This is a genomic window from Acinetobacter sp. T63, assembly GCF_053852345.1.
Genome location: NZ_CM132659.1, coordinates 2,820,038 through 2,934,413, shown reverse-complemented (window position 1 = coordinate 2,934,413; position 114,376 = coordinate 2,820,038). Strand labels below are relative to the sequence as shown.

Annotated in this window: 116 protein-coding genes, 1 pseudogene and 1 riboswitch (2 of these 118 cut by a window edge); of the genes and pseudogenes, 58 read left to right on the top strand and 59 right to left on the bottom strand. The window is 48.2% G+C overall.

Annotated features, from left to right (window positions below; genetic code table 11):
* The 12 genes from ssuC to ubiG form a co-directional block, all read right to left on the bottom strand.
* A protein-coding gene (gene ssuC, locus ACVLR6_RS14145; RefSeq protein ID WP_005181008.1) for an aliphatic sulfonate ABC transporter permease SsuC crosses the window boundary here: on the bottom strand, positions 1–310 show its 5' end (the start). 506 nt of this gene lie to the left of the window's left edge; 310 of the gene's 816 nt are visible here — the first part of the coding sequence; it begins with the start codon at positions 308–310; the stop codon falls past the left edge of the window.
* On the bottom strand, positions 310–1,485 hold the full coding sequence (ssuD, locus tag ACVLR6_RS14140; RefSeq protein WP_168383880.1) for an FMNH2-dependent alkanesulfonate monooxygenase: 1,176 nt from the start codon (positions 1,483–1,485) through the stop codon (positions 310–312). Before ssuD ends, ssuC begins: the two co-directional genes overlap by 1 nt.
* Before the next feature lie 36 nt (positions 1,486–1,521).
* Complete coding sequence (locus ACVLR6_RS14135; RefSeq protein WP_160240812.1) at positions 1,522–2,517, bottom strand: aliphatic sulfonate ABC transporter substrate-binding protein; 996 nt, start codon at positions 2,515–2,517, stop codon at positions 1,522–1,524.
* A 10-nt stretch (positions 2,518–2,527) separates the two neighbouring features.
* Entirely contained in the window at positions 2,528–3,511 is a 984-nt protein-coding gene (locus ACVLR6_RS14130; RefSeq protein ID WP_455995508.1) for a sulfonate ABC transporter substrate-binding protein, read from the bottom strand.
* Between the two features lie 334 nt (positions 3,512–3,845).
* On the bottom strand, positions 3,846–5,201 hold the full coding sequence (gene argA, locus ACVLR6_RS14125; protein ID WP_455995507.1) for an amino-acid N-acetyltransferase: 1,356 nt from the start codon (positions 5,199–5,201) through the stop codon (positions 3,846–3,848).
* Positions 5,202–5,335: 134 nt separating this feature from the next.
* On the bottom strand, positions 5,336–5,689 hold the full coding sequence (locus ACVLR6_RS14120) for an RcnB family protein (protein WP_005180985.1): 354 nt from the start codon (positions 5,687–5,689) through the stop codon (positions 5,336–5,338).
* Between the two features lie 244 nt (positions 5,690–5,933).
* On the bottom strand, positions 5,934–6,329 hold the full coding sequence (locus ACVLR6_RS14115; protein ID WP_005180983.1) for an RcnB family protein: 396 nt from the start codon (positions 6,327–6,329) through the stop codon (positions 5,934–5,936).
* A gap of 229 nt (positions 6,330–6,558) precedes the next feature.
* Positions 6,559–6,714, bottom strand: coding sequence for a hypothetical protein (locus tag ACVLR6_RS14110; RefSeq protein ID WP_005180980.1), 156 nt, complete (start codon positions 6,712–6,714; stop codon positions 6,559–6,561).
* A gap of 177 nt (positions 6,715–6,891) precedes the next feature.
* Positions 6,892–7,311: a hypothetical protein gene (locus ACVLR6_RS14105; protein ID WP_005180979.1), complete on the bottom strand. Its 420-nt coding sequence runs from the start codon at positions 7,309–7,311 to the stop codon at positions 6,892–6,894.
* A gap of 171 nt (positions 7,312–7,482) precedes the next feature.
* The gene (locus ACVLR6_RS14100; protein WP_005180975.1) at positions 7,483–8,229 is read right to left on the bottom strand and encodes a YciK family oxidoreductase; all 747 of its coding nucleotides are present in this window, start codon (positions 8,227–8,229) and stop codon (positions 7,483–7,485) included.
* 25 nt (positions 8,230–8,254) lie between these two features.
* Entirely contained in the window at positions 8,255–8,950 is a 696-nt protein-coding gene (locus tag ACVLR6_RS14095) for an HAD family hydrolase (RefSeq protein ID WP_411684407.1), read from the bottom strand.
* Positions 8,947–9,663 carry a bifunctional 2-polyprenyl-6-hydroxyphenol methylase/3-demethylubiquinol 3-O-methyltransferase UbiG gene (gene ubiG / locus ACVLR6_RS14090; RefSeq protein WP_005180969.1) on the bottom strand — a complete coding sequence of 239 codons (717 nt, stop codon included), beginning with the start codon at positions 9,661–9,663 and terminating at the stop codon, positions 8,947–8,949. Before ubiG ends, ACVLR6_RS14095 begins: the two co-directional genes overlap by 4 nt.
* A 181-nt stretch (positions 9,664–9,844) precedes the next feature.
* Here ubiG and ACVLR6_RS14085 point away from each other — a divergent pair, with 181 nt between their 5' ends.
* Positions 9,845–10,462, top strand: coding sequence for a thiol:disulfide interchange protein DsbA/DsbL (locus tag ACVLR6_RS14085; protein ID WP_016658685.1), 618 nt, complete (start codon positions 9,845–9,847; stop codon positions 10,460–10,462).
* Positions 10,463–10,492: 30 nt separating this feature from the next.
* Here ACVLR6_RS14085 and ACVLR6_RS14080 read toward each other — a convergent pair whose 3' ends face one another.
* A complete protein-coding gene (locus tag ACVLR6_RS14080; protein WP_455995504.1) occupies positions 10,493–11,176 on the bottom strand; it encodes a TetR family transcriptional regulator in 684 nt (227 codons plus the stop codon).
* Positions 11,177–11,384: 208 nt separating this feature from the next.
* Here ACVLR6_RS14080 and rph point away from each other — a divergent pair, with 208 nt between their 5' ends.
* Positions 11,385–12,101 carry a ribonuclease PH gene (gene rph, locus ACVLR6_RS14075; protein WP_005180961.1) on the top strand — a complete coding sequence of 239 codons (717 nt, stop codon included), beginning with the start codon at positions 11,385–11,387 and terminating at the stop codon, positions 12,099–12,101.
* Between the two features lie 192 nt (positions 12,102–12,293).
* On the top strand, positions 12,294–12,425 hold the full coding sequence (locus ACVLR6_RS14070; RefSeq protein WP_455995502.1) for a hypothetical protein: 132 nt from the start codon (positions 12,294–12,296) through the stop codon (positions 12,423–12,425).
* An 89-nt stretch (positions 12,426–12,514) separates the two neighbouring features.
* Here the strand turns inward: ACVLR6_RS14070 and nadC are convergent, their stop codons facing one another.
* Positions 12,515–13,360, bottom strand: coding sequence for a carboxylating nicotinate-nucleotide diphosphorylase (gene nadC, locus ACVLR6_RS14065; protein ID WP_016658688.1), 846 nt, complete (start codon positions 13,358–13,360; stop codon positions 12,515–12,517).
* Positions 13,361–13,524: 164 nt separating this feature from the next.
* On the opposite strand from nadC, the gene ampD reads away from it, so the two are divergent.
* Both ampD and murJ read left to right on the top strand, forming a co-directional pair.
* On the top strand, positions 13,525–14,139 hold the full coding sequence (gene ampD, locus ACVLR6_RS14060) for a 1,6-anhydro-N-acetylmuramyl-L-alanine amidase AmpD (RefSeq protein WP_016658689.1): 615 nt from the start codon (positions 13,525–13,527) through the stop codon (positions 14,137–14,139).
* A gap of 43 nt (positions 14,140–14,182) precedes the next feature.
* Positions 14,183–15,724 (top strand): murein biosynthesis integral membrane protein MurJ, encoded by a 1,542-nt coding sequence (gene murJ / locus ACVLR6_RS14055; protein WP_455995501.1) that lies wholly within the window; start codon positions 14,183–14,185, stop codon positions 15,722–15,724.
* 126 nt (positions 15,725–15,850) lie between these two features.
* On the opposite strand, the gene ACVLR6_RS14050 is transcribed toward murJ, so the two are convergent.
* The 10 genes from ACVLR6_RS14050 to ACVLR6_RS14005 form a co-directional block, all read right to left on the bottom strand.
* Positions 15,851–16,543 carry an FKBP-type peptidyl-prolyl cis-trans isomerase gene (locus ACVLR6_RS14050; protein ID WP_104472308.1) on the bottom strand — a complete coding sequence of 231 codons (693 nt, stop codon included), beginning with the start codon at positions 16,541–16,543 and terminating at the stop codon, positions 15,851–15,853.
* A 47-nt stretch (positions 16,544–16,590) separates the two neighbouring features.
* Positions 16,591–17,295: an FKBP-type peptidyl-prolyl cis-trans isomerase gene (locus ACVLR6_RS14045; RefSeq protein WP_005180950.1), complete on the bottom strand. Its 705-nt coding sequence runs from the start codon at positions 17,293–17,295 to the stop codon at positions 16,591–16,593.
* 236 nt (positions 17,296–17,531) lie between these two features.
* On the bottom strand, positions 17,532–18,554 hold the full coding sequence (gene ahr, locus ACVLR6_RS14040) for an NADPH-dependent aldehyde reductase Ahr (protein ID WP_168408747.1): 1,023 nt from the start codon (positions 18,552–18,554) through the stop codon (positions 17,532–17,534).
* The gene (locus ACVLR6_RS14035) at positions 18,551–19,138 is read right to left on the bottom strand and encodes a DNA-3-methyladenine glycosylase I (protein WP_016658692.1); all 588 of its coding nucleotides are present in this window, start codon (positions 19,136–19,138) and stop codon (positions 18,551–18,553) included. Before ACVLR6_RS14035 ends, ahr begins: the two co-directional genes overlap by 4 nt.
* Before the next feature lie 21 nt (positions 19,139–19,159).
* Complete coding sequence (locus ACVLR6_RS14030) at positions 19,160–19,405, bottom strand: hypothetical protein (protein WP_005180946.1); 246 nt, start codon at positions 19,403–19,405, stop codon at positions 19,160–19,162.
* 19 nt (positions 19,406–19,424) lie between these two features.
* Complete coding sequence (locus ACVLR6_RS14025; RefSeq protein WP_104513161.1) at positions 19,425–19,964, bottom strand: M23 family metallopeptidase; 540 nt, start codon at positions 19,962–19,964, stop codon at positions 19,425–19,427.
* Positions 19,965–20,021: 57 nt separating this feature from the next.
* Positions 20,022–21,056, bottom strand: coding sequence for an A/G-specific adenine glycosylase (gene mutY / locus ACVLR6_RS14020; protein ID WP_455995498.1), 1,035 nt, complete (start codon positions 21,054–21,056; stop codon positions 20,022–20,024).
* A gap of 111 nt (positions 21,057–21,167) precedes the next feature.
* Positions 21,168–21,533 carry an HIT family protein gene (locus ACVLR6_RS14015; protein WP_005180943.1) on the bottom strand — a complete coding sequence of 122 codons (366 nt, stop codon included), beginning with the start codon at positions 21,531–21,533 and terminating at the stop codon, positions 21,168–21,170.
* 60 nt (positions 21,534–21,593) lie between these two features.
* Entirely contained in the window at positions 21,594–22,331 is a 738-nt protein-coding gene (locus ACVLR6_RS14010) for a dienelactone hydrolase family protein (RefSeq protein ID WP_016658694.1), read from the bottom strand.
* Positions 22,332–22,548: 217 nt separating this feature from the next.
* On the bottom strand, positions 22,549–22,707 hold the full coding sequence (locus ACVLR6_RS14005; protein WP_005006601.1) for a DUF1328 domain-containing protein: 159 nt from the start codon (positions 22,705–22,707) through the stop codon (positions 22,549–22,551).
* 191 nt (positions 22,708–22,898) lie between these two features.
* On the opposite strand from ACVLR6_RS14005, the gene ACVLR6_RS14000 reads away from it, so the two are divergent.
* Both ACVLR6_RS14000 and ACVLR6_RS13995 read left to right on the top strand, forming a co-directional pair.
* Positions 22,899–23,351 (top strand): YcgN family cysteine cluster protein, encoded by a 453-nt coding sequence (locus tag ACVLR6_RS14000; RefSeq protein WP_016658695.1) that lies wholly within the window; start codon positions 22,899–22,901, stop codon positions 23,349–23,351.
* Positions 23,352–23,526: 175 nt separating this feature from the next.
* Entirely contained in the window at positions 23,527–24,795 is a 1,269-nt protein-coding gene (locus ACVLR6_RS13995; RefSeq protein ID WP_016658696.1) for a replication-associated recombination protein A, read from the top strand.
* 274 nt (positions 24,796–25,069) lie between these two features.
* Here ACVLR6_RS13995 and purC read toward each other — a convergent pair whose 3' ends face one another.
* From purC to dapA, 3 genes are read right to left on the bottom strand one after another with little or no spacing between them, the layout of a single operon-like run.
* A complete protein-coding gene (gene purC, locus ACVLR6_RS13990) occupies positions 25,070–25,789 on the bottom strand; it encodes a phosphoribosylaminoimidazolesuccinocarboxamide synthase (protein WP_005180935.1) in 720 nt (239 codons plus the stop codon).
* Positions 25,790–25,826: 37 nt separating this feature from the next.
* Positions 25,827–26,429, bottom strand: a complete 603-nt coding sequence (locus ACVLR6_RS13985) for a lipoprotein-34 precursor (NlpB) (RefSeq protein WP_160240827.1) — start codon at positions 26,427–26,429, stop codon at positions 25,827–25,829.
* Positions 26,430–26,444: 15 nt separating this feature from the next.
* Positions 26,445–27,341, bottom strand: a complete 897-nt coding sequence (gene dapA, locus ACVLR6_RS13980; RefSeq protein ID WP_005180931.1) for a 4-hydroxy-tetrahydrodipicolinate synthase — start codon at positions 27,339–27,341, stop codon at positions 26,445–26,447.
* Positions 27,342–28,066: 725 nt separating this feature from the next.
* Between dapA and mhpT the strand changes: the two genes are divergently transcribed.
* From mhpT to ppk1, 4 genes are all read left to right on the top strand, one after another.
* A complete protein-coding gene (gene mhpT, locus ACVLR6_RS13975) occupies positions 28,067–29,275 on the top strand; it encodes a 3-(3-hydroxy-phenyl)propionate transporter MhpT (protein WP_168414821.1) in 1,209 nt (402 codons plus the stop codon).
* Between the two features lie 145 nt (positions 29,276–29,420).
* Positions 29,421–30,077, top strand: a complete 657-nt coding sequence (pncA, locus tag ACVLR6_RS13970; RefSeq protein WP_455995495.1) for a bifunctional nicotinamidase/pyrazinamidase — start codon at positions 29,421–29,423, stop codon at positions 30,075–30,077.
* A gap of 37 nt (positions 30,078–30,114) precedes the next feature.
* The gene (locus ACVLR6_RS13965) at positions 30,115–31,044 is read left to right on the top strand and encodes a bile acid:sodium symporter family protein (RefSeq protein ID WP_034598041.1); all 930 of its coding nucleotides are present in this window, start codon (positions 30,115–30,117) and stop codon (positions 31,042–31,044) included.
* Positions 31,045–31,273: 229 nt separating this feature from the next.
* On the top strand, positions 31,274–33,337 hold the full coding sequence (ppk1, locus tag ACVLR6_RS13960; protein WP_168397399.1) for a polyphosphate kinase 1: 2,064 nt from the start codon (positions 31,274–31,276) through the stop codon (positions 33,335–33,337).
* 63 nt (positions 33,338–33,400) lie between these two features.
* On the opposite strand, the gene ACVLR6_RS13955 is transcribed toward ppk1, so the two are convergent.
* Complete coding sequence (locus tag ACVLR6_RS13955; protein ID WP_005180919.1) at positions 33,401–34,654, bottom strand: hypothetical protein; 1,254 nt, start codon at positions 34,652–34,654, stop codon at positions 33,401–33,403.
* 77 nt (positions 34,655–34,731) lie between these two features.
* Here ACVLR6_RS13955 and serB point away from each other — a divergent pair, with 77 nt between their 5' ends.
* The 3 genes from serB (at position 34,732) to ACVLR6_RS13940 (ending at position 37,329) form a co-directional block, all read left to right on the top strand.
* Complete coding sequence (gene serB / locus ACVLR6_RS13950) at positions 34,732–35,952, top strand: phosphoserine phosphatase SerB (RefSeq protein WP_455995494.1); 1,221 nt, start codon at positions 34,732–34,734, stop codon at positions 35,950–35,952.
* 401 nt (positions 35,953–36,353) lie between these two features.
* On the top strand, positions 36,354–36,689 hold the full coding sequence (gene aciT / locus ACVLR6_RS13945) for a ciprofloxacin tolerance protein AciT (protein ID WP_005180916.1): 336 nt from the start codon (positions 36,354–36,356) through the stop codon (positions 36,687–36,689).
* 154 nt (positions 36,690–36,843) lie between these two features.
* Complete coding sequence (locus tag ACVLR6_RS13940; protein WP_016658700.1) at positions 36,844–37,329, top strand: hypothetical protein; 486 nt, start codon at positions 36,844–36,846, stop codon at positions 37,327–37,329.
* A gap of 69 nt (positions 37,330–37,398) precedes the next feature.
* Here ACVLR6_RS13940 and dtd read toward each other — a convergent pair whose 3' ends face one another.
* A complete protein-coding gene (dtd, locus tag ACVLR6_RS13935) occupies positions 37,399–37,839 on the bottom strand; it encodes a D-aminoacyl-tRNA deacylase (RefSeq protein WP_035363358.1) in 441 nt (146 codons plus the stop codon).
* Between the two features lie 227 nt (positions 37,840–38,066).
* On the opposite strand from dtd, the gene ACVLR6_RS13930 reads away from it, so the two are divergent.
* The 5 genes from ACVLR6_RS13930 to asd all read left to right on the top strand — a co-directional run bounded on the left by ACVLR6_RS13930 (position 38,067) and on the right by asd (position 43,413).
* Positions 38,067–39,587, top strand: a complete 1,521-nt coding sequence (locus ACVLR6_RS13930) for a catalase (protein ID WP_160240830.1) — start codon at positions 38,067–38,069, stop codon at positions 39,585–39,587.
* Between the two features lie 173 nt (positions 39,588–39,760).
* Positions 39,761–40,255, top strand: coding sequence for an ankyrin repeat domain-containing protein (locus tag ACVLR6_RS13925; protein ID WP_180063685.1), 495 nt, complete (start codon positions 39,761–39,763; stop codon positions 40,253–40,255).
* A gap of 98 nt (positions 40,256–40,353) precedes the next feature.
* A complete protein-coding gene (gene pncB / locus ACVLR6_RS13920; protein ID WP_087662325.1) occupies positions 40,354–41,553 on the top strand; it encodes a nicotinate phosphoribosyltransferase in 1,200 nt (399 codons plus the stop codon).
* A gap of 169 nt (positions 41,554–41,722) precedes the next feature.
* Positions 41,723–42,565 (top strand): sulfurtransferase, encoded by an 843-nt coding sequence (locus ACVLR6_RS13915; protein WP_075175038.1) that lies wholly within the window; start codon positions 41,723–41,725, stop codon positions 42,563–42,565.
* On the top strand, positions 42,562–43,413 hold the full coding sequence (asd, locus tag ACVLR6_RS13910) for an archaetidylserine decarboxylase (protein ID WP_005180897.1): 852 nt from the start codon (positions 42,562–42,564) through the stop codon (positions 43,411–43,413). Before ACVLR6_RS13915 ends, asd begins: the two co-directional genes overlap by 4 nt.
* 61 nt (positions 43,414–43,474) lie before the next feature.
* On the opposite strand, the gene phoR is transcribed toward asd, so the two are convergent.
* From phoR to ACVLR6_RS13895, 3 genes are all read right to left on the bottom strand, one after another.
* Positions 43,475–44,830, bottom strand: coding sequence for a phosphate regulon sensor histidine kinase PhoR (gene phoR / locus ACVLR6_RS13905; protein ID WP_016658705.1), 1,356 nt, complete (start codon positions 44,828–44,830; stop codon positions 43,475–43,477).
* A gap of 9 nt (positions 44,831–44,839) precedes the next feature.
* Positions 44,840–45,550 carry a phosphate regulon transcriptional regulator PhoB gene (gene phoB / locus ACVLR6_RS13900; protein ID WP_005180894.1) on the bottom strand — a complete coding sequence of 237 codons (711 nt, stop codon included), beginning with the start codon at positions 45,548–45,550 and terminating at the stop codon, positions 44,840–44,842.
* 223 nt (positions 45,551–45,773) lie between these two features.
* Entirely contained in the window at positions 45,774–46,475 is a 702-nt protein-coding gene (locus tag ACVLR6_RS13895) for a TetR/AcrR family transcriptional regulator (RefSeq protein WP_005180893.1), read from the bottom strand.
* A gap of 215 nt (positions 46,476–46,690) precedes the next feature.
* Here ACVLR6_RS13895 and ACVLR6_RS13890 point away from each other — a divergent pair, with 215 nt between their 5' ends.
* Entirely contained in the window at positions 46,691–47,530 is an 840-nt protein-coding gene (locus ACVLR6_RS13890) for an SDR family NAD(P)-dependent oxidoreductase (RefSeq protein ID WP_455995491.1), read from the top strand.
* A gap of 329 nt (positions 47,531–47,859) precedes the next feature.
* Here ACVLR6_RS13890 and ACVLR6_RS13885 read toward each other — a convergent pair whose 3' ends face one another.
* From ACVLR6_RS13885 to ACVLR6_RS13865, 5 genes are all read right to left on the bottom strand, one after another.
* The gene (locus ACVLR6_RS13885; RefSeq protein WP_005180888.1) at positions 47,860–49,227 is read right to left on the bottom strand and encodes an MATE family efflux transporter; all 1,368 of its coding nucleotides are present in this window, start codon (positions 49,225–49,227) and stop codon (positions 47,860–47,862) included.
* 113 nt (positions 49,228–49,340) lie between these two features.
* Entirely contained in the window at positions 49,341–50,495 is a 1,155-nt protein-coding gene (locus ACVLR6_RS13880) for a methionine aminotransferase (protein ID WP_104513167.1), read from the bottom strand.
* A gap of 108 nt (positions 50,496–50,603) precedes the next feature.
* Positions 50,604–51,908 carry a DUF445 domain-containing protein gene (locus tag ACVLR6_RS13875; protein ID WP_016658710.1) on the bottom strand — a complete coding sequence of 435 codons (1,305 nt, stop codon included), beginning with the start codon at positions 51,906–51,908 and terminating at the stop codon, positions 50,604–50,606.
* 10 nt (positions 51,909–51,918) lie between these two features.
* A complete protein-coding gene (locus ACVLR6_RS13870) occupies positions 51,919–52,473 on the bottom strand; it encodes a CC0125/CC1285 family lipoprotein (RefSeq protein WP_455995488.1) in 555 nt (184 codons plus the stop codon).
* Between the two features lie 49 nt (positions 52,474–52,522).
* On the bottom strand, positions 52,523–53,062 hold the full coding sequence (locus ACVLR6_RS13865; RefSeq protein ID WP_104513168.1) for a DUF924 family protein: 540 nt from the start codon (positions 53,060–53,062) through the stop codon (positions 52,523–52,525).
* A gap of 210 nt (positions 53,063–53,272) precedes the next feature.
* Between ACVLR6_RS13865 and gshA the strand changes: the two genes are divergently transcribed.
* Positions 53,273–54,850 carry a glutamate--cysteine ligase gene (gshA, locus tag ACVLR6_RS13860; protein WP_104498358.1) on the top strand — a complete coding sequence of 526 codons (1,578 nt, stop codon included), beginning with the start codon at positions 53,273–53,275 and terminating at the stop codon, positions 54,848–54,850.
* Positions 54,851–54,870: 20 nt separating this feature from the next.
* Complete coding sequence (locus ACVLR6_RS13855) at positions 54,871–55,401, top strand: disulfide bond formation protein B (protein WP_016658712.1); 531 nt, start codon at positions 54,871–54,873, stop codon at positions 55,399–55,401.
* 69 nt (positions 55,402–55,470) lie between these two features.
* Here the strand turns inward: ACVLR6_RS13855 and ACVLR6_RS13850 are convergent, their stop codons facing one another.
* Positions 55,471–56,802 (bottom strand): PGAP1-like alpha/beta domain-containing protein, encoded by a 1,332-nt coding sequence (locus ACVLR6_RS13850; protein ID WP_104491777.1) that lies wholly within the window; start codon positions 56,800–56,802, stop codon positions 55,471–55,473.
* 244 nt (positions 56,803–57,046) lie between these two features.
* Here ACVLR6_RS13850 and ACVLR6_RS13845 point away from each other — a divergent pair, with 244 nt between their 5' ends.
* The 7 genes from ACVLR6_RS13845 (at position 57,047) to urtE (ending at position 65,524) form a co-directional block, all read left to right on the top strand.
* A complete protein-coding gene (locus tag ACVLR6_RS13845; RefSeq protein ID WP_005180877.1) occupies positions 57,047–57,631 on the top strand; it encodes a YqiA/YcfP family alpha/beta fold hydrolase in 585 nt (194 codons plus the stop codon).
* Positions 57,632–57,645: 14 nt separating this feature from the next.
* The gene (parE, locus tag ACVLR6_RS13840; RefSeq protein ID WP_005180875.1) at positions 57,646–59,526 is read left to right on the top strand and encodes a DNA topoisomerase IV subunit B; all 1,881 of its coding nucleotides are present in this window, start codon (positions 57,646–57,648) and stop codon (positions 59,524–59,526) included.
* Positions 59,527–59,916: 390 nt separating this feature from the next.
* Entirely contained in the window at positions 59,917–61,200 is a 1,284-nt protein-coding gene (gene urtA, locus ACVLR6_RS13835; RefSeq protein ID WP_160240841.1) for an urea ABC transporter substrate-binding protein, read from the top strand.
* A 93-nt stretch (positions 61,201–61,293) separates the two neighbouring features.
* Positions 61,294–62,922, top strand: a complete 1,629-nt coding sequence (gene urtB / locus ACVLR6_RS13830; RefSeq protein WP_127800273.1) for an urea ABC transporter permease subunit UrtB — start codon at positions 61,294–61,296, stop codon at positions 62,920–62,922.
* A 4-nt stretch (positions 62,923–62,926) separates the two neighbouring features.
* Entirely contained in the window at positions 62,927–64,000 is a 1,074-nt protein-coding gene (gene urtC, locus ACVLR6_RS13825; protein ID WP_016658716.1) for an urea ABC transporter permease subunit UrtC, read from the top strand.
* The gene (gene urtD, locus ACVLR6_RS13820; protein WP_104488240.1) at positions 63,997–64,815 is read left to right on the top strand and encodes an urea ABC transporter ATP-binding protein UrtD; all 819 of its coding nucleotides are present in this window, start codon (positions 63,997–63,999) and stop codon (positions 64,813–64,815) included. Before urtC ends, urtD begins: the two co-directional genes overlap by 4 nt.
* A 10-nt stretch (positions 64,816–64,825) precedes the next feature.
* Positions 64,826–65,524: an urea ABC transporter ATP-binding subunit UrtE gene (gene urtE, locus ACVLR6_RS13815; RefSeq protein ID WP_160242699.1), complete on the top strand. Its 699-nt coding sequence runs from the start codon at positions 64,826–64,828 to the stop codon at positions 65,522–65,524.
* Positions 65,525–65,675: 151 nt separating this feature from the next.
* Here urtE and ACVLR6_RS13810 read toward each other — a convergent pair whose 3' ends face one another.
* The 5 genes from ACVLR6_RS13810 to alc all read right to left on the bottom strand — a co-directional run bounded on the left by ACVLR6_RS13810 (position 65,676) and on the right by alc (position 70,524).
* On the bottom strand, positions 65,676–66,383 hold the full coding sequence (locus ACVLR6_RS13810) for a phospholipase D family protein (protein ID WP_005180864.1): 708 nt from the start codon (positions 66,381–66,383) through the stop codon (positions 65,676–65,678).
* 113 nt (positions 66,384–66,496) lie between these two features.
* Positions 66,497–67,912, bottom strand: coding sequence for an SLC13 family permease (locus ACVLR6_RS13805; RefSeq protein WP_455995485.1), 1,416 nt, complete (start codon positions 67,910–67,912; stop codon positions 66,497–66,499).
* A gap of 109 nt (positions 67,913–68,021) precedes the next feature.
* Positions 68,022–68,807 (bottom strand): sulfite exporter TauE/SafE family protein, encoded by a 786-nt coding sequence (locus ACVLR6_RS13800; RefSeq protein WP_104491766.1) that lies wholly within the window; start codon positions 68,805–68,807, stop codon positions 68,022–68,024.
* A gap of 95 nt (positions 68,808–68,902) precedes the next feature.
* The gene (locus ACVLR6_RS13795; RefSeq protein ID WP_455995483.1) at positions 68,903–69,412 is read right to left on the bottom strand and encodes an ureidoglycolate lyase; all 510 of its coding nucleotides are present in this window, start codon (positions 69,410–69,412) and stop codon (positions 68,903–68,905) included.
* Positions 69,413–69,516: 104 nt separating this feature from the next.
* Entirely contained in the window at positions 69,517–70,524 is a 1,008-nt protein-coding gene (alc, locus tag ACVLR6_RS13790) for an allantoicase (protein ID WP_180036840.1), read from the bottom strand.
* Between the two features lie 212 nt (positions 70,525–70,736).
* Here alc and hpxO point away from each other — a divergent pair, with 212 nt between their 5' ends.
* Positions 70,737–71,894 (top strand): FAD-dependent urate hydroxylase HpxO, encoded by a 1,158-nt coding sequence (gene hpxO, locus ACVLR6_RS13785; protein ID WP_455996197.1) that lies wholly within the window; start codon positions 70,737–70,739, stop codon positions 71,892–71,894.
* Positions 71,895–71,929: 35 nt separating this feature from the next.
* Here the strand turns inward: hpxO and ACVLR6_RS13780 are convergent, their stop codons facing one another.
* The 5 genes from ACVLR6_RS13780 to puuE all read right to left on the bottom strand — a co-directional run bounded on the left by ACVLR6_RS13780 (position 71,930) and on the right by puuE (position 75,318).
* Complete coding sequence (locus ACVLR6_RS13780) at positions 71,930–72,469, bottom strand: GNAT family N-acetyltransferase (RefSeq protein ID WP_286424416.1); 540 nt, start codon at positions 72,467–72,469, stop codon at positions 71,930–71,932.
* A gap of 98 nt (positions 72,470–72,567) precedes the next feature.
* Entirely contained in the window at positions 72,568–73,293 is a 726-nt protein-coding gene (locus tag ACVLR6_RS13775; protein ID WP_455995481.1) for an outer membrane protein OmpK, read from the bottom strand.
* 101 nt (positions 73,294–73,394) lie between these two features.
* Entirely contained in the window at positions 73,395–73,721 is a 327-nt protein-coding gene (gene uraH, locus ACVLR6_RS13770; RefSeq protein ID WP_075168214.1) for a hydroxyisourate hydrolase, read from the bottom strand.
* Positions 73,718–74,221: a 2-oxo-4-hydroxy-4-carboxy-5-ureidoimidazoline decarboxylase gene (gene uraD, locus ACVLR6_RS13765; protein ID WP_455995479.1), complete on the bottom strand. Its 504-nt coding sequence runs from the start codon at positions 74,219–74,221 to the stop codon at positions 73,718–73,720. Before uraD ends, uraH begins: the two co-directional genes overlap by 4 nt.
* Before the next feature lie 122 nt (positions 74,222–74,343).
* Complete coding sequence (gene puuE, locus ACVLR6_RS13760; RefSeq protein WP_455995477.1) at positions 74,344–75,318, bottom strand: allantoinase PuuE; 975 nt, start codon at positions 75,316–75,318, stop codon at positions 74,344–74,346.
* Between the two features lie 247 nt (positions 75,319–75,565).
* On the opposite strand from puuE, the gene ACVLR6_RS13755 reads away from it, so the two are divergent.
* From ACVLR6_RS13755 to ACVLR6_RS13740, 4 genes are all read left to right on the top strand, one after another.
* A complete protein-coding gene (locus ACVLR6_RS13755) occupies positions 75,566–75,928 on the top strand; it encodes an HPF/RaiA family ribosome-associated protein (RefSeq protein ID WP_005180845.1) in 363 nt (120 codons plus the stop codon).
* A 149-nt stretch (positions 75,929–76,077) separates the two neighbouring features.
* Positions 76,078–76,620: a hypothetical protein gene (locus tag ACVLR6_RS13750; protein WP_005180844.1), complete on the top strand. Its 543-nt coding sequence runs from the start codon at positions 76,078–76,080 to the stop codon at positions 76,618–76,620.
* 16 nt (positions 76,621–76,636) lie between these two features.
* Positions 76,637–77,407 carry a transporter gene (locus tag ACVLR6_RS13745; RefSeq protein ID WP_455995475.1) on the top strand — a complete coding sequence of 257 codons (771 nt, stop codon included), beginning with the start codon at positions 76,637–76,639 and terminating at the stop codon, positions 77,405–77,407.
* A gap of 334 nt (positions 77,408–77,741) precedes the next feature.
* Positions 77,742–78,428 carry a glutathione S-transferase N-terminal domain-containing protein gene (locus tag ACVLR6_RS13740; RefSeq protein WP_455995473.1) on the top strand — a complete coding sequence of 229 codons (687 nt, stop codon included), beginning with the start codon at positions 77,742–77,744 and terminating at the stop codon, positions 78,426–78,428.
* A 3-nt stretch (positions 78,429–78,431) separates the two neighbouring features.
* On the opposite strand, the pseudogene ACVLR6_RS13735 reads toward ACVLR6_RS13740, so the two are convergent.
* Together ACVLR6_RS13735 and tnpA are read right to left on the bottom strand one after the other, a co-directional pair.
* Positions 78,432–79,055: pseudogene (locus tag ACVLR6_RS13735) on the bottom strand (GGDEF domain-containing protein); the annotation flags it as partial.
* Positions 79,056–79,147: 92 nt separating this feature from the next.
* Positions 79,148–79,561 carry an IS200/IS605 family transposase gene (tnpA, locus tag ACVLR6_RS13730; protein ID WP_455995471.1) on the bottom strand — a complete coding sequence of 138 codons (414 nt, stop codon included), beginning with the start codon at positions 79,559–79,561 and terminating at the stop codon, positions 79,148–79,150.
* Positions 79,562–79,581: 20 nt separating this feature from the next.
* Here tnpA and ACVLR6_RS13725 point away from each other — a divergent pair, with 20 nt between their 5' ends.
* Positions 79,582–80,640: an RNA-guided endonuclease InsQ/TnpB family protein gene (locus ACVLR6_RS13725; protein WP_034586922.1), complete on the top strand. Its 1,059-nt coding sequence runs from the start codon at positions 79,582–79,584 to the stop codon at positions 80,638–80,640.
* On the opposite strand, the gene ACVLR6_RS13720 is transcribed toward ACVLR6_RS13725, so the two are convergent.
* Positions 80,578–81,219 carry a hypothetical protein gene (locus ACVLR6_RS13720; RefSeq protein WP_455995469.1) on the bottom strand — a complete coding sequence of 214 codons (642 nt, stop codon included), beginning with the start codon at positions 81,217–81,219 and terminating at the stop codon, positions 80,578–80,580. The two genes, ACVLR6_RS13725 and ACVLR6_RS13720, sit on opposite strands and share 63 nt — an antisense overlap.
* Positions 81,220–81,451: 232 nt before the next feature.
* Here ACVLR6_RS13720 and ACVLR6_RS13715 point away from each other — a divergent pair, with 232 nt between their 5' ends.
* Positions 81,452–82,015, top strand: coding sequence for an FMN-dependent NADH-azoreductase (locus ACVLR6_RS13715; protein WP_005180838.1), 564 nt, complete (start codon positions 81,452–81,454; stop codon positions 82,013–82,015).
* Between the two features lie 63 nt (positions 82,016–82,078).
* On the opposite strand, the gene ACVLR6_RS13710 is transcribed toward ACVLR6_RS13715, so the two are convergent.
* Positions 82,079–82,990: an alpha/beta hydrolase gene (locus ACVLR6_RS13710; RefSeq protein WP_168369911.1), complete on the bottom strand. Its 912-nt coding sequence runs from the start codon at positions 82,988–82,990 to the stop codon at positions 82,079–82,081.
* A gap of 155 nt (positions 82,991–83,145) precedes the next feature.
* Here ACVLR6_RS13710 and ACVLR6_RS13705 point away from each other — a divergent pair, with 155 nt between their 5' ends.
* Positions 83,146–83,583: a DUF2147 domain-containing protein gene (locus tag ACVLR6_RS13705; protein ID WP_005180835.1), complete on the top strand. Its 438-nt coding sequence runs from the start codon at positions 83,146–83,148 to the stop codon at positions 83,581–83,583.
* A 96-nt stretch (positions 83,584–83,679) separates the two neighbouring features.
* Here ACVLR6_RS13705 and ACVLR6_RS13700 read toward each other — a convergent pair whose 3' ends face one another.
* Positions 83,680–84,030 carry a Spx/MgsR family RNA polymerase-binding regulatory protein gene (locus ACVLR6_RS13700; RefSeq protein ID WP_016658732.1) on the bottom strand — a complete coding sequence of 117 codons (351 nt, stop codon included), beginning with the start codon at positions 84,028–84,030 and terminating at the stop codon, positions 83,680–83,682.
* Positions 84,031–84,525: 495 nt separating this feature from the next.
* Complete coding sequence (locus tag ACVLR6_RS13695) at positions 84,526–85,347, bottom strand: exodeoxyribonuclease III (protein ID WP_455995466.1); 822 nt, start codon at positions 85,345–85,347, stop codon at positions 84,526–84,528.
* A 40-nt stretch (positions 85,348–85,387) separates the two neighbouring features.
* On the opposite strand from ACVLR6_RS13695, the gene pyrE reads away from it, so the two are divergent.
* Together pyrE and ACVLR6_RS13685 are read left to right on the top strand one after the other, a co-directional pair.
* Positions 85,388–86,038 carry an orotate phosphoribosyltransferase gene (gene pyrE / locus ACVLR6_RS13690; protein WP_455995464.1) on the top strand — a complete coding sequence of 217 codons (651 nt, stop codon included), beginning with the start codon at positions 85,388–85,390 and terminating at the stop codon, positions 86,036–86,038.
* Between the two features lie 93 nt (positions 86,039–86,131).
* A complete protein-coding gene (locus ACVLR6_RS13685) occupies positions 86,132–86,764 on the top strand; it encodes a hypothetical protein (RefSeq protein ID WP_455995462.1) in 633 nt (210 codons plus the stop codon).
* 137 nt (positions 86,765–86,901) lie between these two features.
* Here ACVLR6_RS13685 and ACVLR6_RS13680 read toward each other — a convergent pair whose 3' ends face one another.
* Positions 86,902–88,107 (bottom strand): IS256 family transposase, encoded by a 1,206-nt coding sequence (locus tag ACVLR6_RS13680; RefSeq protein WP_004911237.1) that lies wholly within the window; start codon positions 88,105–88,107, stop codon positions 86,902–86,904.
* Between the two features lie 108 nt (positions 88,108–88,215).
* Entirely contained in the window at positions 88,216–88,404 is a 189-nt protein-coding gene (locus tag ACVLR6_RS13675) for a DUF3565 domain-containing protein (RefSeq protein ID WP_016658735.1), read from the bottom strand.
* A gap of 117 nt (positions 88,405–88,521) precedes the next feature.
* On the opposite strand from ACVLR6_RS13675, the gene gshB reads away from it, so the two are divergent.
* The 8 genes from gshB (at position 88,522) to lpxC (ending at position 97,889) form a co-directional block, all read left to right on the top strand.
* Positions 88,522–89,460 carry a glutathione synthase gene (gshB, locus tag ACVLR6_RS13670; protein ID WP_104513186.1) on the top strand — a complete coding sequence of 313 codons (939 nt, stop codon included), beginning with the start codon at positions 88,522–88,524 and terminating at the stop codon, positions 89,458–89,460.
* A gap of 323 nt (positions 89,461–89,783) precedes the next feature.
* Positions 89,784–90,881: an undecaprenyldiphospho-muramoylpentapeptide beta-N-acetylglucosaminyltransferase gene (gene murG, locus ACVLR6_RS13665; RefSeq protein WP_455995460.1), complete on the top strand. Its 1,098-nt coding sequence runs from the start codon at positions 89,784–89,786 to the stop codon at positions 90,879–90,881.
* A 12-nt stretch (positions 90,882–90,893) separates the two neighbouring features.
* Positions 90,894–92,342 (top strand): UDP-N-acetylmuramate--L-alanine ligase, encoded by a 1,449-nt coding sequence (gene murC / locus ACVLR6_RS13660; protein ID WP_016658738.1) that lies wholly within the window; start codon positions 90,894–90,896, stop codon positions 92,340–92,342.
* Between the two features lie 56 nt (positions 92,343–92,398).
* Positions 92,399–93,328, top strand: coding sequence for a D-alanine--D-alanine ligase (locus tag ACVLR6_RS13655; protein WP_016658739.1), 930 nt, complete (start codon positions 92,399–92,401; stop codon positions 93,326–93,328).
* A gap of 3 nt (positions 93,329–93,331) precedes the next feature.
* Positions 93,332–94,186, top strand: coding sequence for a cell division protein FtsQ/DivIB (locus ACVLR6_RS13650; protein WP_455995458.1), 855 nt, complete (start codon positions 93,332–93,334; stop codon positions 94,184–94,186).
* A gap of 65 nt (positions 94,187–94,251) precedes the next feature.
* The gene (ftsA, locus tag ACVLR6_RS13645) at positions 94,252–95,514 is read left to right on the top strand and encodes a cell division protein FtsA (protein WP_005180811.1); all 1,263 of its coding nucleotides are present in this window, start codon (positions 94,252–94,254) and stop codon (positions 95,512–95,514) included.
* Positions 95,515–95,674: 160 nt separating this feature from the next.
* Positions 95,675–96,862, top strand: a complete 1,188-nt coding sequence (ftsZ, locus tag ACVLR6_RS13640) for a cell division protein FtsZ (protein ID WP_005180810.1) — start codon at positions 95,675–95,677, stop codon at positions 96,860–96,862.
* Between the two features lie 124 nt (positions 96,863–96,986).
* On the top strand, positions 96,987–97,889 hold the full coding sequence (gene lpxC, locus ACVLR6_RS13635) for a UDP-3-O-acyl-N-acetylglucosamine deacetylase (protein WP_005180809.1): 903 nt from the start codon (positions 96,987–96,989) through the stop codon (positions 97,887–97,889).
* Between the two features lie 97 nt (positions 97,890–97,986).
* Here lpxC and ACVLR6_RS13630 read toward each other — a convergent pair whose 3' ends face one another.
* Positions 97,987–98,427, bottom strand: a complete 441-nt coding sequence (locus ACVLR6_RS13630) for a DUF721 domain-containing protein (protein WP_016658741.1) — start codon at positions 98,425–98,427, stop codon at positions 97,987–97,989.
* Between the two features lie 108 nt (positions 98,428–98,535).
* Between ACVLR6_RS13630 and ACVLR6_RS13625 the strand changes: the two genes are divergently transcribed.
* From ACVLR6_RS13625 to recJ, 10 genes are all read left to right on the top strand, one after another.
* Positions 98,536–99,219 (top strand): M23 family metallopeptidase, encoded by a 684-nt coding sequence (locus ACVLR6_RS13625; RefSeq protein ID WP_005180807.1) that lies wholly within the window; start codon positions 98,536–98,538, stop codon positions 99,217–99,219.
* Positions 99,220–99,487: 268 nt separating this feature from the next.
* On the top strand, positions 99,488–102,190 hold the full coding sequence (gene aceE, locus ACVLR6_RS13620; RefSeq protein WP_104513189.1) for a pyruvate dehydrogenase (acetyl-transferring), homodimeric type: 2,703 nt from the start codon (positions 99,488–99,490) through the stop codon (positions 102,188–102,190).
* Positions 102,191–102,192: 2 nt separating this feature from the next.
* Positions 102,193–104,214, top strand: coding sequence for a 2-oxo acid dehydrogenase subunit E2 (locus tag ACVLR6_RS13615; protein WP_075167286.1), 2,022 nt, complete (start codon positions 102,193–102,195; stop codon positions 104,212–104,214).
* 112 nt (positions 104,215–104,326) lie between these two features.
* Positions 104,327–104,468: riboswitch (yybP-ykoY riboswitch) on the top strand.
* Positions 104,469–104,538: 70 nt separating this feature from the next.
* Positions 104,539–105,114, top strand: coding sequence for a TMEM165/GDT1 family protein (locus tag ACVLR6_RS13610; RefSeq protein ID WP_016658743.1), 576 nt, complete (start codon positions 104,539–104,541; stop codon positions 105,112–105,114).
* A gap of 183 nt (positions 105,115–105,297) precedes the next feature.
* The gene (locus ACVLR6_RS13605) at positions 105,298–106,095 is read left to right on the top strand and encodes an oxygen-binding di-iron domain-containing protein (RefSeq protein WP_455995455.1); all 798 of its coding nucleotides are present in this window, start codon (positions 105,298–105,300) and stop codon (positions 106,093–106,095) included.
* 108 nt (positions 106,096–106,203) lie between these two features.
* Entirely contained in the window at positions 106,204–106,569 is a 366-nt protein-coding gene (locus tag ACVLR6_RS13600) for a YkgJ family cysteine cluster protein (RefSeq protein WP_075167288.1), read from the top strand.
* A gap of 179 nt (positions 106,570–106,748) precedes the next feature.
* A complete protein-coding gene (guaB, locus tag ACVLR6_RS13595; RefSeq protein WP_005180795.1) occupies positions 106,749–108,215 on the top strand; it encodes an IMP dehydrogenase in 1,467 nt (488 codons plus the stop codon).
* A gap of 126 nt (positions 108,216–108,341) precedes the next feature.
* On the top strand, positions 108,342–109,679 hold the full coding sequence (gene glmM / locus ACVLR6_RS13590; protein WP_005180793.1) for a phosphoglucosamine mutase: 1,338 nt from the start codon (positions 108,342–108,344) through the stop codon (positions 109,677–109,679).
* Positions 109,680–109,690: 11 nt separating this feature from the next.
* Positions 109,691–110,347 carry a pyridoxamine 5'-phosphate oxidase gene (gene pdxH, locus ACVLR6_RS13585; protein ID WP_005180791.1) on the top strand — a complete coding sequence of 219 codons (657 nt, stop codon included), beginning with the start codon at positions 109,691–109,693 and terminating at the stop codon, positions 110,345–110,347.
* Positions 110,348–112,051, top strand: a complete 1,704-nt coding sequence (gene recJ, locus ACVLR6_RS13580) for a single-stranded-DNA-specific exonuclease RecJ (RefSeq protein WP_168381589.1) — start codon at positions 110,348–110,350, stop codon at positions 112,049–112,051.
* A 43-nt stretch (positions 112,052–112,094) separates the two neighbouring features.
* Here recJ and ACVLR6_RS13575 read toward each other — a convergent pair whose 3' ends face one another.
* Positions 112,095–112,844: a putative porin gene (locus tag ACVLR6_RS13575; RefSeq protein ID WP_180134204.1), complete on the bottom strand. Its 750-nt coding sequence runs from the start codon at positions 112,842–112,844 to the stop codon at positions 112,095–112,097.
* 172 nt (positions 112,845–113,016) lie between these two features.
* Complete coding sequence (locus ACVLR6_RS13570; RefSeq protein ID WP_104513195.1) at positions 113,017–113,793, bottom strand: putative porin; 777 nt, start codon at positions 113,791–113,793, stop codon at positions 113,017–113,019.
* 514 nt (positions 113,794–114,307) lie between these two features.
* Here ACVLR6_RS13570 and prfB point away from each other — a divergent pair.
* The gene (prfB, locus tag ACVLR6_RS13565; protein WP_104470758.1) for a peptide chain release factor 2 occupies positions 114,308–114,376 on the top strand (it continues 1,027 nt past the right edge of the window). Within the gene, positions 114,308–114,376 belong to an annotated coding region that runs on past the window's edge; the region does not span the whole gene.

The following is a 114,376-nucleotide window of genomic DNA, read 5'->3' as shown; positions in this document are numbered from 1 at the left end:
TGGAGGAGCCATTTAACAGGCCAAGCAGCAGGCCCAAACCACCGCCAATCAACAAGCCGAGGAGGGCACGTCCGGCACTGACCTGAACGTGCTGCCACAGCTCGCCACTGACCAGTAAGCCCCAGAAGGCACTAACCACTGCCGTTGGTGCCGGTAAAATCCGGCTTTCCAGCAGGCCGGTACTTGAGGCCAGTTGCCAGAAAGCAATCAGTAATAATGGCACCAGCCAGGGCAGCATCCGCTGCCCAAATGATGTTCCACGTGAAACTTTGGCCTCTGCCAGCTGCTCTAGGGAAATGGTTTTACTCATCAGGCCGGCTCCTTCAGCTGTTTGCTCGCCTGGCTGTCTGCGGCGACATAGTTATTCGCAACAATTTCCCCAAAAGGACCGGTCAAATTCGGTTGTGCCAGTTTCTTGCGGGTTTCCAGCGGCAACAGCGGGAACACCAGTTCGGCAAAACGGATGGATTCTTCCAGATGCGGATAGCCGGAGAAAATAAAGGTGCTAATACCCAGGTCGGCATATTCCTGAATACGGGCCGCCACTGTTTCAGGGTCACCGACCAGTGCCGTACCGGCTCCACCACGTACCAGGCCTACGCCTGCCCAAAGATTTGGGGAGACTTCCAGTTTGCTGCGATCGCCATTGTGCAGTTCAGCCATACGGCGCTGACCGACGGAATCCATCGCTTTAAACTTGGCCTGTGCTGCGGCAATGGTGGCATCATCGACATACTGGATCAGCGCGTTGGCTGCTTGCCAGGCTTCTTCATTGGTTTCACGTACAATCACATGCAGACGGATGCCATAGTTCAGGCTACGGCCTTTGGCCGCGGCTTTGGCACGTACCGTTTCAATTTTTTCTTTCACCGCTGCCGGTGGTTCACCCCAGGTTAAATAGGTGTCGACCTGATCGGTGGCCAGCTCAATGGCTGCATCGGAAGAGCCACCAAACCAGAGCGGCGGATATGGTTGCTGGACTGGTGGATAGAGCAGCTTGGCTTCATCGACCTGTAAGCGTTCGCCGTGGAAGCTGAACGATTCACCTGTATGCGAGCGGGTTAAAATTTCACGCCAGATGGTGGTGTATTCCGCAGCCGTCTGATAACGCGTGGCATGATCTTCATAGACACCATCGCCTTTCAGTTCCTGTTCATCACCACCCGTGACCAGATTCAGCAATACCCGGCCGCCAGATAAACGGTCAAACGTCGCCGCCATACGCGCTGCTAAAGCCGGTGTGGTCACGCCTGGACGCAAGGCTACCAGAAATTTCAGGTTCTGGGTCGCATCAATTAAACTGGCTGCAGTAATCCACGGATCTTCGCAAGAACGGCCGGTTGGAATCAGCACACCTTCATAACCTAAATTGTCCACTGCCACCGCAATCTGTTTCATATAGGCATGATCGACCTGACGGCCACCTTTGCTGGTACCTAAATAACGGCTGTCACCATGGGTGGGAATAAACCAGAAAATTTTCATATTATCGTCCTTTATTTCAATGGGATTACTCGGTCATCAATCTGCAGTTGGAGCCGTCCAGACAATGGGCTGGACCTCAATCGGTTTTGGAATCAGCTTGAGCTGATAGAACTGGTCAGCAATTTTCTGCTGAGCCTGAATGACCGTCGGATTTAAGCTTTGAATCGGTGATGGTTTCAGGCGGCGGTCAAAGGCGTTTTTGGCGACCGCCGGGTCCAGGCCGGTATTTTTCTGATAAATTTCTAGGGCCTGAGACTGGTGTTTAACAATCCACTGATCCGCGGCATTCAGGGCCGTCAGAAAGCCGGTGGTGGCCTGTGGATGTGCGGCAATAAATTTGGGATTGGCCACATAAAACGAATAGGTCTGGTCAAACTCACCGGTCTTGATCAGCGGGCGGGCCTGTCCATGCAGTTCAGCCGCAGACAGGAACGGGTCCCAGATGGCCCAGGCATCAATCGACTGCTTGTCAAAGGCAGCACGTGCATCGGCCGGTGGCAGCCAGATTGGCTGAATATCCGACCAGTTCAAGTTGGCCTTGGCCAGCACTTTGGCCAGAAATTCGTGGGCATTGGAGCCTTTTTGCAGGGCAATACGTTTGCCTTTTAAATCTTGCAGGGTCTGTATGGCACTTTGCTGCGGCACCACTAAGGCCAGTGAATGGTCGGCATAGACTTCATAGCCAACATAGTTCAGCTCCTTGCCAGCCGCCTGGGCAAAAATGGGCGGGGTATTCCCCACTGAACCATAATCGACTGCGCCAACGGCTAGGGCTTCCAGCATTTGTGGTCCGGCCGGAAATTCTTTCCATTCAATTTTGGCTCGTGGGAACTGCTGTTCCAGCAGTTTTTCATCACGTGCCACCAGTAAATTTAAGGAAGATTTCTGGTAGCCAATAGAAATGGTTTTCACCGCCTGTTCAGTTGAGTTGTTGTCTGTTACCGCCTTGTGGGCTTCCGGTTTCTGGCAGCCGCTGAGACCCAGTCCCAGCGTGGAAATGCCCAGCAGCGCCCAGGTTGTTAATTTACGCATCTTTTATTCCTCATTCTTGTTGTGTCGACTGCGTATTCAGCAGGGCCGCCTGAATCTGAATTTGCTGTGGAATCAGCTTTTGCTGATAAAAGGCATCAGCTACATATTGCTGTTCTTTGGCCACGTCACTAGAGATGGCCTGTACGCCAAAGCCCATACGGGAAATTGAAGTTTTTAAGACCTCGACATCCAGGCCGGTCGGTTTTTGCAGCAGTTGAGCCGCTTCATCCTGATGCTGGGCCACCCATTGCGTGGTGCTGTTCAAGCTTTGCACCACGGTGTCTAGAACCTGCGGATGCTGTTCGGCAAACTGACGATCCGCCAGATAGAACTGATGGTTGCTGACCAGATTTTCGCCGGTGGCAATGACCCGTGCGCCAATCTGATGTTCGGCTGCGGCAAAGAACGGATCCCAGATCACCCAGGCATCCACCGAACCACGTTCAAAGGCTGCGCGGGCATCGGATGGGGGTAAATACACCACTTGAATATCGTGCAGGCTAAGCTGGTTGGCTGCTAACAGCTTCAGCAGCAGATAATGCACATTGGAGCCTTTGTTCAGAGCAATGCGTTTGCCTTTTAAATCCTGCACCGACTGAATGGCCGAATCTTTAGGCACAATTAAGGCCTCAGCTAGCGGCGCTTTAGGCTGGTTGGCCACATAGACCAGTTTGGAATTGGCCGCTTGGGCAAAAATGGGCGGTGCTTCGCCGGCTTCCCCAAAGGCCACACTGCCGACATTTAAACCTTCCAATAATTGCGGGCCGGCTGGAAATTCTACCCATTTCACCTGTACACCCTGGGCTTTTAAGGCCTGTTCCAGTTCACCGCGTTCTTTGACAATTGGTAAAATGCCGTATTTCTGGAAACCAATATTCAGGGTAATGTTGTCCGCGTCTTTGGGGCTGCTACAGGCAGTCATGAACATGGCACCCGCCACCACGGCAGATAAAATAGCGCTTTGAGTTGAAAAAATACGGCGTACGCTGCTCATGAAAATACCTGCTCTCGGAAATTAAAAAAATTCAAAAGTGGAGAATGAGAGCTACCTTAAAGATTTTTCTTTTTCGAAAAAAATAACAAATCAGGAATTTCTAATCAGGAAAAAAGATAAATAAAGATGTGCAAATCTTATGCATAAATCTGATTTATAAAATAGATAATCTATTAAAAGCTTAAGTGTTAAATTGTTGTATTTAAAATATTTTTATTAAATTGAAGGCGCAGGAATAAGCTTATGCCCATTCCTGCTAATGTAAGATGCAGCAGAATTGGGCCGGCTGCAGATAAGCATATGTCAAATTGAGCTAAAGCCGGCCTTGAACAGATCAGGTGAGTGACTTTTTACAGACCAGTGAATTACGCTGGTAGTTGTATAAGGCTTGGCGGGCATTGGGTAAGTCATCGACACTGGCCGGCTCAAAGCCCTGTTCCAGAAACCAGTGCGCAGTACGGGTGGTCAGAATAAATAGCTGCTGAATGCTAAGACTACGGGCTTTATCTTCCAGATAATGCAGAATCTGGCTGCCGCGATTGGATTTACGATAGGCCGGATGTACCGCCACGCAGGCAATTTCCGCCGAGCGCAGTTCATTGTCGCTGACCGGTAGCGGATACAGCGCCGCACAGGCCAGAATGGTGCCATCACGTTCAATCACCGCAAACTGTTCAATTTCATTTTCCAGCCGTTCCCGCGAACGGTAAACCAGCACACCTTCTTCTTCCAGCGGGCGCAGCAGGCTGATGAGACCGCCGACATCCTGAATATTGGCGGTGCGCACTTCTTCATAATGGGCATCGGTAATCATGGTACCGGCACCATCGCGGGTAAACAGCTCTTCCAGTAGTGCGCCATCAGAGGCATAGGAAATCAGATGCACCCGGTTCACGCCCTGAGTGGCAGCATCCTGTGCGCCGCGTAAATGCAGGGCCATTTCCGGCTGGCTGGCCTGATACAGACCAATATAATGACTGAGCTGGGATGGGCGGATTTCACGTTGCAGCTGACCCTGTTCATTCAGTAAACCCTGCTGTTTGCCCAAGAAAATCAGCTTGTCGGCTTGCAGGCGAATTGCGGTTTTGGTGGCAACTTCTTCAGCCAGTAAATTAAACACTTCGCCTGTTGTGGAATAGCCGGTCGGGCCGAGCACGACAATATTATGATTGTCCAGATGACGCTGAATGGCATCGGTATCGACACTGCGCACTTCGCCGGTCAGCTGGAAATCAACCCCATCACGAATACCATAGGGCTTGGCGGTAATAAAATTACCCGAGACCACATCAATGCGGGCGCCGTACATCGGCGAGTTGGCCAGTCCCATCGACAGCAGGGCTTCAATCTGCAGGCGAATTGAACCGACCGCATTCATGACACAGCTTAACGATTCGCGGGTGGTAATGCGGCGCTGCTGATGAAACGGGGTGTCGATCTGGCTGGCCTGTAAATTCTGGTTAATCTGCGGGCGGGCACCATGCACCAGCACCAGCCGGATACCCAGTGAATGCAGCAGGGCAATATCGTGAATAATATGCTGGAAATTGTCATGCAGGACCGCTTCACCATCAAACATCAGCACAAAGGTTTTATTGCGATGGGCATTGATATAAGGCGCAGAATGTCGAAACCAGTGCACATATTGCAAAGTTGTGCTGTGTGATGTTTCGGTAGAATTCAGGTGCATGCCGGTCTCAATCAAGCAAAAGTCTTATAGCGGATTCTAATCAAAAAATACCGGGGCGTAAGCTGAAAAAATAAAAAAACACCTGAACGGGGTGGTTCAGGTGTAAAGAGGGAAGGGAAAATGAGACGAAACCCTTAGCCCATAATGCGAATAATCCGGTTGGTACGTTCGTTGATCATCACGTAATCGCCATTAATTTTGTACCACTGCTGATAACGGCCAGTGTTTGGTAAACGACGCGCTTCGCGGTCACTGACTTTATAACGGGACTGGTCATAGGCACGCGGTAAGGTCTGGCCCACACGCCAGTCACGGCTCGGATTTACGCGCACAACCGGACGTTTATGATCACGGTCCCAACGGCTGTCCTGATGTTTGTAGTGGGTTGCCGCACGACGGTCATGATCACGATGATCAGGCGCAGCCATGGCTGTAGTAGCCATAAACGCACTTAAAGACAGGGCAATGGTGGTTAATACTTTTTTCATGACGCTCACCTTTGAGTCAAACTGTATATCTCTGGAATACGTCCAAATTAACCAGAAAGTTGAGATAAAGGATGAGAGCAATTGAGATGAATTGTGAAAATCATGAAGAAAAAGCGGAGAGCCTGAAAGCCGGCTAGCATCTGCCCTACAGCGAAAATAGCAGCTTGAAGAATTGCTGATATAAAAAAGCCCAAACCGATGTTTGGGCAACCGAGGAGTGGGACTGAAACGGTTGGAGTGCAGCTTAGAAAGACAGGATTTTAAGAATACTGTGGGTATCGGCATTGACCAGAATATAGTCATTATTGACCTTGTACCACTGCTGCTTGCGGTCCGGTTTAGGCAGGTTATGCTCTTTATATTCGACTTTGTAGCCATTGCCACGATAATGCTGCGGCATCACATAACCGGTTTGCCATTTATGCTGCTGTAAACGCTGATAGCCCCGTTCTTCACGCTGGCGGCGTTTTTCATAAACCTCTTTCGATTCACGATATTCACGATGTTTTTTGCCCTGACCGTGCTGACGTGACTGTTCATAGCCGCGTCCCGGATTGTCAAACTGAGGTGCAGCCGCAGTGATCCCGCTGGCCAGCAACGCACTGAAAGAGATCGCCATAACTGTCACTATCTTTTTCATGTGAAAAAACCTCGTTTATCGTCTTTTATTTCACTGTGTCTTACTGTACGAAAAAAATGCAGAGAAACTGTGAAGAAAGATCGTTAATTCTTTATCGAAAGCAGAGATATTTTGGATATTATGCTGGAAAAGTAACAGATGATGAAAGACTTATCTGTTGTCACGTGAACTGGTTATACAACATTGGGCGCAAAAAGCCTAGCCCGTATTGCCGGGATTCTGCCCGCAGTCAGTTCCATTGCTGGCTTAAGTCCTGCAAGGAGTCGATGGCATGGGCCAGACATTCGGCCTGCTGGCCATCTTCAAGTACAGCCAATAAGCTGGCGGGCAGTTGTAAGTGTTCAATGGAACGGATAATGTCATTTTTACGTTGCTGGTCGGCCATGTGCTGCTCCTTTCATTGATTCATTGCGGTTGAGTAGCAGTATAGGCCGGATGTTTCAATTTGAAAAACCGAATAATTTTATAAAAATGATTTAAAAATACGATTTATGGTCTGGTAGTGTATAAAATTTAGCAGCGCATAAAAAAGGACCCGCAGGTCCTGGATTCAAGCATGTGCTTAGTAGGCATATTTCAGGTCGGTATAGTCGGTCAGTGACTTCTGGATATGCGCCTGAATAAATTCGCGTACATCTTCGGCGCTCATTGGCTGGCCCTGTTTGGTAATCACATGCTCGACCGGGGCTTGGCCATCGACCAGAATCCGGTAGACAAAGTTTTTATAGACGGCATAGTCCTCGGCCTGTTTATAAATACCGGTGATATAGCTGTAGTGATGTTCAAAGTTCAGATCGGTATGCGAAAAGATAAACTGGTCAAACAGTTTCAGGTTTTGCCCGGTCTCGAGTGCCTGTAGTTCATCGAGAATACTGGCTTCAAATTTCATGCCGTATTTTTCAGAAATGGCTTGACCATTAATCAATAAAGACACCATGCCATCTTCATGGGTCGTTACTGTGATATTGCTAAAGTCAGACATGGGCATCTCGGGATAATCAGAAACAGGGCTTTAGTATCGGCAAATTTTGCTGAAATTCAAGCCGACTTAAGCCCAAACCGGTATATTTACGCAAAGTGGGAGCAATTACAGCTTTATGGATGGGCATAAAAAAGGAAGCACAGGGCTTCCTTCATGGATACAGCAAGGGCATTAATCCTGCGCATCAATACTCTGGCCGTTCATGTGCAGACTGTCATCGCCCATTAAATATAAATAGGCTGGCATGATTGATTCCGGTGTCGGCAAGGTTTTCGGGTCTTCATCCGGATAGGCCTTGGCGCGCATGGCGGTGCGGGTCGCGCCCGGATTAATGCAGTTATAACGGATATTCGGATGTACATTTTCCTGGGCAAACAGTTTGCTGACCGCTTCAATGGCAATTTTAGACACCGAATAGGCGCCCCAACGCTCACGTACTTCACGACCGACGCCCGAACTGGCAAATACCACCGAAGCATGTGCCGATTTTTCCAGTAAAGGCAGCAGTTCCTGGGTCATAACAAAGGGTGCACGCAGGTTGACGGCCATCACATCATCCCAGACATCAGCCGGATAATGCACCAGTTCGGTCCGTTCACCCAGAATGCCGGCATTGTGCAAAATGCCATCCAGACGGCCAAACTGCTTGTCGAGCGTATCGACCAGCAATTCATAATCACGCGATGACGCACTGGACAGCTGGAGCGGAAGAATGGCTGGCTGCGGCGCGCCTAAACCTTCAATTTCATCATAGATGACTTCCAGTTTATTCAGGGTGCGACCATGCAGGACAACGGTTGCGCCGTGCAGTGCAAAGCTGATCGCGGCTGCACGTCCAATACCGTCGCCCGCACCTGTAATCAGGATCACGCGATCTTTGAGCAGATCAGGGCGAGGTTGATATTCTGAATATTTCATGATCGACCTCCGTTTTTTGCTGTAATTATGAAGTGATTGAATGTTGTTGTTGCTGTGACAGCCTCTGGTGCAAGACCTGATGTAATTCTGTGACATTATTCACTATACAGTCTGCCTGCCAGGCTGTTAAGTCATCTTTGTGTTGTAAGGGTAAATAGCCATAAGCCGCCAGAATGGTGTACATGCTGGCATTGCGTCCGGCATCAATATCACGTGGATGATCGCCGACATAAATACACTGCTGCGGTTCCAGTCCCAGCTGTGCTGCGGCCAGATACATCGGTTCCGGATCGGGTTTGGTCTTGCTGACATCTTCCGGGCAGACCAGTACCGCACAGCGTTCGGTCAGGTTCAGGGCTTTTAACAGCGCTTCACTGAGCCAGCGTGGCTTGTTGGTGACAATACCCCAGGGAATTTGCTGCTGTTCCAGCTGCTCTAGCAGTGGATACATGCCTTCAAACAGGTCGGTTTCTACCGCAATATCGGCGCCGTAAAGGTCTAAAAAGCGCTGGCGATGGCCTAAAAAGACTGGGTCTTCCACTTCCAGCTCCGGATATACCAGCTTGACCATGGCGCGTGCGCCTTCAGAGACCTGGGTGCGAATCTGCTCGGCGGCGACAATGTCACAGCCTTTATCGCGGCACATGTCCTGAATAATACGGATAAAGTCGGCCGCGGTATCAATTAAGGTGCCGTCGAGGTCAAATAAAACCGCTTTCATTGGCCACCTTCATTCAGGGTATGCACCATATAGTTGACATCAACATTGGGCGCCAGCCAGTAGCGTTTGGTCAGTGGGTTATAGTGCAAACCGGTCATATCTTTCAGTTTCAGGCCGGCATTGCGAATATCGTGTGCCAGTTCGGACGGCTTGATAAATTTATGATAATCATGCGTGCCTTTGGCCAGCATGCGCAGCACATATTCCGCGCCAATAATCGCAAATAAATAGGCTTTCGGATTACGGTTAATGGTCGAGAAGAACACATGGCCACCCGGTTTGACCAGCTTCTGGCAGGCCTGAATAATTGAGGCTGGATCGGGTACATGCTCCAGCATTTCCATACAGGTCACCACATCGTACTGGCCAGCCTGTTCTTCTGCCAGTTGCTCGACCGGAATCTGGCGATATTCAATATTTTCGACGCCTTCCTGCTGGGCATGTAAACGTGCCACATTTAGCGGCGCCTCGCCCATATCAATTCCGAGTACATCGGCACCACGGCGTGCCATGCTTTCCGAGAGAATGCCGCCGCCACAACCGACATCCAGCACTTTTTTGCCAGCCAGTCCGCCTGAATGTTCATCAATCCAGTTTAAACGGAGCGGGTTAATTTGATGCAAAGGGCGGAACTCAGAATGCTGATCCCACCATATAGCTGCGAATGCTTCAAATTTGGCAATTTCTTGCGGATCAACATTCAGTTGCGACATTGGTGTCACCTCAATCAAGTTATTATGATTTCAAAAAGTCTATGCTGTTTAGTGTAGCGTTTATTCTGGAAAAAGCGATAAAAGCCGTAAAAAAGTTCACAGAAGCAAAACGAAAACGGCATAATTGATTTATAGTGTTCGCATAAGCTAATCATAACGATTTATGAGGACAATAAGTTCAATGAAAAAGTTTCTTTTGGGTAGCCTTGCAACCGCAATGTTTGCAATTTCAGGTGGCGCATGGGCGGCCAATTTTGTTGAAGGCCAAGACTATCGCGTACTGGCCAATCCGGGCAAAGTCGATGTGCCGGGTAAAATTGAAGTCCGTGAATTCTTCTGGTATGGCTGTGGCCACTGCTTTACCTTGGAGCCGCATATGCAAGCCTGGCTGCGTAAGCTGCCAAAAGATGTGAACTTCGTGCGTACTCCGGCTGCCATGAACCAGGTCTGGGAAATGAATGCGCGCGGCTATTATGTGTCGGAAGCACTGGGCGTCCGTAAACGTACCCACTTGCCGTTATTCCATGCCATTCATGACAAAGGCCAGCAGATTTTTGACCAGAAATCCCAGGCCAAATTCTTTGTCAAATACGGTATTCCTGAAGCCAAGTTCAACAGCATGTTTAACTCTTTTGCGATTACCTCTAAAGTGGCACAGGCCAATAAACTGGCGCGCCAATACCAGTTGACCGGTGTGCCGGCAGTGGTGGTCAATGGTAAATATGTGGTGTCGGGCGATAACGGCAAAGTGATTCAGGTGGTGAACTACCTGGTCGATAAAGAACGTAAAGCCAAATAAAAGCCCAACATGATGTTAAAAACCCGCTGTTTAAAGCGGGTTTTTTAGTGCTGCGGTTTCATGCATTGTGATGTTTGGTCGCTCCCAATGGCTGATACCACGAAACAGCAATTGCACCTGGATAATGGTCTGCTCGGTAAACTGGTGCTGCTGCTGACTTAAAGCCTCGCCTTCAAACTGGCGACTGAGGCCGATCCAGCTCATGGCCCAGTTAAAGGACAGGTTAATTAAAATATTGGCCAGTACTTTAAAGTCTTCCGGATGTTCAAAATGCTGCACGCTTTCCACCCGTTTCAGGTCATTGGCAAAATCATCAATTAAAAACTCGATTTCCCGGGCAATGGCCAGACGCACCGTGGCCGAGCCGCCCCAACGCTCGGCAATTAAAAAAATCCATTGCTGCGGATGCTGATCCACTGCTTGAAAAAACAGTTCAACGCTGGTCCGGGTTTTGGCATTGGGCAGATATAAATAGGCCTGACCCAGCTGATGCAGAATGCTTTTTAAATGCAGCGCCACCTGATCGACCAGTTCTGCGCCGAGTTCATCCATATCCTGAAAATGCCGGTAGAACGCCGTTGGCACCAGCCCGACATGGCGGGAAATCTCCCTTAAGCTGATGCTGCTAAAAGAGCGCTCGGCAGTACTTAAGGTCAGGGCCGCATCTAAAATGGCCTGACGACTTTGCTGCTTACGTTCTTCCCGAATCGACATGTCACATCCCTGATACTGTTTAAAAATTCATCTGTATAGCTATTATAGAGCAGAATCGGTCCGGGCAGCAGCCATGCTGCCGCATTGACTGTGCAGGGCCCGCTTTTCTGTGGCGAGATTGTGTAAAAGCCGACCCGGGGACAAAACCTGTGCGCTTGCATCTGCTATACTGGCCGACAATTTATTTGAGTCAAAATAAGGACAACTTATGCGTATCGACCAACGTACCCTAGATCAATTACGTGATGTCAAAATTACCCGTAATTACACACGTTATGCGGAAGGTTCTGTCTTGGTTGAATTTGGTCATACCAAAGTGCTGTGTACTGCCAGTATTGATAACTCGGTACCGCGCTTTTTAAAAGGCAAAGGCCAAGGCTGGGTAACTGCAGAATATGGCATGTTGCCACGTTCTACCCATACGCGTAGTGACCGTGAAGCGGCACGGGGTAAACAGAGCGGCCGTACTCAGGAAATCCAGCGCTTAATTGGCCGCAGCCTGCGTGCCATGGTCGATCTGAAAAAACTTGGTGAAAATACCATTACCATTGACTGTGATGTAATTCAGGCCGATGGCGGTACCCGTACTGCCGCGATTACCGGTGCAGCGGTGGCGCTGGTCGATGCCATGAATGTACTGCTGGAAAGCAAAAAAATTAAACAGGACCCGTTAAAAGGTCTGGTCGCTGCTATTTCTGTGGGTATGTATCAGGACGAAGTATTGCTGGACCTGTGCTATGAAGAAGATTCAAACTGCCAGACTGACCTGAATGTAGTGATGACCCAGGCCGGTGAATTTATTGAAATTCAGGGCACTGCTGAAGATAAACCATTTACCCGTCTGCAATGTAATGCCATGCTGGAAATGGCCGAGCAGGGCATTCAGGAACTGATCAAAAAGCAGCAACAGGCCTTGGGCTGGTAAACACTGCAAGATCAGAACAATATATTTATAAAACGCATCTCCGGATGCGTTTTTTTGTGATTGAAGCAAACGTAACCAGCGGCTGTGCGCAGATTCATCTTCATAACAAAAACCAACATGCTGAAACCGAGCTTCATGGCTTACTAAAACTCGCAGTGATTTTTTTAAAACAGCAAAAAAGAGGGATGTACCATGAAATACTTGATGATCTTTCTGGCGATGGGCGCCTTTGGTTTAAGCGCGTGTGATACGGCCAATGACCGTGATGGTGATGGCACCATGCTGAATCAGGACCGTGATGGCGACGGCCGTGCAGATGATTAAAGTCTTGCGGCCATCGACTCACCCTAAACGAATAAAAAAGGTGCCTTATGAGGCACCTTTTTTCGTTATCGACAAATATCGAATTGTGATTAAGCATTAAAACGCATGGATAAATCGACCGCTTTGACATCTTTGGTCAGGGCGCCCATGGAAATATAGTCGACACCAGTGCTGGCCACTTCGCGCAGGTTGGCAATGGTGATATTGCCCGATGCTTCCAGTTTGCAGCGACCGGCGACATGCTTGACTGCATCAATCATCTGTTGCTGGCTAAAGTTATCCAGCATCACGATATCGGCCTGAGCGTCCAGTGCCTGATTCAGCTCATCCCAGGTTTCAACTTCAACTTCCACCGGTTTGCCTGGTGCAATTTGATGGGCTTTGGCAATGGCCTGGGCAATACCGCCAGCGGCCATAATATGGTTTTCTTTAATTAGGAAGGCATCAAACAGCCCCAGACGATGGTTTTGGCCGCCGCCTACAGTGACCGCATATTTTTGTGCAATACGCAGACCCGGCAAGGTTTTACGCGTATCCAGCAGTTTGGTGTGCAGGCCATCGAGCTGTTTCACATATTCGGCAGTTTTGGTGGCCACGGCCGATAAGGTCTGGACAAAGTTAAGGGCAGGGCGCTCTACGGTCAATAAACTGCGCGCAGAACCGGCCAGCTTTAAAAAGGCTTCATTGGCCGCCACGCGATCACCATCCTGTTTCAGCCATTCAATCTGAACGCTTGGATCGTACTGCTGGATTAAGGCATTCACCCAAGGCTGACCAGCCAGCACCATGTCTTCACGGCTGATAATGGTGGCGGTGGCCTGTTCATCTTCCGGGGTAAGTAAAGCGGTAATATCTGCCTCGCCAATATCTTCCTGCAGGGCCTGCTGAATATTGATCTGGATAGATTGCTCCAATAAAGATTGTGGTATGCTCATTGCCTGTCCTTATCTCTTTACCCATGAAAATTGCGCGATATATTAGCACTGTTCGGCTGGCCCGATGCGCTTTTTCACGGCTTTTTTGTCTGATTTGAGATTTTCAGCTGAAAGTTTTAGGATGGGCTAAATTTTTATACTGAAAAAAATATCAGGATCATTCTATGCAGCAGGCGGCTTCTTTTCAGGTCATCCAGGGACAGTTAAAAGGTGCGCGGCAGGTGCCTTCACCGAATTTTAACCAGCGTCCGCAGCAGACCGAAATTCAGCTGGTGGTGATTCACAATATCAGTTTGCCGCCATCACAGTTTGGCGGCGGTTATATCGAACAGTTTTTTCAAAACCGGCTGGACTGGTCGGCGCATCCTTACTTTCAGACCATTGAAGGGATGCAGGTCTCGGCGCATCTGCTGATTTTGCGTAGCGGCGAAGTGCTGCAATGTGTCAATTTCAATGACCGCGCCTGGCATGCCGGACGTTCCAGTTATCTGGCCAAGCCGGAATGTAATGATTATTCCATTGGTATTGAACTGGAAGGCAGTGATGATCTGCCCTTTGAAGCGATCCAGTATCAGGTACTGGCGGAAGTGGTGTCGGCCTTGCAGCAGGCCTATCCGAAAATCCAGCGTCATCTGGCTGGACATTCCGATATTGCCCCGGGGCGCAAGACCGATCCGGGACCTTATTTTGACTGGAGCCGGTTCCGGTCTTTACTGCGTGACTGCAACAGCAGGATAGAAGCAGCATCTTCATCAATTCATAACGAAACTTGTGCTTAGGTTTCTTTACAATAGCGGCTAAATTTTTATTTGGGTGGTTCCGATGGCGCTTTGGCGATCGACCTTTATTGTCAGTGCGATGACCATGCTGTCCCGGGTGTTGGGACTGGTGCGGGATATTGTGTTATTAAATGTGTTTGGTGCGGGAAAGGATTTCGATACCTTTGTGGTGGCCTTTCGTATCCCGAACTTTTTCAGGCGACTGTTTGCTGAAGGGGCATTTTCCCAGGCCTTTATTCCGGTTCTGACCGAATATAAAACCAGCCGCACCCATGCCGAAGTGCAGATTCTGATTAGCCGGGTGTTTGGCTGTCTGGCCTCGGTGATGAGCCTGCTGACACTGGCTGCTATGGTGGCGGCGCCGGCGGTGATGTACGTTTATGCGCCGGGTTTCCATAGTGATCCGGAAAAATTTGCGCTGGCCACGGACATGTTCCGCCTGACCATTCCCTATTTGCTGTTTATGTCGCTGACCGCTTTTGCCAGCAGCATCTTAAACAGTTATGGCTCCTTTACCACGCCGGCCTTTGCACCGGTGTTGCTGAATCTGGCCATGATTGCCGGAGCCCTGTGGCTAACGCCGTATATGGCCGAGCCGATTATGGCCTTGGGCTGGGCGGTGATTATTGCCGGAGCCTTGCAGCTGGCGATCCAGATTCCGGAATTGTGGCGTAAAAAGCTGCTGATTCCGCCAAAAATCGACTTCAAGCATGAAGGCGTTGAGCGCATCATGAAGCTGATGCTGCCGGCCCTGTTTGGGGTGTCGGTGACCCAGATTAACCTGTTGCTGAACACCATCTGGGCGTCATTTATGCAGGATGGTTCGGTATCGTGGCTGTACAGTGCCGAACGGATGACCGAGTTGCCGCTGGGCCTGATTGGGGTGGCAATTGGTACGGTGATTTTACCATCCTTGTCGGCGCGTCATGCCGAGCAGAATCAGGAAAAATTCCGTGGCATGATGGACTGGGCGGCGAAAATTATTGTGCTGGCTGGTGTGCCTGCCAGTATTGCACTGTTTATGCTGTCGACCCCGATTATTCAGGCCCTGTTCCAGCGCGGCCAGTTCACCTGGGAAGATACCCAGATGACGGCCTTGGCCCTGCAATGTATGAGTGCCGGGGTCATTGCCTTTATGCTGATTAAAGTCTTTGCTCCAGGCTTTTATGCCCAGCAGGATACCCGCACCCCGGTTCGGGTCGGTTTAATGGCGGTGGCAGCCAATGCCATTTTAAACGTGGTGTTTATTGGGCTGTTTAAACTGATTGACTGGGAAGCCGAGCACATGGCGCTGGCACTGGCATCTTCAGGTTCCGCGCTGGTCAATGCCGGTATGCTGTATTTCTATTTGCATAAACGCGATATTTTCCGTTTTGGTGGGCACTGGAAAAAACTGCTGTTCCAGTTTGGCACGGCCAATACGGTGATGGTGGCTGCCTTATGGTACGCCTTGAGCTGGTATAACGGTGATGTATCGCAATGGATGCGTGTGCTGGAAGTACTACTGCTGTGTGTGGTGGGTGTGGCAGCTTATGCTCTTGGTCTGCTGGCCACTGGTTTTAGACCGCGTCATTTAAAACCTTAATTACTGAGAGCTGAGCGCGAAAGATGTTCAGCTCCTATAAAAGAACCCTTTGAGCCGTTGAGTCTCAAAGGGTTTTTTTATGGGCTTTTATTGAAAGATGAGGCTGCATGAGCAGCACAAGCATCTTTATTTATTGATCACTTCCAGCAGTTCGACATCAAAAATCAGGGTGCTGTTCGGTTCAATCGCATCGCCAGAACCAATCTGGCCATAGCCCAGATTCGCTGGAATAAAGAAGCGGTATTTGGCTCCTTCACGCATCAGTTGCAGCCCTTCGGTCCAGCCCTGAATGACTTGTGTGACCTGAAATTCAGCCGGTTGCTGCCGTGCCATCGAGCTATCAAACACGGTGCCATCAATCAGGCGGCCTTCATAATGCACGCGTACTTTGGAGCTGGCCTTCGGTTTTTTTCCGGAACCGGATTGCAAGACCAGATATTGCAGCCCCGATGAAGTGACTTTCACCCCATCCTTACGCGAGTTTTCTGCCAGAAAGGCCTTGCCAATCATGTCATTGGCTTCAGCGCGCTGTTTCAGCTCAATCAGCTGTTTGGCTTCGGCCTGCTTTTTGAACTGGGTCAGAATACGGGCCATGTCTTCATCGCTCAGGCTGGCTTGCTGGCCCAGTGAGGCGGCTTTTAAACCCGCCACAAAGGCATCCAGATCCATACCTTTTAAGGTGTCGACATTGCTGCGCCCCATTAAATAACCAAAGCTGTAGCCCACCTGCTGTTCAGTGGAGCTTTTGGTGGTCACCGGTTGAGCCAGTGTGGCCGCGCTACACAGGGCGAGGCCGAGCAGGGTGATCGTTTTTTTCATATTATGCGTCCCTAAACAACGAAGGAGAGCCAGGCTCTCCTTGTTTTTTATTTTACTTCAATCAGCTCAACATCAAAGATCAAGGTGCTGTTTGGTGGAATCATGCCCGGCACGCCCTGTTCGCCATAACCCAGTTGTGACGGGATATACAGCGTGGCTTTCGAGCCTTCTTTCATCAGTTGCAGACCTTCGGTCCAGCCTGGAATCACCTGGTTTAACGGGAACTCGATTGGTTCACCACGCTCAACCGAGCTGTCAAATACTTTGCCATCGACCAGTTTACCGGTGTAGTGTACTTTTACCACAGAGCTGGCCGTTGGCTGTTTGCCATTGCCTTGCTGGGTAATTTTATATTGCAGACCTGACGCGGTGGTTTGTACCCCTGCCTGTTTGGCATTTTCAGTCAGGAAGGCATCGCTGGCCGTTTGTGCCTGCTGGGCCTGATCAGCCTGTTTTTGTTGCAGTTCCTGCTGGAACTGTTCATAGGCCTTTTGTAATTCTTCTTCAGTATAGGCTGGCTGCTGACGCGCATGACCTTCACGGACACCAGTCACAAAGCTGTTAATGTCCAGCTCTGGTGGAGTTTGATGGGCAACTTCATAGCCTAATGCATAGCTGATTTTTTCAACCGCAGACGCATTTGCAGATGCTTTTGAGGATACAGTGGCAGGGTGTTGAGTTGCATAATAAACAGGAACAAGTGCAGCACCGCCTAAAATTACAGCAACAGCAATGGGTAAGGCTTTACTCATAGGTTTTCTCAAATCATTTTATCGTGTCAAAGCTGCTTTCATGTTAGCAGACTTTTTGAATCAAACCGCTGACATCAATCATTCGGTTTGGCTAATTAATATATGCGCATCGTTAAGCATATGCCATAACAGACTGAATATCTAACACATTTTTTATACAATCGGGGCCAGCCGCAGAGGCGGCCCAATTTATTCGTGAGTAATTGTATCTATTATAGATTTGGCTTCAAAGCAGATTAAAAATCTGCTTTCAGCACCACCCGGTAACGCGCCCGGCCAGCATGTAAATGTTCAATTGCCTCGTTAATCTGCGACATCGGGAATACTTCAACCTGCGGCGCCAGCTGTTTGCGGGCGGCAAATTGCAGTAGCTGGCGCAAGGTCGATGGTGAACCGGTCGATGAACCCGTCACCGCTTTGCCACCACCAATTAACGCACCGGCCGAGACCTGTAACGGCTCTAAGGTCAGGCCCAGCATATGCAGCGTACCATTTGGTGCCAGGGCAGACAGATATACCGGCCAGTCCAGGCTAACATTCACCGTACTTAAAATCAGGTCAAACTTGCCGCGCTGGGCTTTCAGGGCAGCGCTGTCACGGCTATTCACCACATGATCGGCGCCCATGGCTTTTAACTCTGCGGTTTTCTCCAGGTTGGAACTGAAGGCCGTAATTTCACAGCCCCAGGCTTTGAGCAGTTTAATGGCAATATGCCCAAGGCCGCCAATTCCAATCACCCCGACATGATGCACCGCCTGAATCTGGTGCTTAATGATCGGATCAAATACGGTAATACCGCCACAGAGCAGCGGGCCGGCACTTTCCGCATCCAGATCATCCGGTAAGGGAATGACCCATTGCCAGCCGGCGCGAACCTTATCGGCAAAACCGCCGGCATGGCCGACAATGGTGGCGACACTGCCGCCGGTACATTGCACCTGCCGGCCGGACAGGCACGGATCACAGTGCTGGCAGCTTTCTGCCGTCCAGCCAATGCCAACGCGCTGGCCCACAGATAATCCTTTGGCTTCACTTCCTAACTGGACAATGGTACCAATAATTTCATGCCCGGCCACCACCGGATAGACCGAAGAACGCCAGTCATTGTTAATCACCGATAAATCGGAATGGCACAGGCCACAATATTCCACCTGAACTTCGACCTGATGCGGCAACAGTTCGCCAGCATCAAACTGATATGGCACCAGCGCTTCGCCGGGTTGCATGGCGGCATAGGCACGAATGGTAGTGTTGCTCATGATGAGTGCTCCTCGGCTAAAGGGGGAAGAGATTTAAAGGCGCAGTGATCTTCATGGTCGTTGACCATGCCGACGGCCTGCATAAAGGCATAACAGATGGTGGGGCCAACAAATTGAAAGCCCTGCTTTTTTAAAGCTTTAGACAGTGCCACACTGGCTGCAGTATAGGTCGGGGCGCTGCGATAATCGGGCACGGTATGCTGCTCGGGCTGATGATCGACAAATTGCCACAGCCAGTCGACCAGATTGATACCTTGCTGCTGCAGCTGGAGCCAGGCCTGAGCATTGGTGCGGATGGCTGCGAGTTTGGCCGGATGCCGGATTAATCCGCGATCCTGTAATTTGTCCTGCAAGGCCTGATCAGACAACGCGGCAATATCGGCAATGGAATATTGAAAAAAATGCTGACGGTAACATTCGCGTTTTTTGAGCACGGTAATCCAGGCCAGACCGGCCTGCTGGCCTTCCAGACATAGCATTTCAAACAGCTGCGCTTCATCGTGAAGCGGGCGGCCCCATTCCTGGTCGTGGTAGGCGATATAGAGCGGATCTTCGGAGCACCAGCCGCAGCGTGTTCGATCCATAGATGATGCTCCTGTACGGGTTTAAAGCTGGAAATGAACCCATTGATCCTGACGGTTATCCCAGTAAGACAATTCCGCCTGAGGCAGATCGGCAAAGGCAATCCAGACATCCTTGCCGGATTTATCGGCATAGCCGGTGCTGATCAGAAGTGCATCTTCAGTAATTTCCATGATCCAGCCCTGATGACTCTGGCCGTTCAACATAATTTTCTGTTGATTCCCGGATTCGGCAAATTCGACCAGTCGATTGATCAATGCTTCTGACATGTACACTTCCTAAAGCAAACTAACGTAAATAGGGATAGGGATTGACTGCACCGCGACCTTTGCCATTTAAATACAGGCCATAATGCAGATGCGGCGCGGTATGGCGGGCGTTGCCGCTATTGCCGACATAGCCAATGAGATCGCCTTTCTTGACATAATCTCCGACCTTCAGGCCACGTTTATGCCGGTCCAGATGGGCATAATAATGCCAGCTGCCGCCCGGTCCCAGAATCCATACCACTTTACCACCCAAATTGTTATTGCGTAAGTCGGCAATGAGGCCTTCGGTGGCGCTGTACACCTTGCTGCCGCGTGGCGCTAGAATATCAATGCCTTCATGTAGGCGACCGCGACTGCGTGACGCACCCCAGGTATCTTGCAAGTGTTGACGTTTGACGCCCTGTACCGGCACTGGCAAGCGGGTTTTCAGCGGCATGTGCTGCAGTTTTTTAACCATGGCCGGCGGTAGGGGTGCAGCAGATTTTTTCGGTGCCGAGGTACAGGCCGCTAGCAGAATCAGACTGAAGAAAACACAGCAGAGTGAAATCGAGCGAAGCACAGCATCTCCCTGATGATTATTATGTCGATGGTATTCGAATTCCAGTCTTTGACTATGTCATAAATCGGCGGCCGAGATCAATTTTTTCATGGCGGTCGGCAGTCCACGTGCAGTAGCCTGTGCCGGCGTCATCCATTCGGCGTCCAGCTCAATCGCCAGATGTTCCTGCTGGTCCGGCTTGACCGGAATTACACTGGCATCCAGCAGCCAGGTAAAGTGGGTAAAGCTGTGTGAAATCTGCAGCTGCTGTTGTCGTTGTTTCAGACCCAGACGCTGACAGAGCGCCTGAAACTGCGCTGGATCATCAATAATCGGCAGGCACCATAATCCGCCCCAGAGGCCGCTATTCGGCCGCTGCTGCCACAGCCACTGGCCATCACTGTGTAAGAGCAACACCTGGGCCTGTCTTACGGGTACGGCTTTTTTCGGTTTTTTAAATGGTAATTCGGCTTCTAGGCCCTGCTGGTGGGCCTTGCAGCGCTGCTGCATCGGGCAGTACAGACATAAGGGTTTTTTCGGGGTACAGATGGTGGCACCGAGGTCCATAATCGCCTGGGTGTAGTCATGATTACGCTCGGTCGGACACAGCTGTTCTGCCAGCTGCCACAAGGCCCGTTCATGTACCGGTTTGGACAGATCATCTTCAATGGCAAAAAAGCGCGCCAGCACCCGTTTGACGTTGCCATCCATAATTACGCCGTATTGTCTGAGACCCAAAGACATCAGTGCGCCTGCGGTCGAGCGGCCAATGCCGGGCAGGGCCATCCACTGTTCCAGATTTTCCGGAAAATGTCCTTGCTGGGCCACTATGCCGGCCGCTTTATGCAGATTGCGTGCCCGGGCATAGTAACCGAGTCCGGCCCAGTATGGCGCCACTTCATCCCAGGAGGCACGGCCTAAGCTTTCCACATCGGGAAAACGCTGAATAAAGCGCTCGAAATATTGCAGCACGGTTTTGACCTGGGTCTGCTGCAGCATGATTTCCGATACCCAGACTTTATACGGGTTATCGGCCACCTGCCAGGGCAGGTCATGGCGACCGTGTACATCAAACCAGGAAAGCAGGGCATGGGAAAAAGAAAAGGCAGACATGAGAACCGGAACTGTTAAGCAGTCGCCTAGTATACCCAAATCTTGCCGATGCAGCAGGCAATAAAAAAGGTGATGCCGCGGCATCACCTTCTGTTTTGGTAGCGGCAAGGCTTAGATGCTGCCGCTCATCCCCCAGCGTTGGTCCAGCTTGAGGATTTGACCTTCATAGCGCGGAATAATGTGGATATGCAAATGCTGCGATGGGCTGCCAAACACATCGCCATCGTTAAAGCCGACATGAAAGCCCGCCGGTTGATGGCGCAGCTGTAATTCATTCCGCGCCAGTTCCAGCAGCGACATCAGGCTTTTACGTTCTTTGTCGGTAACATCAAAAAAAGAACTTACATGACGTAGAGGGATAATGACACAGTGGCCTTTAGACAATGCGTTCGGTTCGGGTAGAATCACGCCATAATCATTTTTGGCAATGACATCATATTCATCAAAGTTGCAATATGGGCAGTCTTGTTCGGTCATTCTTCTATCCTCTATTCAAATTCATTAATCTTTTTCAATATATATGGCCTCATGCCAGAATCAGGCCAAACGGCGTTGTAATAATTGGTACATGGCATCCAGGCTTTGCTGTTCTGCTACCGGGCTATAGCCGAGGTCGACGCCATTGGCTTTGGCACGTTCATCGGCCAGCGGGTTACTAAAGCCGTGCTTGGCATCTTCAAACACAATCACGTCATGTTCTACCTGGGCAGCGTGCATTTCTTCACGGAAGCTGGCCACATCATCCAGCGTTACCATGCTGTCCAGTTCACCATGCAGCACCAGAATTTCTGCCTGTACCTTGCCTTCCTGCGCTGGTTCTCTGGCCGCCAGAATGGCATGGAAAGTCGCAACGGCTTGCAGGTTGGCGCCTGAACGGGCCAAATCCAGCACCACTTTGCCGCCATAACAGAAGCCAATGGCTGCCAGTTTAGCCTGATTTACTTCCGGTTGGGCAGCTAAAGTGTCCAAAGCCGCAGACGCACGAGTCACAATTGTATTCGGGTCTTCAAAGGTCTGGCTCATCCATTCATTGGCCTGGGCAGCCGTGGTGGTATTTTTCTTGTCGCCATACATATCAATGGCCAAGGCGGCATAACCGTGTTCTGCCAGTTCGCGGGTACGCTGTTCAATATATTCATTTCGGCCCCACCATTCCGGTGCCACAATCACACCCGCGACTGGTGCATCGGTTTCGGGTGCAGCAAAATAACCGACCAACTGGCTACCATCTGCCGCCGTATACTGAATTTCGCGAGTTTTGATTGCTAAAGTCATGTGTCCAATCCTTGTGTTTTTTGAAATAATTCGATTAAAACATAAAAATGAGACAGCGGTTTGAAAAACATTTCAATGGGCCTAAACAAATGTGAGAAAATATTTTTAAGTTATTTTTCAAAGAATAATCTGTCTGTATCTGCTGTCGGTCTAAACACAGGCATAAAAAAAGAAGGATTTGCATCCTTCTTTTTTGTGAGGGTCAGGGTATAAGAAACTATACCTTGCCGCGGGACAGGAAGCCGACAATTGCCAGAATAACAGCAATAACCAGCAGAATGACCGCGAAATCTTTAGATAAACCAGCGACACCACCGAAACCAAGTAGACTGGCAATAAGTGCGATTACAGCGAAGATAATGGCCCAACGAAACATAATTTTTCTCCATGTGTTTTTATACTTCTTGATCAAGTATAGGGGCAAGTCGCTGATTTGATTGTTTTGCTTTTGTTTATTAAGTGTTCAACTATTTATTTAAGTCTATGATTCTATTGTATCTATGACATAGCACATGCTTTTGTAGAAGACTGTTATAATAGACCGGTTATTTTGTAGTGTTGTGCATCATGTCTGATCAGCTTCGTCCCCAATTCTGGAAAAACTATCCGTTAACAGCCTTAACCCAGGCAGAATGGGAAGCGCTGTGTGATGGCTGCGGTTTATGCTGCCTGGTCAAGCTGGAAGATGAAGACAGTCATGAAGTGGCTTATACCAAAGTGGCCTGCAAGCTGCTGGATTGTACGACCGCCCGCTGTTCGGACTATCCGAACCGGCAGCAACAGGTACCGGACTGTATCCAGTTAACGCCGGAAAAGCTGGACAGTATTCACTGGCTACCGCCAAGCTGTGCCTATCGCCGTTTAAAAGAAGGTAAAAACCTGCCGTCCTGGCATTATTTAAATACCGGTTCACGCCAGAGTGTGATTCGCGCCAAAAAATCGGCCGCTGGCCGCTGTATTTCTGAAACGGAAGTCAATGAAGAAGAAATTGAAGACTATATTGTGCGCTGGGTACGTTAAATTTTTAGGCCGTCTGTATCTTTAAGAGCAAAATTGGCGATTTAAACCTGATAAAAACAACTGCCTACATTTAGACTCAGTTTGCCGCAGCAAGCGCTAAAAAATCGGCTATTGAAATACTTCATTTTGCCATAACATAGTACACTCAGCCGCAGCTTTGTACAGAAAACCTTCTATGTCAGACAGCCATATTCCACTTCCTGAACGTTTGCGCCCGCGCGATCTGTCGCAGATTATCGGTCAAGATCATCTTCTGGGGGAGCAGGCCCCGTTACGCCAAATGATTGATCAGGGCCATTTGCCCTCGATTATTTTCTGGGGGCCACCTGGCGTTGGAAAAACCACCATTGCCTTGTTGCTGGCGCAGGCGGTTGATCGTCCTTTTGTCAGTCTGTCTGCGCTCAATACCGGGGTTAAGGAATTACGTGAAGTGATTGCCGATGGCGGCGATTTACTAACGCCGGTGGTGTTTATTGACGAGATTCACCGCTTTAATAAATCCCAGCAGGATGCCTTATTAAATGCGGTTGAGAAGGGCAAAATTACCCTGATTGGTGCCACCACGGAAAACCCGTCTTTTGAGGTGAACAGTGCCTTGCTGTCGCGCTGCCAGGTCTATACCTTAAATGCACTGAGTGCCGAGGCCATCCAGCAGCTGCTGACCCAGGCCGTCCAGAATGATAGCTTCTTAAAAGAACGTTATATCCAGATTGAAGAGTTTGAAGCACTGGTGCAGTTTGCGGCGGGTGATGCACGTAAGGCGCTGAATTTACTCGAGCTGATTGCCGGCACCTTTGAGCCGGACACAGAAAACAGTATTAACAATGCCCTGGTCGTGAAAGTGGCGCAGCAGAATATTGCCCGTTACGACAAATCTGGCGAGCAGCATTATGATCTGGTCTCGGCCTTTATTAAGTCGATTCGCGGCAGTGACCCGGATGCGACTCTGTACTGGATGGCGCGCATGCTCAAGGGTGGAGAAGACCCGCTGTTTATTGCGCGGCGTATGCTAATTGCTGCCTCGGAAGATATTGGCAATTCCAACCCAAATGCCTTGTTGCTGGCCGGTGAATGTTTCCGCGCAGTGCAGGTGATTGGTATGCCGGAAGCGCGGATTATTCTGGGCCAATGTGCAGTCTATCTGGCCACCAGTGCCAAAAGTAACAGTACCTATCTGGCCATTAACAAGGCGCTGGACTTGGCGGAAAAAACCGCCAATTTGCCGGTACCGTTACATTTGCGTAATGCGCCGACCAAGCTGATGAAAGAGCAGGGCTACGGGGTGGATTATCTGTATCCGCACAATTATCCGGAGCATTTTGTATTGCAGGATTATTTGCCGCCAGAATTAAAAGGCACCAAGCTGTATGAATCGGCGCGCAATAAACGCGAAGTTGAAGCCGAGCGTTTACAGCAGCGGCGCTGGATGCAGCAGCAACAGTAGCAATAAAAAAAGCCCAATTCAGAGGGATGAATTGGGCCAAACTGGATGTTAGATTGGGAGAGAACATCCGCGAGGATTAACGAAACTGATCGGCAGTCACTGTAAAATTTACCGTGTCTTGCCTATGTGCTTAAGCATAGGTCAAAACTAAAAATATGTAAAAACGATCATTTTTATAAGTTGAATTTGTTTTTTCGATTGAGAGTGAGAAAACTCAGCCAATAAAAAACCGGATCAGCTGATCCGGTTTTTTTATCGTTCATCTTGGAGATGATCAGATATTGTCGAGGTTGATGCCTAAACGTGCCGCAACTTCTTCATAGGCTTCAACCACGCCGCCTAAACCTTGACGGAAACGGTCTTTGTCGAGTTTTTTCTTGGTGTCTTTGTCCCATAGACGGCAGCCGTCTGGAGAGAATTCATCACCCAGCACGATACGGTCGTGGAATACACCAAATTCAAGTTTGAAATCGACCAGAATCATGTTGCCGGCATCAAACAGGGCTTTTAGTACATCGTTAACTTTGTAAGTCAGTTCTTTCATTTGTGCCAGCTGCTCAGCAGTCGCCCAACCCAGCGCAATCGCTTGAGATTCATTGACCATTGGATCGCCTAAGGCATCATCTTTAAAGAACAGTTCAAATGTTGGCGGGGTCAGTTCCTTGCCTTCTTCGACACCGAGGCGACGGCACAGAGAACCAGCTGCATAGTTACGGATTACGCATTCAACCGGAATCATGCTCAGCTTTTTCACCAGCACTTCATTTGGGGTTAGCAGTTTTTCAAAATGCGTTTCGATACCGGCTTCAGCCAGTTTTTCCATAATAAAGGCGTTAAAACGGTTGTTCACCTTACCTTTACGATCTAGTTGTTCGATCTTTTCGCCATTGAACGCAGAGGCATCGTCACGAAAGACTAAAATCAGGTGGTCTTCACTATCTGTGGTATAAACAGATTTCGCTTTACCAGTATAGAGCAAGGTTTGTTTTAACATGAGGGAACCTTTTTCAGAAAAAAATGCCTAGTAATGTCTAGGCTGGCCAATTTTGGTAAATCTGGGCCAACAGGTCTGCAGCTTTTTCTTTGTCTGCAAAACTGTTGTCGGCGTTGAACACAGCCAGGTTGTTACTTGTACCGACAGAGGTGAGTCTTAAGACGTAGGTCTGTTGATCGACCGAGATGGTGACTTCGTAACGGTTTTTGCTCTGACCAATAATGCTATGGTTCAGGCTGCTGAGTGTGGCAAGCGTATACTGCCAAATTGTAGCAGAATTTCCATCTATTTTGAGCAGTGGATTTTGATTTCCATCTACAACCGGTTGTGGACGACCTGGCGCGGTGTTGTCCTGTACAGCAGCGGCCTGAGTCGGCTCTACGGCTGGAGGACGAGGAAGTGCGAAACGGTTGCCACGGCTGTTTTCCAGCTTCGGTGCATGTTCAATGGCCAGTGGGTCAACCGTTGGTGCAGGATACAATGGCGTTGCTGGTCGGGCCACAGTACCTTCAGGATATTGTAAGGGCGCAAGGGTGGTGGTGTCTTTATAATCCAGAGAGCCATTGCTGATGGCTAAAGAACTACAACCTGCCAAACTTACCACTGAAAGTGCAGCGATTAAACCAAAACGTAATTGCATAATATTGTGCTCTTATTAAATGACACCCGAAGCCTGTAAAGCTTCACGTAACGGTGCGCGATATTGTTCTGCAAGTGGCGTTAATGGCAGGCGGATGCCGGTACCAATTAAGCCCATTTCATGAAGTGCCCATTTCACCGGAATTGGGTTTGATTCACAAAATAGAATATTGTGTAAATTTGCAACTGTATTGTTACGTGCTTCAGCGCTGTCATTGTCGCCGGCAATGGCTGCGGCACAAACTTCGCTCATGACTTTTGGTGCCACATTGGCCGTAACCGAGATATTGCCTTTGGCACCAGCCAGCATTAACTGATAGGCAGTGGCATCATCACCTGAATAGACAGTCATGTCTTTACCCGCCAGACCGGCCAGTAATTCACGGCCACGTGGTACATCGCCAGTGGCATCTTTAATGCCCACAATTTGTGGAATGTCGGCCAGACGAATCACTGTTTCGTTGGACATGTCGACGCCAGTACGGCCCGGAACGTTATACAGGATTTGTGGCAGATCCACTGCTTCGGCAATAGTCTTATAATGCTGATATAACCCTTCCTGGGTTGGCTTGTTATAATATGGCGTGACGAGAAGTGCGGCATCGGCGCCGAGTTCTTTGGCTTCTCTGGTCAGTTCGATCGCTTCATGCGTTGAGTTTGCACCAGTACCAGCAATCACCGGGATACGTTTGTTGGCCACGCGAATGATTTCTTTAATCACACGTGTATGTTCAGCCATGCTTAATGTAGAGGCTTCACCTGTCGTGCCCACGGCCACAATACTGTTCGTGCCTTGTTCTATGTGCCACTCAACCAGCTTCTCGAGACCTTTCCAATCTACGCTGCCATCTTCTAACATTGGGGTGACGATTGCGACAATTGAGCCTTGAATGGTCTGTGCTTGCTGAGTCATTTTGAAAAAATATCCTATTTTTCCATCCACAAAAGTTCGTAGAAACAGAAAACGTGGATGGTTGCAGTATTTTGATTTGAGTCAGAATTCAATAAGTCATGATTGAATAATGCTTATGCAAATTATGACTGATTCAGTGTGTCAGAACAATATGCGTAAGTCAAAGCCAATATCAACTTTATCCGCTGCTCAAAACAGTCCGGTATAAGGCATAAGTTGGTGCTTTTACAGCAGTTCCGGTTCATCTTCGACTTTAGAATGAACTGGTGAGTAAGCACAGGCCTATAGAAGCTGTCCGGACAGCAATTTTGCCTGGAAAAAGCAGTAAAAAGCTGTGAAAACCAGGTAAAAGGGTCGGAATTAAGATAAAAAAACACTTAAACTAGACCTGAAAATTATTTGAACAGGCTTTTTTTAATGCCATTTCCTGCTTAAAACTTTACTGAATGATTTTTTTCAGATCTAAATGAAAATAATAATTTTGACTGTTTGTTTATTTGTAACCGTTGATATTTATATGGATTTTAATGTTTTTTTAAATTGATATGCCTCAATTAAGTCTTTCTAAAACTATATGTTTGCGTGTCTTAAAATAAGAAATGTCTATTAATTTTTTGCCAGACCAGCGCTTTATTCCACTTATTGGTAGTTAATTCAAAGGACATCCTCATAGATGATGGCGGCCTTAACCTTTTATAAACACTGATTGAAACAAGGATTCTCCAATGGAAAGATCAGATAATCGACATGCGATTGTGACAGTAGCCATCTGTTTCTTGATTGCGGTCATTGAAGGCTTGGATATCCAGGCAGCAGGTATTGCCGCAGCTGGTATCCGTGAGCATTTTGGCCTCGATAGCTCGCAATTGGGGGTGTTTTTTAGTGCAGGGATTCTGGGCTTATTGCCTGGTGCACTGGTTGGTGGACGCGTGGCAGACCGTATTGGCCGTAAACAGGTGCTAATCTGGTCGACTGCCGTGTTTGCGGTCTTTACTTTATGTACCGTATGGGTCAACAGCTTTAACTCATTGCTGGCGGTACGTTTCCTGGCCGGTGCCGGTCTGGGTGCAGCCATGCCAATTCTGATTACGCTGGCCTCTGAAGCGGTATCACCACAAAACCGTGGCCGTGCCGTAGGTCTGATGTACTGTGGTATGCCAGTCGGTGCTGCGATTTTATCGTTAATTGCCAGTACCGATTTCGGTTCTAACTGGAAAAACATTTTCTACCTAGGCGGTTTATTACCTATTATCGTCATTCCAGTGATGATGTGGTTATTGCCAGAATCAAAGGAATATTTAAAAGCCAAAGATCAGGCTGCGAATACGACAGCAGAAGCTACGCCACAAGGTTCGTTTAAAGATCTGTTTAACTCGAACAACCTGCTACGTACCATGTTCATCTGGGTCAGCTATTTCTTCACCCTGATGGTGGTGTACATCATGCTGAGCTGGTTACCGTCGCTGTTCCAGGAACTGGGCTTCTCGCGTAAAGAAGGCGCAACTGCACAGTTCTACTTTATGGTCAGCGCGACGATTGGTACCGTTATTTTGGGTATGCTGACCGATCGCTGGAAAAAATCCTATGTCATTCTGTTGATGTACGGCGGTATTCTGGCCGGTCTGCTGGCACTGAACGCTGCAGGTTCATTAACTCAAATGTATCTGGCCTCTGCGCTGGTGGGTGCATTCGTCATTGGCTGTCAGGGTGTACTGTATGCCTTCGGTGGTATTGTGTATCCAACTGAAGTGCGTGGTACCGGTATTGGTGTGGCGTCTGCCGTGGGCCGTGTCGGTGCGATGCTCGGGCCTGCGATTGCCGGTTCACTGTTAACGGCTGGCTTTGGTGCAGCAGGGGTGATCTCTGCCGCGATTCCATGTATCGTGATCTCTGCCATCTTTATGTTACTGCTGGTGCGTCGTATTCAAAACTAAACACGCATTGTAACGACCCCTTCAGACAGCCCGCATATGCGGGCTGTTTTGTTTTCACCGTACAGTCCAATGATTCCGCTGCAACAAAACCATCCATTTGGTATATGCTAGGACGCTGACAATAAGCGAAACATGGATAGGTGTTATGCAAGCGCAGACGGCATTGATCGTAGTAGATGTACAAAATGGATTTACACCGGGCGGTAATTTGGCCGTCGCTGATGCCGATCAGATTATTCCGATCATTAACCAGCTGGGGCAGGTCTTCGACAATATTGTCCTGACCCAGGACTGGCATCCGCAGAATCATATTTCTTTTGCCGACAATCATCCGGGCAAACAGCCGTATGAAGTGGTGATGCTGGAATATGGCGAGCAGGTGCTGTGGCCGGCACATTGCGTCCAGGGCACAGCCGATGCCGAACTGCATCCGGCACTGGACTTGCCGCAGGCGCAGCTGATTATCCGTAAAGGTTTTCATGCACAAATTGACAGCTATTCGGCCTTTATGGAAGCGGATCAGAAAACCACCACCGGCCTGGCTGGCTATTTAAAAGCGCGTGGTATCGACACGGTGTTTATTAGCGGCATTGCCACCGATTTTTGCGTGGCCTGGACCGCCATAGATGCCTGCAAGCTGGGCTTTAATACCTTTGTCATTGCCGATGCCAGCAAAGGCATAGACCTGAAAGGTTCATTGCAACATGCCTGGCAGGAGATGCTAGCGCATGGGGTAAAACGGGTCTATAGCAAAGATGTGTTGGGCCTGTTACAGCCTGCTGCACAGCCAAGCCTGGCCTGATTGGCCCGAATCATTCATTCAGAACGTGCCGAGGTCTATGGTGTTAGGTTTTAGCCAGTTTGTACAGAAAACTTTTGCCCTGTGGGTGCTGCTGTTTGCCGTGATTGCCATGTATCAGCCAGAGGCTTTTGTCTGGTTAAAAGCCTATATTACCTGGATGCTTGGCATCATCATGTTTGGTATGGGCATGACCATGTCACTGCAGGATTTTAAAGGCGTGCTGCAAAGCCCGAAAGCAGTCGCGATTGGCGTGGCCGCGCAGTTTATGGTGATGCCGCTGTTGGCCTATCTGTTATGTGCCTTATTCCGGTTACCGGCGGAAATTGCCATTGGGGTGATTCTGGTTGGCTGCTGTCCGGGTGGTACAGCTTCCAATGTAATTACCTATATGGCCAAAGGCAATACCGCCTTATCGGTGGCCTGTACTTCGGTGTCGACCTTGCTGGCGCCGCTACTGACCCCGGCGATTTTCTTTGTGCTGGCCAGCCAGTGGATTGAAATTGATGCCTGGTCCATGCTGAGCTCGATTTTACAGGTGGTGCTGTTCCCGATTGTGCTGGGCCTGCTGCTACGCGCGCTGTTTAAAACCCAGGTAGAGCGTTCCATTACCCTGATGCCACTGGTTTCGGTGGTGGCGATTGTTGCCATTGTCGCGGCAATTATTGCCGGCAGCCGGGCACAGATTCTGGAAAGCGGCTTGCTGATTTTAGCCGTAGTGATGCTGCACAATGGTCTGGGCTATTTACTTGGTTTCTGGGCAGCGCGTTTATTTAAATTGCCCTATGCTGACAGTAAAGCGGTGTCGATTGAAGTCGGAATGCAGAATTCTGGCTTGGGCGTGGCCTTGGCGGCGGTGCATTTTGCCGCGTCTCCGGTGACCGCCGTACCGAGCGCCATCTTCAGTTTATGGCACAATATTTCTGGACCGGCACTGGCTACCTATTGGGCCAGCCGGCAGCGCCAATAAAGGACAGCTGTCATCAAGGCAAGGATGCCTTAGTATTATATTGAATATGCTGTCTTTTTACTTAGATAAAAAACAAAAAAATGATAAAAAACAGATTTTTATTTTGAACAAATTTGGGCTAATTTTCATCATTTGGTCATTTTTGTAACACAACTGTCATATTCAATTTCTAAGATGCCCTCACAGAGGCGGCACAAACAGACTGTTGTAAGACAGCATAGAGTGAGATATGAGCGATTTTCAGCATTCATCCATGACCTATTTCAATCGGGAACTGGCATTATTCGAGTTCCATCAACGGGTATTGGCCCAAGCGCTGGATGAGCGTCTGCCGCTGCTGGAACGCTTAAACTTTCTGATTATTTTTTCCCGAAATCTGGATGAGTTTTTTGAAATCCGCGTGGCGGGTTTAATGAAACAGCTGGATTTAAATGCCCTGACCCGCACCCCGGATGCAATTCCGACCGAACTGGTGCTGGCACAGTTATCTGAAGAAATTCATGCGGCGGTCGAGCTGCAATATCGCACCTTAAATCAGGACATTCTGCCGCAGTTGCAGCAGGCCGGGATTCGTTTTATCCAATATCCACAAATTCAGGACAAGCATAAACCCTGGATTGCCCAGTATTTTGCCAAACAGGTCCAGCCGGTACTGACCCCAATCAGTCTGGACCCGTCACATCCGTTTCCGCGACTGGTCAATAAAAGCCTGAACTTTATTGTCAGTCTGGAAGGTAAGGATGCCTTTGGCCGTGAAATTGAAATGGCGATTGTGCCAGCCCCACGTTCCTTGCCGCGCTTAATTGCCTTGCCGCCTGAAGTGGCCGGGGAAGGGGAGGAACAGATTTTCCTGACGGCAATTATCCAGCAGCATATCAATGACCTGTTCCCAGGCATGAAAGCCACCGGCTGCTATGCTTTTCGTGTGACCCGAAATGCCGACCTGATTCTGTCGGAAGATGTCGATGATCTGGCGGTGGCCTTAAAAGATGAGCTGTCATCACGCCGTTTCGGCCGTGCGGTGCGTCTGGAAATTGAAGATGACTGCCCGCAGAGTATTATTGACTACTTGCTAGATGAGTTTGATCTGGATCAGCAGCAGCTGTATCAGACCAGTGGCCCGATTAACCTGTCGCGTCTCACCACCAGTTTTGACCGTCCGGAACTGAAATATCCGATTTTTAGTCCGGTGATTCCGCCGGTATTTCGCAAGCAGAAACCAATTTTTGAGGTGCTGAAAAAGCAGGATGTATTGCTGCATCATCCGTTTGATTCTTTTCAGCCGGTGATCAGCCTGCTCAAAGAAGCGGCCAAAGATCCGCATGTGCTGGCAATTAAACAGACCCTGTATCGCAGTGGTCCGGACTCGGAAATTGTGCAGGTACTGGCTGAAGCGGCGCGTAATGGCAAGGAAGTCACTGCGGTCATTGAACTGCGTGCCCGCTTCGACGAAGAATCCAATATCATGGTTGCCAACGTGCTGCAGGAAGCCGGTGCGGTAGTGGTGTATGGCATTGTCGGCTATAAAACCCATGCCAAAATGATTCTGGTGGTACGCCGCGAGCAGGACCAGCTGGTGCGTTATGTGCACTTGGGCACCGGTAACTACCATGCCGGCAATGCGCGCATGTACACCGACTACGGCCTGATGACCACCCAGCCGGATATCTGTGAAGATGTGCACCGCATGTTCCAGGAACTGACCGGCATGGGCAAAATGGCCAAACTGAAAAACCTGCTGCATGCGCCGTTCACCCTGCACACTGAACTGCTGAAACTGATTGAACAGGAAATTGAATTTGCCCAGGCCGGCAAAGCCGCGCAGATCATGATTAAAGTCAATGCCCTGACCGAGCCACAACTGATTGCGGCGCTATACCGTGCCTCGCAGGCCGGGGTGCGGGTTGATCTGATTATCCGTTCGATTTGCTGCCTGATTCCCCAAGTGCCGGGCATGTCAGACAATATCCGGGTGCGTTCGATTGTCGGTCGTTTCCTGGAACATACCCGCGTCTATTATTTTGAACATGGCGGCGAGAAAAAACTGTTCTGTGCCAGCGCTGACTGGATGGGACGTAACCTGTTCTCACGGGTTGAAACCTGTTTCCCGATTCTGGACAGCAAGATCAAGAAATGTATTGTCGAAGATGGTTTACGCAGCTATTTAAATGACAACCAGAATGCCTGGGAATTGCAGTCCGATGGCCACTGGCAGAAAGTGCAGCCGGAACCGGAACAGCCCCTGCACAGTGCACAGGCCTATTTACTGCAAAAAAAGCTCCTCAAACTCTAAGCCTCTATCAAAAAATCCTGACACGGGTCAGGATTTTGATCAGACGACAGCGGCTGCTGCGTCTTAAGACGCTTTAGAGTGCTTGCCACGTAAAATTTCAGTTCTTAACTGCTGGGCCAGTTCGGCCGCTTCACTGTCCATGCCATTGACCATATAGGCATGCCGGGTCAGCACATTGGTCGGGTTTGGCATACTGACCAGTTCATAATGATCGGACAGGGTTTTCAGTAATTCATGCGGTAAATGCACCGCATTTTCCTTAGCTGACAGCTGGCTGACCAAGCGTTCTGCCGCCTGCACCGAAGACAGCTGCATGGCATCGACCGGGCTGGACAGTGCACTGCGGGTTTGCAGCACAAAGCGTTTTTCTTCACGGTAGCGTTTATACAGCACTTCAGACAGCAGCTGGAACACGGTGCCAATCATCGCCAGACACGGTGCCGCATTCGGTTTATCGGCCGACATGCTTAAGGTGGCGCCATCTTCATGGAATGGTTGTACCGTGGTGATATCCTGCTGGCTAAGTTTATAGTGCTGCACACACAGCTCGATGCTCTTGTTCAGGAAAATCTGGCATAGATTAAAATACGGCACCGAAACGGTTTTGTTGACCGTATCCATCAACTGTTTCGGATCATAGAACTGGATGTTTAACGAAATTGTATGCTGATCAACCGGGGCCGGTTTGTTTTCTTTCAGTTTTGGTGCGGCTTTGGCCTGTTGCTGCGCCTGTGCAATCGCCAATGCGGTATTGTGTTTTTCCTGCTCCAGTGCTTGGGTCAGATTCTGGATTTCGTGTTTCAGACGCGATTCATTGTTGATACGCGCCAGATATTCTGAACGGCTTGGACGGGCAATCGCACGATAGGCCAGCCACAGCAGGGCATGAATAAACAGCGAACTGAGAATCGCCATCCACTGGGTGCGCAGAATTTCGCCAATACTTGGTTTGACCAGGGTCACCTCAATGGTGCCGACTTTCTTTTCGTTTTGCAGCGCATCGCGCACAAAGACTTCACCCTGACGGGTTTTGGCCAGGCCACCGGTGGCCAGCACCTGATTGTTGGTATTCAGAATGCGAATTGAGGCAATACTCGGGTTGGTGGCATAACGATCGGCCAGAAGCGCCAGTGAAACGGTATTGGCCGGTTCCAGCTCGGACAGGCTGTCTGTGACCAGCTGGCTGGTGATCAGCTGGCCTTGACTGGCCCGATTTTCATTGAGCTGGTGAGTCGTTGCCAGTACCAGTAAAAAGGTATGCAAGGCAAAACTTATGGTCAGTAGGCTAGCAAATAGCCCTTGTCTAGGCGCATTCAACGTAAACTTCCAAAGTAATTCTACTTAATTTCGATTATGATTCTAACAATAGTTGTAGCTCAGACCCGAGTCAATTCATGCGAGAAATCATTCTTATATCATTTTTAGGACCTGACCAACCGAATCAGTTTACTCGATTAATGCAGGTTCTGTCCGCTCATTCCTTACAAATCTTAGATGTCGGTCAGGCGGTCATTCATAACCAGTTGACTTTAGGTATTGTCGTCTCATCAGATGACCAGACGGCTACCGCATTAGCCATGAAAGAGATCCTGATTTTAGCACATGATATTGGCTTAACTGTGCGCTTTAAACCGATCTCTGCAACAGAGTATGAACAATGGGTCAATGAAGGTGGCCGTACTCGTTACATCGTGACGGCTTTGGCGCCAGAACTCAATGCCTCTCATCTGCAGGCAGTAACACAAATTGTATCCAGCCAGGGTTTCAATATTGAGACCGTGACCCGTCTGTCTGGCCGTCCGGCAGCAGATGGTTCCAGCCAGGGGCCAAAACGTGCCTGTGTGCAGTTTGGTTTAAGCGGTCAGATGCTCGATGCCGCAGCCATGCGTGCCGCCTGTTTAAGCCTGTCCAACGCGCTAAGCGTCGATGTCGCGGTACAGGAAGACAATGCTTATCGCCGTAACCGTCGTTTGGTCTGCTTTGACATGGACTCAACCTTAATTGAGCAGGAAGTGATTGACGAACTGGCGATTGAAGCCGGTGTCGGTGCACAAGTGGCTGAAATTACCGAGCGTGCCATGCAGGGCGAGCTGGATTTCCAGCAAAGTTTCCGTGCCCGTGTGGCCTTGCTAAAAGGTCTGGATGCGTCGGTTCTGCCAAAAATCGCCGAGCGTTTAACCGTGACTGAAGGCGCCGAGCGTCTGATTTCGACCTTAAAAGCCCTGGGCTATCGCACTGCGATTCTATCGGGCGGATTCCAGTACTTTGCCGAATATCTGCAGGACAAGCTGGGGATTGATGAAGTACATGCCAATATTCTGGATGTCGAGTATGGCGTGGTAACCGGGGAAGTGAAAGGTCATATTGTGGATGGTGCGCGTAAAGCCCTGTTGCTGCGTGAACTGGCCGAGAAAATGGGTATTTCTCTGGAGCAGGCCATTGCGGTAGGTGATGGTGCCAATGACCTGCCAATGCTATCCATTGCCGGTCTGGGGGTTGCTTTCCGTGCCAAACCGCTGGTACGTGAAAATGCCAATCAGGCGATTTCCAGCGTTGGCTTGGATGGTGTTTTGTATCTATTAGGTGTCCATGATAAAGACCTGAACCGGGCTTAAGCACATCACAGGTTGAATCAAGCGCAGCATAAGGGCTGCGCTTTTTTTATGCAAAATCAGTGAACAAGGGCAAATGTTCATTTTTTGACTGAATCGAAATCTGCTTTAAAAACATCGAAAAAAATATTTTTCAGGGCAGTTTTGCAGGTTGTTTTTTTGTAATGACACGCGAAAGAAGGAGTAGCCTTATCTTCAGAAATCTTTAAAATTAAAAAAGTGTAATGACAATATAATATTGCGACAATGTGTGTCGCGTGGTCAAAATTTAAGTCTTTTTTTATCCAGAAAACTACTCATAATGCTTCCATAGATTTGAAATTGGCCTTGCCATTCATTTACAAGTATTGAAGATGGCATGGGGACTCGACAAGATCCACATCCATTTTTGGACGGAGGTTTTTATGTTAACAGCGAATTTAGCAACTATAGTCGGCTTGAGCTTGGTAGCGGCTGCTTTGATTGCTGTTTTCTTTTCGCCTTATCGTCGTTGGTTAAGCTTCATGTTGGCCGGTATGGCATTCTGGGGTATTTTGGAAACGGTCCGTTTTAGCGTACAAACTGTTTTTGAACTGCCTGTGACCTACAGCTATCTGTCTGCATTAACCCTGGCGATGATTGTTGTGACATTGCTTTTGCTACGCGAAGACCGTCGTGCAGAGCGTGCATTGGCCAAAAGACGTTATATCGAACATACCCCAGTGTATGAAGATGACCAGCAGCAGTATTCCAGCCGTTAAGTCTATACAGATAAGACGTCCAAAAAATGTACAGTCATGTACATTTTTTTTTACTTTCGATAATGATTGTTATACAAAGCCTTGCTGAAAAATCAGCTGTTTATGTTAGGATGAAAAGCAATCTAACCCAACAATTACAATAGGCTCGGACGTCATGAAACTTTCCTCAATTCCTGTCGTGAAACTTCCTCTGGTTGATGTCAGCACGGATCCGCTTGATTTACTCGTGACAGGTTTGGCTTTGCGTATGAAGCAGCTAGCCCGTACCAGCCCTAAATTTATTGAGTTGGTTCATGAGCGTCAGTTCCGCATCCAGATTGGTACCGATACCGGTTTTGCCCGCCAGATTATTGTCAATAATGGCGACATTGATACCGTGTCGGGTGATGCTGAAAAAGCCGATTTTATTTTGCAGTTCGCCGACAGCGAGCAGGGCGTGAAAACCCTGATGAAAGGCGATCCGACTGCCTTTATGACCGGCATGCAAAATGGCACCATTAAAATGGAAGGTGATTTTGGTCTGCTGGTCTGGTTTAACCAGGTGGCGAAACTGGTACCACCAAAGCTGCCGAAACCGGTCAAAGAAAAAATTAAAATGGCGCGTCAGTTTATTAAACAGAAAACTGGTAAATCAATCTGATTGCTGCGTCGAAACGCCCAAGAAAAAGGTCTTCCAGTGGAAGACCTTTTTTATGCACCAAGCATTGGCTTATTCAATTTCCAGCTGAAAGGTCACCGGCCCGTCATTGACCAGATGCACTTTCATATCGGCGGCAAAAATACCGGTTTCTACCTGTGCAAACTGGCTTTTGGCATAGTCCACCAGCTGATCATACAGTTCTTTGGCTTGCGCGGGGGGCATCGCCGGGCCAAAGTCAGGGCGTAAACCTTTCTGGGTCTGGGCCATCAGGGTAAACTGCGATACCAGTAAAATACCGCCGCCGGCCTGGCTGACATTCCAGCCCATCTTGCCCTGTTCATCATCAAAAAAGCGATATTTCAGGATTTTATCAATCAGCTTTTTGCCTTTGTCCAGATTATCATCTTTGCCCAAACCTAAAAAAACCAGAATACCGTGCTGGATCTGGCCGGTGACTTCTCCCTCTACCACCACTTTGGCTTCAAGAACCCGTTGTAATAATGCGCGCATACGAATGAACTGTCTGACTGTGTTGATGGGGAGAGATTGTAGCAAATTGTGATCCAAAACAGAGAACGTCGGCTTTTTGTTGATTTAATCTCTTAAAACCAATATGGGATTGATGTTTTATCTAATAAAACGATTCTGGTTATAAAAATATTCCGTTTTCACAATTTTGTCATGATTGCTATTTTTTTGCCTGCAGGAAAGGGAAAGTATAAACAAGAGGTGATGGAATGGTGAAACATTCATTATGGGTTGCGATGCTGGCAACCATGACATTGAGCACACAAGCAGCAGTACTCACCAAAGACAATGGCGCCGCTGTAGGCGATAACCAGAACTCGATCACTGCCGGTGAAAACGGTGCCGTGTTACTGCAAGATGTACAACTGGTGCAGAAACTGCAGCGTTTTGGGCGGGAGCGTATTCCTGAGCGGGTGGTACATGCCCGTGGCACGGGCGCTTATGGCGAATTTGTGGCGACCAAAGATTTATCTGACTTAACCGTGGCCTCACTGTTTAAAGCCGGTACCAAAACACCGGTGTTCCTGCGTTTTTCTACGGTCATTCATCCCAAAGGTTCGCCGGAAACCCTGCGTGACCCGCATGGTTTTGGTCTGAAATTTTATACAGAGCAAGGCAACTGGGATTTGGTCGGCAACAATCTGCCGGTGTTCTTTATTCGTGATGCGATGAAGTTTCCAGATTTCATTCATGCCATGAAGCCAAGTCCGGTGACCAATGTGCAGGACCCGAACCGGATTTTTGACTTTTTACAAAGCCAGCCGTGGTCGGTAAATATGCTGACTTATGTCTATTCCAACCTAGGAACACCGCTGAGTTACCGGCATTTAGATGGTTTTGGGGTACACGCCTTCAAGCTGTATAACGCCAAAGGCGAATATAAATATGTGAAGTTTAACTTCCGTACCCAGCAGGGCGTAAAGGGCATGAATCTGGAGCAGACCCGTGACATGCAGGGCAAGGACTTTAATCACCTGACCAATGATTTGTATAACAATATTTATGCTGGCAACTATCCGAAATGGGATTTATATATTCAGGTCCTTGATCCGAAAGACCTGAACAATTTTGACTTTAACCCGCTGGATGCCACCAAAATCTGGCCAAACGAGTTAATTCCGGAAACCAAAGTCGGCACATTAACTTTAAACCGGATGCCGAAAAACTTCTTTAATGAAACCGAGCAGTCGGCCTTTGCACCGGGCAACCTGATTCCGGGAATTGAGCCCTCCGAAGACCGTTTGCTGCAAGGCCGTATTTTCTCCTATTCAGATACACAGCTGTACCGTTTAGGGGTCAATCATCAGCAGATTCCGGTCAATCGTCCGCGGGTGCAGGTCAATAACAATAATCAGGAAGGCTTTATGAACATCTCAGAGCGGGATTCTGAGGTGAATTATGAACCAAGCCTGAAACAGCCAAAACCGGCCGCAGCAGTGGCACGTGCGGTGGCTACGCCACTTGCAGGTACAGTGCTGCAACAGGCCATTCAGAAACAGCAGCCGTTTAAACAGGCCGGTGATTTATACCGTTCTTATTCTACTGTAGAGAAAAAAGACCTGATCCGTAACCTGGCGGTAGATTTGGGCGCGGTAAAAGATGCTGAAACCAAGCACATCATGCTGTCTTATTTCTACAAGGCCGATGCCGATTACGGCACCCGCCTCACCGCGGCGGTCAAAGGCAATCTGGCCACAGTCAAAGCCAAGGCGGCCAAGTTGCAGGATTAAACTTTTTTCTAGCGCTGTTATAGAAGGAGCTGCACAGCGTTAGACCGTACTGGTGACGGGTGCGCTCGACGTCACCTCTTGAAAGTCCTGTAAAACTCGCATCCCTTTCCTGCACCCTGGGGGAGTTTTACAGGCACCTCTTTATTTTTGCCGATTCAGACAGGAGCAGCAAGATGCGTATTTTCACCATGCTCTGTGCCGGACTGTTCAGCCTGGGAGTAGGCACAGCACCGGCCTGGGCACAAGCAGATTCATCCTCGGCCACAAGCCAAACCGTAGCACCATCTGCCGCACAAGAGCTGATTGATCTGTTTTTTGCGGCCGCCCGCAGTGGCCAGCATGACGTGATTCAGGAATTTTTACAGCACGGTTTTCCGGTCGATGTCCGTAATCCGGCCGGTTTTACGCCATTAATGATGGCGACGTATTATGGTCATCAGCCGATAGTCAGCACCTTATTGGCCTATGGCGCCGACCGCTGTGCACGTGACCAGAAAGGTCATACCGCGCTGATGGCAGCCATTGTAAAAGCCGAGTGGGGCATTGCCCGGCAGTTACGTCAGGTCGATTGTGATACTCACGCGGTCCAGACCGGCCAGCTGACCGCCGAAGAATTTGCCCGGGTATTTGGCCAACAGCAGCAATTTCAGAAGCTGAGTGAGGACTAGCCGAGCGGCAGGTTCTTACCCAATGGTCGATACAAAAGGTTAAATATCGCTGTAAAAATTATGCTTTAATGCAAGGAGTACAGCAAAAACGAACTCTTATGGCACCAATCATCCACTCTTTGCTTGATACCGACTTGTACAAATTTACCATGCTACAGGTGGTCTTACATAAATTCCCGCAAACTCACAGTGTCTATCATTTCCGCTGCCGTAATCTGGAAGATACGGTCTATCCACTGGCGGATATTCTGGATGATTTAAATGCACAGCTGGATCATTTGTGCCGCCTGAAATTTAGCGAAGATGAACTGCAATATTTGCGCAGTTTACGCTTTATCAAAAGCGACTTTGTCGATTATCTGGAACTGTTCCAGCTCAAGCGCCGTTTTATCCGTGCCGGCATCGACAGTGAAGGGCGTCTGGATATTGTGGTAGAAGGCCCGATGGTTCAGGCCATGATGTTCGAGATTTTTGTGCTGGCCATTGTTAATGAGCTGTATTTCAGCCGTATTCGCAGTGATGAGGTGCTGGCCGAAGGTGAACGCCGTCTACAGGCCAAAGTAGCCTTGGTACAGCAATATGCCGCCGAGCAGAATCCGGAAGATCCGCCATTTCTGGTTTCGGATTTTGGTACACGCCGCCGTTACAGCTTTGCCTGGCAAAAGCATGTGGTGCAGCAGATTAATGCCGCCGCGCCGGGCGTATTCCGGGGTACCAGCAATGTGCTGCTGGCCAAACAGCTTGGCATTACTCCAATTGGCACCATGGCGCATGAATTTTTACAGGCCTTTCAGGCGCTGGATGTGCGTTTACGTGACTTCCAGAAAGCGGCGCTGGAAACCTGGGTACAGGAATATCGGGGTGACTTGGGGATTGCCCTGACTGATGTGGTCGGGATGGATGCCTTCCTGCGTGATTTTGACCTGTATTTTGCCAAACTGTTTGATGGCTTACGCCATGACAGTGGCGACCCGTATAGCTGGGGCGACAAAGCCTATGCCCATTATAAAAAGCTGAAAATTGACAGCAAAACCAAGATGCTGACCTTTAGTGATGGCCTGACCTTGGAAAAAGCCTGGGCGCTACACAACTACTTTAAAGACCGCTTCCAGGTCAGTTTCGGGATTGGCACCAACCTGACCAATGATATGGGACAAACCCCGCTGAATATTGTGTTAAAGCTGGTGGAATGTAACCGTCAGTCGGTGGCCAAAATTTCCGACAGTCCGGGTAAAACCATGACCGACAACGACACCTTCCTCGCTTATTTGCGTCAGGTGTTTGATATTCAGGAATAAGCAAAAATACAGGCCAGGTCCAGTGCAAAGGCTGGACCTCGTCCTCTCCCTGGTGGCGGGTTGACCTCTATCCATTTTTCTGCGCAAGGAATGCAGAAATTCAGGATAATCCTAAAAATGACTTGTGCTAACATCAGGGACAAGGATAGTGATAAAACATACAACCACGATGAATGATGCCACGATCAATTTCGGTCTGTTGATTGAAGCCGAAGACCTGGTGCCCTATTTAGGCAGTGAAAAATTACGTATTGTCGATTTAAGCCGCAACTCGGTCTATGAACAGCTGCATATTCCACATGCGCTACATGTAAAGCCAAAACTATTGCTGCGTCAGGAAGAGTATGCTTCGGGTTTATTGCCGGAGCAGGACGGCCTGGAAGAACTGATCCGCTATTTAAATATTTCCCCTGAGCATCATGTGGTGGCCTATGACGATGAAGGCGGAGCCTGGGCCGGGCGTTTGCTGTGGAATTTACATTGTTTAGGTTTTGAAAACACTAGCCTGCTCAATGGCGGGATTCATGCCTGGCTGGCGGCCGGTCTGCCGACCTCGTCGGAGCTGCCGAGCTTTGCGCCGGTTGAGCATTTGGTGCCGGTACAGCTGAATGATCAGTATCAAATTCAATATGATGCGTTATTAGAGCAGGTACAAAGTGCTGAACTGCAACTCTGGGATTGCCGCACTGCAGAAGAATATAGCGGACAGCGACTGGCGGCGCGACGCGGCGGTCACATTCCGGGCGCCCGACATTTCGAGTGGAGTACTGCCCTTGACCGCGAAAATCATTTAAAATTGCATCCGCTAGAACGCACGCAGCAACGTCTGGAACAACTTGGCTTTGATTTAAGCCAACCGGTGGTGGTGTACTGCCAGTCTCATCATCGTTCCGGTCTGGCCTATATTCTGGGCCGTTTACTGGGTTGGCCAATCCGGGCGTATGCAGGTGCGTGGAGTGAATGGGGCAATCGCCTCGACAGTCCTATCATTACCGGAGAGTTGCCGTCTTGAGCCTCACATCTCGTTTAAAAAAACAATTATTTATTCAGGCCCAGCGCGTGGTACCCCAGCACCAGTTGTCTCGTGTGGTGGGTAAAATTGCTGCCAGTGAACACCCGATGGTGAAAAACGCAGTAATTCAGGCATTTAAAATGCAGTACGGAATTGATATGTCGATTGCCGAGCAAGGCAATGCCCTGAAATTCAAATCCTTTAATGAATTCTTTACCCGTGCCTTAAAAGATGGGGTGCGTGTGGTCGATGCCGATCCGAACAGCATTGTTTCTCCGGCTGATGGCGCGATTTCCCAGCTGGGTAAAATTGAAGATGGTGCAATTTTTCAGGCCAAAGGCCAGAACTTTACGGTTGAAAACCTGATTGCCGATCCACAGCTGGCCGAGCCGTTTAAAAATGGCCAGTTTGCCACTGTGTATTTATCACCGCGGGATTATCACCGGGTGCATATGCCATTTGCCGGTACCTTAACTGAAACTCTGTATGTACCGGGCGAGCTGTTTTCAGTGAACCAGACCACGGCAGAACATATTCCGGGACTGTTTGCCCGTAATGAACGCATGGTCTGCCTGTTTGATACCGAGATGGGCCGGATGGCGGTGGTGCTGGTGGGTGCCATGATTGTGGCCGGTATTGAAACGGTTGCCACCGGCAAGGTCAAACCATCGGGCCGTTTGGAGCTGAACCAGCATGACCTGTTCCTGGAAAAAGGCGCCGAATTAGGCCGTTTCTATCTCGGTTCTACCGCAGTGATTTTATTTGAACAGGATAAAATGCAGTGGGATGCGCAGTATCAGGCCAATTCTCTGGTGGAAATGGGCAAAGCCATGGGTCATCGCCTCTAAGCTGTTTGTATTGAAATGAAAAATGCCCGGATTAATCCGGGCATTTTTATGGGTATTCGGTTTAAAGGCTATACAGCCGTTCTTTGGGAAAGACGGCCTTAAAGGTTGAGCCGCTATTTTCTTTGGACTCGACTTCTAAATGGGCATTGTGCTGCATCAAGACATGCTTGACGATGGCCAGCCCTAAACCGGTACCGCCTGTCTGACGGCTACGCGCGCTATCTACCCGATAAAAACGTTCGGTTAGACGCGGCAGGTGTTTCGGATCAATGCCGATGCCGGTGTCCTGCACGCTAAAATAGCCATGCTCGCCATCATCATGCCAGCCAATGGTAATGGTGCCGCCTTTCGGGGTGTATTTGATGGCGTTGGTAATTAAATTGCTAAAGGCACTGGCCAGTTCCATATCGGAGCCAATCAGGTCGCAATGACTGTCGATATCCAGATTCAGGGTATGGCCATAATCAATATTGTAGGCATGCGCATCATCAAACAGCTGGTTCATCAGACTTGGCATGTCAATAATCTGGTTTTTGGCAATGGTCTTTTCATTTTCCAGACGCGACAGCAGCAGCAGGTCATTGACTAGTGCATTCATACGCCGGGTTTGTGACTGCATCTGTTCAAAGGCACGTTTCCAACGCGGATTCATGTCTTCCTGGTCGGTAAAGGTTTCAATATAGCCGCTCAGCACGGTCAGCGGGGTGCGTAATTCGTGCGAGATATTGTCGACAAAGTCTTTGCGCATCTGTTCCAGATTGTGCATCCGGGTCATGTCATGTGCCACCAGCAGGCGGCTTTCGCCACCAAAGCGGGTCATTTTGACCTGCACATAGTGTTCATCCAGCACGGTCGATTTGATTTTCAAGCCATCTGGTGCCTGATCAATATGATGAAAATATTCAATAAATGCCGGTTGGCGCAAAATGGTTAAAATATTGCGACCACGATCTAGTGGCTGAATGCCGAGCAGGCGCTCTGCTGCCGGGTTCCACCATTCGATCTGATGGTTATCATCAATCAGCACTACCGCTTCGGCCAGGGCCACTAGTGACGACTGAGCGCGGTCAATCAGCCCGACCATTTCGGCCTGGACAATACGTTCCTGACGCTGCGAGCGGTAGACATTAAATAATAAAGCCCCCCAAATGCCATGCAAATTGGGGGGAACATCATAGGGACGGTTGGCAATCCAGTCATTGACCAGATAGAGGGAGCGCATTTGGGTGGCGAAAAACGCCAGAAAGCCAATAAAAATACAGATCCAGAACTGTTCGATTCCGAGACCAATAAAACCTGCAATTACTAAAAAAAAGATCAGTAAACGGAGATCTTGTTTGGCAAAAGTCCACAAACTGCTGTAACGGACATTCTTGTGGTCACGGGCCAGTTCGGGGACAGGGTATGGTTCATACATAAAAAGTAATTAACCTAAGGCGACATCCGCACGGGTTGAGAAACGGTATCCAGTGCCACGAACCGTTTGTACAAAGCGGTCTGCGCCAAATGGCTCCAGCACCTTGCGTAAACGACGAATATGCACATCAATGGTACGATCCTCAATATATACGTTGCCACCCCAGACCTGGTCAAGTAGTTGTGCACGGGTATAGGCACGTTCCGGATGCGTCATAAAGAAGGCCAAAAGACGATATTCGGTTGGACCCATGTCCAGAATGTTGTCGCCAAAGCTGACGCGCTGGCTGACCGGATCTAGAATCAGGCCGTTGGCATCAATGGTTTTTTCACCATTCAGGGCATTGGCACGGCGCAGTACGGCTTTGATGCGTGATACCAGCTCACGGGTAGAAAACGGTTTGGTCATGTAGTCGTCGGCACCGGCATCCAGACCCTGAACCTTGTGGTCTTCTTCACCGCGTGCAGTCAGCATGATCACCGGAATTTCCGCCAGGTTTTCATCACGTTTTAAACGACGACATAAATCAACACCGCTGACACCGCCAGGCATCATCCAGTCCAGCAAAATCAGTGCCGGGCGTTGATCGACGATCATCTGATGCGCCTGTTTGGCATCTTCGGCCTGTAAGCAATGAAAGCCGGCCATATCCAATGAGGTATGGATCATCTCTCGGATTGGAAGTTCATCATCGACAATTAAAATGTAGTCATCTTTCACAACGCAATACCCTATAAGTGAACGGTGAACCGTTTATATTTATGACAGGCTTATTACAAAGATTAATTATGACAGTATCATTGCAGAAAGGGCAGACAGCGCTATTTTTGCAATGTTTTGTGACAATTTTTTGTACAGAATGGGCTGAATCCGGAATTCATTTAAAAAAATTTAAATAAAAGATTCAAATATTTAATTTTTCTTGCAGTTTGATGACAGGGATTCAGGCTTTTTTGCTACTTTCTGGCTCCGCTTCGGAAAAATGTTCGAGCAGGGAAATGAACACCACGCTACAGGCGCTGAGCACTTCATCCATTGACTGCTTAAAGCCGCTCATGACCCAGCGGATGGCAATTTGGGTGACATAACCGTTCAGGCCGCTGGCAATTAATGACAGTTCGCGTTCTGAATGCTGCAGGTTTGGCATCATTAGCATGACAAAGGCCTGAATCATGCGGTCAAAGCGCGCCATGCTTTCCTGAATGGTGGCCTGGTTGTGCAGTTCCTGTACCAGCATGGCATCAATATAAATAATCCGAGCCATCTGCGGGTTGTCTTTGAGCGTAGTCAGCAGGGCAGTTAAACCGGCTTCAATCATTTTTTGCGGATTGGTCGAGGCCTGCATGATGGCCTGCATCACATTGTGTTGCAGTGCATCAATCAGCTGTAAAAAAATGGTCTGGAACAGGTCTTCACTTTTTTTGAAGGATTCGTAGAAATAGCGCTCGGTGAGTTTGGCCTCGGTACAAATATCTTTCACCGTGACCGCAAAAAAACCATGCGTGCCATAGGCGTGCAGGCCGGCTTCAATCAGTTTTTCCCGGCGTAGCTGTTTGCGCTCGCTCAGCGATAATCCTTTAAATTGGCGCTCTTTATTTTGGGTATTCTGCGCATTTGGGGGAGCGGGGTGTTGTGCTTCGGTCATAGTAAAAAGGCCAGTTCACATCCTATATTGCTATAGATTAACAAGATTTTGCGCTAAGTGCGAAGTTTGGCATTCAGATTTGAACGCAGCAGACAGAAATCTGCGGGCTTTTGCGTTGACAATGATTATTGTCAAAATTATATTTGAGTGGTGAAATTGAAGTGCGCTGCCATGCCTGAGGGACGCAGCCAGACCATCCATAAAAAGGAAGCGGAATGAAAAATTTTAAAAATAAAGTCGCGGCGATTACCGGAGCAGGTTCAGGCATTGGCCAGCAGCTGGCCGTCTTATTGGCCCAGCAGAGCTGTCATTTGTCTTTAAGTGATGTCAATGAAGAAGGCCTGGCTAAAACCAAAGCCTTGCTGAGTGATTATAACGTGCGAGTGACCACGGCGCAGGTGGATGTGGCAGATCGGGCGGCTATGAAGCACTGGGCTGAACAGACCGTGCAGGATCATGGCTCAGTCAATATGATTTTTAACAATGCCGGGGTGGCCTTAGGATCGACCGTTGAAGGCGCCTCTTATGAAGACCTGGAGTGGATTGTCGGGATTAATTTCTGGGGCGTGGTGCATGGCACCAAAGAATTTTTGCCGTATATCAAACAGACTGGTGATGGCCATATTGTCAATATTTCCAGCCTGTTCGGGATTACTGCGCAGCCGACCCAATCGGCCTATAACGCGACCAAATTTGCGGTACGTGGTTATACCGAGTCGTTACGTCAGGAACTGGATATCCAGAACTGTGGCGTGAGTGCGCTGTGTGTGCATCCGGGTGGAATTCGGACCAATATTGCCAACGCCGCGAAAATGAATGACAGTCTGAGCAGTCTGGGCATGAATTCAGAAAAGTCGATACGCTCTTTTAATAAATTATTGCGTTATCCGGCAGAGCATGCGGCACGCGATATTCTGGATGCGGTTTTAAAAGATAAACGCCGTTTGTTGATTGGTAATGATGCCAAAGCCATTGATTTAATTCAGCGGATTGTCCCTAGTGGCTATCAGCGGGTGATGGCGGTGGCGACCCAGCTGGGCAAAGGCCGTAAATGAATTGTATTTGAAAGAAGCCTGCGCTAAGCGGGCTTTTTTGTGGCTGTTCAGCACATTTCATTTTTTATTTATCTGAAATTCAGAATAAAACTGTCAAGTTTTTGACAGATTTGAATAAGTCGTTTTGACATCATCAGCTCATCCCGAGTGGAAACCTTTAAAAACATCAAAAGAGAAATGAAGGAAATTTAATATGAGCTATGACTATCAACATATTCAGGTCAAACCGATTAATGGCCGTATTGGCGCTGAGATTCAGGGTATTCAATTATCTTCGCAATTAGCGCAAGCGGTGATTCAGGAAATTAATCAGGCGCTATCTCCTGCCCTCAAATCAACACCTCAATGGTCTTTTTCTTCCAGACAAACTGATAATACAGGCCTTGTAAAATACACAGACTGACAAAGGCCAGCGCATAGGCATACCAGATGCCTTGTAATCCCCACCACTGACTGAACAGATAAGCACACGGCACTTCAATCAGCAAAATTGCCAGCACATTAATAATCATTGGCACCGTGACAGTCCCGCTGGCGCGCATAATCGAAGCGAAAATGGCACTGGCCCCAAAGAACAAAATTGACCACAATACAATAAACAGCAGCTGCTGGCCCAGCTCGACCACCTGCGGGTCGGTAATAAACAGCGCCATTAAATATTTCGAGAATAAATAGGCCAGCACCACTAGCATCCCGGTAATCATCAGGTTCATGCCCAAAGCAGTACGGGTGACTTTGGCCAGTAAATCGGACTTGCCAGCCCCAATCGCCTGCGCACCAAAAATAGAGGCGGCAATGGCAATCGACAGCGCCGGGAACTGAATATAGTTCAGCACCTGATTCACCGCACCATAGGCCGCTGTGGCTTCAGCGCCATAACGGTTGACCAGCCCGACAATTACCAGACCGGCCACCGACGTGGTGACCATCTGAATGCCGGTCGGAATGCCCAGACGTAAAATAATCTTGCTCAAGATCGGTTGATGGCGAATATTTTTCAGCAATTGCCAATCCGGTCGTAGCGGATGGTTTTTCTTGTTCAGATACACCGCCAGAAAAATCAGCACCGCCAGATAACCAATAATGGTGGCAATGGCCGGAGCAATAATCCCCAGACGTGGAAAACCAAAATAGCCGGCAATTAGCACCGGGGTAATAAACAGCCCGATCAGGCTGGTCATGCCTAAGGCAATTAGGGGGGTAATACTGTCGCCCACGCCGCGTAAAATAGAGGTGTAAATAATATAGACAAACAGCAGCGGACTGCCGGCCAGCATCCATTGCACATAGGGCAACGACAGATGCATCACCTGCGGATCGGTACCTAAGGCTAGCAGAATGGATTTGGCGAAAATCACGCCTAAAATTGCAATGATGGTACCGCCAATCAGGGTCATAAACAGGGTCGAGCCGACCACACAACGCACTTTTTCAATATTCTGCGCGCCCCAGGCTTGGCCAACCAGCACGGTTGAACCCGCGGAAAGCCCGATCACAAAAGCCATCAAACAGAACAGAATCGGGAAAAATACCGCCACTGCTGCAATGGCATCGACACCCATCATCTGGCCAACAAAGACGGTGTTGATGGTGCCAGACAGGTTTTGCAGAATATTGGTGGCAATCAGCGGCAGCAGGAAAATCAGGAAGGTTTTCCAGAGCTTGTGTTGATTCACCAAAGGTTGATGCTGCGGCATGAGCAATCCTGTAACCGGTTTATGATCGTGTGCATGAATGGCTTTACCCTAGCATGAGCCTGTAGCAAAAAGCCTTAGCAATTGCGTAACTTAGCTGATCTTATTGACTCATGTTAACAGGCCGAGAAAATCTCTGCGGCCCGATCCAGCGTCTCATCTTTTTTGGCAAAACAGACCCGAATCAGGCGTAAATCATCCGGCGGGGTCTGATAAAAAGCAGAAATCGGAATCGCCACAATCTTGTGCTGCTCGGCCAGATACTGGCACATCTGCAGATCATTTAAATCCGGGCGGATGGCGCGATAGTCCAGATTCTGGAAATAGGTGCCTTGCGCGGGAATCCACTGAAAACGGGAGTGCTGGATACCGGCCTGAAAGCGGTCACGTTTGGCCTGATAGAACGCGGCCAGTTCAGCAATATGTTCCGGATGCTGTTGCATAAATTGTGCCAGCGCGACTTGCACCGGGGTCACACCACAGAAATTGGCAAACTGATAAACCTGCCGGAACAGCTGCATCAAAGCCGGTGAGGCCATGCAATAACCGGTTTTCCAGCCGGTGACATGAAAGGTTTTACCAAAAGAACCAATCACAAAACTGCGCTCGTGCAGGGCCGGAAAATCAAGCGCTGAATAATGCTGCTGACCGTCATAGACCAGATGTTCATAGACTTCATCAGACAGTACGACAATATTGCGATCCTGAATCAGCTCAATCAGGGTCTGCCAGTCCGCGGCTGACCACAGCGTACCGCTCGGGTTATGCGGGGTATTGACGATGATCATACGGGTACGATCATGAATGGCATCTTTGACCTGATTCCAGTCGACCTGAAAATGGGGCGGCTGCAAGGCCAGATGGATAGCTTTCCCGCCGGCCAGTTGCACGGTGGGTGCATAACTGTCATAGCTGGGATCAAAAATAATCACTTCATCCCCGGCCTGCACTACTGCCTGAATGGCACAGAAAATGGCAATGGTCGCGCCGGCGGTAATGCTGATTTCGGTGTGAGGATCAAACGAACGGCCGGTCTGTTGCTGCTTTTGCGTGGCCAGCTGTTCTCTGAGCAATAACAGCCCATCGCCGGGTGGATACTGGTTCTGGCCCTCTCGTGTCGCCTGACACAGGGCCTCCAACAGGGCCGGTGGGGCCGGAAAATCGGGGAAACCCTGTGACACATTCAGGGCATTCAGGCGCTGGGCCAGGGTGGTCATGACACTAAAAATGGTCACGCCAAGCGCAGGAAGTTTAGATTGAAGTTCAAGCATGACCATTGACTACCGTTATTGTATTATGTACATCGCATGATAAGCCGCCATCCGCCATCCGCCATCCGCCATCCGCCAGCAATTGAAGCAGTGGGCGAAAAAACTGAATTAAATCAATTCGACCAGCGCCCGGATAATCCCCAGTGCCAGACCAATAAAGGCCCCCACCACCACGCCATTGACCCGGATCATATGCAGGTCGCCGCCGACTTCGTTTTCAATTTTGCCAATCATCTCGCGTGAATCCCATTCATGAATCCGCTCGCTAATAAAACGGATCACTTTTTCACTGTACTGGTCAGAGAGATTGACGGCGATGCCGCTCATTTTGTCATTCAGCAACTGGCGCACGGCGCCGTTACTGATAATGTTCTCACCGACCTGCTGAATGGCCACGCGCAGGTTTTCCGCAATACCGGAATCGGGTTTTTCCAGATCTGCCCGGATTGCATCACACAAAATCACCACTGCACCACTAATAAAATTCAGCACTTGCGGACTGTCCAGCAAGGCATTTTTGGTCTGGTTCAGGCGTTGGCTGGCGGCACTGTCCTGATCGGCCAGCTGTTGCATCAGCTGATGCGCCATATCTTCCACTTTTTGTCGCCACGGATGATCGGGATCGGCCAGCATCGAATCGACCCGTTCCAGTAAAGAGTCGATGGTGCGCTGCTGTACATCAATACCAATCCAGCTGGCACCTCTGGCCAGACGCCACACGCCCAGTTCTTTAAACAGGGTGCGGGTCAGCTCACGGGTTTCTTCCGGATGTTGCAGCATCCAGTCATGCGCCAGATCCAGCCCGCGTTGCAGCACATCCTGATGGAAATCATTTTCCAGCACTGCGCGCAGCATTTCACTGGCCAGATAATTAATGTCAGTATTTTTGACCCATTGCACGCTGTTGTTCTGGATAAAGCGGCCAATCTGTTCCTGCCCGACAAATTCAAAAATCTTCGGTACGGTCTGTTGAATTAGCTGGCTGACCTGCTGGTTGTTCTGTGGATTGGCCAGCCATTTACCCACGGCCAGCGATACATCGGTATTGTGCAGGCTGCGCTGTACAATTTGCGGTGACAGGAAATTTTCCTGAACAAAACGTCCCATCGATTCGGCAATACGGTCTTTGTTGCGCGGAATAATTTCAGTATGGTCCCGCAGAAACTTGGGAATGGGCAGCCGGCCAAAGGGATTACGAAACAGCACAGTAATCGCATACCAGTCAGCCAGCCCGCCGACCACGCCAGCTTCAGCCGACAGCATCAGAATATGAATCAGCCAGATATAGTCGGGCAGCAGTTTGGCCAGCACCATTAAACAGATCCAGGCCAGCACGGCCGTGATCAGGGCCATGGTGGCAAAACGCTTGCTGCGTTGCAGGTTTGGAGAAGTCGGTGCTGGCGCTGTCTGCATGCATGTTTCCCTAGTTTGAAGTGGCTACCGGTGGCTGTAACACCTGACCGCCTGGACTGAGCCCGTATTTTCCACCCAGTGACTGCAAGATCAGGCGAGCATCAAAGGCATCACTTGGGGCGCTTTTTTGATCTTTATAACATTGAATCGTATAGGAAACCTGAATCGGGTCAACATTAATGACCTGCGGGTAGTCATAAAATGGGTCAGGCCAGAAAGCCGGATGGCGACGATAATAGCCATAAGGATAAAAGCTCGGTGCCGGATAGACCACAGCCTGACGCGGTGGCTGCTGGCTGCGGTTACTTGGATCATCCAGCACTTTAAAGAAGGTATGGCTCTGTTGCAGCGTGGTTTGCGCAGCTTTGACCAGGGTAATTTCTTCGGCGGTGCCAAAGCTCATGTTGGGACGGGCCTGAAAACTGATGCGATAGGTCTGGCTGTTCAGCGGCGTCACCGAATATTGACCCAGCTGGTCAAAGGTCAGCGGCTTGGATGGTGTGGTGGCACAGCCGCCCAGCAGCAGACTGAGCCCGAGGCCTAAACCAAGAATTAGATGTTTCATGCTGTTCTCCTGTGAAGATACTGCAAGGGGAGAATGAACCGCGTTTTAATTAAAAACTGCTATTGGGTTGGGTCAGGAACTCCAATTCTTCTGCGCTTGATTGGCGTCCCAATATTTGATTGCGATGTGGATAACGTCCAAAACGGTCAATAATCACTTTATGTTTCAGTTCATAGCCCAACACGGTGGGGTCATTCAAACTTTCAAACAACGTTAATGCGACTTCGTGAATACGTTTGGATTCACTGTGCATAAACGGCATATATAGAAAACGACGTTCGGTTGGGTTTAAGTCCTGATCCAATTTTAAGTGAATCATTTCTTGTGCCAACACCAAGGCCATTCCATCTTGGGCAAAGGCACGCGGGTCATTACGGTATAAATTACGTGATAATTGATCTAAAACAATGATTTCAGCCAAACGACCTGCGGGTGTTTCGCGCCATGTCCATAGTTCTCCTTGTGCCGCTTGTTGCAGTACATCGGTAAATTTTTCTGCAAGCACGGCATCAAACTCTGCGCTTTTGACAAACCAGTTCGGTTCCGCAGCAGGAGAAAACCAAAAATCTAAAAAATCCTGATAATTCATACGCTTTATTATTTACCTCTGTTCTTTTGATTATAAAATCACAAATTTCACATGTCTTATAGAGCAACTTTGTGATAAAAAATTGCCAAAAATAAAGTTGTGGGTTTGTTTGAAAACTATACAGGATGTAATGTGCCGGCACTAAATCGCGTTATACTGATATAAACCGATGATTTTCTTTAGTAGTTTTTTGCGATAAGCGAGATTGTAATGAGTCAACCCGAATCGACCTCTCAAGATACTTTAACGACTTGGGTGGATTCTTCGCTACTGCGCGGCATGTTGCGCGGTATTGAGCGTGAAAGCCTGCGTATGCAAAGCAATGGATTTCTCTCTCAGGCAGCCCATCCGAAGGGCTTGGGTTCGGCACTGACTCATCCGCATATCACCACCGATTATTCCGAAGCATTAATGGAGTTTATTACTCCGCCGCAGGACAGTATTCCGGGCGCACTGAATTATTTAAGCGATATTCATGCCGTGGTGTACCGTCAGCTGGAACATGAAGAAAAACTCTGGCCGCTGTCAATGCCGTGTATGCTGGATGATGCCGAAGAACGCATTCCGCTGGCGCAATATGGCAGCTCCAATATTGGCCGTTTCAAGACCTTATACCGTCATGGTTTGGGGGTGCGCTATGGACGCCGGATGCAGACCATTTCCGGGGTGCATTATAATCTGTCTTTCCCGGATGCCTTATTTGAAGCGCTGCAACAACAAGAAAGCGATGAGGCACTCAAAAATCTGAGCCTGCAGGATTATCGCAGCCATCGCTATTTCGGTTTAATCCGTAATTTTATTCGCCTGACCCCACTGGTGATGCTGGTGGTCGGTGCCAGTCCATCGGTGTGTCAGTGTTTTATGACCGGCCGTGAACATCATTTGCTGCCACTGGTACGCGGCACGCTGTTCCTGCCATATGCCACCGCCTTGCGCATGGGCCGTTTTGGTTATCAGAATTCCGCGCAAAAACAGCTCGGGATTCACTATAACAACCTGAGTGGTTATTTAGAGGGTCTGCAAAAAGCCGTCAAAACCCCATATCTGCCATTTAGCCGTTTGGGCCTGAATGATGCACAGGGTGAGCCGATTCAGATCAATGATCACGTGCTGCAAATTGAAAACGAATACTACAGTCTGGTGCGTCCAAAACAGGTGCCGCAGGCGGGTGAAACCCCATCTCAGGCGCTGGCCAATCGTGGGGTCGGCTATGTCGAATTACGCGCAGTCGATGTCAATCCGTATAGTCCAATCGGGATTGATGAACACACCGCCGGCTTCCTGGAAGTGCTGGCGCTGTACTGTCTGCTGAAAGACAGCCCGGCGTTATTGGATGATGAACAGGACATTATTGAGCGCAATCAGGCCGAAGTCGTGAATCGTGGCCGTGCGCCAAATGCCACCATTTTGGCAGATGGCCAGTCCTATCCAATTGAAGACTGGAGCCGTAGTCATGTTCAGGCCATGCAGCCTTTGGCTGAACTGCTGGATCAGGCCTATGCCACAACGCTATATAGTCAGGGTCTGGCGACCATGCTCGGCCGGATTGATGAAGTTGATGCGACGCTATCGGCGCAGGTGATTGAGGATACCTTACATCAGGGCGGCACCTGGAATTTTGGCAGCCATATGGCACAGCAACATGCCGACGTTTACCAGGCGCATGTATTAAGTCCGGAAACGCTGGCCTATTTTGAAGAAATGGCCCAGCAATCATTGAAACAACAACAGCAACTTGAGCAGGAACAGACCTTGAGTTTTGAGCAGTTCCTGACTCAGTACCGATAAAAACAGAAAGAGGATTGACCATGCAATGGAGTTATCGCTTCGTGAGTGGTGTTTTGTTTTGTGCCAGTGTGGTGGGGATGGCCTTCGCCCTGTATCTTGAGCATGTGCAAGGTCTGGCGCCGTGTCCATTATGTGTTTTCCAGCGTGTCGGCCTGATTGGTCTGGGGATCATTTCCCTGATCGCGCTGCTCCACAACCCGCTTTCGGGGGCGTTTAAACGGCTGTATGCCTTTTTGGGCAGCTTAAGCATTTTATGGTCGGCCGGTGTTGCCGCGCGGCATGTCTGGCTGCAAAACCTGCCGCCAGATCAGGTGCCAAGCTGTGGCCCGGGACTGGATTATCTGGTCGATGCCTTGCCAATGAAAGCGGTGCTGCAACAGGTGCTGTCTGGGTCTGGCGAATGTGCAGTGATTGACTGGACTTTTCTGGGCCAATCCTTGCCGGTCTGGTCGTTAGTGTTCTTTATTGTGCTAACGATTATTAGTATCTGGCAGTTAATCCGTACCTATCCCTATACTGCGGCCAAAACCAAGCCGGTAAAAAAGAAATAATATTGTCTCCAGATCAATAACAAACAGGAGGGCGATGACCCTCCTGTTTTAATTGTAGCGCATCAATTTTTAAGTCAGGGCAATGCCTTCAATACTTTCTAAATTGACAATATATTCACGTACCCGTTCATTGACCCGGTCATCATTTTCAGGATAAAACCATTTCACAATCTGCTCGGCCACGCTGGAATGGTACTGAATTTCCATATGATTTAGACCATAAAATACCGCCTTATGCGATTCTGGCAGTTTGAGCTGAAAACGCGGGTTCGGATGTTCACCCAGCGCACTTTTGACACTGACCAGATAATCGCCAATCACTTTGCGGGTGCGGTTGCGCTTGTTTTCATATTCAATGGTGCCGGCCACCAAAAAGGCATTAATATGGGACGGGAAGGGCGCTGGTTTACGGTTATCATCAATTTCACCAATTCGCGCTTCATTGTGTTCCCAGTCATCATCGCGCACGCTGCCATAACGTAAATCCAGAATGCCGTTACTGCGGATATTCACCACATGCCCGACAATTTTCATAAACGGGAAACGCCCCAGTTTGTCCTGCAAGTGAAAGCCGAAACGCTCCAGCGCTGCACCATGATGCGGCGAACCCAGACAGACCAGGTTATCGACCATATGAATCCACTCATGCAAATCCTGTTTGCCATAAAACAGGGCACTGCGCGACACCAGTCCGCCCATGCTATGTCCAATCAGGCTGATGCTGGTGATATTCGGATTGCGCTGAATCAGATCTTCCAGGGTATTGGCCAGACTGTGACCATTGGCGGAAATACGCCGTCCGGTATTGTAATTTAAATACAGCATGGTGTTGCGCTGGCGCTGTGCCAGCAGTTTTTCGCCAATACCACCATATTGCTGATGTGACCAGTCCAGATGGTTCATACACAGGCCATGCACAAACAGAATCACCTGTCCGGTCAGCTCGCCTTTTTGCACACTGCCGTAGTGGTCATAAATAGTCATTGGCAATGCCAGCGGATTTTGCTGATTCAGCAAATAATCACCCAGTACGCCATTTAAAATACCGACCAGCACATGCATATACGGCGTCAGCGGCTTGTCATGTAAACGTGGAAAACGGTCAATCACCTGACGCAGGCTGGGCGCCAGCAGGTAGTTGCTATAGTTTTGCAGCGTATCAAAGGACAGGCTGTACAGCTTGCGAATGGGCGACATATTCTGGAATTTTCGGGAGTGCTGTTCACTCATGCCAAACAGGCTCAGCAAGACCTCACGCTGAATGGTCTGCACCAGCTCTTTGACCACCTGATGCACCGGCATACTTAACAGCTGCGCCAGACCTTCCAGTAAATCGGCCTGGCTGGGCGGTGTGGTGTCCCATTTACAATAAGTTTCATGCAATGGCGTTAAACTTGGCATGTGCTACTGCCCCCTAACAATAGTGTCGCGGCTACTTTCTTTTTCGTTGGCTTCACGGTATAAATTTCTAAGCTTAATTTTATATCATTCATCCCGAACAACTTTTACAATAGCGAGGATGACGCCCCAGTTTTAATTTTTTTGTCTAACAATTATTTGTGACATACAAATTAAAACATGAATGTGATCAAAGTCTCAAAAAAGTAAATACAACAATGAACATGGATAACATCCGATTAGCACAATGAATTTAATTTATTTGCATGGTTTCAGGAGCAATCCCTTTTCTGCCAAAGGCCAGCTGTTGCGGCAAGCGCTGGCACAGCGGAGTGACATTCAGGTGCATCTGCCCGATCTGAATGCGCCGCCACGCGAGGTAATGCAGCACTTATCTGCACTGATTGAGCAGCTGGATCAGGTAGCGCTGGTCGGCAGCAGTCTGGGTGGCTTCTATGCGACACAACTGGTCGCACGCTATGCGGTTCCGGCTGTGCTGATTAATCCGGCTATGCGACCATGGCAGTTGTTTCAGGAACTGTTTGGCGATGCGCAGATTCCGCTGAAAGTGCATGAACACTGGACGCTGGAGCGGCTACATTTACAGCAACTGGAACAGATGGCAGTGCCTTTTGTTGAAAAGGCAGACAAAATTTTAGTGTTATTGCAGCAAGGCGATGAAGTTTTGGATTATCGTGACGCACAGCGTTATTATAGCCAGGCCCAGCATAGCTCTCTGATCATGACCGAAACCCGCGGCAATCATGGGATGGACAACTTTGCGCTAAAAATACCTATGCTGCTGCAGTTTTTATCGGATTCCCTAAAATAAGGAAACAGTACAACGTGTCTCAATATACGGCTCAATCTCTTGAAGTTTTATCTGGTCTCGATCCGGTCCGTCGCCGTCCGGGTATGTATACCGACACCTCGCGTCCGAACCATTTGGCGCAGGAAGTGATTGATAATGCTGTCGATGAGGCACTGGCCGGACACGCCACCAAAGTTAGCGTGACCGTGTATAAAGATGGCTCGCTGGCAGTAGAAGACAATGGCCGCGGGATGCCGGTGGATATTCACCCGGAATATGGCCAGAGCGGAATTGAAATTATTCTGACCAAGCTGCATGCCGGCGGCAAGTTCAGTACCGATAACTACCAGTTTTCCGGTGGTCTGCACGGGGTCGGGATTTCTGTGGTGAATGCCTTGTCGACCCGGGTAGAAGTGGATGTACAGCGTCAGGGCAATCTCTACAAAATGGCTTTTGAGCAGGGCGAAGCCACTGGACCACTAGAAGTGCTGGAAGGCAAAGCACCAAAACGTGCGTCAGGCACGCTGGTGCGTTTCTGGCCGGAAGCCAAATATTTCGATTCGCCAAAATTTGCCTTAAAAGCCTTAAAACATAATTTAAAAGCCAAAGCGGTTTTGGCGGCTGGCCTGCAAATCAATTATATCGACCAGATTAATGATGAAAAAATCACCTGGCAGTTTGAAAATGGCCTGGTCGATTATTTAATGGATGAACTGGAAGACCGCGAGATTATTCCGGCGCCGGCCTTTGTCTCTTCAGGCAATGCAGAACGCGCCAGCGCAGAGTTTGCGATTTGCTGGAATGTTGAAGGCGGCGAAAGCATTCAGGAATCTTACGTCAACCTGATTCCGACCGCGCAGGGCGGTACCCATGTCAATGGTTTGCGTTCCGGTATCACCGATGCCATGCGCGAGTTCTGTGAGCTGCGTAACCTGTTGCCGCGTAACTTGAAACTCTCGGCCGAAGATGTCTGGGATGGAGTGAACTATATCCTGTCGCTAAAATTCCAGGAGCCACAATTCTCCGGTCAGACCAAAGAGCGTCTGTCGAGCCGTGAAGCGTCCGGAATTGTGCAGAATATTGCCAAAGATGCCTTTGCCTTATGGCTGCATCAGAATTCAGATATAGCGCTGCAACTGGCAGAAATGGCCATCTCCAAGGCCGGTCGCCGTTTAAAAGCAGCCAAAAAAGTCGAGCGTAAAAAGATTGTGTCGGGTCCGGCTCTGCCAGGCAAGCTGGCCGACTGTGTCGGTCTGACCCGTGAAGAATCGGAACTGTTTATTGTCGAAGGGGATTCTGCGGGCGGTTCGGCCAAGCAGGCACGTGACAAGAATTTCCAGGCCATCATGCCGATTCGCGGTAAAATTTTAAATACCTGGGAAGTCTCTTCCGATGAGGTGCTGGGCTCTCAGGAAGTGCATGATATTGCCATTGCGATTGGGGTTGATCCGGGTTCAGATGACTTGTCTGAACTGCGTTATGGCAAAATCTGTATTCTGGCCGATGCCGACTCCGATGGTCTGCATATTGCCACCTTGCTCTGTGCGCTTTTTGTCAAACATTTCCCGGCTTTGGTAGAAGAAGGGCATTTATTTGTGGCCATGCCGCCATTATTCCGGATTGATGACAATAAAGATGTACATTACGCACTGGATGAAGATGAGCTCAACGGCATTTTAAATAAATGCAAAAGCAAAAATCCGCAAATCACCCGCTTTAAAGGCTTGGGTGAAATGAACGCCAGCCAGCTGCGTGAAACCACCATGGACCCGGATACACGCCGTCTGGTGCAACTGGATCTGGATGATATTCATGTCACTGCCGGTTTGCTGGATAAACTGCTGGCCAAAAAACGCTCCGCAGACCGGAAGCAGTGGCTAGAGCAAAAAGGCAATCTGGCTGATCTGGTGGTTTAAAACCTTAAAACTTTCATCATTTTAGAAAACCTGCCCGTCTTGGTGCAGGTTTTTTTATATCGCTGATTTTTTCTCCAAAATGAGGCAATCCGGCTGGATAGGGTTGCACTTTTTTTGTTCACTTTTGCGCCTCCTTAGCCTTCAATATCTCTAAAAACTCTAGAGCGCACTCTGCTTGGGTGTATGTGGTGCTGATCAGTGCAGCGTAGCTGAAGGGCTATGCTTCATTTTTTATATTAATATAAGTAACTAATTTTTATGATTTAAATCTTACTTGTCCCGTCTAGATCTGCCTGTCAGTTTTGCGTTTGGCATAGAAATTGAATTATCCGCTGCAGTCATAGAACAACAGGCACCGTGTTCAGGTGCTGCATAAGTGTGGAGAAATTCATGAAGTTCCAGCGCAATCTGTTTTCAAAAAGTATGTTAGTGGCCAGCATGGCCGGGGTTGTGGCGCTCAGCGGCTGCTCAAAATCGACCGAAAGTAGCGACAGTGCCAGCACAGCCCAGCCAGCGGCCAGCACCGGTGAGACCATTAAAGTCGGCATCCTACATTCCTTGTCCGGCACCATGGCCATTTCAGAAACCTCGCTAAAAGATACCGCGCTAATGGCAATCAATGAAATTAATGCCAATGGCGGGGTGCTGGGCAAAAAGCTGGAACCGGTGGTGGTTGATCCGGCCTCTGATTGGCCACTGTTTGCAGAACAGGCGCGCCAGCTGATTACTCAGGATAAGGTTGCGGTCATTTTTGGTGCGTGGACTTCAGTGTCACGTAAATCGGTGCTGCCGGTGGTGGAAGAGCTGAATGGTCTGCTGTTCTATCCGGTGCAATATGAAGGTCAGGAACAGTCGAAAAATATTTTCTATACCGGCGCAGCACCTAACCAGCAGGCGATTCCGGCAGTGGAATATCTGATGAGTGAAGAGGGCGGTCAGGCCGAACGTTTTGTGCTGCTGGGAACGGATTATGTCTATCCACGGACCACCAACCAGATTCTGCGTGCTTTCCTGAAATCAAAAGGCATTGCTGATGCGGACATTATGGAAGAGTACACCCCGTTTGGGCACAGTAACTATCAGACCATTGTCAGCAATATTAAAAAATTCTCGGCCGGGAAAAAGACTGCGGTCATTTCCACCATCAATGGCGATTCCAATGTGCCGTTCTACCGTGAACTGGGCAATCAGGGCATCAAAGCTTCTGATATTCCGGTGATGGCGTTCTCGGTGGGTGAAGAAGAATTACGCGGTATTGATACCAAGCCACTGGTCGGCCACTTGGCATCGTGGAACTACTTTATGTCGGTAAAAAATCCGGTCAATACCGAGTTCACCAACAAAATGAAGCAGTACGCAGTCGATTATAAACTGCCAAATGCCAACAAGCTGGTGACCAATGACCCGATGGAAGCGACCTATGTCGGCATCAATATGTGGAAGCAGGCGGTAGAAAAAGCCGGCACTACCGAGGTGGATCAAGTCCGTGCAGCCATGGCTGGTCAGGAATTTAAAGCACCCTCTGGTTATACCTTAAAAATGGATACGTCAAACCATCACTTGCATAAGCCGGTCATGATCGGGCAAATCCGTGCCGATGGCCAGTTTGATATTGTCTATAAAACCCCGCAAACCCTGCAGGCAGAACCTTGGAGTCCTTATCTTCCGAAGTAAGTTTGACATCACGCCTGCTGCTTCGGCAGCAGGTTTTTTTTCGATTTCTCTGCCTTCTTATAAAAAAGAGGACACACAATAGGGGGATATAAAATGAATATTCGCGTGAATATCGCCGCTATTTTTCTGATTTTTGCCCAAGTTTTATCGATACAGCTGGCTCAGGCCGAACAGCCGCAAACACAGACAGCCGTTGCTGTGACACAGGCCGATGCCATCCAGCAATTTGTGCAAGGTGATTTCGCCAGCCGCCGTGCCTTACTGAACCAGTGGCCCGGCAGCCTCGAACAGCTGGATCAGCTTGCACAATATGTTGAACAGCAGCAGCTCTATAGCGGCGCCAATGGTCAAACCTATATTCTGGAATCGGATGAGCGTTTACTGCATTATCCGGCACTGGAGCCGGTTAGCGACTGGCCAAGTGATCTGGCGCAGGTCACGCTGGTGAATACCTTGCAGAAAGCGCTGACCTTTGCGCTGGCGCATTCAAAAATGCAGTCAGAAGATGCGGCTGAGCGCCTTGAAGCTGTCGATATTTATGAAAGCAATCTGTCTGAATTACAGCTGGCGCAGATCAATCGCCTGTATTTACAGGAACGGAATAATAAGGTGAAGGCGCGTCTGGCCCAGCTCAAAGCACGGCTGGATTATCAGCAGCCAGATGTGCTGGTGAAAATTCAGGCCGCCCAGGTACTGGCCGATTCCAACCGTCCCGATGTACTGGCCATGGTGGAGCAGGAGCTGCAACAGCCGAATCTGAATCCGGAACTGAAAGCCGTGTTGCTGGAGGCCAAAAGCGCCATTCAGACCCGCTTACAGGCCAGTGAATGGGCCGGGCATCTATTTTCCGGGCTCAGTACCGCCAGTATTTTGCTGCTGGCGGCGTTAGGTCTGGCCATCACCTATGGTCTGCTCGGAGTCATCAATATGGCGCATGGCGAGCTGATCATGATTGGCGCTTATACCACCTATGTGGTGCAAAGCCTGTTTAAAAGCCATTTTGGCAGTTATCTGGACTGGTACCTGATCGTGGCGATTCCGGCAGCCTTTCTGGTCAGCGCTTTAATTGGCATGCTGATTGAACGCACGGTAATTCGTCCGCTCTATGGCCGTCAGCTGGAAACCCTGCTGGCCACCTTTGGGGTGAGTCTGATTTTAATGCAATTGGTGCGGATGATCTTTGGCGCACAAAACGTGGAGGTGTCCAATATTGCCTGGCTGTCTGGCGGCATTTCCATTAGCCCAAGCCTGATGCTGCCGTATAACCGTATCGCAATTATTGTCTTTACCATCGCCGTGCTGTTGTTACTGGTCTATTTACTCAATAAAACCCGTTTTGGTCTGTTTGTGCGGGCTGTAACCCAAAACCGTCAGATGGCACGTGCCGTCGGAATTCGTTCCAGCCGCATCGACATGATGGCTTTTGGTCTGGGTTCTGGTCTGGCTGGACTAGCCGGTTGTGCCTTGGCGCAGGTCGGAAATGTCGGCCCGGATTTGGGGCAGAATTACATTATTGATGCCTTCCTGGTGGTGGTAGTTGGCGGGGTTGGTCAGGTCTGGGGTGCGGTACTGGCAGCACTGGGTCTGGGTATTAGCGGGACTGCGCTGGAAATTGGCATGGGCGCTGTACTGGCCAAAATTATTCTTCTGGTTCTTGTGATTTTGTTTATTCAAAAACGCCCACAAGGTCTGTTTGCCATCAAAGGCCGTTTTGTGGAGTAAGCGCATGAAGATCACACATTTACTTTCCGATAAACCCTATAGCGGGGCAGCCATTGCCGCCTGTTTTGCGATTTTACTGCTGTTGCCGTGGCTGCATCTGTTGCCGAGTGATTCGGCACTGCATCTATCGGCTTATTGGGTCACCCTGATTGGCAAAATCATGTGTCTGGCACTGGTGGCTTTGGCCTTGGATCTGGTCTGGGGCTATGCCGGTATTTTAAGTTTGGGTCATGGCCTGTACTTTGCTCTGGGCGGTTATGCGTTTGGCATGTACCTGATGCGCCAATCCGCGGGTGATGGGCTGCCAGACTTTATGCGTTTCTTAAGCTGGACCGAGTTGCCGTGGTTCTGGGTTGGTACGGAACATTTCCTCTGGTCGCTTGCACTTGTTGTTTTAGTGCCGGGCATCATTGCCTTTGTGTTTGGCTTCTTTGCTTTTCGCTCCAAAATCAAGGGCGTGTATTTCTCGATTATCACCCAGGCCATGACCTTTGCTGCCGCACTACTGTTTTTCCGTAATGAAACCGGTTTCGGCGGCAACAATGGTTTTACCGGCTTTAAAACTATTTTGGGCATGGATATTACCTCGGCACCGATGCGGGCCAGCCTGTGTTTTATCACCGCGCTGGTGCTTCTGCTGTGCTTTATCGGGTTGCGTCATCTGATGAATCAGCCTTATGGCCGTGTGCTGGGTGCAATTCGTGACAGTGAAAACCGTCTGCAATATCTGGGCTATCGCACGCTGTGGTACAAGCTGTCGGCCTGGGTACTGTCTGCGGTGATCGCGGGTATTGCCGGGGCGCTATATGTGCCGCAAGCCGGCATCATCAACCCGAGTGAAATGAACCCGGTCAACTCGATTGAAATGGCGGTCTGGGTCGCGGCGGGTGGTCGCGGCACCTTAATTGGGCCTTTACTCGGCGCGGGTGTGATTAACGCGGCCAAAACCTATTTCACCGCTGCTTCCCCAGAGGCGTGGTTACTGATTTTAGGGGCGCTATTTATTGTGGTAACCATCTTCCTGCCGAAAGGGATTATTGGTCTGTTTGACCGTTTTAAAAAGGAGCGGAGCGAATGAGTGAACTGTTGCAAGCTCATGGCGGCCATGCTGCTGAAGGTTATGGCCGCCCCAAGGAACAGGGCGCAGATTTTAGCCACGGTATTGCGCTGTATTTGGAAAAAGTCAGCGTGTGGTTTGATGCCTTTCGTGCCTTAAATGACTTGTCTTTGTATATCGAAGAAGGGGAATTACGTTGCATCATTGGACCCAATGGTGCCGGTAAAACCACGTTAATGGATGTGATTACCGGTAAAACCCGTCCCACCGAAGGCAGTGCCTTTTTTGGCCAGACCTATGATTTAGCCAAGATGAGCACCGAACAGATTGCCGAGGCCGGAATTGGACGCAAGTTCCAGAAACCCACAGTATTTGAAAATTTTACTGTCATAGAAAACCTGCTGCTTGCCGCCCCGAAAGATAAACGGGTGAAAAAAAGCCTGTTTAGCAAGCTCGATCCCGATGCCCAACAGGCACTGGAAGAATCGCTAGCACAAATCCGCTTACAGGAATTGGTGCATAAACCGGCCGGATTGCTGTCGCATGGCCAAAAGCAGTGGCTGGAAATTGGCATGCTCTTGATGCAGCGCCCCAAGCTGATTTTGCTGGATGAACCGGTGGCCGGTATGACCGATGCCGAAACTGAACGCACCGCGGAGCTGTGTCTGGAACTGAAGAAAAATCATACCTTGATTGTGGTTGAGCATGATATGAGCTTTATTGACACCATCAGTGAAAAAGTCACGGTGCTGGCACAGGGTGCCATTCTGGCAGAGGGGACATTGGCTGAAGTTCAGGCCAATGACGATGTGATTGAAAAATATTTAGGACGTTAAGGAGACCGCGATGCTAGAAGTCAAAGACGTCAATCAGTTTTATGGGGGCAGTCATATCCTGCGTGATGTATCGTTTCAGGCTCCGGTCGGCGCATGTTCAGTGGTGCTGGGGCGTAACGGCGTGGGCAAAACCACGTTACTGAAATGTTTGATGGGCATTTTGCCGATTAAGTCCGGGCAGATTCTGCTGGATGGCAAAGATATTTCCAGGCTTAGTCCGGAGCAGCGCGTGCGTGAAGGTTTGGCCTATGTGCCACAAGGCCGCGATATTTTTTCGACCTTAACAGTTGAGGAAAATATCCTGATTGGGATGGCGAAATTTAAAGGCGCAAAAACCCGAAAAGTACCGGAACATCTGTACGAGATTTTTCCAATTCTGGATGAAATGAAGCAGCGCCGCGGCGGAGATTTATCCGGTGGTCAGCAGCAGCAATTGGCAATTGCCCGCGCGCTGGCTTCTGAACCGAAGGTATTAATTCTGGATGAGCCAACCGAGGGTATTCAGCCGTCGATTATTAAAGATATTGGCCGGGTGATTCGTAAACTGGCTGATGGTGGAGAAATGGCAATTGTGCTGGTCGAGCAGTTCTATGATTTTGCCGAAGAGCTGGCCGATGGCTATACCGTGATGGCCCGTGGCCAGGTGATTGCACAAGGTGCCGGCAGGGAAATGCCGGAGAAAGGGATTCGGGAGTTAGTAGCGATTTAATTTCCCTCTCTCAAAGGGAGGTTGGAGGGATTTAACAAGTCAAAGCCTCCCTGAGCAAGAGATCAGCACGGCTTGATCTTGCAGCGCAAGAAGGGAGGTTTGGAGGCTTTAATTTCACCTCTCCCTGTCTCCGAAAAGGAGAGGGAAATTGTCATTCAATTTCCGTATTTTCATTCCATAAAAAATACCCACCATACTGACTGGATCTGAACTCACCCCCACTACTTTTACCCTGTTCAGTTAAAAAGTGTTTGCCATTTTCGTTTAAGGTCAGGAAGCCTTTTGTGGTTAATTTCTCCAGTATATCTGCGGTTTTCAGCTTATGTTTTGCAGCCAGTTTGGAAGTGGTGAGTTTGGTCAGTGTCGAGCTTTCTTCGCCACGCTCTGCTTCGGCCACCACAGCATCTGCTTTCACTTCATCGAGGCTAATGCGGACTTCATCACTAATCCGAATAATGCGCTGCGCTTCTTCATAGGCATCTTTAAATACTTCATCATCTTCGTATTTGCGAACCAGAATTCCCATTTCATTGTTATTAATCTGGCTGAATTCATATAAATTCAGGCTGGAAATAATACATTCCGATTCATTCAGATAGCATTTTGCATGCAGGTTCTTGCAGAAGCTTAAGCGGACATAATCCAGTTTTTGCAACCATTTGATTTCCTCTGGATGCAGATCGCTTTTGCCATACACAATACGGATGTCAATTTTGAGCCGATCTTTATCTTCGAGTAATTCTTTAATCCGGTCATTAAGTCGTAAATAGGGGCTAATCAGAATTAAACGCTCTTTGGCATTCTTAATCAGTTCTTCTAGAAAAAAGTTGGTTGCACTGGTGTTTAAAAACTTGGCCATAAAAATCCCCGTGTCATTCTTATTGATGGCTTAGATCATAGTCTAAGTATAGGTAAAAATTAAACAAAAAAAGAGCACTGAAATCAGTGCTCTTTTAGATGGATGCTGAGCGTTTAGCTAAAGAACCAGTACACGAACAGCGCAATAATGAAGGTACACAGGATGTTTAACACCATCCCCACACTCATCATTTCACGCTGTCTGATATGACCGGACCCAAACACAATTGCATTTGGCGGTGTTGCTACAGGCAACATAAAGGCACACGATGCACCAATACCAATAATAATCACCAGAATTTCCTTTGGCATACCCATCTGGTCGGCAATGGCGGCAAAGACCGGTACCAACAGTGCAGCAGAAGCGGTGTTACTGGTAAATTCAGTCAGGAAAATAATGAAAATGGTCACCACAAAAATAATCACCAGCGGTGATGCCGTACCAAATACATCTGCAACGGTTTGACCCAGTACCAGCGATGCACCTGAATCTTTCAGCATGGCACTTAAGGTTAAACCACCACCAAACAGCAGTAATACACCCCAGTCGGTGTTTTCAGAAACCTGTTTCCAGGTAGCTGTGCCTAAAATCACCACCAGACAGGCGGCGACCAGTGCAGTCCAGGTATCCGGAGATGAAATACCAAAGTTCTCGCTGAGTTTTTTGCCAAAAATCCAGGCAATCGCGGTACAGATAAACAGAATCATGGTCGCGATACGGGTTCGGTTCCATGGAATTACTTCTGTTTCAAAATGAATTTTCTGGTTCAGTTTCGGACGCAACACCAGATATAAACTGACCAACATGGCTGGCAGTAAAATCAGCATCATCGGCAAACCGATTTTCATCCAGTCGGCGAAGTCATAGTCCAGTGCTTTGGCAGCAATAGCATTCGGTGGTGAACCGACCAGCGTTCCCAGGCCGCCAATACTGGCCGAATAGGCAATCCCGAGAAGAATAAAGACGAAGGTAGAGCGCTCTTTGGTTGAATCTAGGTGCGACAGCAGACCCAAAGCCAGCGGGAGCATCATCGCTGCGGTGGCGGTATTGGAAATCCACATCGACAGTACAGCTGTGACGGCAAAAATGGCCAGCACTGAAATCCCCAAATGCCCGCCAGACATGGAAATAATCCACATCGCAATTTTACGGTCCAGTTTCTGGATATGTAGGGCAGTGGCCAAGGCAAAACCACCAAAGAACAGGAAAATGACCGGGTCAGCAAAAGTCCGCAGCGCCTGCGTGGTGGTCATCGGTACCAGTTCTTTGCTGGCATTTTCAATCGGCATGCCAAGCGCTACGGCCAGCACCGGCACCAGCAGCGCGGTAATGGTGATATGCACCGCTTCAGTCAGCCATAAAATCCCGATAAACAGCAGCAGGCTCAGGCCTTTATTGGCATAATCATCATAGGGCAAAATATGGTAAAAGCCCCAAGAAAGCAGGGCGGCAATGACAATAATAATCCAGCCTTTGACAATGCCTTTCGGCGCGGCCTCGACCGGTGGTTTTAACGTATCTGTATTCATATACGATCCTTTTATAGATTTATAGGAATTAGAGTAATCGGCCTATTATTTAATATTTTTCAAGCAGGGGGGCAAAGTATAAATTGATTATTTTGCAGCTAAGTGAAGATTAAACCACAAAAAAATGCGGGTTCTGACTGAGGAGTTGCACAGCTTGCCACAGGGCTGAGCCGCCGAGCACGGCCAGTAAGCTGAGAATCAGCCAGCGAAATTTCTGCTGGGAAATATGGGCACGTAACTGGCCGCCCGCCCAGACCCCCAGCAGCGACACCACGGTTAATAAGCCTAGTAAGGACCATTGTTCAGATTTAAATTGCAGCATCACCGGGTAAAGCAGCAGCAGCTGAATCAGTTTACTGACCGCAAAATTCAAGTTGCTGATCAGCACAATTTCGGTTTTGCTGTGTTCGGTACTCAGCAGGTACATCATCAGAAAGGGTGCCATGGCATTGGTGGCTCCGCCGATCACACCGGCCAGCAGACCAAACAGCAGCATGTTTTTCAGACTGGCCTGAATGCGCAGGGGCTGGCTGCGAAACTGATCCAGCACATACCATAAAATAAACAGCCCCATCAGCAGTTTGAGATAGCCATCATTTAGATGTAGCAGTAACTGCACACCGAATACACTTCCGATCAGACTGCTGATAATCAGGCCCCAATATTGACCGGAATAATAGCGCAGCGCCTGAAGAAAGCTGCGTTCGGGGTCGCTATTGAGTAAAAACAGATTCAGGATCAGGCAGGGTAATAGTACAAAGGCTACCGTGGTCGACAGCGGGTACAAGGTGGAGATGGCCGCGGTACTGACCATAGGAAAGCCGAAGCCGCTGATCCCGTGTAACAGGGCAGCAATGACGCAAAAGATCAGAACCATCAGGTCGGCTTTAGACATGCGTATTTCAACGGACTGGCAGAGTACTGACTAAAACATGCACATACTGGGCTTGTAAAGGGCAAGCTGGCTTATTTTTTATACCAAATGGAGAATTAAATCTGGGTAGAAACAATCTGGATGGGTGAGTTGAATTCATACACATCGCAGTTGGGACCAGAGCCAATCCGGTCAATCACGGCAAAATCGCTGGGTGCCTCCAGCGTCAGCAGGGGATGATGCCAGGTCCCGGCGCGGTAATTCACGCCTTGTGAACCATCGCTAATAAACGCTTGAAGCTGACTAATGTCTGGCTCATCTGCATTTAAACCCGGTGCCACCACCACCAAAAACGCTTGCCCCTGCATCGGAATAAAAGCCTGCGAGCCTTGAGGATGGCGCTCCAGCATTGCTACCTGAAACGGTATTTGGGTACTCTGGATATTGCGGAAAATACTAATGCCTGCTTGTGCTTCACCAAGAATTTCCGTCATGGCCAGCGCATGATAACGCTCGGTTTGGGCATGGTTAATATGAAAATAGTCATGTCCCTGACAGCTAATCACTTCACCAAAAGGGGCAAAATTGTCCTGGGTCAATGCTTGAATCTGAATGGTATTTTTCATGTTGTTTGAGAGTTCCAGGGCGGGTATTTTTATGGTCATCATCAACTGGTAGAGATGGAGGTCGCTGTCAGCCTGTGGAGTGGGCCAACAGCGACGCTGGTGCGTTAGTTCGCCAGTGTGCCCCAGAGGCGAATCCGGCTGATGCCGCCGTCGGGAATCATATTGACCCGGATATGCGAGATTTTATCGTGCTTTAAAATCTGCTCGATAAAGGAATGCACATGGTCCATCTGCATGGGCTGCGCCTCCAGTAAAAATGGCCAGAACATGCTTTGTGGAATCAGTTGCGGATCGGTGGCATCTTCAATATAGACGGCCTGAATCGACACTTCTGCCGGGTAGTTGCCCTTGAAATGGGCGGTGTCGATATCAATTTTTTCAATCTGGCCGGCCTGTCCCAAAGCCAGAATACACCAGTCAAAGCCGGGCGTGCGGCGGCGTTTGGTTTCCCAGCCATCGCCCATATTGATGCTACGACCCGGATTAATCAGATTGCGTGGATGGCCAAAGTGGGCATCGCTATAGGCAATTACCCGGCCGCCGTTTTCAAGCGCCAGTAAATCCAGTGTACCCTGATGATCTGTGGTCTGAATTTTCACCTCGCCATATACGCGAAAACGTGCCACACCGCCATCGGGGAAAATATTCAGACGCACATGGGTATAGACCGCATCAGAGCTGACTTCAAACAGATGATGCTGGCTGGGTCCCAAAATACTGTTGGCTAAAAGCGGCTGCCATTCGGCCTGCTCCAGATTACCTTGCGGCGCATAGCAGGCTTCGACACTGGCTGAAGCGGGATAGTTACCGCTAAAAAAGGTGGTATCAATATCCAGCGCCTGAATTTTGCCAGCCACACCTAACTGGACAATGGCCCAGTCATAACCGGCATGGCGCTTGCGGCGGGTTTCCCAGCCGTCCATCCATTTGCCATGATCATCAAATTTATCTTCCACAAATACTGGTGCTGCAAATTGCAGCATACGCTGCGCATCGGCAAAAAAATCATCTGAACATTCAATAACTTTTGCACCAATACGGGTATCTGCCAGGTTGGTTAGTGTTTGAAGCTGGGGCGGTAGGTCAAATGTTGGTGCAATTAAAGTGGCCATAATTCTCTTCCATTTATTGTTCATTCACAGCAGGCACGGCCGTGCATCGAAATCAGGCAGTGGCGCCAGATTTGGCTTGTACAGCAGGCCTATTGCTACGGGTAGAAGCACAGCCTGTGCCAACTTCTGGCCATGCGACCCAGGCTAAGCATGAAATGGCACGTTTTTCGCTTCAGCTGTTCAGTTTTGACAGGCAAGCCTTGGGAGGAAAAATGAAAATTACAATTATTGGTGCAGGTATTGGCGGATTAACCACAGGGATTGCACTAAAAAAGTTTGGCCATGAAGTGCGTATTTATGAACAGTCCGAGCAGATTCTTCCGGTGGGTGCGGCTATTTCCCTGTGGTCCAATGGGGTGAAATGCCTGAACTACCTCGGGCTGACCGAGCAGGTGGCCCAGCTGGGCGGGCAGATGGATCATCTGGCCTATGTCGATGGCCTGAGCGGTGATGTGATGACCCAGTTCAGCCTGACGCCGTTAATTGAAGAAGTCGGGCAGCGTCCGTATCCGGTGTCGCGCGCGGAACTGCAAAATATGCTGATGGATGCATTTGGTCGCGAGCACATCTATTTAGGCAAGAAAATGGTGGCACTCCAGGAAGATGGTTCACAGGTGACGGTCAGCTTTGCCGATGGCACACAGCTACAAACCGAACTGCTGGTCGGGGCCGATGGTACCCACTCTTTAACCCGCGCCTATGTACTGGATGAAACTGTCGCACGCCGTTATGCCGGCTATGTCAACTGGAATGGGCTGGTGGAGGTGTCCGAACAGCTGGCCCCGGCCGACCAGTGGACTACCTTTGTCGGAGAAGGCAAGCGCGCTTCCCTGATGCCGGTGGCCGATCAGCGTTTTTATTTTTTCTTTGATGTGCCGCTAGCGGCCGGACTGGAGAATGACCGCAGCCAGTATAAAACACTGTTAAAACAGTATTTTCAGGGCTGGTGTCCGCAGGTGCAGCAGCTGATAGACTCGATTGATGAACAGCGCACCAATCGCGTGGAAATTCATGATATTGAGCCTTTCGCCAATTTTTATAAAGGCCGGGTGGTGCTAGTGGGAGATGCCGCACATAGCACCACGCCAGATATTGGACAGGGCGGTTGTCAGGCCATGGAAGATGCTATTTATCTGGCACGTGCCTTACAAATTAATACCTTGGGTGTGCAGGATGCCTTAAGCCGCTACCAGAATAAACGCAATGAGCGCGCCAATGAACTGGTGCTGCGCGCGCGTAAACGCTGTGATGTTACGCATATGAAAGACCAGCAGGTGACGGAAGCCTGGTATGCCGAACTGCGCCAAGAGCAGGGGCCACATATCATGAAAGGCATTATCAGCAATATAGTCGGTAATCCGCTGGATTAAACTTTCTGTGCAGGATGCTTTTCAAGAAATACAGGTCAATCGACTGGTGTTGAGGCTGGCTGCTCTGATGCTGGATCCAGAATGAGTTGCATCAGCACCAGATCACGCCATTGTCCGAATTTTCTTCCAACTTGGGGCATATAGCCGCAATGCTGAAAACCTAATTGCTGATGCAAGGCCATTGAACCGCTATTGTCATGGTCAATGGCGGCCACCATCACATGAACCTGATGTGCCTGTGCATGCTGGATTAAGGCCTGCATCAACTGTTTGCCCAAACCCTGCCGGCTGAATTGACGGTCAATAAACACCGAATGTTCGACTGTATGTTTAAAACCGCTGATGCTGCGGAAGGTAGAATAATCGGCATAGCCGGCAATTTGTCCGGTATCCAGATGTTCGGCTACCAGCAGGGGAAAATTCTGTTTTTGTAATTGCTGGAACCAATGCTGGAAATGTGCCAGATCAAAGGGCTGTTCATTCCAGGTGTTTACATGCTGTAGCACTTCCGGGTTATAAATCGCCTGAATGGCAGCAAGATCGTGTTCGGTGGCAGGACGAAGATGAAAGCGCATAAGCAGTACATCAGGGTAGGAATAAGCGCATTATCATGCCGCTGCGGACATAAAAAAAGCAAGACCGGAGTCCTGCTTTTTTATGTCATGTAAATGACTTAGAAGTGGTATTTCACCAGCGCGCTGACATCATTCTGGTCTTTACCTTTCCGGCCATATTTGTTGTTCCATACTGAGTGTTCAACCCCCACGTATAAACGTGTTTCTGGAGAAATGTGTTTACCCACATTCCATTTGTACTGAGAAGTCCAGTTTAATTCGCTGGCATGCTGAGGACCTTCAGCAGTTGACCAGTCTAGGAAAGCATCAACCAGGAAGTCTTCATTGCCCAGTTTAAATGGTACAGCATAGGTGATGGTCATTTGATAATCATCTTTCGTGCTCTCATTATTAGCACGATAGAAGTTGATGTTCGCATATTGGGTATATGGAATATCTAAAGCAAAGCCGACACCGTATAAGAAGTTATCGAAACCTTCACCGCCTTCCCATGTAGTGGCTACTAATATGTCTTTCACCGGACCAAATGCCAGGTTTTGACCGGTTACTTCGCCTAGGCTTAAACGTGGTGCCAATTCGAAATAGGTAGCTTTAGTATCAGTTTCATCACGGCTACGATCCATGAAGAAAAATACGTCTGCGTATTTTACTTTGGCAGCATACTCAACCGTTAAGGTTGCTTGTTCTTCTGCCTCAGAAAAAACCTGTTCGTAATTGGTGCCATAAAGACCAGTCAGGCTAAAGTCCTGCCATACTGGCGCCGCTTGCGTTAAGGCAGTAGTGGTTGAGAATGCACAAAGTGCAGCAAGTTGTGTAAGTTTCATAGCGGTGTCTTCGTCTTCCCCAAAAAGCGTGTCAAGGATACAGGTTATTAAGCAAAAATAAAGCCAAATTTAACTTTTTATTGGCAATTTTCCGACCAAATTTAGCTGCCACGATAGGTCGAATAGGCAAAAGGACTGATCAGTAACGGGATGTGATAATGCTGTGTCGCCTCCTTAATCTGGAAGTAAATCACCACTTTAGGAAAGAAGCTGTCCAGGCCTTTTTGCTCAAAATAGGCCGCAGTATAAAACTCCAGACTATATGAGCCTTCCGGACAGTCGGCCAAAGCAAAATCGGCGGCTGTGACCCGGCCATCGGCATTGGTTTCGGCTTCGGCCAGCAACTGTTGTTGCTGATTAAATAGCCGGATTTTCACGCCGGTAGCCGGTTGACCCAAATGGGTATCTAAAATATGGGTGCTGATCATGACTGAAGCTCCTGGCTTAAACGCAGTAAGGCAATGTCTGAGAGTTGCTGCTGCACAATGCGCTGTTCAGTGTCGGCATCATTCAGCAGACGATACTGTAAGGCTTGCAGAATATCTTCACTGCTCAAGCCAAAGGCTTTAATCAGGAAAATAAATCCGAATTTTTTTTCATAGGCCAGATTACCCTGTAAAAGTGCCTGCTGGGTGTCGCTATTGAGCTGGACCGCGGCCTGTTCCCGGGCAGAAAATGCCTGCTCCTGTGCGGTGAGTTGCTGCTGCGCCTGTTTCTCACCAATTCGAGGATGATTTGCGAGTGCGGCCTGAATCTCAGGCCAGTCCCAATGGCTGGCCTGCTGCCGGGCAAATTCTAAAAGTTGCTCGATACTCTCAAAAGGCCGTTGTTGGGTTATAGCAGTTGCCCATGCCGGAATGTGTACACATTGCTGCAAGAATTGGTGAATCTCAGCTTCAGGGGCCTGATTAAATTGATCCAGTTGCACAGTAAGGGTCTCATCATTACATTTAATTTTGTTGCTAAAAGTGCAATATCAGTGCCAAATTTCGGTGAAAAGACAATTTTTCACTGAGACGGCTAAAGCTGCACAAGTCCAGTGCGAGTTTTTTATTTGACGGGTTCTGGTGCATGATGGCGATACCAATGCGTAGCAATATCACCGCGGCGGCAAATCCAGACCTGTGGATGCAATTGAATGTAGTCTAAAAAGCGTTGCAGGGCTTTAAAGCGTCCCGGGCGCCCCAAAAGACGGCAGTGAATACCAATCGAGAGCATTTTAGGTGTAGTTTCTCCTTCGGCATAGAGTACATCAAAAGCATCTTTCAGGTATTGATAAAACTGCTCGCCGCTATTAAAGCCGGCTGCAGCGGCAAACTTCATGTCATTGCTGTCGAGGGTATAGGGAATAATTAAATGCGGTCGTGACTGGCCTTGGGCATTGGTCAGCGTCTGCCAGAACGGTAAATCATCGCCATAATAATCACAGTCATACTGAATTTGCGGGAATTCGGCCAGTAACTGGCGGGTATTGGGGCTGTCGCGGCCTGTATACCAGCCAATGGGTGCATGACCAAACAGGGTTTCTAAGACACTGATCGCCTGATCCATATGCTGGCGTTCAGTGGCCATGTCCATGCTCTGATAATGTAGCCAGCGTTGCCCATGCGACACCACATCATAGTCGGCCTGCTGAATGGCCTCGACCACATACGGGTTCCGCGCCAGCGCCATACCGACCCCAAAAATGGTCATCGGTAACTGGCGTCGCTGAAATTCCTGATGAATGCGCCAGAAACCGGCCCGCGAGCCATATTCATACATCGAATCCATCGACATATGTCTGGCCGGAAAGCTGGCCGCACCGACAATTTCGGATAAAAACTGCTCGGAACCGGCATCACCATGTTCAATATGATTTTCGCCGCCCTCCTCATAATTCAGCACAAATTGCACCGCAATACGTGCCTGATTCGGCCACTGCGGATGCGGCGGCTGGCCATGATAGCCAATTAAATCACGTGAATAAGGGGCAGAGCGGATTGAGTCAATCAGTGCCTGGCCACGCAAGTAAGCAGTTGTCACAACAGGTTATCCTTTTGCTAATTTTTATCAAATATTGCTTGCATATTTTTGAGTTAGGCCCGATATTCAAAGTATAAGGACACGGTTCTGCAGACTCAAAAGTGTTCATCGTTCAATGTGGAGGGTAGCGTCCAAATTAGGTTGAAGATGTTCAATATGCTGGAAAACAGCAAGCGACAAACGTGCCAAGATAAAATAGTTTTGCACAAAAAAGATTCAGAAAACGAAAGAAAGAGAGGATGAGATTATGAATATTGAAATCCGTACAGATAAGAATATCCAAGGTAGCGAACGATTAATTAGTTACGTACGTGCAGAGCTAAGTGATGAATTTAAACGCCATAGTGAGCGTATTACCCATTTTTCCGTACATTTAAGTGATGAAAACGGGGACAAAGGCGGAGATGATGACATCAAATGTATGATTGAAGCACGCCCGGCCGGCTTGAAGCCTGTGGTGGTCAATCATCGTGGTCATAATGTCGATACCGCAATTCATGGCGCCATTGACCGTTTAAAACGTAGTCTGGAGCATGTCTTTGAGAAAAAAGAACATCCGCGTGGTGGACAGCCGGGTCGGGTTGACCTAGATACCGATGTCGACGAATAAGACAGGTATTGGCTGAAAAGCAGAAAAGCCCCAGTATTGGGGCTTTTTTTATAGCAAATTCATGCGACAAGATTACATTTCGCTTAAACAATTTTCACTGAATTGGGCATAATAGAACGAAATTGATTTGATTGAAGAGAGCTCTCTGCATGTTAACGGCACAACAACAACGCTTGGTGCAAGCCATAGAAGAACTAGATCAGGCCCAAGTGCAACAGCTTCTGGCCGCGGGGCTTGATCCGAATTTTATTGATCCTGAAAAAGGCCCGGTAATTTCAGTCTGGTCTGATGGCCTGTTTCAGTGGTGGGAAGCCATTTGCGAGGCCTATGAGGCGGGCCAGCCGCACAATGAAGCACAAAAACAGCAGGATTTGGCCGTCCATATGGAAATTCTGGACGCGTTAATTCAGGCCAAGGTCAATTTGCATTTGTGGGATGCGGAAGAAGTCTATGGCCCGTTATGGGACGCCGCCAGTGCCGCCTGTGCACCTGCGGTAAAGCGCCTGCTTGAAGAAAACGTCGATCCAAACCGTAAAGATGAAGATGGCCTGACCATTTTGTCATCCATCAGTGATTTATTCTTTGATTGCGACTTTGATGAAATTAACTGGGCTGAAGCCTTGCCTGAAGAACAGCAAACCTTAGAACTGCTCCGTGCCCATGGCGCGAAAATGACCAAAGAATTGGCTTAAAATTGAGATAAACACTATGTCAGCATTGAAATTATTGGGTGTGATGGTGGCGACTGCAGTCAGCAGTCAGGTCTTTGCCGCCGAGTTTGTATTTGACCGTCCGGGTGTGGGCATGAGCACCGGAATTACGCCGGTCGGTCAGTTGGCCTGGGAGCAGGCGCTGGCCAATGCGCACTATCAGAAAACCAAAGATGACAATGGTCTGACGCAGGAAATTACTCAGCTGCACGCCGATACCTTACTGCGTACCGGTCTGGCGGATAATCTAGAATTACAGCTGGGCTGGCAGGGTCCGGGCTGGAGCCGGGTAAAAAGTGCTGGCCAGTCGGTTGAAGAAGATGGTCTGGGGGATGTCAGCATTGGTCTGAAACATGCCATTGATTTAGATGATGAAAAACTGTCGATGGCGGTGCTGGCCGAAGCGCAGATTGCCACCGGGAATGACGGTTTTAGTGCCGAAGAGGATATTTACAGCCTCAGCTCGGCAGTGGCCTACGCCTATAATGATTTACTCACCACCTCAATTAGCATGCGTTATGAGTGGCAGGACAGCAATTGGGCCTTGCAGGCAGTGCCGGGGATTCAATATCAGCTCAGCGATAAATGGGCCGGCTTCTCCGAGTTTATTTACCGCAAAGCAGAAAGCCAGAAGGTAGAATATGCCTTGGGTTCAAGTCTGATTTATGCCTTAAATGCACGTACCCAGCTGGATGCCAGTGTCGGTGTTGATTTAAATGGCGCTGATAAAAGCTATCATGCCGGTTTAGGTGTGGCCTTTCTGTTCTAAGTCCGCTCTGGTTATGGTGCTGTAGAAAGCGGGGAGTGCATAGCCTCTCTCGCTGACTGCTAGAGAGCTGCAACTTATTTCTGCTGACGGTCTGTTCACAGGCCGTTTTTTCTATCTGGATCAGCAGCAGAATTGCTACAGATCTTGACACAGGCGCTGGCAGATCACGCTATCATGATGGTGATGATCACAGCGGATAAGCGCGAGGCCTGTCCGCCCATTAAACTTTAGCTTTTAAGTCGCTTTGTATAGGCTTTGGCGCCATATCCCTTGATCTCATCAGGTGGCACTGCCCAGCTCGTGAATATTAAAAACAACAACAGGAGGATGAGTCATGATGGAACTGTACATTGCCAACAAGAATTACTCCAGCTGGTCCATGCGGCCGTGGCTGGTCCTTACTGCTTTTGAACTGCCGTTTCGTGAAGTGCTGTTACCTTTTCCTAAAGAACGCGGCACGGGCCATTTTAAACAGGATGTACTGGCAATTAACCCGAATGGCAAGGTACCGGTCTTGGTACATGACGGGCTAATGGTCTGGGATTCACTGGCGATTTGTGAATATTTGGTCGAACAGTTTCCGGAGCGCCAGCTATGGCCGGCTGGTCGGGCACAGCGGGCTCGGGCACGCGCTTTGGCTGCTGAAATGCATAGCGGTTTTCAGGCACTGCGTAACCATTGCGGCATGAATATTCGCGCTGATCTGGCAGAAGTCGGACAGACGTTATGGGCTGAGCAACCTGATTTACGTGACGATGTAGCCCGTGTCTGTCAGATCTGGTCTGAGCGTCCGGACCCAGGCGGTTTTCTCTGTGGTGATTTCTCGATTGCTGATGCCTTTTATGCACCGGTGGTCTGGCGTTTGAAAAGCTATGCGCTGCCCGTGAATGAAGACAGCCAGTATTATATGCAGACCATGCTGCAACATCCGGCAATGCAGGCCTGGGAACAGGCCGCGAAACAGGAACAAGACTGGGTCAATTATCTGGAGCCTTATCAGTCTGAACCATCCTCTAGCTAAGTCTTAAGAGGCTGCTGGTTCCAGCGGCTGATACAGCACCACCTGATTACGGCCATAGGCTTTGGCCTGATACAGGGCCTGATCGGCCTGACTGAGCAGCTTTTCATAAGGGGTATTGTGGTGCGATAAGGCAATCCCGAAGCTGGCGGTAAAATGGATGGGCTGGTTATGTTCATCATACAGTTCAATCTGGGTGATGGCCTGCCGGCAGCGCTCGGCCACCTGTTTGGCCTGGTGCGCAGTGGCCTGTTTCAGGACCAGAATAAATTCTTCGCCACCAAAACGGCCCAGCACATCCTGCTCGCGGATATGGCCGGCCAGCACATGACAGACTTGGACCAAGGCTTCATCGCCTTTATGATGGCCATGCTCATCATTAATCTGCTTAAAATGATCCAGATCGACCAGAATCACTGCATAACTGGGTGCCTGTTTGTGGTTCAGTTGTTCCAGACACTGGTTGATACTGCGCCGGTTAAAGGTATTGGTGAGCGGATCGACCTGACTTAAATGTGCAATCAGCGCCTCCCGATAGCGCCACTGACTCAGCAGAATTTCAAACAGCACCAGGCAGGTCAGCAGAATCGGCACAATAAAAAACAGCATCGACAGCACCCAGAAGCCATTTTTATTCCCTTTAGCCGTAAAACCTCGCCCTTCAGGGCGGGGATATAAGGCTGCAATCCGCTAGTCCCCCTTGTGGGGATTAGCTAGGATTGCTAATGCGGTGTTTGCTGTTGTTGGATATATTGTTTAATAATCCCAATGGGAGCACCTCCACACGATGCAGCGAAATAACTAGGCGACCACAAAGCATTCCCCCATAATTTGTTTTTAATTTCAGGGTGTTTAGTTCTTAAAATACGACTAGATGCACCTTTTAGGCTGTTAACCAAGCTAGAAATAGCTACTTTTGGTGGATAGTTCACAAGTAAATGAACATGATCATGCTCACCCTCAAATTTTACCAACTTAGCTTCAAAGTCTAAGCAAATGCGCTTGAATACTTCATTCATAGTTTCGAGCATAGCTTTGGTAAAAACATCTCTACGATATTTAGCCACAAAGACTAAATGAACGTGCATATTAAAAACACAGTGACGACCTGTTCTAATCTCTTGACTATTATCCATAGACCAAATATATTTTAGTGATGAAGACACTTAAATTACGCATAAAAGACAAACATTGCAAGGTGCTAGACCAATTGGCATCTGAAGTTAATTTTGTCTGGAACTATGTCAATGATTTGTGTTTTAAACACTTGCAAAGAAAACAACAATTCTTTTCAGCTTACGATATTGCTAAATACACGAAAGGTACATCAAAAGAGTGCAATTTGCACAGCCAAACCATACAGGCAGTTGCGGAAGAATTAGTTACTCGAAGAAAGCAATTTAAAAAAGCCAAGCTAAAATGGCGTGTCAGTAACAAAAAAAACGCTAGACGTTCTCTCGGTTGGATTCCATTTAAAAAAGTGGCGGTGAAATATGCCGATGGGTATGTCCAATACGGCAAGCATCAATTCAAGCTATGGGACAGTTACGGACTAAGTAAATACAATGTTAAAACAGGCTCGTTTGTCGAGGATAGCCGAGGGCGTTGGTATGTATGTCTTGTGGTTGATTCAATTAAAACAGAGAAAACCACCGCTAAAACCTCAATTGGCATTGATCTAGGACTCAAAGACCTTGCGACTTGCTCAGATGGTGTAAAGTTCAAAGCCCCTAAAATCTATCGTCAATATGAACAAAAACTTGGTATTGCTCAAAGAGCAAGAAATAAAAAACGTGTCAAAGCGATTCATGCCAAGATCAAAAATCTACGTCAAAATATGCTGCATCAATTCAGTCATAAACTGGTGAATGAACATGCAGCCATCTTCGTTGGTAATGTGAATGCCAAAGCATTGGCACAGACAAAATTAGCTAAGTCTGTACTCGATGCAGGTTGGACGACCTTAAGAACCATGCTCAAGTATAAATGCGAGAACGCAGGGGTATGGTATGAAGAAGTCAATGAAGCCTATACCACCCAAACTTGCTCGTGCTGCGGCTCACGCTCCAGTAGTCTGAAAGGTAGAGCAGGACTTGGAATAAGAGAATGGCAGTGTGTGGAGTGCGGTACATTCCACGATAGAGATATAAACTCAGCACTGAATATTCTTGCGCTCGGACATGGGCGTCTCGCAGGAGGAATCTCCGTCCTTTAGGTCGGAGAGGATGTCAAAAGGAAAGTCGGTTAATAACAATAAAGGTGCATAGGTTAACTGGCTGAAAAAGCTTAAATAACCGCAGCTGACCAGATACAGTGTGGCCGGAATTAAGGCCGAATAGACAATTCTGCGTTCAAACAGCACCAGACCGACCGTGGGTAGACTGATATAGGTCACCATAGTGGCCGGACTCAGCACCCCGACCAGATAGCCATCGCGGCACAGACTGACCACAAAGGTGGCCACCGCAATATAGGGCATATAGCGCCGGGTCCAGTCCTGTTTGCGAAAGTAGTGGCAGATGCCAATCATGCCAATAAACACGAACAGTCCGAATAAATTAATGACCAGCTGCTGTTTTAACAAGGCCAGATTGACCCAGCGCCACAGTTCCGGGGTGAGTAATACCACACTTTTCCAGATGGCCCAGATCACGTGCATCAGGCTGCCCAGAAACAGCATCAGAATACATTTGTTTAACGTGCTCCAGTTCATCACCACTTCTTTTTCGAGTAAATAACGGGTGACTTTGTATTTAAATGTGGGCACAGCACTGTGCGCAATGCGACTTTTCATGCGTGAATCACGACCCCAAAAATGAGCGTCTAAAGTCTCATTTTTATACAATTATTTTTATAAAACCTAACATATCATGATTTTAGATAATTGGTAATGGCTATTTTTTGTACTTTTCGGGAAAATATCGTTGCATGGGTGCAACAGTGTGTGTTGTTTAAATCACTTATTTCTATTTTAAACTGCAGTAAAATGGCGCTATTGAAAAAATCACAGTTTAGGATTCTCTCCCATGAAAATTTTGCATATCGACTCGAGTATTTTAGGCGACGCTTCTGTATCACGTCAGTTGTCTAAAGCTATTGTGAACCAGCTACAGGCGAAAAATACAGCGGCCCAAGTTGACTATCTGGATCTGGCTGAACAGACCATTCCGCATTTAACCGCTGAAATTTTAATGGGACAAAATGCCGAGCAAAGCGCTTTAGGCGAACAGATTCTGCAACAATATCTAGATGCTGATGTCGTGGTGGTGGGCGCAGCCATGTATAACTTCGGTCTGCCATCGACTTTAAAAGCCTGGATTGACCGGATTAGCGTGGCAGGTCGTACCTTTAAATACACCGAAAATGGCCCGGTCGGTCTGGCAGGTGACAAGAAAGTGTATATCGCCAGCAGCCGCGGTGGTGTCTATGGCGAACAAAGCCCGGTTGATTTCCAGGAAGCATTCCTGAAAACCGTGTTTAACTTTACCGGTGTCAGTGATATTGAAGTAGTACGTGCTGAAGGGGTTAGCATGAGCGATATTAAAGATCAGGCGATTACTACGGCATTAGACCAGATTGCCAAAATCTAAGCTTTACGGCGCTGCATTAATCACAAAAAAGGTCAGTTTCTACTGACCTTTTTTTATGGCGTTTTAATCTCGGTCCTGCTGATGGGCAAATTCGGCTAAATCGGCCAGCGCCATTTTGGCTTCATCAAACCACGGTGAGAACATAATAAAGTTATGCCACATACCGGTATACAGTTTAAAACTGACCTTCACGCCCGCCTGTTCGGCCTTGTCACGAAAACGCTGCGCATCATCCAGCAGCAGTTCTTTAGAACCCACCTGCACCAAGGTTGGTGGTAAATCGGTTAAATCATCAAATAGCGGCGAAACACGCGGATCACCACGATCGACCGACGGTGGCACATAGTATTGAATCCCGGTTTCCAGAGTTTCAATCGACAATAAGGCATCGTGTTTGCGGTTATAACGAATTGATTCACTGGTCAGGGTTAAATCCAAAAATGGTGAAAGCAGCATGAGGCCGCTGACTTGCGGTAACTGTTCATCACGGATTTTTAAGGCTAAGGCCAGCGCCAGATTGGCGCCGCAGGAATCTCCTGCCAGCAAAATATCTTTGGCCTGTACGCCCTGATCCAGCAGGGTCTGATAGACATCAAAAATTGCTTCTAAGGCTTCCGGGAATGGATTTTCAGGCGCCAGCGGATAATCGATATGAATCACCTGCATCTGGGTGCGGGCGGCCAGTTCAGTCAGAAATGGGCGATGGGTATTTAAAGACCCTAAATAAAAGGCGCCACCGTGAATATAGAAAATCAGCTGGGTGGCTTCATCTTGTGGCTTGATTTCTTCGGCTTTCAGGCCAGCCAGACGTAAAGCGCGGACTTCGACAGTTTTATTGGTCGGAAACAGCCGGCACATCTGTTCGAGGGCGAAACGCAGCGGATTATGCGGTAAATTATATTGGCTTGGCAGGCGGATGGTGGTTTTTAAAAAGCCTTCTGTGAAAATTTGTTTCAATAACGGGTTGATCTTCATTGTTCTTCCATCTTGTTCTTGATTTTGGCCTGTGCTTGCGTATTTACCAACACAATTTACAAGGTTACACTAAATGGTCACATTCAAAAATTGCAAATTTGTAGTGACTTTTTAATACTAAGGCTGTCTAACACTAGACTAGGGAATCAAAAAAAATGAAAAAAATTGCACTGGCATTAGGATTAATGGGTTTAACAGCTTTGGCGAATGCTGCTGATCCGCTAAATGGTACTGTCTGGAAAACAATTGATGACAAAACCAAGCAAGCAAAAGCAACCGTCAAATTTACCGAGCAGAAAAATGGCACGTTAACTGCAACAATTCAGTCCATTTTAACGCCGGGTGAAGAAAATGCCTGTACAAAATGTGAAGGACCTTACAAAAACAAATCCTTGAAAGGTTTAACCATTGTACGTGGTTTAAAGAATTCGGGTGGTACCAACTATGACAGCGGTTCAATTCTGGATCCGCAATCAGGTAAAACCTACAAGTTAAAAGGTCAACTGGCTGATGGCGGGCAGAAATTACAATTGCGTGGCTATATTGGCGTAGCAGCGCTGGGTCGTAACCAGACCTGGGTTCGTGTGAAATAAGCCAGCCAATAGAAACGGATTAAACCAGAAAGCCTGATGCAGATGCATCAGGCTTTTTGATTTTTAACGGATAAGTAAAAGGTAGATAAAAAGAATTTATCCGTTTAAGGCGCGATAGGCGGTTTCATCAAAACCAACAATAAAGCCGTCTGCGGTGGCCAGCACAGGACGTTTGATCAGGCTGTTGTGAGTGCGTAAGGCTTCAATTAAATCTGCTTCGCTGGACAGGGCTTGTGCCTGTTCCGCTTCCGACAGTTTGCGCCAGGTGGTGCCTTTTTTATTCAGAATTTTGTCCTGACCTTCAGCATCCAGCCAGTGTTTTAGCGTTTCTGCATCAATCCCCTGTTTTTTATAATCATGAAATTCATAAGCCAGGCCCAGTTCATTGAGCAGATCAAAGGCTTTTTTCATGGAGTTGCAGTTTTTAATACCATAAATTTTAAGCATAAAGCGGATTCCAGCAAGAAACACAATGCTCAAGAGATTAACCAAAAAATTGGTTTTGCACTATAGCGGGTATAAATATTGAGTTCATGGTTCTGAAATTAAACCGTCATTAAAATGCAACGCTACCGCGCCATAATAGTGGCAGAAAAACAAGACAACACTTGAGAAGAATTATTCGTACTAAGAAAAAAACGAAAAGCAAAGAGCCAATATAAAAAATAAAAGCCCAGATGTAGAAAACCCGCATTTAATCATCCTGATTATGCGGGTCTCACTACAACGTCCGATGTCACATCCTTGAAACAAAGACCATCATGGCTTTGTTTATTTGCATCCTACGGCTTCCTGTCCCTTTGCTGTCATCCTGACACTGTCCCTTTGCCGTGCTGCAATAATGCGCCGATTTAAAAAGCAGATAAAGGTCTGAATGACGACAAAATATGTCGGAAATAAACCTCTATTGAGTGAACAATTGTTCACTCAATAGGAAGGTTTTTAGTTGAGTTTATAATCAATAATCACCGGGGCGTGGTCGCTATACCATTCCTCTTTGTAGACCCAGGCATTGACGGTACGTGCTTTCCAGTCCGGTGAGCAGGCATGATAGTCAATCCGCCAGCCAACGTTCTTGGCACGCGCTTGGCCACGGTTCGACCACCAGGAATACAGTTCGGCTTCTTTGCGCACTTCACGGAAGGTGTCGACATAGCCCAGATCATCATAGATATGATCGAGCCAGGCACGTTCATGCGGTAAACAGCCGGAAGATTTCTGGTTGCCTGACCAGTTTTTAATATCAATACGTTTATGCACGATATTGTAGTCACCGCAGACGATGATCGATTTATTTTCATCGCGCCATTGTTTCAGAATTTTTGTATATTCTTCGAGAAAGTGGTCTTTACGGACTTGTGCTTCTTCACCCGATGAACCCGATGGGAGGTACAGCGAGCAGATATGCACCGGATAACCCAGCCCTAAATCAAATTCTGCCGTGACAAAACGGCCTTGGGAGTCGGCCAGTTCAAAGCCTAAACCATCCTGAATAGATACAAACGGCAGGCGGCTGTAAATAGCGGTGCCAGCATAGCCCGGACGTTCAGCTGCGAACAGGTGGGTATACCAGCCTTCCGGTTTGAATTTATCAGTCCACTGCGCATGGGTCAGACGGCTTTCCTGAATGCAGATGACATCAGCCTCTGATTTTTCCATCCACTCCAGCAGGCCTTTACTGACCGAAGAACGCAGGCCATTGACGTTAATTGAAACCACACGAAGAATTTTTTGATCACTCGGATAGCTACTCTTTGGTATCATGCGCAGGTCTTACCTCAATTTATGAATTTTGGAGCACCTCATGTCAACGCAAGCGACATTTAACCCTCAAGCTTTTATCGAACTCGCATTATCACGTGGTGTGCTTAAATTTGGTGAGTTTACTTTAAAATCGGGTCGCGTGAGTCCTTATTTTTTTAATGCCGGTTTATTAAATGATGGCGAAGCCTTGTCATTACTGGCTTCAGGCTATGCAGCCAAGTTAACAGAATGCGAAAATGTTGATGTGATTTTTGGCCCAGCCTATAAAGGTATTCCATTTGTGGCGGCAACGGCGGTGGCTTTATCGCAAAATCATGGCGTGAGTGTGCCTTGGGGTTTTAACCGCAAAGAAGCCAAAGATCATGGTGAAGGTGGTGTATTGGTCGGTGCGTCGGTTGAAGGTAAAAAAGTCTGGATTATTGATGATGTGATTACCGCAGGTACAGCAATTCGTGAAGTGGTGACCATTTTAAAAAATGCGGGTGCCACAATTGCCGGTGTACTGGTCGCGCTAGATCGTCAGGAAAAAGGGCAGGGTGATTTGTCTGCGATTCAAGAAGTTCAAAAAGAGCTAGAAATTCCGGTACATGCCTTAATTACGATGAAAGATTTAATGAATTATCTGGATGCCAAAGGTGAAAAAGAGGCTTTGGCGAAGATGGAAGCATATCGTGTGAAGTATGGGGTCTAATAATTAATACAACATATTGATTTTTAATAAAGCTCTATCCACGATAGGGCTTTATTTTTATAAAAAACAAAAATGAATCTAGATTGGAATTTAATGATCGCAAGTTTTTCAGCTATTGCTGCAAGTGCAGCATCGATAGCGACTTTTTTGGGTTGGAAAGAAAATAGGGAACTTAGAAAAGTTCAAACCGAACCATTGATAGATATTAAGTTAGAACCTGTTGAGTACAGAATCCATTTTTTACGTTTAAAAATTACAAATGTAGGAAAAGGAGGAGCTCATAACGTAAAAATAAAATTATTTCCTGAACCTTCACTCGATGCTTCTTTTTTAGTTACTGCTCAAAAAGCTATTAAAGTTTTTATGCAAAGAGATTTTATGATTAAGGGAATCAATTATTTAGCGCCGAATGATTCTAAATATACGGACTATCTAAGTTTTACTGGTTTAAATCCTAAAGAGTTAGATAGTGAATACTTCTTTAATCTTATTTTTAATGCTGAGATCAGATATGAGGATTTAAAGGGAAAGAAATATAAGAATACATATAAAATTGATACTTCAGAACTAAAAATTTATAAATTAGGAGAGAGTTTTGAAGAAGCTCTTCCCAAAGCATTAGCAGGAATTCAAAAGTCTTTAGAAAGTATGAGTAAAAATATTAATAGGCAAACTGCATTTTTAGATAAAAAATCAAAAGCAGAAGAAACTCATTGGAATGAATAGGAGCTAAAACAAAAGTTGAATTATATGAGCTATGTAAAACGTCGCAATAAAGAGTTAAATATCGATCAGGATGCATATCTTTTTAAAAAAATAGAACGTAGATGAGAGCGTTCAAAATTCTGTGTCAGCCGAATTGGCTAGAGTTTAATTATATCATCGAGCCTGCCTTCAAAGTAAATCGATAACTGTGTGATGGTTTGCCCCCAGTTTGTCACCGGCATTGTCCATTTTTCAGAAGCCTGTTGAATGCCAATATACAGCAATTTCAGCAGGCTATTTTCATTCGGGAAAGCCCCCTTGGTTTTGGTCAGTTTTCTGAATTGGCGATGTACTGCTTCAACCGCATTGGTGGTATAAATTGGCTTCCTAACCGCTTTCGGATATTTGAAATAGGCACTGAGTAAATGCCATTTTTCACGCCATGAACGAATGACTTTCTCGTATTTATCCCCCCATTTGGCTTCCAGCTCATCTAGCGCCATTTCAGCTGCCTGCTTGGTATCTGCTCGGTAAACAGGCTTCAGATCAGCCATAAAGGCTTTTTGATCCTTACTGGCCACATAACGCAAGCTATTGCGGATTTGGTGAATAATACATAACTGCACTTCTGTCTGCGGAAATATCGCAGCAATTGCTTCAGGGAAGCCTTTAAGCCCATCAACGCAGGCGATCAGAATGTCTTGTATGCCACGGTTCTGCAAATCTGTGAGTACGCTGAGCCAATAATTAGCACCTTCACTTTCTGATAGGTAAAGACCCAGCAGTTCTTTATGGCCTTCGGTATTTAATCCCAGCACGGTATAAACGGCTTTGTTGACATAACGGCCTTCATCCTTGATCTTGTAATGGATGGCATCGAGCCACACAAAGGGATATACGGCATCAAGCGGCCTCTGTTGCCAGGCACGTAATTCGGGGATTAGCTTGTCTGTAATATTGGTAATGGCACCCTCGGAAATATCCAGTGCATACATATCGGCAATATGTTTTTGAATATCACGGTAGCTCATGCCGAGCGCAAACAGTGAGATGACTTTACTGTCGATCTCTTCAGAGAGTTTGGTTTGATTTTTCTTGACGAGTTGAGGCTCAAAATCACCAGTGCGATCACGAGGTGTTTCCAGTTCAAATGAACCGGAGGATGATTTTACGGTCTTGCGAGAGTAACCATTCCTGCGATTGGATGGTTTAGGATTTTCTTCCAGATAGTTTTCAATTTCAGCATTTAAAGCCGCTTCTGTCAGCTGTTTGATTAGTGGTGTCAGGATACCGTTTTCACCAGTGAGGGGTTGTCCTGATTGTAATTGTTTTAAAGCTGCTTCGAAATCAAAGTTGTTTGCCATGATGTGTCATTTCCTGTTTGATTCAGTTTATTGAAATGACACAGATTTTTGAACACTACCACGTAGATTGTCTATTCATGAAATAAGAAGGAAAAATAAATAACAAAATCATCCTTCCTCACACTTCTTACACTCTAGCATCACCCCTAATTTTTCTTTGCGTCCTTGCTCCGTCATCACCCAGGGCCGGTTCTGCCATGGCGGATTATGCCGCACGTGCTGGCCATGACCACAGGCCAGCTCTGCGACCCAATGATTTTCTTCATCTAAATGATATCCCACAATTGGCTGTTGCATGGGCAGCTTCCTGAAATCAGCAAATACAGTGCTGCAAAGCTTTACTCAAATTCAGAAAAACAGGCAGCGAATCTCCGTTATACTCCACATCATAGCAATTTTAAAAGAGCAGTCATTATGCGCGTACTTGTGGTGATGGACCCGATTGAAACGGTGAACCTGAAAAAAGATTCCACCATGGCCATGCTGTGGGCCGCGGCACGTCGGGGTCATGAACTCGGTTATGCACTACAACAAGATTTATATATTGATCAGGGCAAGGCTTTCGGTCTAATCAGCCCGTTAAAAGTCTTTGAAGATTACAACCATTATTATGAGCTGGGCGAAAAACAAAAAGAATCCATCGCAGCCTATGATGTGGTGCTGATGCGTAAAGACCCGCCATTTGATATGAACTTTGTCTATAGCACCTATATTCTGGAACAGGCAGAGCGCGAAGGAGCGTGGATTATTAACAAGCCGCAAAGCCTGCGTGACTGTAATGAAAAACTGTTTGCGACCCAGTTCCCGGAGCTGCAGGTGCCGACTTTGGTGACCTCTCAGCAAAGCCTGATTCGTGAATTTATTCAGCAACATGGCGATGTGATTGTGAAACCGCTCGATGGGATGGGCGGCATGGGCATTTTCCGTCTGTATCAGAATGGTGTGAATATTGGCTCTACCATTGAAATTCTGACCAATAACGGCACCCAGCCAATTATGGCGCAGCGTTATATTCCGGAAATTGTAGAAGGGGATAAACGCATTTTAATGGTCAATGGCGAGCCAATTCCGTATTGTCTGGCACGTATTCCGCAAAACGGCGAAGTGCGTGGCAACCTGGCCGCTGGTGGTCTGGGTGAAGCACGTCCATTGACCGACAATGACAAGGCAATTGCTGCCAAAGTCGGGCCATTTTTACGTGAAAAAGGTCTGGTATTTGTCGGTCTGGATGTGATTGGTAACTATGTCACTGAAATTAACGTGACCAGTCCAACCTGTATCCGTGAAATTGATGCCCAGTTCGGCACCTCAATTGCCGATACCCTGTTTGATGTACTGGAAGCCGGTCGTTAATCTATCTTTCAAAAGAGTCACCTTGGGTGGCTCTTTTTGTATTCTTAAGCGAGATTTGAGCTTGAAAAACTGCGTTGAGCAAGAAAATTATAGCGATTTTGTAAATCAAAACCAGTAGACATAATTCAGTGAAAAATGCAGGAAACTTAACAATTTCGGTGAATTAATAATAAAACTAGTTTAAACTTTCAAAACTGTTGAAAAAAACAATGAGCCGCTTGGTGAAAAAAAGTAAATAAACTTTCAAGCTCATACGATTGTGATTACAATTGAGCGCTTATAAAGAACTTTCATTAGCCATATTTGGATTGAAGAATTAGACCGTGACTGATGTAGCGCAAACCAAGCCTAAACATGTGATGATGATGGCCGCAGGCACTGGTGGCCATGTGTTCCCAGCCCTAGCCGTGGCAAAAGAACTCCAGCAGCAGGGAATCCATGTGTCCTGGTTAGCAACGCCTACAGGCATGGAAAACCGTTTATTACAAAACCAGAATATTCCGATTTATCAGATTGATATTCAAGGCGTGCGCGGTAACGGGCTGGCACGCAAACTGATGGCGCCTTTTAAAATTCTAAAAGCCACCTTAAGCGCCATGCAGTTAATGAAAAAACACAAAGTAGAGGCTGTCGCCGGCTTTGGTGGCTATGTGGCTGGACCGGGTGGTCTGGCCGCACGTCTGCTTGGTATTCCGGTCATTATTCATGAGCAGAATGCAATTGCCGGCTTTACCAATACCCAGCTGTCGCGTATTGCCAACACTGTTTGTCAGGCGTTCCCGGATACGTTTCCGGCCAGCACTAAAATTGTCACCACTGGCAACCCGGTGCGTAAAGAAATTAGCGCGACTCTAACCCCATCCTGGCGTTATCAGGAACGTGAAAAAGCAGGTTTGCCGCTGCGTATTTTAATTGTTGGCGGCTCTTTGGGCGCGCAGGCACTGAATGAACGTGTCCCTGAAGCCTTAAAACAGCTGAATGTACCTTTAAATGTGTATCATCAGTGTGGGCAAAATCATGCAGACAGCACCCGAGCGCGTTATGCCAACAAGCCGGACAGCTTAACGGTTGAAGTGCAACCCTTTATTGAAGATATGGCACAGGCCTATAGCGATGCCGATCTGATTATCTGCCGGGCCGGCGCACTGACGGTTACGGAAATTGCAACCGCGGGTGTGGCTGCGGTATTTGTGCCCTTGCCAAGCGCTGTGGATGACCATCAGACGGCCAATGCACAATTCCTGGCCAAGACGGGCGCGGCAAAAATCTGTCCGCAAGCCAGCATGACCCCGGACAGCTTAAAAGAACTGTTAATGCCGTTGATGAACCGCCAACTGCTCTCTGAAATGGCCAGCAAGGCGCGTCAACAGGCACAACCTAATGCAACCCAACATGTGGTTGCTTTAATTCAAGATTTGTAAACCGAGTAAACTATGTCTCCATCTATCCCTGCTGATCAAGTAAAAGAACTGATTAAAGTGCCTGAAATGCGTCGTATCAAACATATCCACTTTGTCGGGATTGGTGGCGCCGGGATGTGTGGCATTGCCGAGGTATTAAAAAACCAGGGCTATGATGTTTCCGGTTCAGATATTAAAGCCTCAAAAACTACAGCCCAGCTGGAAGAAAATGGCATTCGGGTGTTTATTGGTCATAGCGCAGATAATATTCAGGGCGCCAATGTACTGGTAGTCTCTACTGCAATTGATCCGGAAAACCCGGAAGTTAAAGCCGCTATTGAGAGCCGTATTCCGGTGGTGCGCCGTGCTGAAATGCTGGGTGAGCTGATGCGTTATCGTCACGGGATTGCCGTGGCCGGAACACATGGTAAAACCACCACCACCAGCCTGGTTACCTGTATGCTGGCAGAAGAAAATCTGGACCCGACTTACGTGATAGGCGGTTTGCTGAACCGTACCGGGGTTAATGCTGCACTGGGTGCGAGCCGTTATATTGTGGCTGAAGCCGATGAATCAGATGCATCTTTCCTGCATCTGGAGCCAATGGCAGCGATTGTCACCAATATTGATGCCGACCACATGGATACTTATGGCGGCAGCTTTGACAAGCTAAAAGATACCTTTATTGAATTCCTGCACAAACTGCCATTCTATGGTTTGGCAGTGGTTTGTGGTGATGATGCCAACATCCGTGAAATTATGCCGCGCATTGCCCGTCCGGTGCTAACCTACGGCTTTAATGAAGACAATGATATTCGCGCAGTCGATGTTGATCAGGACGGTATGCGTACCCACTTTACCGTATTGCGTAAAGACCGCGAGCCACTGCGTGTTACCGTGAATCAGCCCGGTCTGCACAATGTACTGAATGCCTTGGCCGCCATTGGTGTGGCGACGGATGAAGGTGTTTCTGATGGTGCGATTTGCCGTGCACTGGAAGGCTTTAGTGGTGTAGGTCGCCGTTTCCAAGTGCAAGGTGAATTTGAACTGGACGGTGGCAGCATCAAACTGGTCGATGACTATGGTCACCATCCTAAAGAAGTGGAAGCCACCATTAAAGCAGCGCGTCAGAGCCATCCGGACCGCCGTCTGGTGATGTTGTTCCAGCCGCACCGTTTTAGCCGTACCCGTGACTGTTTTGATGACTTTGTTGAAGTGTTATCGCAGGTCGATCAACTGCTGTTGCTGGAAGTGTATCCTGCCGGTGAAAAAGCCATTGTGGGTGCCGACAGTCGCAGTCTGGCACGCAGTATCCGTCTGCGTGGTCAGGTTGAACCGATTCTGATTGATCCGGTTGAAGGCAATCTGGAAACACTGGTACAAAAAGTGTTACAACCGAATGATTTATTATTGACCCAAGGTGCGGGTAATGTAGGAGCAATCTCCATCGAGCTTGCTCAAAATAAATTGTATTTAAAATAATCACCCAAAGTGATATTTGAATTTGGTCGCTCAGTGTAAAGTTTAAGGATATAAACGTGTCAAATGCTTCAAAGTTCGGCAAAGTTGCCGTGTTATTTGGTGGAAAATCTGCCGAGCGTGGGGTGTCTCTGGATAGTGGACAGGCAGTGCTCGATGCGCTGCTGCGCGAAGGCGTTCAGGCAGAAGCGTTTGACCCGAAAGATCGTAGTGTGACCGAACTGGTCAACTATGATCGTGCCTTTATTGTCCTGCACGGCCGCGGCGGTGAAGATGGCCAGATTCAGGGTGTACTGGAATGGCTGAATGTGCCGTATACCGGTACTGGCGTACAGGGTTCAGCCATTGGCATGGACAAGGTCAAAACCAAACAGGTCTGGCAAGGTTCCGAGCTGCCAACAGCGCCGTATCGTATTGTCACCAAAGATTCAAACCCGGCTGATATTGTCGCTGCATTGGGTCTACCGCTGATTATCAAGCCGGTACATGAAGGTTCCAGTATTGGCATGAGCAAAGTCGAACGTATTGAAGACTTTGCTGAAGCGATTGCCAAAGCCACCGAGCATGATGCAGTGGTAATGGCTGAAAAATGGATTACCGGTCGCGAATTCACGATTGTATTACTGAATGGTCAGGCCTTGCCGGTGATTCGTCTGGAACCGCCTAAAGATGTGGCGTTCTATGACTATGAAGCCAAATACAACCGTAATGATGTGCAATATGGCATTCCATGTGGCTTAACCGAGTCGGAAGAGCAGCAGTTACAGGTCTTGGCCCTGCGTGCGTTCCAGGCGGTAGGTGCCAGCGGCTGGGGCCGTATTGATGCAATGCAGGATGAACAAGGCAATTTCTGGCTGCTTGAAGTCAACACTGTACCGGGCATGACCAGTCACTCACTGGTGCCAAAAGCCGCGCAGGCGGTGGGCTACAGTTTTGATGCCTTGTGCGTGGCAATTCTTGAACAAACCTTAACGGATGCGACCCACTAAGCCATGGCTCAACTTCCTGCTTCCATGCGCCGTAAACGCGCAGCGATTACCTCGATTCACGATAAGCCACCGACGCGTAAAGAAAAGCTGACGAACCTGGGTGGATGGGTATTGCTGTGCGTGGCGATTGTGGTATTGGCAGCAGGAATCTATGGTCTATATAAAGTCATGACCGATGCACGCGTGGCTGAACTGGACGTGGTCGGTACCCGTTCCAATACCGAACTGCGCCAGGTCATGACCCATGTTTCGCCAGTGGTCACAGATAACTATTTTACTTCCGATCTGGAACAGATTCGTGATACCGCACTGGAACTGTCCTGGGTCGATCGGGTGGTGGTGTCACGCGCCTGGCCGAATGCCATCCGTTTACGGGTCATGCCACGCCATGCGATTGCGCGCTGGGGCACCGGACGTTTACTCAGTGACAGCGGTGATGTGTTTTCGGAAGTGACACCCAAGAATAATCAGCATCTGCCGTTATTACATGGCCCGATGCATCAGTCCAAAATGATGATGCGTCGCTATAATGAAATTAACCAGTTATTTTTACCGGTGAATCTGCGTTTAAAAGAGTTATATCTCACCGACCGGATGACCTGGTTTATGCAGTTTGATTCTGGCCTGCGGGTGATTGTGGATCAGGATCAGACCATGAATAAATTGCAGCGCCTGAGTCATCTGGCGCAAAGTGACTTCAAGCCGGTATGGTCCAGGATTTCTGCAATTGACCTGCGTTACCGCAATGGTCTGGCCATCCAGTGGAAAAACTCGGTGGCACCAAAAATTGCCAATGGTCATTTTGTTGTAACGATTGATGACACAAGCATTGCGAATGCAATAGCAGCAAAGCCATAATACTTGGCTTTAAAAATAGAGGCATTAAGCCATTAATTAAACAAACATGTGATGGTAGTAAATAAATGAGTGAAGCTGTTCCCTCGGTTGTTGCGATTGACATTGGGACACACAAAGTTTCAGTTTTGATTGGTAAGGTACACGCGCCAGACAATATCCAAGTGATTGGTATGGCTACCGCTCGTAACCGAGGCATGAATAAAGGAAAAATTGTAAGTCTCGATAAAGTCATTACAGCCATTAAAAATGCCGTTCAAGAAGCAGAAGATATGGCGGAATGCCGGGTGCATTCAGCCTGGATTTCTATTCCAAGTGCAGAATTAAAAAGTTTTTATGCTGCGGGGCGTACCCCGATTGAAAATAGTGACCACACAATTACAACAAGTGAAGTGGTTCGTGCCTTAGATCTGGCCAAAGCCAGCCATTTAACTTCAGATCATTATCTGGTCAGCGCGGTGCCGTTGGGCTTTGATCTGGATGATTCCGGTGAATGGGTACAAAACCCGATCCGTATGTCGGCGCATAGCATGACCGGTCATTATCAGCTGATGATGCTGCCGATTAGCACCATGCAGAATCTGGACCGTGCCTTAAAAGGGGCCAATATTGGTGTAGAAAAAATGGTGGTGTCGCATCTGGCCACCGCTGAAGCCAGTTTACTGAAAGATGAAAAAGAATATGGCGTGTGCCTGGTTGATATTGGCGCCGGTACCACCAATATTGCGGTCTATCTGGATGGTCGTCTGGCGCTGTCACAAACCCTGCAGCGTGGCGGTGAGCATGTGACCCGTGATATCGCGGCGGTATTGCAGACCACCACCGAAGAAGCCGAGCGGATTAAACTGCTTTACGGTTGCGTCGATTTAAAAGTGGTCAAACCTGATCACATGATTCAGATTCAGGGCATTGATGGTCCGCAAACCATCAGCCGGATTGAACTGTCGGAAATTATTATTGCGCGTTATGAAGAAATTTTTGCGCAAATCCGTCAGGAACTGGAAAACAGTGGCGCCATTCATGGCTTATATCATGGTGTGGTGCTGGCTGGTGATGCCTGTCAGATTGAAGGCATGGTCAGTCTGGTACGCCGCACCCTGGGTGTGTCTGCGCATTTGGGCAATCCGCCGGTACAGGTTTATGCCGATGAACCGCATCAGGCTGCCTTGCGCCGCTCGCAGTATGCAACCGCAGCGGGCGTGCTGATGTATAGCCAGAGCTACAGTCAGGACACCATTGTCGAAACCGAAGACCCGGAGACCTTATCGGTCTGGGCGCGTGTAGGACGTGCCTGGTCAGGACTCAACGAAAAACTGAAATCAATTTTTTAGTTGATTTTTTAGGGAATATTGTTAGGAAGTTGTACGGATTATCGCTTGTACTTGACAAGGCAGCCGTTGGACAGCATTCTTAAAAACAATTTTTTATTAAGATCAAGGCAGTATACGGGCTGAAGTGACTGCCAATTATGAATTAGGAAAGCTAAAGGTCATGGCCTCATTTGAATTTTTTGAAGATGATCAAACCGATAACAACGGTCAAGCCCGTTTCACTGTATTTGGTGTAGGTGGTGCAGGCGGTAACGCCGTACAGCATATGCTGGAATCAGATATCCAGGGTGTGAAATTTGTCTGTGCCAATACCGATAAACAGGCACTGGACCGCATGAATGCACAGTGCAAAATCCAGCTGGGCGAGCAAAGTACCCGTGGTCTGGGCGCAGGGGCTAATCCGCAAGTGGGTCAAACCGCTGCTGAAGAAAGCCGCGAGCTGATTCGCCAGCAGTTAGAAGGCACCGATATGGTGTTTGTGACTGCCGGTATGGGCGGTGGTACCGGTACCGGTGCTGCACCTGTTGTCGCTGAAATTGCCAAAGAAATGGGCATTTTAACTGTCGGTGTCGTAACCACACCGTTTAACTTTGAAGGTAAACGCCGTCTGCAATCTGCAGAAAAAGGTATTGAAGCTTTAGAGCAGCATGTTGATTCCCTGATCATCATTCCAAACCAGCGCTTGTTAAAAGTGTTCCGCGACATTTCCATGAAAGATGCTTATAAAAAGGCAGATGACGTGCTGTTAAATGCCGTGCGCAGTATCTTTGATTTAGTGGTACGTCCGGGTCACATCAACCTTGACTTTGCCGATTTGAAAACGGCCATGAGTACCCGTGGCTATGCCATGATGGGTGTCGGTCTGGGGCGTGGTGAAAACCGTGCCCGTCAGGCAGCAGAGCAGGCGATTCGCAGTCCGTTACTGGATAACGTGACCATCATGAATGCCAAAGGTATTTTGATTAACGTGACCGGTGGTGATGACGTGACCTTTGGTGAAATTGAAGAAATTACCGATGTTGTCAACCAGATTGTCGATCTGGATGAAGGCCAGGTATTCTACGGTACTGTATTTGATCCGGATGCGCGTGATGAAATCAGCGTGACCGTAATTGCCACCGGTTTGACCCGTAATTCAGCCGATGCGGTTGAGCCAGTCAAGCGTTCTTCAGTGGTGCAGTCTGCACAGGCAACCGCTCAACAGCCGGTTGAAGAAGATGATGTTCCGGCCATTCAGCGTCAGGCAGAGGCAGCGCCGGCCATCAATGCGACTGCAGGCAGCAGCAATAATTCACGTCCAACGCCAATGAGTATTCAGGAATATCTTAAAAATCAACAACGTAAATAATTTTTACGATATAGATTTTTATTCCAGAACTTGTAAAAGGTAGCCAAATGGCTACCTTTTTGTTTTTTATCAATGGCTAAATATGCTAACGTATAGCGGTTTTATATACAGATGAATTGAGAGCATGTTGAAACAACGTACCCTAGAACGTGTCGTGAAAGCGAGTGGTATAGGTCTGCATAGTGGACAGAAAGTCATGATTAACTTTGTGCCGCACCATGCTGACGGGGGAATCGTGTTTCGCCGTATTGACCTGAATCCACCGGTCGATATTCCGGCCGATGCCATGCTGATTCAGGAAGCCTTTATGTGCTCGAATCTGGTTCAGGACAATGCCAAAGTCGGCACCATTGAACACATTATGAGTGCGCTGGCGGGTCTGGGAATTGATAACCTGATTATCGAGGTTTCCGCCTCTGAAGTGCCAATTATGGACGGCAGTGCCGGTCCCTTCATCTATTTATTAATGCAGGGTGGCTTAAAAGAGCAGGATGCGCCAAAAAAATTCATCAAGATTTTAAAACCGGTCGAAGCGCTAATTGATGATAAACGTGCCATTTTCACCCCGCATGACGGTTTCCAGCTCAATTTCACCATCGATTTCGATCATCCCGCCTTTAAAAAAGAATATCAGTCTGCCACCATTGATTTTTCTACCGAAACCTTCGTCTATGAAGTCAGTGAAGCACGCACCTTTGGCTTTATGAAAGATCTGGATTATTTAAAAGCCAACAATCTGGCCTTGGGCGCCAGCCTGGAAAATGCCATTGGGGTCGATGACACCGGTGTGGTCAATGAAGAGGGCCTGCGTTTCTCGGATGAATTTGTTCGTCACAAAATATTAGATGCGGTGGGCGATCTGTATTTGCTCGGTCATCAAATTATTGCGAAATTTGATGGATATAAATCGGGTCATGCACTGAATAACCAGCTCTTACGGAATGTGCAAAAAGATCCAAGCAGCTATGAAATTGTAACATTTGATGACATCAATCAATGTCCAATTCCGTATGTGAGTGTGACATAAGTCATTGTCTTTCCTTGGTGATGTTATAATGTAACATCTAAAAAAGTGAACTAATTCTCGTTTTTATCGGTTTTGTATTTTTTAGATTGGCGCAATGTTACTTTTTATTGCTTGCCAAACGTAACAAAGCTTGGCTAAGCTTAGGGTCGCTCACAAAGTCAGCAGCACCGCGAAGCATTTCCTGGGTTTCTGTACTGAGTGTTCTTGAAGATTTTTCCTGTTTTGGGGGCGTTTGCAACTGCGGTTTTAACCGGACCTGAATCTTGTGTAAATCTTGAAGTTCTGCCAATTGTGATAGCTGAGCAACATACTGTTTTTGCAAATAGGCCAGTTGACTCACCATCGCCTGATTGGTGCCAGTAATGGTAAGAATCCCTTGCTGATAACAAACAACCTGCCAAAGTTCGGGTTGGGGCAACAAGGGTTGAATAATTTGAGTAAGTTTCTGCCAGGCAGCAACTTGCGTTGAGAGAAACGTTAGGTTTCCTGTTTTTATGTGTTTTCTTGTTTGGCGAAAGACGTTACAAGGCTCGGACATACATATTTCCTTCATGTTTATGTCTTAATCTTATGCGCTCCTTTCAGTGAAGATCAAGGAAGAGATCACCAAGGAACTCTGAGTAAGAACAGTTTTTATGAGGTTTTTATGCATACGCGACGTATTTTATTAGCGTTTTCTTTGGCGGCTTCTGCGGCGTCAGTGGCTTTTGCTGATCTGGTTGACTTAAACAGCCAAAATTCATCGACAGACCGTATTGAAGAATTGACCCGCACCCTGGCACAAGGGACCTATAGCGAGTCACAAGACATCAATATTCCGGCGCAAACTGAAATTAATGTCAAACTGCGTGAAAAAACGGTTGAATTAAACAACGAATCTTTAGCGAAAAAATACGGTTCAGCGTCTTCTGCGAAATCTTATAGCGCTAATCCATATAGCTGGTTAGTGGCGCATCCTTTACCCAATGCCCGTGTAAGCTCAAACTATGGCGGTCGTACCATGAATGGTCGTGCTGAACGTCATTCAGGTTTAGATTTAGCAGCGCCAAGCGGCACACCAATTTATGCCACTGGCCCGGGTATCGTAACTAAATCAGGTTGGGGTACAGGTTATGGTCAATATGTTGAAATTAACCATGGCAATGGCTATTTAACCCGTTACGCTCATGCATCACGCTTAATTGCACGTGTCGGCGATCGTGTTGCTGCAGGTGAGCATATTGCAAACGTGGGTTGTACAGGTCGTTGTACCGGTCCTCATTTACATTATGAAGTAGTAAAAGACGGCGTTCGTAAAAACCCATCAACTTACCTGGCAATGCTGCCTTAACAGCTTGCGGCTTTTGCTCAAAAGACCTAATTTTTGAGCACGTCATGCATTAAGACCTTATAACGATTATATTATCACTCAAAAGAATATTGTCTGTATATTAAACCGCCGCTATTGGCGGTTTTTTGTTATTTTGGGTAATAAAACGTCAATAGATATTTTTTCTCGAAATACTAGTCTAAAGTCGTATTCACCGATGGCCATACCTTTAGAAAGCAGAAATATGGTACATATAAACCATATAATTAGGATTCAGGAATGACCGACTATGGCGTATTATGGTGATACCGACGCGCAGGAAACCCAAGAGTGGCAGGATGCGTTTGATTCAGTTTTGCAGCACATGGGAACCGAGCGTGCGGCATTTTTATTAGAAAAACTTTATCAACGGGCAATCGCGAAACATGTTCCCATTCAGCGTCTAAATACGCCTTATTTAAATACCATTTCCGTTGAAGAGCAACCACCAATGCCGGGTGATCAGGATATGGAACGTCGTATCCGCGCCCTGATTCGCTGGAATGCACTGGCAATGGTACTGCGTGCCAACAAAACGGGCGATGACCTTGGTGGTCACCTGGCCAGTTTTGCTTCTTCTGCCACCCTTTATGATGTCGGCTTTAACCATTTCTTCCGTGCCAATAGCGATAACTTTGGCGGCGACATGATCTATTATCAAGGTCACTGTGCTCCGGGTATCTATGCACGTTCTTTCCTTGAAGGTCGTCTGACGGAAGAGCATTTAAATAATTTCCGCCGTGAAGTGGGTGGTAAAGGTCTGCCATCTTACCCACACCCATACCTGATGCCAGACTACTGGCAGTTCCCGACCGTATCCATGGGTCTGGGTCCGATCATGTCAATCTATCAGGCGCATATTCAAAAATACCTGATGAACCGTGGCCTGATCAAAGAAGAAGACCGTAAAGTCTGGGCTTATCTGGGCGATGGCGAGATGGACGAACCGGAAAGCCTGGGTGCAATCTCGCTGGCCGGTCGTGAAAAGCTCGACAACCTGATCTGGGTGGTGAACTGTAACCTGCAGCGTCTGGATGGCCCGGTACGTGGTAACGGTAAAATTATTCAGGAACTGGAATCACTGTTCCGCGGCGCAGGCTGGCGTGTAATTAAAGTGGTCTGGGGCCGTCATTGGGACCCGCTACTGGATAAAGATAAATCTGGCGCGCTGAAAGCAGTGATGGAAGAAGCGGTTGATGGTGACTATCAGCGTTATCAGGTGAAAGGTGGTGCTTATGCACGCGCACATTTCTTTGGTAAATATCCAGAAGCAGAAGCTTTGGTTAAAGACCTGAGCGATGAAGATATTGATAATCTGAACCGTGGTGGTCATGATCCGTACAAAGTTTTTGCTGCCTATGCAGAAGCGACCAAGGCCAAAGGTCAGCCAACCGTGATTCTGGCCAAAACCGTAAAAGGCTATGGTCTGTCTGATGAAATTGAAGCGGTGAACAAGACGCACCAAATCAAGAAAATGCAGCTGGAATCATTGAAGTACGTACGTAACCGTTTCAACCTGCCATTTACCGATGAGCAGCTGGAAGAAGTGCCATTCTATCGTCCAAGTGAAAACTCGCCTGAAATTAAATATATGAAGGCGCGTCGTGAAGCACTGGGCGGCTACTTGCCGGCACGTCGTAAAGACAGCGAATCTCTCGCGATTCCTGAGCTGTCGGTGTTTGATGCAGTGCTGAAAGGTTCAAACGGTAAAGAACAATCGACCACCATGGTGATGGTGCGCCTGATCTCTGCGCTGTTAAAAGAAAAAGCCATTAAAGACCGCGTAGTGCCAATTGTTCCAGATGAAGCGCGTACCTTCGGTCTGGAAGGCATGTTCCGTCAACTGGGTATTTATGCCGCACATGGCCAGAAATATACCCCGGAAGACCAGGAACAGTTGATGCATTACCGTGAAGCCAAAGACGGTCACATGCTGCAGGAAGGGATTAACGAAGCCGGTGCAATGAGTGCCTGGGCGGCGTTGGCGACCAGTTATTCGACCAATAACCTGCCAATGATTCCGATGTACATGTACTACTCGATGTTTGGTTTCCAGCGGATTGGCGACATTGCCTGGGCAGCCGGTGATGCACAGGCGCAAGGTTTCTTGCTCGGTGCAACCGCAGGCCGTACTACCCTGAACGGTGAAGGTTTACAGCATCAGGACGGTCACTCGCACATTCTGGCCAATACCATTCCAAACTGTGTCTCTTATGACCCATGTTTCGGTTATGAACTGGCGGTTATCGTCCATGACGGTTTACAGCGCATGTATGTCAATCAGGAACGTGTGTTCTATTACCTGACGGTTATGAACGAGAACTACGAGCATCCTGAAATGCCACAGGGCGTTGAAGAAGGCATCAAGCGTGGTATGTATCTGCTTGAAGAAGATGAGAAAGCCACGGTTCAGCTTCTTGGTTCCGGCGTGATTCTGCGTGAAGTGATTAAAGCCGCGAAAATCCTGCGTGAGGAATACCAGATTCACTCCAATGTCTACAGCGTGACCAGCTTCAACGAACTGGCGCGTGATGGTATGGCATGCGAAGAATACAACCGTCTGCATCCGCTAGCGGAAGAAGCCAAAGAGCCGTGGGTATCGAAACAGCTGCGTGGTACGGACGGTATTGTGGTATCTGCAACTGACCATATGCGTGCTTATAGCGAACAAATCCGTGCTTATCTGCCAGACAGCCGTCCGTTTGTGGCGCTGGGTACAGATGGTTATGGCCGTTCGGATACACGTGCCAACCTGCGTAGCTACTTTGGTGTCGATGCCGCGCACATTGTGGTGGCGACCTTGAAGAAACTGGCCGATGAAGGCGAAGTTGATGCGCGTCTGGTCAAAGATGCCATTTCAAGCTTTGAGCTGGATACCGACCGTCCGGTCGCGTGGGCACCACAGGCTACGCCTGAGCTGCACGCTGTGGCTGACTACAAAGAGGAGAACTAATCATGCACATTACGACTCCTGATATTGGTGTAGATAAAGCCACCGTGGCTGAAATTCTGGTCAAAGTCGGCGATAGCATTGCGGTCGATGACAGTATTGTGTTGCTGGAATCCGACAAAGCCTCTGTTGAAGTGCCAAGCACTTCAGCCGGGGTGGTGAAAAGCATTCTGGTCAATCAGGGTGATGAAGTCGCAGAAGGCGCGGTGCTGATTGAACTGGAAGCCGAAGATGGAACGTCACAAGCCGTTGAACCACAACTGGCTGATGCACCGCAAAAAACGTCTGAAAACACCCCGACCTCATTGTCTGATCAGGACATTATTGCGGAAGTGAGCAGCCATCAACCTGCGGCAGCCTCGCAAAACCAGACAGCAGCGGCTGGCAGCGCTGTAACCGTTGAAGTGAAAGTGCCGGATATTGGTGTAGAAAAAGCGCTGGTTGGTGAAATTCTGGTTCAGGTCGGCGATCAGATTGATGTCGATCAGAGCATTGTGGTGGTGGAATCGGACAAAGCCACGGTGGAAGTGCCAAGTACGGTATCAGGTACGGTGGCCTCTATTGAGATTCAGGCTGGCGATAGCGTCAAAGAAGGTGTGGTGATTCTGACCGTGGCCACGGCAGAGGCAGCACCAGCAGCTGAACAGTCGCAAGCTCAAGCCGAACAGCAACCCGCTGCTCAGGCGGCGCCTGAACCCAAAGCTGAACCAGCAGCGCCAGCTTCTGCAGCACCGGCGGGTGATGTCGAAGTGAAGGTCCCGGATTTAGGGGTTGATAAAGCCGCGGTTGCAGAAATTCTGGTTCAGGTCGGTGATACGGTCGAAAAAGATCAAAGTATTATTGTGGTGGAATCGGACAAGGCCACGGTTGAAGTGCCAAGTACCGCCGCGGGTGTAATCAAGGCGATTCATGTCGAGCTGGGCCAGAATGTGTCAGAAGGCATTGCCTTGGTGACTATTGAGGCGGAAGGTCAGACAGCGCCTGCACCGCAAGCAGCAAAAGCTGAAGCGCCAGCACAAAAAGCCGCACCTGCTGCGCCAGCTGCACAGGCCTCAAGCGCTGTACCGAGTACACATACTGCAGACAAGCTCACCAAAGAGCAAAATGCAGCGAACTCGAAAGTATATGCTGGTCCTGCAGTGCGTAAACTGGCACGTGAACTGGGTGTCATCTTGGCCGATGTCAAAGCTTCCGGTCCACATGCACGGGTTATGAAAGAAGACCTGGTGGCCTATGTGAAGTCGCGTCTGACAGCACCGCAAACTGCTCCGGCAGCCGCAGCGGTGGCAGCAGCACCATCAGGCTTGCCGAAACTGCCAAGTTTCGATGCGTTTGGTGGTGTGGAAGAGAAAGCTTTAACCCGCTTGCAGCAAGTGTCCATCCCACAGCTATCTTTAAACAACTACATTCCGCAAGTAACTCAGTTTGATGCAGCAGATATCACTGAACTGGAAGCATGGCGCAATGAGCTGAAAGGCAACTTCAAGAAAGAGGGCATCAGCCTGACCATTATGGCCTTTATTATTAAGGCAGTGGCCTACTTGCTGAAAGAAGAGCGCGAGTTTGCCGGTCACTTGTCTGATGATGGTAAGTCCGTGCTGCTCCGTAATGAAATCCATATGGGGATTGCGGTAGCGACACCAGATGGCCTGACGGTACCGGTACTGCGTAATCCAGATCAAAAATCAATTAAGCAGATTGCAGTTGAATTGGGCGAGCTGGGCCAAAAAGCGCGTGACAAGAAACTGTCACCGAAAGACCTGCAAGGCGCCAACTTTACCATTTCCAGCCTTGGCGCAATTGGCGGCACCGCCTTTACGCCGCTGGTGAACTGGCCGCAAGTGGCAATTTTGGGGATTTCTCCTGCCACCATGCAACCGGTCTGGAATGGCGAAGGCTTTGATCCACGCTTAATGCTGCCACTGTCGCTGTCTTATGATCACCGTGTGATTAATGGCGCAGATGCAGCCCGATTTACCAACAAGCTGACCAAGCTGCTCAAAGATATCCGGACTTTGTTAATCTAAAACGCCGCTTGGTGTTTCTCTGTGACGGAGAACACGCAAAGTTGAAAAAACCCTGCTTCGGCAGGGTTTTTGCTTTTGGTACTTGAGTTTTTTCTGTGGCCGATTACAATAACAGCACTTCATTGGGGAGTAGCCGCTTTTTACGCAAAGTAAAAAGGTGATGGTCAACATATTTGCTCAACAGGGCATGGTCATCATAGCAAAGAACCAAAATGCTTTTCTCAAGCTTTCTTTTGTTGGCAAGACCTTTGATTTATCACTCTGCAGATTTGGCTAGCAGGAGGGATAGGTCATTGGTATGTGTGCTAGCCAGAGAAATCCATCATGTATGAATTCCTGATCTCAACTGCAATTGTCGCTTTGGCTGAAATGGGTGATAAAACCCAGCTGTTGGCCTTGTTACTGGCGGCCCGCTTCCGTAAACCGCTGCCAATTTTACTGGCGATTCTGGCCGCTACCCTGATCAATCACGGTTTATCTGCAGCCTTGGGACAATGGATTACCACCATTTTAAGTCCTGAAATTCTGCGCTGGATTCTGGCACTCGGTTTTATTGGAATGGCGATCTGGATGCTGATTCCGGATCAGCTGGATGATGAAAATGAAAGCATCAACAAATGGCAGAAATACGGAGTGTTTGGTGCCACCTTTATTCTGTTCTTCCTGGCAGAAATTGGCGATAAAACCCAGATTGCAACCGTGGCGCTGGCTGCGCGTTTTGACAGTATTTTCTGGGTGATGATTGGCACCACCTTGGGGATGATGATTGCCAATGCGCCGGCAGTATTTATCGGCAATAAAATGGCAGAGAAATTACCGGTATCCTTGATTCATAAAATTGGTGCACTGATTTTCCTGATCATCGGGGTCAGCACCTTGTTGCAATATTATTTCTTTTAAAGGCTGCTACTGATTTTGGCCCAATCTTCCCGGTTGGGCTTTTTTATGGGCTGAACCTGACCCGTGCTTCTACAAAATAGTTGAAAGTTAAATTGTATATTGATTGTAAGTTGGCGGAATACCCTTTATTTTATAGGGAATTAAAAATTTAATGTAAAGATAAGATTTTTTTGGGGACAAGGTATGGCGTTCGATCGCACCACATCACAAGTATTATTTGATAATGGCACGCATAAATGTATCAGTTTCACCAGTCTGGTCAAAGGTGAGGGCGTACAGGCCAACCAGTTTCTGATTCTGGACAATGACCGTGCCGCAGTTCTGGACCCGGGCGGCGATTTGACCTATGTACCGCTAACCATGGAACTGAATAAATATACCCGCCTGACCAATCTGGACTATGTGATGGCATCACATCAGGACCCGGATATTATTACCTCAATGCCGCGCTGGCTGGTGTATACCGATGCCAAAGTGGTGGCTTCGAAATTGTGGGCGCGTTTCTTGCCGCACTTGAACTCGGCCTTTATGAGTGACCGGATGAAAGGCAACTGGCTGGAGCGTCTGATTGAACTGCCCGATCATGGCCAGGTGATTCCATTGGGACAGGCATCCATTGTCGCCATTCCTGCGCATTTTCTGCATTCGGTCGGTAATTTCCAGTTTTATGATCCGGTGGCCAAAATCCTGTTTTCCGGCGATATGGGCGCTTCAATGGTCGAAGATGCGTCCAAGCCGTTAGAAAACTTTGCCGCGCATATTCCAAAAATGAAAGCTTTTCATCAGCGTTATATGTGTGCCAATAAAGTCATCCGTTTATGGGTGAATATGGTGCGTCAAATGGATGTCGAAATGATTGTACCGCAGCATGGTACCGCGTTTGTGGGCAAGGAGCAGATCAACCAGTTCCTGAACTGGATTGAAACGCTGGAATGCGGTGTCGACCTGATGGATGAGTCGGTATTTACCTGTCCGACTTAAGCCAAAAAATCGCGTAAAAAAACTGAAAAAATAACTTGAGTGTAAAAACAACATTTTTTATATTTTCTTCCCCAAAAAAACTCTTTTTTGATGACGAGAATTTTAACAATGTTGTCTCAAGTTGCTTCCTCAGATGCGTGTCTTAGCTGCGGCGCATGCTGCACCTATTTTAGAGTTTCATTTTACTGGGCAGAAGGCATTCCCATGCCTGAGCATTATACCGAACCGGTAAATGCCCTCTATTCATGCATGAAAGGGACCAATCAGGCCAATCCGCGTTGTATTGCGCTGGAGGGAACGGTCGGACAACAGGTCAGCTGCTCTATGTACGAGCAGCGCAGTTCCAGTTGCAAAGAGGTACAGATTGCCGATGAGCAGTGCAATAAGGCACGCCGTGCGCATAACCTGATTCCTTTAGTGCTGGTCGAAGCGGCCAATGATGGCCAGGACCCGGATTTTGACCGGGTCAGTTAAAGACTTCAGCATCCAGATGCTGTTATCGTAGAAAAGCAGGCCATGGCCTGCTTTTTTCATCAGCAAACTCATCCGAATTGTCAGGATGTGCGGAATAAATAATTATTTATGCAATAACAAATGAAATTTATAGCAAGATTTGTTTATAATAGCGCACGGAAATTACCAGTGAGACTGTTATGTTGACCATCGTTCAAGAAGCGCTAACCTTCGATGATGTCTTATTACTCCCTGCCTACTCAACTGTCCTCCCAAAAGATGTCTCTCTAAAGACACGTTTAACTCGCGGCATTAATCTGAATATTCCTCTTGTGTCTGCAGCCATGGATACGGTGACTGAATCCCGTATGGCCATTGCAATGGCGCAAAATGGCGGTATTGGTATCCTGCATAAAAACATGGATATCGCAGCGCAGGCGGCTGAAGTACGTCGTGTGAAAAAATTTGAAGCCGGTATGGTCAAAGACCCGATCACTGTGACCCCAGAAACCACAGTACGTGAACTGATTGCCTTAACTCAAGCCAACAACATCAGCGGTGTGCCTGTGGTGAAAGATGGCAAAGTGGTGGGCATCGTCACCGGTCGTGATACACGCTTTGAAACCAATCTGGAGCAGCCGGTCAGCAACATCATGACCGGTCAGGACCGTCTGGTGACGGTGCGTGAAGGCGAATCAAAAGAAAATATCCAGGCACTGTTGCAACAGCACCGTATTGAAAAAGTACTGGTGGTGGGTGAGAACAACGAACTGCGTGGTTTAATTACGGTCACCGATTTCCGTAAAGCCGAACTTTATCCAAACAGCTGTAAAGATGACCTCGGTCGTTTACGCGTAGGTGCTGCAGTCGGTACCGGTGTAGAAACCCCAAGCCGTGTAGAAGCGCTGGTTGAAGCTGGTGTGGACGTGATTGTAGTCGATACTGCACACGGTCACTCTGCCGGTGTAATTGAACGCGTACGCTGGGTAAAACAGAACTATCCGCAAGTGCAAGTCATTGGTGGTAACATCGCAACGGGTGATGCTGCGCTTGCGTTATTAGATGCCGGTGCAGATGCAGTGAAAGTCGGTATTGGTCCGGGTTCTATCTGTACCACCCGTATTGTGGCCGGTATTGGTATGCCGCAAATCTCGGCGATTGACTCTGTAGCAAATGCATTAAAAGAACAGATTCCATTAATCGCGGATGGTGGTATCCGTTTCTCTGGCGATATGGCCAAAGCGATTGGCGCAGGTGCCAGCACGATTATGGTCGGTTCACTGCTGGCTGGTACTGAAGAAGCACCGGGCGAAGTTGAATTCTTCCAGGGCCGTTATTACAAGGCTTATCGTGGTATGGGTTCATTGGGTGCCATGGCGGGTGCAACCGGTTCTGCTGACCGTTACTTCCAGGACTCTAAAGCCGGTGCTGAAAAACTGGTGCCAGAAGGTATTGAAGGTCGCGTACCGTACAAAGGCCCAATGGGTAATATCGTGCATCAGATGATGGGTGGTTTACGTTCATCAATGGGTTATACCGGTTCTTCAACCATTGAAGACCTGCGTCAGAATGCCAAATTCGTGAAGATTACTGCAGCCGGTATGTCTGAATCTCACGTGCATGATGTGACCATTACCAAAGAAGCACCGAACTATCGCGTTGGTTGATTTTTGGTAATTCGCCTTATAGAAAAGCCGTCATAAATGTGACGGCTTTTTTAATTTTGGTGTAAAGTAAGCGTGTTGAAACAGGATGATGAAAATCACCATAACCCTATAAGAAGTGAGTAAGACATGAGTTATTTTGGAACCGATGGTATACGTGGCAAGTTTGGGGAGCTTCCAATTACACCAGAGTTTGCATTGAAACTAGGTTTCGCGGCAGGTAAAGTTTTAAAAAAATACAGCAAGAAAAATAAACCGATTGTGGTACTGGGCAAAGATACCCGTCTGTCAGGTTATATTCTGGAATCGGCGCTACAGGCTGGTCTGAACGCTGCCGGTATTTATGTACATTTACTGGGGCCATTGCCGACCCCCGCGATTGCACATTTAACCCGTGCCTTACATGCCAGTCTGGGCATTGTCATTTCTGCATCGCATAACCCGTATTTTGATAACGGGATTAAATTCTTCTCCAGCGAAGGCAAAAAACTGCCGGATGAACTGCAGGAAGCGATTAATCAAGAACTCGAAAATGAAATTCAGATTGAAGATAACGCCAATCTGGGTAAAAGCTTCCGCGTTAAAGACTCTGCCGGACGTTATATCGAATTCTGTAAATCGACCTTTCCTTATCATTTCGATCTGAACCATTTAAAAATTGTGGTGGACTGTGCCAATGGTGCAGCCTATAACGTTGGTCCGGCGGTATTTAAAGAGCTGGGTGCCAAGGTCATTCCGCTATATAACACCCCAGATGGTCTGAATATTAATGAAGATTGTGGTTCGACCCATCCGGAACAGTTACAGCAGGCGGTGGTAGAACATCAGGCGGATTTGGGCATTGCCTTTGATGGCGATGCTGACCGGGTGATTATGGTTGACAAAAATGGTGAGCAGATCACCGGTGATCATATCCTTTATATTCTGGCGACGCAGGCCAAAAACAAACCGGCAGGTATTGCCGGAACTGTCATGAGCAATATGGCACTGGAACTGGCGTTAGAAAAAGCTGGAGTCGAGTTTGTTCGCGCCAAAGTTGGTGACCGCTATGTGTTGCAGGCGCTTGAGGAAAATGGCTGGAATATCGGCGGTGAGCCATCGGGCCATGTCCTGACTCTGGATAAAAGCACCACTGGTGATGCGATTATTGCCGCATTACAGGTCTTAACCGTCATGGTAGAGCAGGGCAAAGCCCTGCATGAACTGGTTGCCGATTTTAAACTGTTCCCGCAAGTGCTGGTGAATGTACGTTTAGAGGCCATGTTTGACCCGTATGCCGTGCCCGCTTTAGTGGAAGAATTTGGTAAAGCAGAAGCGCAGCTGCAAGGCCGTGGCCGTATCCTGATTCGTAAGTCAGGCACTGAACCGGTGATTCGTGTAATGGTCGAAGGGGATGACCAGCAGGAAGTGACCGTACTGGCCAACCATCTGGCCGATGCCGTGCGTCATCATGCGATTGCTGCCTAAGGGGAGTATAGATGTCTGATTTAATTAAAGACTTAAGTGAATTACGTTTAAGCTATCAAAAAGGCGAGCTGCATGAGTCAGCCGCTTTGGCTGATCCGCATCAGCAGTTTTTAAACTGGTTTAATCATGCGCTGGAAATCAAGCTGCATGAACCCTATGCCATGTCTTTAGCCACAGCCAATGCGCAGGGCCGTCCGCATGTGCGTACCGTGCTACTGCGCGGTGCAACCGAACTTGGTTATGACTTTTATACCAACTATGACAGCCAGAAAGGCACCGACTTACTGGAAAATCCTTATGCGGAATTGCTGTTTTACTGGCCGGAACTGGAACGCCAGATTCGGGTTAGCGGCCGGGTGAGTAAAATTCCAGAGGAAGAGTCGCATCTGTACTATAACAAGCGTCCACGTGACAGCCAGATTGCGGCGCATATCAGTACCCCGCAAAGTGGTGTGATTGCCAGCCGTGAAGCGTTGCAACAGCGTTTTGCACAGCTTGCTGCCCAGGTGGGTGAGCAGGATGTACTGAGCAAGCCGGAATTCTGGGGCGGTTATCGTCTGGAACCGGATTATTATGAATTTTGGCAGGGGCGCCCGAATCGTTTACATGACCGTTTAAGTTATGAAAAAACCGATGGGGCATGGACACTGCAACGACTGATGCCTTAAATGTCGAATATACAGATTAAACAACGACCTTTTCTGACACGCCCTGAAAGTTTTCAGGGCGTGACGCCGTTGATTGCCCAGATTTTGGCGCGACGTGGTGTGCAATCCGAGCAGGAACTGGAACTGAAGCTGAAACACTTGCTGGCGCCGACCATGAAAGGGCTGGATCAGGCCATTCAGCTTCTGGATCAGGCCATTGACGAGCACAAAGAGATTGTCATTGTCGGTGATTATGATGCCGATGGTGCCACTAGTACCGCCTTAATGGTACTGGCCTTGCGTGAATTGGGTGCCAAAGTGCAGTATCTGGTGCCGGACCGGTTTAAATATGGGTATGGCCTGACCCCGGCAATTGCCGATCTGGCCTTTACCCGTTTTCAGCCTGATTTATTAATTACCGTTGATAATGGTATTTCCAGCCATGCCGGCGTGGAACAGGCGCAAGCGCATGGTATGCAGGTTATTATTACCGACCATCACCTGACCACCAAAGCTACACCAGCGGCGGATGCCGTCGTCAATCCGAACCAGCTCGGCTGCGAATTTCCGAGTAAAGCGCTGGCTGGCGTCGGGGTGGCATTTTATGTCTTGGCCAACCTGTCCAGCTATCGTAAAAAACAAGGCAAATCCAGTTCCAATCTGACCCAATATCTGGATCTGGTGGCCTTGGGCACCTATGCCGATGTGGCCAGTCTGGACTATAACAACCGTATTCTGGTGGATGCCGGACTGAAAAAAATCCAGCAACATCTGTGTCGGCCGGGAATTTCAGCACTGCTGGATATAGCCGGACGAGAGGCAGCCAGCCTAAAAGCCCAGGATTTAGGTTTTGTGTTGGGACCACGGATTAATGCCGCGGGCCGAATGGAAACCATGGATATTGGTATTGAATGTCTGCTGGCCAATGATGCACAAACTGCTTATCGCTTCGCTGAACAGTTAAACCAGTTAAATGTAGAGCGTCGTCAGGTTGAAGGGCAGATCAAGCAGGAAGCATTGCAGGAACTGGAAAAAATCCAGCTCGATGCTAGCGAACTGCCTGCGGCCTTAATCATGTTTGAGCCGCACTGGCATCAAGGGGTGATTGGTATTGTCGCAGGTCGGCTGAAAGAACAGTTCCATCGCCCGAGTATTGTGTTTGCGGCTGATGAAGATGGTATTCATATTAAAGGGTCGGCACGTTCCATTGATGGTATTCATATCCGTGATGCGATTGAACAGGTAGCCGAGCAGTATCCGCATCTGGTCAGCCATTTTGGTGGACATGCAGCTGCGGCCGGACTGACCATTCAAAAAGCTCATTTTCAGGAATTTAGGCAGATTTTTGAACAGCTGATTGCCAGCATGGACCCTGAGCTGTTTCAGGCCACCTTATGGACCGATGGCGAATTGCCGGTAGAAGATTTTCATCTAGACACTGTGCATACCTTGCAGCACTTGGCGCCGTGGGGGCAGAAATTTCCACCGCCAATTTTTGAGGGACAATTTCAGATTGTAGATTATCGCTGGTTAAAGGATAGCCATTTAAAGCTGCGTCTGGCTTTAAATAACGGGCAGGTATTAGATGCAATTGCTTTTAGCGCCAAAGATAAATTTGCATTTGACCCGATGCAGGATAGCGTGCATTTGGTCTATGAGCTGGAACGCAATGAGTTTAATGGCAATGTCAGCTTACAGCTGCGGATTTTACATTTACAACAATAAAAAACCGCTCAAGTGAGCGGTTTTTTACTTTTAATCTAAAAGATTAGAAGCGGTACGCAGCACGAACGCCGAATACATTGCCTGCATCTTCAAAATTAATAGAGCCTTCTAGGCTAACTTGCTGATTAAAGAATTTCTTAGCGCGAATTTGGAAAGCATCGTCTAAGCCATCATCTGTATATCCAAGACCCACACTAAATGTTTTATCTAGATATAAATCGGTGCCTAAGTTAACTGCTTCATCATTAGCAAAAATAACGCCACCTTCGAAATTCATATCGTAAGCACCAACTTGAGTGACATATTTCGCACGTAATGTTGGGTCTACATCGTCTCCTACATCATTATCGAAACCTGCTAGACCCGCGGCGATAAGTAAACCAGGGACAGGTAGATAACCTAATTCAGCAGCATATACTGTTGTATCAAAATCTTCAGCGCCATCAGCTTCTAAAGTTATTTGACCAATACTGCCACTAACATAGAAATCTGTATTCGGAACGAAATATTCAACGCCTACACCAAAAGTAGTGCTTTCAACTACATCAAAATCCATATAAGTAATGGCTGCATTAATATTACTTGCACGGTTTAAAAAAGCTGCTTCATTCAAAGGCGAGTTTTTAACTTGCACTGGATTGAAATAATAAGTTCCATCAACCGCAAAACCAGTAGAAGTATCCCCATTATCTGGGTCTACAAGAGCAATTGTGCCCCCGATTTCAGCTTGATAAGCGTGTGCAGTTCCTAGGCTAGCAATAAGTGCTGTAGCAAGAGCAAGTTTCTTCAACATTTAGATTTTCTCTCTTTGTTATAAAAATATGACTGTTTTATGAACAGTTGTAACAAATTGTACAGTTTATATTCGTTCAGTCAATGTGCAAAAACTACCTAAATGCTTCTTATCAGTGCAAAAAACCCATCCGAAGATGGGTTTTTTTACGATTTATACGTTTCTATACAGATTAGAAGCGGTATTTTGCTGCTACACCAAAGCGGTTGTAGTCGTTGCTACCTGCTTCACCGAAACCGACACGACCTTCAAGGCTGACTTGTGGGGTGAAGAATTTACGGGCATTGATACCAAACTCGCTGTTGTCGTTCAGATCATTGTTGTAATAATCTGCACCGATACTCAGGGTTTTATCAATGTAGTAATCTGCTGCCAGGTTGTATTCGTCCAGATCGCCGAATGCTGCACCGGCTTCAAGGTTAATATCTTTACCATTGCTTAAGGTAGTGACATATTTGGCACGTAAGGTAGGGTCTACACCGTCGTCATAGTCATTGTCATAACCTTTTAAACCTGCAGCAATTAACAGACCCGGTGCTGGCAGATAACCTACTTCTGCACCATATACAGTGGTATCAAAATCGCCACCTCTGTCAAATTTAATGTCATCACGTCCGACATTACCGCTCAAGTAAAAGTCCGAATTAGGTACAAAGTACTCTGCACCTACACCATATTGATGACGTTCATCATTACCGAGTTCGTCATATTGGTATTTGGCATTTACGTTGCTGGCACGATCAAGGAAGGCTGCTTCTGCCAAAGGCGCATTACGCGTTTGAACAGGGTTAAAGTAATAGGTACCATCTACACCAAAAGAACCACTTGTGCCGCCATGATCTGGATCAATTAATCCTGCAGAAGCACCAATTTCAGCTTGGTATGCATGTGCTGTACCTGCGACTGCGAATACAGATAAAAGTGCTGAAGCAATTGCTAGTTTTTTCATGGATCTTACCCCTCTGAAATCAGGTTGACTGTTTAATTTTTTGTTACAACTTCAGTCTAGGCCAAATAAAATTTTGGTCAATCCAGCAAAAGTTACCGCATTGTTTCAGCTGTAATATTGTGTAATTGATTAATTTTAAGATATTGATAAATAATATAAAATAATTAATGTTTTGTTTTATTAAAAGTATGGAGATTCTGTGAATTTAGGTCAATTTGTATAATTTTTGCGCTGTATTATAAGTTATGATGCGGCTTTGTAAAACCCTTTTGCGAAAGATGAAAAATTTCATTTTTATCAATTTGAAAGCCAAGAACGGGCAATTAAACCGAATTTTAAACGTGGTTTTTTCTTGATCTTTCTTCTAGTTTGCTGGGTTCTGTAGGTTGTGCTCATCATGGCCGTCTAAGTTTATATCCATCATTTTAGTTGAGTGGATGCAGGCGCCTCTTACTCCTGATTGGCTCTATGCTACAATACACGGGTTTTATCGATATTTTTTGAGAGCATTCACGTGGAAATTAATCCTTATCTAAACCAGCTAAAAGACTTGAACGAACGTGGTCAAACACTACGGGGGTAT

Bases quoted from the DNA above. Each gene is read 5' to 3' on its own strand.
- urtA (WP_160240841.1), top strand. From the start codon at position 59,917: ATGAAGTTCCAGCGCAATCTGTTTTCAAAAAGTATGTTAGTGGCCAGC.
- mhpT (WP_168414821.1), top strand. From the start codon at position 28,067: ATGGAAAGATCAGATAATCGACATGCGATTGTGACAGTAGCCATCTGT.
- aciT (WP_005180916.1), top strand. From the start codon at position 36,354: ATGTTAACAGCGAATTTAGCAACTATAGTCGGCTTGAGCTTGGTAGCG.
- ACVLR6_RS13885 (WP_005180888.1), bottom strand. From the start codon at position 49,227: ATGCCGCAGCATCAACCTTTGGTGAATCAACACAAGCTCTGGAAAACC.
- ACVLR6_RS14015 (WP_005180943.1), bottom strand. From the start codon at position 21,533: ATGACCGAACAAGACTGCCCATATTGCAACTTTGATGAATATGATGTC.
- lpxC (WP_005180809.1), top strand. From the start codon at position 96,987: ATGTTGAAACAACGTACCCTAGAACGTGTCGTGAAAGCGAGTGGTATA.
- murC (WP_016658738.1), top strand. From the start codon at position 90,894: ATGTCTCCATCTATCCCTGCTGATCAAGTAAAAGAACTGATTAAAGTG.
- ACVLR6_RS13810 (WP_005180864.1), bottom strand. From the start codon at position 66,383: ATGGCCAAGTTTTTAAACACCAGTGCAACCAACTTTTTTCTAGAAGAA.
- ACVLR6_RS14005 (WP_005006601.1), bottom strand. From the start codon at position 22,707: ATGTTTCGTTGGGCCATTATCTTCGCTGTAATCGCACTTATTGCCAGT.
- ACVLR6_RS13610 (WP_016658743.1), top strand. From the start codon at position 104,539: ATGTATGAATTCCTGATCTCAACTGCAATTGTCGCTTTGGCTGAAATG.
- ftsA (WP_005180811.1), top strand. From the start codon at position 94,252: ATGAGTGAAGCTGTTCCCTCGGTTGTTGCGATTGACATTGGGACACAC.
- ACVLR6_RS13755 (WP_005180845.1), top strand. From the start codon at position 75,566: ATGAATATTGAAATCCGTACAGATAAGAATATCCAAGGTAGCGAACGA.
- pyrE (WP_455995464.1), top strand. From the start codon at position 85,388: ATGTCAACGCAAGCGACATTTAACCCTCAAGCTTTTATCGAACTCGCA.
- ACVLR6_RS13940 (WP_016658700.1), top strand. From the start codon at position 36,844: ATGAAACTTTCCTCAATTCCTGTCGTGAAACTTCCTCTGGTTGATGTC.
- ACVLR6_RS13780 (WP_286424416.1), bottom strand. From the start codon at position 72,469: ATGCGCTTTCATCTTCGTCCTGCCACCGAACACGATCTTGCTGCCATT.
- pdxH (WP_005180791.1), top strand. From the start codon at position 109,691: ATGTCTGATTTAATTAAAGACTTAAGTGAATTACGTTTAAGCTATCAA.
- ACVLR6_RS14035 (WP_016658692.1), bottom strand. From the start codon at position 19,138: ATGGATCGAACACGCTGCGGCTGGTGCTCCGAAGATCCGCTCTATATC.
- gshB (WP_104513186.1), top strand. From the start codon at position 88,522: ATGCGCGTACTTGTGGTGATGGACCCGATTGAAACGGTGAACCTGAAA.
- ACVLR6_RS13915 (WP_075175038.1), top strand. From the start codon at position 41,723: ATGAATGATGCCACGATCAATTTCGGTCTGTTGATTGAAGCCGAAGAC.
- ACVLR6_RS14135 (WP_160240812.1), bottom strand. From the start codon at position 2,517: ATGCGTAAATTAACAACCTGGGCGCTGCTGGGCATTTCCACGCTGGGA.
- ACVLR6_RS13875 (WP_016658710.1), bottom strand. From the start codon at position 51,908: ATGCAGACAGCGCCAGCACCGACTTCTCCAAACCTGCAACGCAGCAAG.
- ACVLR6_RS13745 (WP_455995475.1), top strand. From the start codon at position 76,637: ATGTCAGCATTGAAATTATTGGGTGTGATGGTGGCGACTGCAGTCAGC.
- rph (WP_005180961.1), top strand. From the start codon at position 11,385: ATGCGTATCGACCAACGTACCCTAGATCAATTACGTGATGTCAAAATT.
- ACVLR6_RS14105 (WP_005180979.1), bottom strand. From the start codon at position 7,311: ATGTCTGACTTTAGCAATATCACAGTAACGACCCATGAAGATGGCATG.
- argA (WP_455995507.1), bottom strand. From the start codon at position 5,201: ATGCACCTGAATTCTACCGAAACATCACACAGCACAACTTTGCAATAT.
- aceE (WP_104513189.1), top strand. From the start codon at position 99,488: ATGGCGTATTATGGTGATACCGACGCGCAGGAAACCCAAGAGTGGCAG.
- recJ (WP_168381589.1), top strand. From the start codon at position 110,348: ATGTCGAATATACAGATTAAACAACGACCTTTTCTGACACGCCCTGAA.
- ACVLR6_RS13750 (WP_005180844.1), top strand. From the start codon at position 76,078: ATGTTAACGGCACAACAACAACGCTTGGTGCAAGCCATAGAAGAACTA.
- ACVLR6_RS13570 (WP_104513195.1), bottom strand. From the start codon at position 113,793: ATGAAAAAACTAGCAATTGCTTCAGCACTTTTATCTGTATTCGCAGTC.
- ACVLR6_RS14100 (WP_005180975.1), bottom strand. From the start codon at position 8,229: ATGAAATATTCAGAATATCAACCTCGCCCTGATCTGCTCAAAGATCGC.
- ACVLR6_RS14115 (WP_005180983.1), bottom strand. From the start codon at position 6,329: ATGAAAAAGATAGTGACAGTTATGGCGATCTCTTTCAGTGCGTTGCTG.
- ACVLR6_RS14085 (WP_016658685.1), top strand. From the start codon at position 9,845: ATGAAAAAGTTTCTTTTGGGTAGCCTTGCAACCGCAATGTTTGCAATT.
- ACVLR6_RS14000 (WP_016658695.1), top strand. From the start codon at position 22,899: ATGTCTGATCAGCTTCGTCCCCAATTCTGGAAAAACTATCCGTTAACA.
- hpxO (WP_455996197.1), top strand. From the start codon at position 70,737: ATGAAAATTACAATTATTGGTGCAGGTATTGGCGGATTAACCACAGGG.
- ACVLR6_RS14010 (WP_016658694.1), bottom strand. From the start codon at position 22,331: ATGACTTTAGCAATCAAAACTCGCGAAATTCAGTATACGGCGGCAGAT.
- urtE (WP_160242699.1), top strand. From the start codon at position 64,826: ATGCTAGAAGTCAAAGACGTCAATCAGTTTTATGGGGGCAGTCATATC.
- urtD (WP_104488240.1), top strand. From the start codon at position 63,997: ATGAGTGAACTGTTGCAAGCTCATGGCGGCCATGCTGCTGAAGGTTAT.
- ACVLR6_RS13705 (WP_005180835.1), top strand. From the start codon at position 83,146: ATGAAAAAAATTGCACTGGCATTAGGATTAATGGGTTTAACAGCTTTG.
- alc (WP_180036840.1), bottom strand. From the start codon at position 70,524: ATGGCCACTTTAATTGCACCAACATTTGACCTACCGCCCCAGCTTCAA.
- ACVLR6_RS13995 (WP_016658696.1), top strand. From the start codon at position 23,527: ATGTCAGACAGCCATATTCCACTTCCTGAACGTTTGCGCCCGCGCGAT.
- ACVLR6_RS14030 (WP_005180946.1), bottom strand. From the start codon at position 19,405: ATGTCAGAAGCATTGATCAATCGACTGGTCGAATTTGCCGAATCCGGG.
- ahr (WP_168408747.1), bottom strand. From the start codon at position 18,554: ATGAGCAACACTACCATTCGTGCCTATGCCGCCATGCAACCCGGCGAA.
- ACVLR6_RS13685 (WP_455995462.1), top strand. From the start codon at position 86,132: ATGATCGCAAGTTTTTCAGCTATTGCTGCAAGTGCAGCATCGATAGCG.
- glmM (WP_005180793.1), top strand. From the start codon at position 108,342: ATGAGTTATTTTGGAACCGATGGTATACGTGGCAAGTTTGGGGAGCTT.
- ACVLR6_RS13800 (WP_104491766.1), bottom strand. From the start codon at position 68,807: ATGTCTAAAGCCGACCTGATGGTTCTGATCTTTTGCGTCATTGCTGCC.
- guaB (WP_005180795.1), top strand. From the start codon at position 106,749: ATGTTGACCATCGTTCAAGAAGCGCTAACCTTCGATGATGTCTTATTA.
- urtB (WP_127800273.1), top strand. From the start codon at position 61,294: ATGAATATTCGCGTGAATATCGCCGCTATTTTTCTGATTTTTGCCCAA.
- ACVLR6_RS13795 (WP_455995483.1), bottom strand. From the start codon at position 69,412: ATGAAAAATACCATTCAGATTCAAGCATTGACCCAGGACAATTTTGCC.
- dtd (WP_035363358.1), bottom strand. From the start codon at position 37,839: ATGCGCGCATTATTACAACGGGTTCTTGAAGCCAAAGTGGTGGTAGAG.
- ACVLR6_RS13865 (WP_104513168.1), bottom strand. From the start codon at position 53,062: ATGAATTATCAGGATTTTTTAGATTTTTGGTTTTCTCCTGCTGCGGAA.
- ampD (WP_016658689.1), top strand. From the start codon at position 13,525: ATGCAGCAGGCGGCTTCTTTTCAGGTCATCCAGGGACAGTTAAAAGGT.
- ACVLR6_RS14080 (WP_455995504.1), bottom strand. From the start codon at position 11,176: ATGTCGATTCGGGAAGAACGTAAGCAGCAAAGTCGTCAGGCCATTTTA.
- ACVLR6_RS13605 (WP_455995455.1), top strand. From the start codon at position 105,298: ATGGCGTTCGATCGCACCACATCACAAGTATTATTTGATAATGGCACG.
- ACVLR6_RS13675 (WP_016658735.1), bottom strand. From the start codon at position 88,404: ATGCAACAGCCAATTGTGGGATATCATTTAGATGAAGAAAATCATTGG.
- ACVLR6_RS13850 (WP_104491777.1), bottom strand. From the start codon at position 56,802: ATGCCAAGTTTAACGCCATTGCATGAAACTTATTGTAAATGGGACACC.
- pncB (WP_087662325.1), top strand. From the start codon at position 40,354: ATGGCACCAATCATCCACTCTTTGCTTGATACCGACTTGTACAAATTT.
- ACVLR6_RS13855 (WP_016658712.1), top strand. From the start codon at position 54,871: ATGCAATGGAGTTATCGCTTCGTGAGTGGTGTTTTGTTTTGTGCCAGT.
- ppk1 (WP_168397399.1), top strand. From the start codon at position 31,274: ATGAGCGATTTTCAGCATTCATCCATGACCTATTTCAATCGGGAACTG.
- ACVLR6_RS13575 (WP_180134204.1), bottom strand. From the start codon at position 112,844: ATGTTGAAGAAACTTGCTCTTGCTACAGCACTTATTGCTAGCCTAGGA.
- urtC (WP_016658716.1), top strand. From the start codon at position 62,927: ATGAAGATCACACATTTACTTTCCGATAAACCCTATAGCGGGGCAGCC.
- ACVLR6_RS13615 (WP_075167286.1), top strand. From the start codon at position 102,193: ATGCACATTACGACTCCTGATATTGGTGTAGATAAAGCCACCGTGGCT.
- phoR (WP_016658705.1), bottom strand. From the start codon at position 44,830: ATGTATGAACCATACCCTGTCCCCGAACTGGCCCGTGACCACAAGAAT.
- ACVLR6_RS14095 (WP_411684407.1), bottom strand. From the start codon at position 8,950: ATGAAAGCGGTTTTATTTGACCTCGACGGCACCTTAATTGATACCGCG.
- ACVLR6_RS13720 (WP_455995469.1), bottom strand. From the start codon at position 81,219: ATGAAAAGTCGCATTGCGCACAGTGCTGTGCCCACATTTAAATACAAA.
- ACVLR6_RS13600 (WP_075167288.1), top strand. From the start codon at position 106,204: ATGTTGTCTCAAGTTGCTTCCTCAGATGCGTGTCTTAGCTGCGGCGCA.
- ACVLR6_RS13695 (WP_455995466.1), bottom strand. From the start codon at position 85,347: ATGATACCAAAGAGTAGCTATCCGAGTGATCAAAAAATTCTTCGTGTG.
- ACVLR6_RS13700 (WP_016658732.1), bottom strand. From the start codon at position 84,030: ATGCTTAAAATTTATGGTATTAAAAACTGCAACTCCATGAAAAAAGCC.
- ACVLR6_RS13625 (WP_005180807.1), top strand. From the start codon at position 98,536: ATGCATACGCGACGTATTTTATTAGCGTTTTCTTTGGCGGCTTCTGCG.
- ACVLR6_RS13895 (WP_005180893.1), bottom strand. From the start codon at position 46,475: ATGACCGAAGCACAACACCCCGCTCCCCCAAATGCGCAGAATACCCAA.
- ACVLR6_RS14070 (WP_455995502.1), top strand. From the start codon at position 12,294: ATGAAATACTTGATGATCTTTCTGGCGATGGGCGCCTTTGGTTTAAGC.
- ACVLR6_RS13890 (WP_455995491.1), top strand. From the start codon at position 46,691: ATGAAAAATTTTAAAAATAAAGTCGCGGCGATTACCGGAGCAGGTTCA.
- ACVLR6_RS14120 (WP_005180985.1), bottom strand. From the start codon at position 5,689: ATGAAAAAAGTATTAACCACCATTGCCCTGTCTTTAAGTGCGTTTATG.
- nadC (WP_016658688.1), bottom strand. From the start codon at position 13,360: ATGAGCATACCACAATCTTTATTGGAGCAATCTATCCAGATCAATATT.
- ACVLR6_RS13680 (WP_004911237.1), bottom strand. From the start codon at position 88,107: ATGGCAAACAACTTTGATTTCGAAGCAGCTTTAAAACAATTACAATCA.
- ACVLR6_RS13740 (WP_455995473.1), top strand. From the start codon at position 77,742: ATGATGGAACTGTACATTGCCAACAAGAATTACTCCAGCTGGTCCATG.
- ACVLR6_RS13845 (WP_005180877.1), top strand. From the start codon at position 57,047: ATGAATTTAATTTATTTGCATGGTTTCAGGAGCAATCCCTTTTCTGCC.
- murJ (WP_455995501.1), top strand. From the start codon at position 14,183: ATGGCGCTTTGGCGATCGACCTTTATTGTCAGTGCGATGACCATGCTG.
- ACVLR6_RS13630 (WP_016658741.1), bottom strand. From the start codon at position 98,427: ATGTCCGAGCCTTGTAACGTCTTTCGCCAAACAAGAAAACACATAAAA.
- ssuD (WP_168383880.1), bottom strand. From the start codon at position 1,485: ATGAAAATTTTCTGGTTTATTCCCACCCATGGTGACAGCCGTTATTTA.
- serB (WP_455995494.1), top strand. From the start codon at position 34,732: ATGCGAGAAATCATTCTTATATCATTTTTAGGACCTGACCAACCGAAT.
- ACVLR6_RS13930 (WP_160240830.1), top strand. From the start codon at position 38,067: ATGGTGAAACATTCATTATGGGTTGCGATGCTGGCAACCATGACATTG.
- ACVLR6_RS14130 (WP_455995508.1), bottom strand. From the start codon at position 3,511: ATGAGCAGCGTACGCCGTATTTTTTCAACTCAAAGCGCTATTTTATCT.
- ACVLR6_RS13775 (WP_455995481.1), bottom strand. From the start codon at position 73,293: ATGAAACTTACACAACTTGCTGCACTTTGTGCATTCTCAACCACTACT.
- ACVLR6_RS13715 (WP_005180838.1), top strand. From the start codon at position 81,452: ATGAAAATTTTGCATATCGACTCGAGTATTTTAGGCGACGCTTCTGTA.
- ACVLR6_RS13805 (WP_455995485.1), bottom strand. From the start codon at position 67,912: ATGAATACAGATACGTTAAAACCACCGGTCGAGGCCGCGCCGAAAGGC.
- dapA (WP_005180931.1), bottom strand. From the start codon at position 27,341: ATGACTCAGCAAGCACAGACCATTCAAGGCTCAATTGTCGCAATCGTC.
- ACVLR6_RS13985 (WP_160240827.1), bottom strand. From the start codon at position 26,429: ATGCAATTACGTTTTGGTTTAATCGCTGCACTTTCAGTGGTAAGTTTG.
- ACVLR6_RS13710 (WP_168369911.1), bottom strand. From the start codon at position 82,990: ATGAAGATCAACCCGTTATTGAAACAAATTTTCACAGAAGGCTTTTTA.
- ubiG (WP_005180969.1), bottom strand. From the start codon at position 9,663: ATGTCGCAACTGAATGTTGATCCGCAAGAAATTGCCAAATTTGAAGCA.
- ACVLR6_RS13925 (WP_180063685.1), top strand. From the start codon at position 39,761: ATGCGTATTTTCACCATGCTCTGTGCCGGACTGTTCAGCCTGGGAGTA.
- ACVLR6_RS13650 (WP_455995458.1), top strand. From the start codon at position 93,332: ATGGCTCAACTTCCTGCTTCCATGCGCCGTAAACGCGCAGCGATTACC.
- uraH (WP_075168214.1), bottom strand. From the start codon at position 73,721: ATGATCAGCACCCATATTTTAGATACCCATTTGGGTCAACCGGCTACC.
- gshA (WP_104498358.1), top strand. From the start codon at position 53,273: ATGAGTCAACCCGAATCGACCTCTCAAGATACTTTAACGACTTGGGTG.
- pncA (WP_455995495.1), top strand. From the start codon at position 29,421: ATGCAAGCGCAGACGGCATTGATCGTAGTAGATGTACAAAATGGATTT.
- ACVLR6_RS14110 (WP_005180980.1), bottom strand. From the start codon at position 6,714: ATGGCCGACCAGCAACGTAAAAATGACATTATCCGTTCCATTGAACAC.
- ftsZ (WP_005180810.1), top strand. From the start codon at position 95,675: ATGGCCTCATTTGAATTTTTTGAAGATGATCAAACCGATAACAACGGT.
- ACVLR6_RS13725 (WP_034586922.1), top strand. From the start codon at position 79,582: ATGAAGACACTTAAATTACGCATAAAAGACAAACATTGCAAGGTGCTA.
- mutY (WP_455995498.1), bottom strand. From the start codon at position 21,056: ATGTCTGCCTTTTCTTTTTCCCATGCCCTGCTTTCCTGGTTTGATGTA.
- ACVLR6_RS13880 (WP_104513167.1), bottom strand. From the start codon at position 50,495: ATGCTTGAACTTCAATCTAAACTTCCTGCGCTTGGCGTGACCATTTTT.
- tnpA (WP_455995471.1), bottom strand. From the start codon at position 79,561: ATGGATAATAGTCAAGAGATTAGAACAGGTCGTCACTGTGTTTTTAAT.
- ACVLR6_RS14050 (WP_104472308.1), bottom strand. From the start codon at position 16,543: ATGAAAAAAACGATCACCCTGCTCGGCCTCGCCCTGTGTAGCGCGGCC.
- ACVLR6_RS13965 (WP_034598041.1), top strand. From the start codon at position 30,115: ATGGTGTTAGGTTTTAGCCAGTTTGTACAGAAAACTTTTGCCCTGTGG.
- ACVLR6_RS14045 (WP_005180950.1), bottom strand. From the start codon at position 17,295: ATGAGTAAAGCCTTACCCATTGCTGTTGCTGTAATTTTAGGCGGTGCT.
- ACVLR6_RS13870 (WP_455995488.1), bottom strand. From the start codon at position 52,473: ATGAAACATCTAATTCTTGGTTTAGGCCTCGGGCTCAGTCTGCTGCTG.
- purC (WP_005180935.1), bottom strand. From the start codon at position 25,789: ATGTTAAAACAAACCTTGCTCTATACTGGTAAAGCGAAATCTGTTTAT.